The following is a 115,343-nucleotide window of genomic DNA, read 5'->3' as shown; positions in this document are numbered from 1 at the left end:
CGCTGCCAGCGCACCGGTGCAGGAACGGGCGGTCTCCGCTCTGGTCGGGGCAATCCTGGACGTTGCCGAGATGTCCCTGGAGAGCCGCCGGGATCTGCTCCTGCTCGCGGCTGAGTGCCTCACCGCCGCCGGTCGGGTGAGCCAGTCCGTCGCGCGGCGGGCCTCCGCGATGATCGAAGAGGTGTTGCCACCTCGTTCGCTGGAGGAGGCACGTTCCCTGACCGGCCTCGGCGAGGAACTGCTCAGCTGGCTGGACGGTCACCACCAACGGTCACCGGAGGTGGTCAGCGCCTGTATCGCGGCTGCGGCCCGGGTCGGTGGTCCGGCGGCGATGAAGATCCTTGCGCGTTATGCCGCGTCTCCGATTGCCACGTCTGTCGTACCAGCGCTTCTCGCCGCCTGGAATCGGTTCGACGCCGAACTGTACGCCCAGCAAGTGCTGGCACCACTCCAACTCGGCGAGCACGAGGTGGCCGTACGGACCCGGCCGCAGCTCGAGGCGCTGAAGCATGTGACGTCGGCTCGGGCGGTACGGATCACCATCGACGGAGAGCTCGCTGATCTGTCCTGCCTGGCCAAGCTCGACAAACTGCAGGAACTGGATTGCTCGCATGTGACCGGGCTGCGCAGCACGGCAGGATTGGCGGCACTGCCCACGCTGCGGCGACTCAACCTCACCGGCTGCAACAACATGAGTGACGTCGCGGAGCTGGCGCAACTGCCAAACCTGGCCGAGGTCCATCTGGGCAATTGCGGCGCTCTTCCGCCTGAGCAGGTGGAAGCATTAGCGGGGCGGAGTTCACTGCGGGTGCTGGTACTTGACGGTTGCCGGCAGCTCTACGAGTTTGCGTGGATCTCCCGGCTCGAAGGCCTCCGCACCCTCTCGTTGGACCGCTGTCAGGTCACCGAACTGGACTTCTGCTCGCCTCTCGGCAATCTGCGCACCCTGCGGGTCCGCTCGGTCGACGGGGTCGACAACATCAGCGGGATCGCGGGCTGTGTCAGCCTGCGCCGCCTCAACGTGGTCTTCTCGTCCACTCGTCGCGCGCCGTTCCCCGCGCTGTCGGTGACCCTGCGCGAGGTCGAGTTGGGTGGTCCGGTCTATGTCTCCGACCTGCGGTCGCTCGCCCCGGCCACCGGCCTCCAGGTGCTGCGTACGGGCGGAATCCGAGACCTGACGCACCTCGATCAGCTACCCCGCCTTCCGTCGCTGACCCACCTCGTGCTGCCCAACTGCGAACTGCTGGCGCAGCCGACCGCTCCGCTGAAGGACCTCGCCGGGCTTGAGGTGCTCGACCTGAGCAACTCCGGGATCCATACGCTTGACTTCCTCCGGAACCAGTCACGGCTTCGCCGGTTGTATCTCAACCGGTGTCATCGCCTCAGCGACATCAGCGCGCTCGGTGATCTGCCACTCCTGGAGTACGTCAGCATGTCCGGCGGAGTGGCTGGCGTGTCGCTCGACATGATTGACGACCTCAGGAGTCGGGCCGGGCAGCGGCTGAGCATCGATCATGACCCGCTCGACGACCCGTTCGACGTGACCGACTACCTCGGTGCCTGAGTCTCCGGTCCTTTGGTGTGGCAGCGGGATCGATGGGTACTACTTTCTCGCGGGCACGGACCGCCGTGCCGTGGGAGGGAATCATGCGTGACGCGGAGCGCCTGGTCGAGCAGCAGTACGCGATGCTCCTGCGGCGGGACGTGGCCCGACTGCCGGATCTGTACGCCCCGGAGGCGTTCTACGCCATGCCGGGTGTCACGGTCCGGCCCATCGAGCTGCCCGCGCTGCTGCGCACCTGGACCGGCGCATTTCCGGACCTGCGGGTCGACCCGCTGGGCGGGGTGCGTACGTCCGGCGGGGCGGCAGTGGAGCTGCGCCTCAGCGGCACCCACACCGGCACGCTGCACTCGCCGTACGGCACCGTCGCTCCGACCGGCCGGTCGGTGAGCTGGGAGGTGGCCGACGTGGTCCGGGCACGCCGGGGCCGGATCGTCGCGTGGCGCTCCTACTTCGACTGGAGCCAGCTCCTCGACGCGCTCGGAGTGCAGCTGGAGGGTCTTTCCCGGGCCACGCAGCACGACTCGCTCGCACTTCCGGTCTGATCTGACGACGACCGGTCGACCCGGGTCACCCGTCCCGGTGGCTCAGGATGCGGACATCGCCGTGCCGTCCGCGCGTTCCCCGCCGCCGCCCGTACGCTCAATATCCATGACCGCCGAGCAGCTGATCTCCTTTGCCCGTGGGGCGCCCTCGCTGGACATCGTCGATGTCGAGGGGCTCAAGGCCGCCGCCGTACGCGCCTTCGACGCCGACCCCGCGGGGGTCACGGCGTACGGCACCTCCGTCGGTTACGCTCCGCTGCGAAAGTGGATCGCCGAGAAGCACGGGGTGGAAGCCAATCAGGTGCTTGTCACCAACGGCTCGCTCCAGGCCGACGCCTTCCTCTTCGACCACCTGGTCCGGCCCGGCGACGCGGTGGTGGTCGAGCGTCCGACGTACGACCGGACGCTGCTCAACCTCCAGCGGATGGGCGGCGAGCTGCACGGCATCTCGGTCCAGCCGGACGGTCTGGACACCGCCGAGCTGCGCAAGCTGCTCGAGTCCGGGGTCCGCCCCCGGCTCGCGCACGTCATCCCGAACTACCAGAACCCGGCCGGCATGACGCTGTCGCTGGAGAAGCGCCGCGAGCTGCTCGACCTGGCCGCCGAGTACGAGTTCACGATCTTCGAGGACGACCCGTACGCGGACATCCGCTTCCGCGGCGAGGCGCTGCCGTCGATGCTCTCGCTGGACACCCGCAACGTGGTCGTGCACGCGTCGAGCTTCACCAAGACGGTCTGCCCGGGCGTACGGGTCGGTTACCTGGTCGGCCCGGCTGATCTGATCGCCGACATCGCCAAGAACGCGACGAGCCTCTACATTTCGCCCGGCATGGTGTCGCAGGCGATCGTGCACCAGTTCTGCGTCTCCGGCGACATCGACCGCTCGATCGAGACCGTTCGGTCGGCGCTCGGCGAACGTGCCCGGGTGCTGGCCGAGTCGCTGCGCCGGCACCTGCCGCAGGCCCGGTTCGTGGAGCCCGACGGCGGCTACTTCCTGTGGGTGGAGTTCCCCGAGGACGTGCTGGTGGACCGGCTCGCCCCGGCGGCGGCCGAGCGTGGGGTCGCCGTGGTCAAGGGCAGCGACTTCGTTCTCGACGGTGGGCGGCACGCCCTGCGGCTGGCCTTCTCGGCAGTGACGGCCGACAAGATCGACGAGGGTGTCCGTCGGCTCGCGGCGGCCGTCGAGGCCATCCGGAGCTGATGTTCTGTCGGGTTCCCGACAGAACGACGATGCCGGCCGTCCCGGGACTCCCCAGCGGGCGGCCGGCGGCTCACAATGCTGCGAGCGTCACCCGTCAGGTGTAGCGAGGATCACCGCCCCGCCGCCACCTCGGGCCACGCGTGCAGCACAACCCCCGCCCCCACGGGCGCCGGGTGGGCCGTGTCGTCCTTCACCCCCCGATACGGCCCGGCCCGCCCGGCGCCGCACCCGCGACCGCCGTCACACCTGCCGATGGCGACCATCGGCGTAGCCTGCAAGCCGCAGGCGAGCGCGGGGAGGTGTCGCGATGACGGATCGGGCAGAGCGGGGCCGGACGGCCCCGCCGAACGCGTCCCGGGTGCTGCGACCCCGGGCCTGGCCGTCCCCGGTGCGGGCGGTGACCAGGATGCTCAACGCCGACGGATCGCCGCCCACTCCGTCGCCCAGCGGCACCGGCCGCAGCGGGGTCGTCGACTGCGCGCTCTACGTCGACGGCAAGCGGCAGCCCGGCGACTGGACGTACGCGGACGCGTTGGAGGCGGCACGCCGGGAGGAGCACGGGTTCGTCTGGATCGGTCTGCACCAGCCGGAGCTGGCCGAGATGACAGCCATCGCGGAGACGTACGGCCTGCACGAGTTGGCCGTCGAGGACGCGGTGAAGGCCGAGCAGCGGCCCAAGCTGGAGCGCTTCGGCGACGTGACCTTCCTGGTGCTGCGCACCGCCCGGTACTGCGAGCACACCGAGCTGACCGAGACCTCCGAGGTCGTCGAGACCGGCCAGGTGATGCTCTTCATCGGCCCGAACTTCCTGATCAGTGTCCGGCACGGCGACGCCTGCCGGCTCTCCCCGGTCCGCGCCGACCTGGAGACCAAGCAGGAGTTGCTGCTCCAGGGCCCGTGGGCGGTCGCGTACGGCGTGACCGACCGGGTGGTCGACCTCTATCTGGAGGTGGCCGAGCAGCTCGAGGACGACCTGGACGTGCTGGAGGCCGAGGTCTTCGACCGCAACAGCCACGGCCGCATCCAGCGGATCTACCAGATGAAGCGGGAACTGGTGGAGTTCAAGCGGGCGGTGATCCCGTTGCAGCGACCGCTGATGTCGCTGACCTCCCAGATGAACCGGGATGTGCCCAAGGAGATCCGTAAGTACTTCCGGGACGTGCAGGACCACCTGAGCCGCACCGTCGAGCAGGTGAACTCGTACGACGACCTGCTGAACTCGATCCTTCAGGCGCGGCTGGCCCAGGTGAGCGTCGACCAGAACAACGACATGCGCAAGATCGCCGCGTGGGCGGCAATCGCCGCGGTCTGGACCTCCATCGCCGGCGTCGAGGGCATGAACTTCGACAACATGCCCGAGCTGAAGATGACGTACGGCTATCCGGTGGCCCTGGCCCTGATGCTCGGTGTCTCCCTGGCCCTCTACCGCTGGTTCCGCCGCAACGGCTGGCTCTGACCGTGCGGCGGGAGCCGCCCGACCGCGCACCCTGATCCACTCGTGTTCAGGAAACCCGAGTGGATCTTGCGAGGGTTCCGCTCGCGCGGGGCGAGCCGCTCCACGCGAAAGCGCCGACGAGCGGGGAGAACCCGCGTCGCCGGCGCTCGCCGCGTTGCTGTGTCGGGGGTCAGCGACGGCCGTTGGTGCGGGCCGTGTCCTTGCCCAGCGCCTTGGTGAGGTCGTCGGTCGGCCGACCGGTGACGTCCGTGGCGCCCTCGGCGACCGAGGGGACCTTGTCGGTCGGCCGGACACCTGTCTGCTTGGCCGGGGCGGTGGTGCTGGCGCTACTGCCCCCGGCGACCGCCGAGCTGCCCGCACCGGTCATCCCGGCCGCGCCGCTCATGGCGGACCCGTCGGTCCCCTTGGTCGCGGCCGGCGTGCGCACCTCGATCGAGTCGACCTCGTCGCGCATCGGCTCCAGGGTGCGGGTCGGGTCGTACTCCGCCCACTCCTGCTGCTCCCGGCGGCGACGCAGGGCGACCGCACCGGCCAGGCCGGCGATGGCGCCCGCGGCCAGCAGGCCGGTCATCATCGAGCCGCGACGGCGCGGCTGCTTCTTCTTACCGGTGATCCGCATGGTCTTCGACTTGGCCTTCCTGGTCAGCGGCCCTGCCTGCGCGGCGCCGTCCCGGGCTGCCGCCGCCAGCGGTGCCAGCGTGGTGAGTGTGGTTCCCCAGCCGGTCGACGCGCGGTCGCGCACCTTCACCGCAGCCGGCCCCACGTAGCCCCGGGCCACCTGGACCCGCGGACCGACGGATGCGCCTGCGCCCTTGGCCGCGTGGTTGGCTGCCTGCATCAGGTGGCTGATGCTCTGGTTCAGCTCAGCCTTGGCGAGCTGGCCCTGGGACTGACGCCGCCCGATTCCAAACACGGTCCTACCTCCTGGGAGTTGTTCCTTCGTCATCCTCCACCAACGGATGCCTCCGCGATGCCAGATCGGGCACATGGGAGGATCCGCATGGAACTGACCAACGAGTGAGGAGTACCCGTGGCCGAGGCTGTCTACGCCACCCTGCACACCAACGCTGGCCCGATCCGGCTGGAGCTCTTCCCGAACCACGCTCCGAAGACGGTCCGCAACTTCATCGACCTGGCCGAGGGCAACCGGGAGTACACCGACCCGCGCACCGGCCAGCCGGGCAGCGGGCCGTACTACGACGGCACCATCTCGCACCGCGTGATCAGCGGTTTCATGGTCCAGATGGGCGACCCGACCGGTACCGGCCGGGGCGGGCCGGGCTACAAGTTCGCCGACGAGTTCCACCCGGAGCTGCGCTTCGATCGGCCGTACCTGCTGGCGATGGCGAACGCCGGACCGGGCACCAACGGTTCGCAGTTCTTCATCACCGTGTCCCCGACGCCGCACCTCAACAACCGGCACACCATCTTCGGCCAGATCGCCGACGAGGAGTCGGTGAAGGTCGTCGACTCGATCGCGAACACCCCGACCGGCCCGAGCGACCGTCCGTTGCAGGACGTCGTCATCGAGCGGGTCGAGATCGAGCGGTCTGCCGCCTGACGAACCCGCGAGGTACCTTTGCTCGCATGATTGAGCGCTCCGGAGCACCGCGCCGGCCAGCGTCGGTGCGTCGCGCGGTGGCGGACGGAGGATCGGCCCGGTGAGCGAGTCCCCGCCGACCACCCCGGTCTGCTACCGGCACCCTGGTCGGGAGACCTACATCCGGTGCACCCGCTGCGACAGGCCGATCTGCCCGGAGTGCATGCGGGAGGCGTCCGTCGGGCACCAGTGCCCGGAGTGCGTCAACGAGGGACGTCGCACCGTCCGGCCGGCACGTACCGCCTTCGGTGGTGGTACGGCCGGCCGGCACGGCTACGTCACGAAGGGCATCATCGCCCTGAACGTGCTGGTCATGCTGCTGTCCATCGCCTCCGACCGAGGTGGGGACGCGGCCGTGGGCGGTTCCGGCTTCGGCGGGCTGATGGGCGGCGGCACCCCGCTCACCAACTGGGGTTCGGTGCTCGGGTTGGCGGTCTTTCCCGACGGCACGCTCGGCGGCATCGCCGAGGGCCAGTGGTATCGGCTGGTCACCGCGATGTTCCTGCACTACGGCGTGATCCACCTGCTGCTCAACATGTGGGCGCTGTGGGTGCTGGGTAGGTCGCTGGAGGCCAACCTCGGGCCGCTGCGCTTCGGCGCGCTCTATCTGGTCGCGGGCCTCGGCGGCAACGTGGCCGCCTACCTCTTCAGCGCCCAGAACTCGGCGACGGCCGGCGCCTCCACTGCCGTCTTCGGCCTCTTCGCCGCGCTGATCATCATCGAGCGGAAACTTGGCCGGGACATCTCCCAGGTGATCCCCATCCTGGTGATCAACCTGGTGTTCACGTTGACCGTGCCGGGCATCTCCATCCCCGGGCACCTCGGCGGCCTGGTGGTCGGCGCGGCGATGTCCCTGGTGCTCGCGTACGCGCCACGTGGTCGGCGCACGCTTGTGCAGGCCGTGGGCGCCGCCATCATCCTGCTGATCCTTCTCGGCCTGGTGCTCTTCCGAACGGCCCAACTGCTGGGCTGACGGCTCAGGAGTATCGGCGGGCGGCGCGCAGCTCGGCGGCCACCTCCTCCGGGGTGGCGCCCAGGTCGTACCGGCCGAAGAGGTGCAGCGACTCGCCCGCGTCGATCTCCAGGACCTCAGACGTCAGCCCCAGCCGCTGCCGACGGTCCACGCTTATCGCCTCGACCGTCGGCCAGGGCAGCTTCCGCCTGCCGGCGAAGCCGTGGATGACCGTGAGTCCGGTCGGGTCCGCAGCCAGTCGGACCGGTGCGACCAGGTCGCGTACCGCCCAGCCGGCCAGGATGGCGGCGGCCAGAACGGCAAGCACCAGCCGGACCGCGTCACCGTCGGCGAAGAGCAGGCCGAGGGCGACAAGCAGGACCGCGCCGGCCAGCTTCGCCACCGGCAGGTTCGCCGACACCCGCCACTGCCGCCCCGAGGAGATCTCGTTCACCCGCCCAGCATGCCAGCGGTGGTCGGGTGCCGCCTGGCCGGACGGACTGTCGATCGACGACGTAGGATCGGGTCAGCCCACGTTACCGGGGAGTAAACATGAGTGACGCGGTCATCGTCGGCGCGGTGCGTACCCCGGTGGGGCGGCGTAGGGGCAGCCTCGCCGGTGTCCACCCGGTCGACCTGTCGGCCCATGTGCTGCGCGCCCTCGCCGAGCGCACCGGCCTGGACCCGGCGCAGGTCGACGACGTCTTCTGGGGCTGCGTGTCCCAGGTCGGCGAGCAATCGTGGAACATCGCCCGCAACGGCGTGCTCGCCGCCGGCTGGCCCGAGACGGTGCCCGGCACCACGCTGGACCGGCAGTGCGGCTCCAGCCAGCAGGCCCTGCACTTCGCCGCCGCGACAGTCCTCTCCGGCCAGGCCGACCTGGTGGTCGCCGGCGGGGTGGAGTCGATGACCCGGGTGCCGATGGGTTCGAGTGTGGCGGGCGGTATGCCGTTCAGCGACCAGCTCCGCGCCCGCTACCGGGGTGTCGAGGGCTTCGCCGACGACGCGCCGCTGCCGTTCAACCAGGGCGTCGGGGCCGAGCTGATCGCCCGCCGGTGGCGTCTCTCGCGTACGCAGCTCGACGAGTTCGCGCTCGCCAGCCACGAGAAGGCCGCCGCCGCGCAGGACGCCGGGGCGTTCGACCCGGAACTGACGGCGGTGCCGCTCGCCGACGGCGGCAAGTTCACTGCCGACGAGGGCATCCGCCGGGACACCTCGCTGGACAAGCTCGGCGAACTGGCCACCCCGTTCCGCACCGACGGCGTCGTCACCGCCGGGTCCGCGTCCCAGATCTCCGACGGCGCCGCGGCGCTCGCGGTGACCACGTCCGAGTGGGCCAGCCGGCACGGCCTGCGCCCGCTGGCGCGCATCCACACCGCCGTGGTCGCTGCCGACGACCCGGTCACGATGCTCACCGCGCCCATTCCGGCCACCGCGAAGGCGCTGCGCCGCGCGGGGCTGGGCATCGAGGAGATCGGGGTGTACGAGGTCAACGAGGCGTTCGCCCCGGTGCCGCTGGCCTGGCTGGCGGAGACCGAGGCGGACCCGGAGCGGCTCAACCCGCGCGGTGGCGCGATCGCCCTCGGGCACCCGCTCGGGGGCTCCGGTGCCCGGATCATGACCACGATGCTGCAGCACATGCGGGACAACGGGCTCCGCTACGGCCTCCAGACGATGTGCGAGGGCGGCGGCATGGCCAACGCCACGATCGTCGAGCTGGTCTGACCCGGCGGCTCGGCAGCCAGCCGAGGCACGTCGAGCTGGTCCGACCCGGCGGCTCGGCTGGCAGCCGAGGAGCGCCGCGCGAAATGGTCTCGCCCCGGTCGGGGCACGCCGCCTAGGGTGCCCATCGTGACGACGATCGCCGGCGAGCGCGCCCCCGACTGGTCCAGCGACGAGTGGCAGCAGGAGGCCCGATCCTGGGTCGACGAGCGACTCGGCAACGCCGGTCGCCTGGTCACCGGGCCGGTGGAGCCCCGCGTCCGGCCGTGGTCGCTGGTCTGGCGGGTGCCGACCGACGCCGGGCCAGTCTGGTTCAAGGCCAACAACCGGGGTACGGCGCACGAGGCGGTCCTGATCGCGACGCTGGCCGGGCTGGCGCCCGAGCGGGTGCTGACCCCGATCGCCGTGGACCGGGAGCGGGGCTGGTCGCTGCTTCCCGACGGCGGCGAGTCGCTGCGTGACGTGCTGGGCCGCGACCCCGACCTGACGCACTGGGAGCGGGCGCTGCCCGGGTACGCGGCACTCCAACTCGCCACCGCGCCGCGCGCCGACGAACTGGTCGCCCTCGGTGTACCGGACCACCGCCCGGAGGTGCTGGCGGGGCTGCTCGCCGAGCTGCTCGACGATCGCGACTCGCTGCGCGTCGGCGCGGAGGGCGGGCTCTCCGTCGCGACGTACGAGCGGCTGCGGGCGGAGCTTCCGGCGTACGCGCGGCGGTGTCGCCGGCTCGCGGACATCGGCATTCCGGCGACCGTGCAGCACGACGACCTGCATGACGGCAACGTCTTCGCCGGCCCGGCCGGGTACCGCTACTTCGACTGGGGCGACGCCTCGGTGGCCCACCCGTTCGGCACGCTGCTGGTGACCCTGCGCGCCGTCCGGTACGCCACCGAGGCGTCGGCCGGCGATGCCAGCCTGGTCCGGCTGCGCGACTGCTACCTGGAGGCGTGGACCGACAGCCATGACCGCCGGACCCTCGTCGAGGCCGCCGACCTGGCCATGAACCTGGGCGCGGTGAGCCGGTCGCTCTCCTGGCGGCGGGCCCTGGACACGGCCGACCCGGCCCGCGCGGAGTACGCCGAGGCGGTACCCGGGTGGCTCGCCGAGCTGTTCGCCGCCACCCCTCTTCAGCCCGACCGCTGACCGGCATCCGTCCAAGTCGGAAGTCGGACAGGCGGTGCGACGCGCCGCGTGGAACTTCCAAAATTTCGACGTGACCCACGTCACCCCGTCCGGGAGGTCGTTGGGCAGGTCATGGACGTCTTCTCCCGAACGTTCCTCCCGGCCGCCACCGAGGCCGGCCTTGCCGTACAGACAGTGAGCCGGCACATGCCGGTCTTCCGCCGCTGCGTCGGCTCCGGTGACGCCACAATCCTGGTCACCCGCTGCAGTCGCCCCGACCGCCCGGTCACCGGCGACTACCTGTTGCTGCTCACCCACCGCCGCCTGGTGGTGACCCAGCAGACCCGGCTCCTGCACCGGCTGCGCCTGCACCTCAACACCGAGCTGCGCGAGCTGAGCAACGTCACCTGGAGCCCGGACCCCCGACTGGGGTCGGTCGAGCTGGCCGCCACCGCTATCGACGGGATCCGCGAGCGGTTCCTCATCCGCACCAACCACCCGAAGCAGGTGTGGCAGCTCGACGCGCTGCTCAACCACGCCTTCCGGACCCGCCTGCGGGCACCCCGCGAGCGGATCGTCGCCACCATCGGCGACGCGCCGGCCGCCGTCCGACCCAGCGCGTTCCGCCCCGCCGTGGCGCGCTGACGCCGACCGGCCGGTCGCCCTTCACGTCGCCTTTACCGAACTCGAACACGCACCGATCGCGCCGAGCCGACCGGGTCGGCAATCATGGGCCGGTGACAGTCGAACCGCCGCACCGCGGGCTCGTCCTCGTGGTCGAGGACGAGCCGGCCATCGCCGACCTGGTCCGGCTCTACCTCACCCGCGACGGGTTCGGCGTACACCTGGAACGCGACGGCGAGGCCGGCCTGAGCGCCGCCCGCCGGCTGCGCCCGGTCGCCTGCGTCCTCGACATCGCCCTGCCCGGCCTCCCCGGCACCGAGATCTGCCGCCGGTTGCGCGAGGCCGGTGACTGGACGCCAGTCATCTTCCTCACCGCCCGCGACGACGAGGTGGACCGGATCGTCGGCCTGGAGCTGGGCGCCGACGACTACGTCACGAAGCCGTTCAGTCCGCGCGAGTTGGTCGCCCGGGTACGCGCGGTGCTGCGCCGCACCGCCGGGGGCCCCGAGGGCGCGGAACGACAGCGCGTCGTCGGCCCGGTGACCCTCGACCCGGCCCGGCGGACGGTCACCGCTGCCGGCGTACCGGTGCAGCTCACCTCCACGGAGTTCGACCTGCTGGCACACCTGATGGCCCGCCCCGGCCGCGTCTTCACCCGGGAGGAGCTGCTGGCCGGCGTCTGGGGCTACGCCGCGCACGCCGGAACCCGCACTGTGGACGTGCACGTCGCCCAGGTGCGGGCGAAGCTCGGCCCGGCCAGCGTCATCCGCACCCACCGGGGCGTGGGGTACGCGGTCGATGCCTGAGCAGCCCGTACGCGCCGAGTCGCCGACCATGGCGTTGCCGGTGATCGGCGTCCGCCCGCCGGTCGTACCGCGGCGCCGTCGGCTCGGCCGGACGCTCACCGCCCGCGCGGTGCTTGTCACCTGCGCGGTGGCACTGGTGTCGGTGCTCGTCACGGCCATCGTCGCGGTGCCACTGGCGATCCGTGGCGCGGAGCGACGCGATCAGCAGGCCCTCGCCGCACAGGCCCGACTCGCCGCCGAGGTGCTGCGCACTCGACTTGACCGGGGTCGCACCGCAGACGAGGAGCGGCTCATCCAGCAACTGCGCGACCAGGGCATCGACGCGTACCTGATCCGGCGCGGAACCGTCGACCGGTCCGGCCTACCGACCCGCGTGGTGCAGCGGATCGGGCAGGGCCGCAACGTGTCGGCCCGCCGCCCGGTCAACGGTCACCGCGCCCTGGTGGAGGGCCGGGCGCTGCCCGGCGGCAACGGGGTGGTGCTGTCCCGCGCCTCGTCGAACGGGTTGTGGGCGCAGGTGCTGCTCAGCCTCTGGTTGCCGCTGCTGGCCGGGTTGGCCGCCGGCGTGGTGGCCGGCCTCCTGCTGGCCCGCCGCCTGGCCCGACCGATCCGCGTCGCGGCCACCGCCGCCGCCCGACTGCGGGCCGGGGACCGCGCCGTCCGGGTGCCTGTCGAACCGCCGGACGAGGTCGCCGACCTGGCCGAGGCGCTGAACGGGTTGGCCGCCGCGCTGACCACGAGCGAGGGCCGGCAGCGCGAGTTCCTGCTCTCCGTCTCGCACGAGCTGCGGACCCCGCTGACCGCCATCCGGGGGTACGCCGAGGCGCTCGCCGACGGCGTCATCGACACCGACGGCACCGCCGACGCCGGCCGGACCATGCTGGTCGAGGCCCAGCACCTCGACCGGCTGATCGGCGATCTGCTGGCGCTGGCCCGGCTGGAGGCCGCCGACTTCCCGCTGGAACCGGTGCCCGTCGACCTGACCCGCCTGGCCGCCGACGCCGAACCGACCTGGTCGGGTCGGTGCGCCGCGGTGGGAGTGTCGTTCCGCGTGGAGACGCCAGGTCAGCCGGTGTCCGCGTACACCGATCCGGGTCGCATCCGGCAGGTGGTGGACGGGCTGCTGGAGAACGCGCTGCGGGTCGTACCCCCGGGGGCGCCCGTGGTGCTCGCGGTCCGGCCGGTCGGTGCGGACCCGGCGGCCGGCGGCGTGCTGGAGGTCCGCGACGGCGGACCCGGCTTCACCGACGACGACCTGGCGGTGGCGTTCGAGCGGGGAGCGCTGCACGAGCGCTACCGGGGGGTGCGCAAGGTGGGCAGCGGGCTGGGGCTGGCACTCGCCGCCGGGCTGGTCCGCCGGCTGGGCGGGGAGATCGTCGCGGGTCACGCGCCCGAGGGCGGGGCCGCCTTCACGGTCCGGCTGCCCGGTGATCCTTACCGGATCCGTACATCGGCCTGACGGTCCGCTCGTCCGCGCGAGGAAGGCTGAGGGCTCCACGGACGAGAGGGAGAGTCATGCCACGTTGGGGATTCGTCACCGGCACCACGGCACTGTTCGCGGCGGTGGCGCTCGGCGTCAGCGGCTGCGGCGCGGCCGAGGTGGCCAGCCAGCCCGCGCGGGACGCCGCTGTCGAGGTTGCCGCCGCGATGGGTGTGGAGGGCCAGGCGCTCACCGCGATGGGCTTCGACGCCACCGACCTGGACGTGCAGACAGTCGCCGCGCCGGCCACCCCGACGCCCGGCGCCTCTCCGACGGCCAAGGACAAGGACAAGCAGAAGCGCGGCGAGGAGTGGCGCAAGCGCCACCAGGCCCGCGTGCAGCTGCGCAAGAACACCCTGCACGGCGAGGCGGTGGTGCAGACCAAGGACAACGGTACGCAGACGGTCGCCGTCCAGCGTGGCGAGGTGACAGCCATCGACGGCAGCTCGATGACCGTCAAGTCCACCGACGGTTTCACGATGACCTGGACCTTCGGCGACGACCTGCGGGTCGTCGAGCGGCGTGCGACCGTGCAGCCGACCGAGGTGAAGGTCGGGGCGAAGGTAGGCGTCGCCGGCGCCAAGGACGGCGACAAGGGCGTGGCCCGGCTCATCCTCATCCCGCGCGACAAGTGAGCGACGGGCCCCCGGGTGCACGCCCGGGGGCCCGCACTGCTCAGGCTTGGTCAACACGGTTTCGGTGACATGGGCGTGTCCCGGTCGGTGCGACGCCCCGATATCGCCGACACCGTGTTGATCACGCTCGGGTCCGGTCCGAGCGGCCGGCGCTCAGCGGCCGGGCGGCAGGGCGTAGCCCACGTAGCCGCGGAACTCCAACCGCCAGCCGGCCGGAACCAGCTTGGCGCAGGCCGGCTGACTGCCCGTGCAGACGATCGCGTCCACCGAGGCCGGGTCGGCCGGCGGCCGTTCCGGCAGGACCGACTGCAAGGACACCAGCTCCGGCGAGCTGCCGTCCGGCTGGCGCAGCAGCAGCCACCACGGGTACTCCCAGTCGTCGTTCTGCTCCACCAGCCCGATCCGCCGGGCGCCACTGTCGCGCACCGCCGCCGCGGCCCAGCGGAACTCGTCGGCCCACTCCGGCCGGCGTAGGAACCGGGTGTCCCAGTCCGAGGTGGTGAACACCGAGCCGGAGCCGACGAGCCGGCGCGGGAAGCCGTACGACAGCGCCAGCACCCCGGCCAGCGCGGAGGTGGCCAACATGGCGACCACCGCCAGAGCGGCCACCGACCGCCGGGCACGATCAGTCGTCGGGGCGGCGCTGGTCGAGCGGCTGGCCTGACGGCGCATTAGCGCGTCCAGCCACAGCCCCGCGAGCGGCACGGCGAGAACCAGGGCGTAGAGCAGCAGTCGGTTGCCCCACGGCTGCCACTTGAGCATCGCCGTGTGCAGCAGCACTGTGGTCAGCACCACCACGGCGTACGCCCGCAGCGGCCCCACCTGACCGGTGTCGATCCGGCGGGGGCGGACGAGCGCGACAAGCGCGCCGAGCAACGCCACCGCCCCGGCGATCGGGAAGGCCACCCGGTCCTCGTCCGGGTACCAGGCGGGCACCGGAAAGACCTCCCGACCGAACGTGATCGCCCGGTCCTGGGGGTCGACGCCTATCGCGTCCGCGCCGTCGATTATCGCGTCCGCGCTGGCGCTGCGCAGCGGCGCCAGTGGCGTGTCGAACGCCGTGTGCCCGATCCGCAGCGCGTTGACAAGTACCGACGCCGGGTCGTGCCGCTCCATCGGAATCGACTCCCGCAGCCGCGGCGGGCCCAGCGGATGCCCGAACTCGGCTGTCACCCGGGCCAGGAACGGGCCGACCACGAGCGCCGCCACCACCAGGATCAGCGCCGAGCCGCCGACGACGCGGACCACCCCGCCGACCGGCCGCACCCGACCGGCGGCCGGTGCCCGGGCGGCCAGGGCCAGCCGGAGCTGGGCCAGGCCCCAGAGCACCAGCAGCGGGCCCACCGCGATGAGACCACTGGTCTTGGTCACCGCCGTCAACCCGGTGGCCGCACCGAGTGCGAGCAGCGTGCCCCAACCGGTCCGTCGGCGCAGCCCGTCCAGGACGAGTGTCGCGGCGCACGCCACCCACGCCGCGCAGACCAGGTCGGTCTGGGTGCTGGTCGCCTGGAGCACTACCATCGGGGTGCTGGCCAGCACGAACGCCGTGATCAACTGAGCCCGTCGGCCGCCGCCGAGCTGCGCGGTGATCCGCGCGGCCACCAGCAGGCAGAGCACCCCTGCCGCCCACTGCACCAGGTTGTGCAGCGCGTCTCCGCCGGTGAGCAGGCGCAGGTGCAGGAGCAGGTACTCCGCGCCGGGCGGAATGGTCACCTGCCGGTGGATGGCGGTGGGCCAGAAGTCGAGGTCACCCTGGGCCACCCAGTGCTCGACCTTGGGCAGGTGGTACGTCTGCGAGTCGAAGTTGTTCGGCTCGGCCAGCAGCGCGACAAGCAACTCCAGCAGCACCAGCCCCCCGATGACGCCGGCGAGCAGCCGCTCGCCCCGGCTCGCCGTACGCCAGGTGTCGGCTGCTCTGGCGCGTACCCCACCGGTCTGGATCGGCGCGGCGTCGTGCCCGTCCGCCGGGCCGCGGTCGCTGAGTGGGACGGAGGTCTCCGGGCCGGCGCCGGCGGCCACCGCCGCGCCGACCGGCACCCGCAGTGGCGTCGCGGCGGGCGCCTCGGCTGGCGGGGTGTCCCGGCGCCAGCGCAGGCCCACCGCCGTCGCGGTGGCGAGTAGGAAGAGCAGCCAGGCGACGACGAACGCCGGCCGGGTCAGCGCGTGCAGCGCGCCGAGCACCTCGACGACGAGCACCGCGTACGCCCCGGCGACCAGGGCCGCGCGCACCGCGGCGAGCCGTGTCGGCGCCACCGGGTCGACCCCGCGCGGCGTCGTCGCGACAGTGAGCAGGAGCACCGAGGCGGCGGGAAGCACCGCGAGCAGGGAGCCGGCAGCCGACATGGCGGGAAGTAAACACCATCCGGCTGAAGCCGCCACGCCGGCTGTCCGACGGTGGCGGCGGCTGTCGGGCTGACCAGCCAGGCTAGGCTATGCCCGACGTGTTGTCGCCACCGTGGAGATTCCCGTGAAGCTCTCGATCCTCATGCCGGTCTACAACGAGGAAGAACGCATCGCGGATGCCCTCAAGCAGGCGTTGGCGGTTGACTACCCCTGCGAGATCGAGCTGGTAGTCGTCGACGACGGCAGCCGGGACGGCACCGGCGAGGTCCTCGGTCGCGCCGACGACGCCCGCCTGCGGGTCATCACCCACCAGCGCAACGCGGGCAAGGGCGCGGCCATCAAGACGGCTGTGGACAGCGCCGAGGGCGACTACATGGTCATCCTCGACGCCGACCTGGAGTACGACCCGCAGGACATCCCCAAGCTGCTCGACCCGGTGCTCGACGGGCGGGCCACGGTGGTCTACGGCAACCGCACCTTCGGCAGCCACAGCGCCTACAGCTTCTGGTACGTGATGGGCAACAAGGGCGTCACGATGGCGGCGAACGTCCTGTTCAACTCGTACATCGGCGACCTGGAGACCTGCTTCAAGCTGATGCCAGTGGAGCTCTACCGGTCGCTTGAGGTGCGCTCGCGGGGCTTCGGCATGGAGGCCGAGGTGACCGGCAAGCTGCTGCGCCGCAAGATCCGCCCGTACGAGGTGCCGATCAGCTACCGGGCGCGGGGCCGCGAAGAGGGCAAGAAGATCACCTGGAAGGACGGCGTCGAGGCGATCTGGATCCTCGGTCGCGAGCGCGCACGCCGTCGTCCCGCGGTCTCGTCCGCGCGCTGATCGTCGCTAACCTTGAGTTGAAGTCGACTTCAATTCAAGGACCGGTGATGCAGGACGCACTGACGATCGGCGAGCTGTCCGTCCGCTCCGGCGTCGCGCCGTCGGCGCTGCGCTACTACGAGCGGCTCGGTCTGATCCGCGCCGACCGCACCGGCGGGAACCAACGTCGCTACGCCCGCGCCGAACTGCGGCGGGTCGCCTTCATCCGGATCTCCCAGCAGGTCGGTGTCTCGCTTGACGAGATCCGCGAGGCGCTGGAATCGCTGCCCGGGGGCCGTACCCCCAGCCCGCAGGACTGGGAACGACTCTCCGCGAGCTGGCGCGGCCGGCTGGACGAGAGGATCCGGCTGCTCACCAAACTCCGCGACGACCTGGACGGCTGCATCGGCTGCGGCTGCCTGTCCCTGCAACGCTGCACCCTCTACAACCCGGGGGACGCGCTGGCCGGCGAGGGCCCCGGCGCACGCCTCATGCTGCCCCGCCAGGCGTCACCCGACGGTGAGTAGCACCTTGCCGACGTGGTCGCTCGACTCGACAAGCCGATGCGCCTGCGCCGCCTCGGCAATCGGCAGCCGCCGGTCCACCACCGGGCGGACCACGCCGGCCTCGACCAACGGCCACACCTCATCGCGTACGCCCCGGACGACAGCCGCCTTCTCCGCCAGCGGCCGGGCCCGTAGTGACGTCGCCGAGACGCTTGCCCGCTTGGTCAGCAGCGCGCCGAGATCCAGCTCGGCCTTGCGACCACCCTGCATCCCGATCACCACGAGCCGGCCGCCGGTCGCCAGCGCGGCGACGTTCCGGCCCAGGTAGGACGCGCCCACGATGTCGAGGATGACGTCCGCGCCGTGACCGTCGGTGGCCTTGCGGACCTCCTCGACGAAGTCCTGCTCCCGGTAGTCGATCGTGTGCGCCGCGCCCAGCTCGCGCAGGCGGGGGTGCTTGGCCGTGCGGGCCGTCGCCAGGACCGTGGCGCCGAGAGCCGCCCCGAACTGGATCGCGAACGTGCCGATCCCACTGCCACCACCGTGCACCAGCAGCGTGTCACCCGAGCCGAGCCGACCCACCCCCACCACGTTCGACCAGACCGTGCAGGCCACCTCCGGCAGCGCCGCGGCGTCGACCAGGTCGACGCCGGACGGCACCGGCAGCAACTGCCCGGCGGGCACGGCGACGCGCTCGGCGTACCCGCCGCCGGCCAGCAGCGCGCAGACCTCCTGGCCGACGGACCACCCGGTCACCTCCGGGCCGATCACGTCGATCACCCCGGAGCACTCCAACCCGAGGTACGTGGGCGCACCCGGAGGCGGCGGATAGTGCCCCTGCCGTTGCAGCAGGTCGGCGCGGTTGACCCCGCTGGCCCGCACCCTGACGATCACCTCGCCCGGACGGGGCTCCGGGTCGGGGACCTCGGCCCAGGCCAGCGCGTCGGGTCCACCGGGCTGCGGAACGGTGATGGCTCGCATGGGCTCAGTCTTACCCGATGCGCCAGTGGGCCGCAGGGAGCACCCCGCTGCCCGCCCGTCGAGACTCGGCCCCGGGTTCCTTGAAACCGGGGTATCCATGGCGGTCCGATGCCCCGGTTTCATGGAATCCGAGTCGATCACGCCGCTGGACGCTGCGGCGCGCGTCTCGATTCCCGTCGGGTGACGGCGATCCGCGCCACAGTGGACGCTGCGGCCACCGCCTGGCCGGCGCATTCGGGGAGGGACGCCGAGCCGACCGGCGGGTGTCGTGGCAGACTGTTCACGGCCGTACACCCGCGGGTGGCGGTCCGGGAGGGTTCGCCTAGTGGCCGATGGCGCTGGTCTTGAAAACCGGTAAGGCAGCGATGTCTTCGTGGGTTCGAATCCCACACCCTCCGCAGCGCGCCCCGCGAGAAGCACCCTGATCGGGGCGAGCGCTGGTTGCGGACGGGCCGTCGATGGCCGATCCGCCGTCGTGTCGTCGAAGGACCGGTCCGCGTAGGAAGTCCGGCAGCGGCAGCCTCACGGCGCTGTGCCAGCGCGGCGCTGCCCTTGGCGTCTCGAGTGCGGTCGGGCGGCAACGACGCGCATTCGAATCCCAAGCCCTGCGCATAACCGTCTGTCGCGCTCTCTATTTCCGCGCTACTCCACCGCAGGTGTCAATACCCCAGGGGCAAGCCCGTCAATCCCAGTGACACCACTCGACAGATTCGTTGCGATGCTGAATACTGCTCGGGTAGTAGGGGCGGTTACATGCCATCACGGGAGGACTACTATGCAGCGATTTTCGCGTGCGCTGATCGTGGCCGCGGCCTTTGTGGTCGTGGCCACCGGCGTCCCCACCACAGCTTCCGCAGCAGCCAGATCGGTAGCCGTTGGCACCGAGTCGGCTGGTGCGGCGGCTTCCTCGAACTCCGATACGGGCGGTGTTCTCGTAACCACGCCCCCGGCGCCCACTGACATGGCAATCGCCGCGTCGCCCACGATCTCGCCGTCCGTCCGCACGTCGACTGTGCTGCCGGGCGGCACCTACACCTGCTCCTACGGCTACTTCTGTGCGCAGGTCTGGGCCGGTGCCGTGTGGAAGATCTTCTACCTCTACGATTGCAAGATCTACGACGTCTACAACTGGACGGGTACGGGCTACTGGCGTAACAACCAGTCCAGCGGTGCCCCTAACCCGTACCTCCTCGGCTCCGAAGGCATCCCGATCCGGGTCCTCGCAAAGAGCCCGTCCACTGGTTCTGCCGACTGGAACCCTGTCTACTCCGTTTCGCCCTGCTACTGATCTGAACAAGGCAGGGGCGCGAATTCTGCCGAAGGTGGAATCGTCAATTCGCGCCCCTGCCCATAATGGCGCATCCGACAATTATCCCCGCAGGTGGAAGCGGATAGGTGGCGATTCCCCGGTAGGTGTGAATCCCACCCCCTTGCTTCCGTGAACAGCGGAGCGTCCCGGCTTCGCAGCAGGTGACCCTGTCGCTGGACGGACGGCCCAGCCGCCCGGCCATCGGGCATGTCCGGCGTCGTTGACCGCTTGGAACGTCACTGTCTCCGGTGAGCCAGAGTCCCCTGACTGTGCGCGGCGCGATCGACTCCCGGTAACCGCGGCGTCACTCCGGCGGCTCGGTGGCCCGTCGGTTGTCCCGGATGGTCTCCGTGGCCAGGCGGTCGATGGCGCGTCGGCGCTCCTCAGCGAGCTTCCGCTCGTCGGGTCGGCGAAATGCGGTGATCACGGCGACCAGGAAGTCGCGCCAGATGCGTGCCAAGAAGTCCCCCTGCGCCACGGTGCCGGTCGATAACGATAGCGGCGGGCAGTTCGTCCCCCGGCACCCCGGTACTTCCCGAGTCCGGCCGACCCGGAGGGGGTAAGAAGGGCGGAGGAATCTTGCGAACACCCGGAAGGACGCGTCCCGATGACCCTCGAACGACCGATCGCCCCGGACCCGTACGAGCTGCTGCCGACCGTGCCCTCGTTCACTCTGACGAGTGACGACGTGCAGAACGGCGAGCCGATGGACGCCCGGCACGCCCACGGCAGCACCGGTGGTGAGAACGTCTCCCCGCAGCTGACCTGGTCGGACTTCCCCGCCGAGACCAAGAGCTTCACCGTGACCTGCTACGACCCCGACGCCCCGACCGGCAGCGGCTTCTGGCACTGGGTGCTGGTGAACGTCCCGGTCGGCGTCACGCAGCTGCCCAGCGGCGCGGGCGGCGCGGCGGGCTCCGACCTCGGCGGTGCCTTCTCGGTCCGCAACGACTACGGCGAGCAGGGGTACGGCGGGACGGCGCCGCCGCCCGGTGACCGCCCGCACCGCTACGTCTTCGCGGTGCACGCCCTGGACGTCGACCGCCTGGACCTCACCCCGGACGCGAGCCCGGCGTACGTCGGCTTCAACCTGACCTTCCACACCCTGGCGCGAGCGGTGATCCGCCCGACGTACCAGATCAAGGAGTAACCCCGACGGCTGATCCACCCCGGGTCGGTGACCTGGAGGCGTCCAGGCGTCTGGATGCCCCCAGGTCGGCGACCCGGAGTGGATCATGTCGTGCAGCACCGTGCGGTGGGCTGGGACTGGTCAGGCGGGGACGCGGGCCACCGCGAAGACGGACTGGCCGAACGGCGGTCGGACGACCTGCTCGGCGGCCTTCGTGGCGGGGAGGACGACTGTGTCGTACACCTTGACCATCGGCCCCTCCTTCGGCATCAGCCGGAAGACCTTGGTGGCCATGAAGTAGCCGATCAACCCGAGCGCGTTCGCGTAGTGGATCTTTTCCACCGTGAGGCCGGCCTCGGTCATCGCGGTACCGAGCGTCTTCTTCGTGTACCGGCGGACGTGGCCGGTGGCGATGTCCGCCGGGCTCATCGCGAACTGGAACGCCGGCACGATGATGATCACCGCGCCGCCGGGGCGGACCAGGTCGCGCATGCTGCGCAGCGCGCCCACGTGGTCCTCGATGTGCTCCAGGACGTTGTACGACACGGCGGCGCTGTAGTCCCCCCGGTCGTTGTGCGGCAGCAGCATCTGTCGGACGTCGATGCCCGGCTGCTCGGCGAGGCGCTCCTTGAGCTGCACAAGCCGGTCGGGGTCGGCCTCCGTGGCGGTGAACCGGGGCAGCCGCTGTGACCATTCCAGCGCGTAGTCACCGAGGCCGCTGCCGATCTCGATGGGGTCGTCACCGAGGTACGGCACCGCCAGCTCGACGAACCAGCGGCGGTGGTTGACGGCCGTCGCCAGGCCCTCCAGAACCTCGGACTGGACGCGCTGATCCCCAGTGATTTCTGCCATGCGTCGATTCCTCACGATATGAACTCGACCCGTGCCTGGACCGACAGAGTGAATCATCCGCTTGGATGGCAGAAGAATCGGGGGAGCGGTTGGCCGAATTGCGGTCGGGGGGTGGGCACGTGATCGGCGGTCGGCGAACCCGGCACATAGTACGGCAGTACCCCGAAACATGTCACGGCACCGTCATAGCCTGACTACCCTATGAATTGTCATGACTACTCCCGAACCGGACGCGCCCGGCGACGGCCCGGCCACCGCGTCGCCGGTGGAGGAGGCCGGCGGCGGCGATCGGTTGCGCCGTAACGGGAAGCGGACCGACCTGGCCGCCGTACTGAGCTTCGTGGTGCTCGGCTTCTGGATCACCGGGCGCCTCTGGTGGGACCCGGGCAGCGGAGTACGGGACAACCGCTCGGACCAGTCGCAGTTCGAATGGATGATGGCGCACGGTGCACGAGTGGTCACGCATTTCGCTTACCCGTTCCATTCGGATCAGATGAACGTGCCCGAGGGCGTCAACCTTATGGCAAATACGTCCGTATTATCCATTTCGCTGCCCATGACGCCAATCACCCTGCTGTTCGGTCCGCGTGCGGCATTCCTGCTCTTCCTCACCCTCGGAATGATCGCCACCGCCACGGCCTGGTACTTCCTGCTCTCCCGCGTCCTGGTCCTGGCCCGAGGGCCGGCCTGGCTGGGCGCGGGCTTCTGCGCGTTCGCGCCGGCCATGGTGTCGCACGCCAACGGGCACCCGAACATCGTGTCGCAGTTCGTCGTCCCGTTGATCATCTGGCGTACGCTGCGGCTCGCCGACGCCGGCCGTTGGCTGCGCAACGGGCTGCTACTCGCACTGGTGATCGTCTGGCAGGCGTTTCTCAACCTGGAAATCCTGCTGATGACCGCGATCGGGCTCGGCGTGATCGTCGGCGCGCTGGCTCTCGCCCGCCCCGCCCTGCGGCCACGGGCCCGGTCCTTCCTCGCCGGGCTGGCCGTCGCCGCCGTTGTCGCGGGCCTGCTGCTGGCGTACCCGCTGTATGTGCAGTTCTTCGGACCCGGCGCCTACTCCGGGCTGTCCAGCCTGATCCGCGGCTACTCAAGCGACCTGGCCTCGTTCGTCGCGTACTCCCGGGAGTCGCTGGCCGGCAGTCCGCGAACCGCCGCCGGGCTGGCCAAGAACCCGACCGAGGAGAACAGCTTCTTCGGTTGGTCGCTGCTCGTGCTTGTGGTCGCCCTGGTCTGGTGGTTGCGGCGGTCGGCGGTGGTGCTCGCGCTGGCCGGGCTCGGGCTGCTCTTCGCGGTGCTCTCCCTCGGGCGGGAGATCCGCTTCGCCGGTCACGGCACCGGCGTGCCCGGGCCCTGGGCCGCGCTGGAGAACCTGCCGATCCTGCACTCGGTGGTGCCCACCCGGTGGGCGCTGGCGATCACCCCGATCGTCGGGGTGCTGCTCGCCTACGGCGCCGAGCACGCCCGCGAACTGGGTCGTACGCGCCCGGCCGCCCGGCCGCAGATCCGCTTCGCCACCGCGACCGTGCTGACGATGGCCCTACTGCCGATCCTGCCCACCCCGCTGCCAGTGGTCCAACTGGACCCGGTCCCCACCTTCGTGACAGGTGGGGCGTGGCGGCCGTACGTGGCCGGTGGGCGCAGTGTGGTGACGTTGCCGCTGCCGGACACCACCTACGCGGAGCCGCTGCGCTGGTCCGCCGCGACCCGGCTGGACATGCCGCTGGCCCGCGGGTACTTCCTCGGACCGGACACCCGCCCGAGCGCGGAGCCGCCGAAGGTAGCGCTGTTCACCGCGCCGCCCCGGCCGACCAGCAGCTTCTTCGCCACCATCCGGCGGACCGGCGCGGTGCCGCCGATCACCCCGCAGAGCCGGGTCAAGGCCGTCGACGATCTGCGCTACTGGCGGGCCGGCGTGGTGATCCTCGGGCCGCACGAGCACGAGATGGAACTGCGCCGCGGCATGACCGAGCTGACCGGGATCCAGCCGGCCTTCACCGGCGGGGTGTGGGTGTGGGACGTCCGGCCGCTTACCGACTGAGCGGGCTGCGCCCGGAACGGACGCGCGGGCTCGGCCCTAGCGGACGCAGCAGCCCTGGCAGACCTTCGGGCTGGGCAGCGTGAAGGCCAGGCAGCAGGTGCGCCGCTGCACGCTCGGCTCACCGGTCGGACCGGGCACCAGCTCGATCAGGTCCGCCAGGTCGAGCGCGCCGAGCACGGTGTCGATGCTCTCCACCGTCGAGCCGGGCAGCGCGTCCGTGGCCCGCAGGATGCCGTGCGCGATGCCGGAGGCGACCGAGCCGAGCAGCGTACGGGTGCCGACCCGCACCTCCGCCTGGATCGCCGCGATCAGCGGTGCCAGGTGGGCGTCGAGCAGGGAGGCACGCAGCTCGGCCAGCAGCTCCGCTTCGCCGGCGACCACGCGCACCTCCGGCAGGCCGGAGAGCGCCAGCGGGTCGCTCGGCAGCACCGCCACGGTGGTGCCACGGCGCAGGCCCAGCGTGAGCAGGGGCCTGTGGTCCTCGAAGTGGATCAGCACGTCGGAGGGGTCGAGCAGCGGCACCCGGCGGGCCGAGGCCCAGCCGAGCACGACCGGCAGCGCCGTCCAGTAGCTGTACGACTTCCAGGCCAGCGCGGCGCAGGCGTGCGGGGTGCCACCCCAGCGGACGCTTGCCGCGCGCAGCAGCTCCGGCAGGCGGGTGCCGTCGATCAGGGTGGTGGCGGGCGCCCAGCCGAACTCGTCGTCGACAAGCAGGCCCCGGGCGAGACCGGGAAGGTCGTCGGTGCCGAACATGGCCCGCAGCGCCGCGGTGACGGGGGCGAGCGGCGTGGCGGTCACGTCCCGCCTCGGCATCACCGCTGTCACCGTGTCATCCCCCGTCCGCGTGACCGGGGGGACATGCCCCCCGGCGGACGACAAGCGCCGTCCTGAGCTAAGGCTAGCCTAACCACGCCTGTCGGCCTAAGGGAAGCCTTGCCTCGGTCGGATCGGGAGGTCCGGGTCACTCCGGCTCCCCGCGGGAGCAGCGCTCCGCGCCCCGCCGTATCTACCCGCGCCCGGCCTCCGAAAACGCCGACGCAGGATCGATCATCATCGGTGGATTGTCAAGCGTTGTGTCGACAAGGTGGCAGATGCGTGTGCGCTTCGCCACGGAACGTGAAACTAATACTCCCGGCCACGAGGAAGCCGATGACGACGTCACCCCTCGAACGGGCTGCCGACTCCTTCGCGGCCGAGCTTGCCCGCCACCGTGCCGGGCGGGGCCTGTCCAAGAAGCAACTGGCCATCCTGATGGGGTTCGACCCGTCCTACGTCAGCCACGTCGAGGGGCGGCGACACCGCCCGACCGAGGACTTCGCCCGCCGCGCCGAGGCCGTTCTGGAGGCCAGCGGCGCGATCTGGCAGCGCTTCCGGGAGTACGACGACCTCCGGCACGCCCGCTCCGGCCATCCGCACCGCGAACCCCCGCTGCCCGGCCAGTGGCTGCCCCCCGGCACCGGCCTCGTCGTGGAACGGGAACTGGCCACCCTCACCCATGCCGACGACGCGTACCGGTGCGTCATCCACCGCGAGCTCTACAACGCCGGCACCGAACCCGTCACCCGCTACCTCGTCCGCGTCGCCGTGGACCGCTACCCGAACGACCCCGGCCGCTCCAACCGGCACCACCGGGAACACCCGCTCACCTTCGCCGAGCTGCAGTTACAGGCCCGCCGCGACGACGGCGGCGGCGACCCGGAGCCGATGCACTGGCGGGCAAAACACGACCGGGACGCGTTCAAGGAGATCTGGCTGCTCTTCGAGAACGGTGACAGGCGTTTCCCGCTCTACCCCGGCGACCGGGCCATCATCGAGTACGCGTACAGCGTCGGGCACGAGAAGTGGGGCCCCTGGTTCCAGCGTGCCGTCCGGCTGCCCACCCGGCACCTCGCCGTACGCCTGGACCTGCCGGCGGCCCTCGACCCGCAGGTCTGGGGCGTGGAAACCTCGCTCTCCGCGGAGGAGGGCCCGCTGCGGACGGCGCCGCAGCGCCACGACGAGGGCGACCGGGCGATCTACGACTGGCAGACCGACGCCCCGCCGCTCAACGCCCGCTACCGGATGCAGTGGCGCTTCCGTGCTCGACCGGACACCGACCCGGACGCCGGCACCGGCGCCGCCCGGGTCCGCCCCAGCGACCGGATGCGCGGGATCGGCATCGTCCAGCGCGGCGCCGACCTCCTCCGTCAGCGGGTCCGGCAGTTCGACCTGCCCGGCGAGGAACAGGTGGCCCGGGACGTCGTGGACCGGCTCACCATGGCGCTGTCCCGGCTCGACGATCTGCACCCGTTCAGCAAGGGAGTGGGAATCGCCGCACCGCAGCTCGGCATCGGCCGTGCCGCCGCCGTGGTCCGACCCCCCGACCGGTCGGCGGAACCGGTCGTCCTGCTCAACCCCCGGGTGGTCGACGCCGACCCGGAGACCGACGAGCAGTACGAGGGGTGCCTCTCCTTCTTCGACCACCGGGGTCTGGTGCCCCGACCGCTGCGACTCGACGTGGAACACGCCCAGTGGGACGGCAGCCGGATCATCACCTCGTTCGAGTTCGGCATGGCCCGGCTCGTCGCGCACGAGATCGACCACCTGGAGGGGCGGCTCTACGTCGACCGGATGGCGCCCGGCGTGCCGCTGGTGCCGGTGGAGGAATACCGGGAGACGGGGCAACCCTGGCGCTACTGAGCAAGGGGGACCGGGGCGCGTGCCCCAGGGGGCAGGGGCACGCGCCCCGGTGTGGGGGGAGGAACGTCTAGATGTCGCCGAACGTGTCGTAGCGGATGTTCGGCGGGGGCACCTCGTCCGCGGCGAGCACCCGCAGCGTCGACCGGACCATCTGCGCCGACCCGGAGACGTAGCAGTCGTGCGTCGTCCACGGGCCGTACCGGGCCACCACGTCCGGGATGTCGCCCAACTCGCCGTCGAAGTCGGGGTCGTCGCTGCACGCCGCGGTGACCGACAACCACGGGTGTGCGCCCACCAGCTCCCGCAGGCCGGCCAGCCCGTACAGGTCCGTCGCGTGCCGGGCGCCGTAGAAGACGTGCACCCATCGCGTCCGGTTGTAGCTGGCCAACTCCTCCACCAGCGCCTTGACCGGTGCCAGCCCGACGCCGCCGGCCACGCAGAGGATGTCCCGCTCGGAGGACCGGTCCAGGGTCATCGACCCCATCGGCGCCGCCAGGCGCAGCAGGTGCCCGGGTCGCACCCGGCGGACCAGCGCCCCGGACACCCACCCCGCGCCGGGGCTGCGTACGTGGAACTCCAGCACGTTGTCGTCGTTCGGGACGTTCGCCACCGAGTAGTTCCGCCACACCCGCGGGTGGAAGCGGGGCAGCTCCAGACTGACGTACTGGCCCGCACGCCACGGCAGCGGATGTTGCAGGGCCCGGCAGGTAAGCACGGCGATGTCCGGGCCGTGCCGCTCGTGGGTCAGCACCTCGGCGTGCCAGAACGGCGGGTTGTCGTCATCGGTCGCCCCGGCCATCATCTTCGCCGCGATCGCCGCGTACGCGTCCCGCCACGCCTGGTCGTACTCCAGGTTCCAACCATCGCCGGCGATGCTGCGCAACGCGTCCAGCAGGGCCACCCCCACCGTCGCGTAGTGCTTGTCGGCCACCTGGTACTTGCGGTGATCTCGGCCCAGCCCCCGGAGGAACTCGTCGAAGCTCTCCGGGTCGTCCAGGGTGTGGATCGCCGTGATGATCGCTTCCAGCAGGCGATCACCCTGGCCGGTCATCTGCACCGGAAAGAGCTGCCGCAGGGCGGGGTCGAGCAGGAACAGCCGAGCGTAGAAGTGACCACTCAGCCGCTCCCGGTCCTCCTCGACCAGGGTCCAGCTCTCCTTCAGCAACCGTGCGACGTTGTCCACCGGTGCTCCTTCTCCAGACGGCAGCGGATCGGGCGCTCATAGAATCTCCACGGAGCGTGCTCACTGGTCGCACAGAATGTGCGATCGGTTCACGCAGGCCGATCGGCCGTGCCCGTGGTGCCGTCCGTCGGGCAGAGTGGTGCGGTGACCGTTGAGCTGACCCGCCAGGTGTCCCGCCGGCTGCTGGGGACCGAGACGTTGCTGGTTCTCGGCCTCTCCCTCGGCCAGTCCGCGGTCTACGCGGTGGTCTCGATCATCGCGAAGCTGACCGCCGAGGGCCCGCTCTCCAAGCAGACCGCCTCGCTCAACACCTCCGCGTCGGCCCGCCCCTGGCTGGACCTGACGTACCAGCTCCTCGGCATCGTCTTCGCGCTGCTACCCGTGCTGCTCGCCGTACACCTGCTCAGCCGCGACCCCGGCGACCCGGCGCGGACCCTCGGCCTGGACGCGCGGCGACCCGGTCAGGACCTGGCCCGGGGTGCCGGCCTGGCCGCGCTCATCGGCCTGCCCGGCCTGGCGCTGTTCTGGGCGGCGGCGCAGCTCGGCATCAACGCCACGCTCGTGCCGGCCGCACTGCCGTCGGTCTGGTGGGCGGTTCCGGTGCTGATCCTCTCCGCCGTGCAGAACGCCGTGCTGGAGGAGGTGATCGTGGTCGGCTACCTGGTCACCCGGCTGCGCCAGCTCCAGTGGCGGCTCGCCGCGATCATCGCGGCCAGCGCGCTGCTCCGCGGGAGCTACCACCTCTACCAGGGCTTCGGCGCGTTCGTCGGCAACGCGATCATGGGCGTCGTGTTCAGCCTCTTCTACCTGCGGACCCGGCGGGTGCTGCCGCTGGTCATCGCGCACACAGTGCTCGACGTGGTCGCCTTCGTCGGCTACGCGCTGCTGCCCCGCGACTGGTTCACCTGGCTCTGACCGGTCAGCGCCGGCCCGGCCGGTAGGCGGCCACCGCACGTGCGGCCAACCGATCGGCAGCCGCCGCGTCACCCAACGTGGCGGCGACAACCGCAGCGCCCGGCAACAGGCGGGACGCCAACCGCAACGCCACCCAGCCGCCCGCCTGGGCGGTGAGCGGCGCCGCCAGCCGCCACGCGGCCTCCGCCGCCCTCGGCCACGTCCCCTCGACCGGATCGCCCGCCTCCCGCGCACCGGCCAACGCCTCCCGCGCGCTCGCCGCGTCCGGATGCACCTGGGTCAACACCAACAGTTCCGCGACCCGGTCGGAATGCGCCGGATCCCGGCCGTACGCCGCCGCCAGGTGCAGCACCAGGTTCGACTGGGTCCAGAGCACCGACACCAGCTCCGCCAGCGGCGCGAAGAGCCCAGCCAGAGCTGCCGCCGCCCCTCCCGCGCCCGCCGCCCGCACGTACCGCCGGGTCGCCAGCCGCGCCAGGCCGTCCGCCGGCGCGTCCGGATACCGGGCCCGCAGCCGCTCGGCCCACTCGGCGGCGCCCGGACCGAGCGCCCGGACCGCCTCCAGCGCCAGCAACTCCGGTGCGAAGCCCGGGTGGTCGCGCAGGCGGGCGACCACCGCCCGCACATCCGATTCCGGTGTACGCCCCAAAGCCGGCACCTGGTCGTCCGCTGCTGTGGCCAGCGCGGTCGACGGCTGCGGCGTCGACGTGGCTTCCGTGGGGGTGGCGTTCTGGCGCGGGGCCGCGGCGCGCTTGGTGGCCGGGGCGGCCTTCCTGGCTCGGGAGACCTTCCTGGCCGGGGTGATCTCGTTGGCCGGGGCGGCTTCGCTGGCCGGGGTGATCTCGTTGCTCGGGGTGGCTTCCCCGGCGGGGGTGGCCTCGTTGCTCGGGGTGGCTGCTCTGGCTGGGGTGATCCCGTTGGCCGGGGCCGCTGCTCTGGCGGGCGTGGCCTCGTTGGCCGGGGCGGTCTGCCTGGCTGAGGTCGCCCGCTGGGTGGGGGTGGCTTTCTTGGCGGGGAGGGCCTTCTTCGCGGGGAGGGCCTTCTTGCGGGGAGTGGCCGTCCTGCCGGGGGTAGCCCGCTTGCCCGGCTGGTCCATCCCCGCTGCCGGGGTGCCGCCGGAGGGGTTGGCCTGGTCCGTGGCTGGGGCGGTCTCCGGCGGACTGGCCTGGTCCGTGGCTGGGGCGGTCTCCGGCGGACTGGCCTGGTCTTTGGCCGGAGTGTTCATCGGCGGGCTGGCCTGGTCGAGGGCTGGGACGATCTCCAGCGGGTCGGCCTGGTCGTTGGCCGGAGTGATCTCCGGCGGGCCAGCCTGGTCCGCAGGTGGGGCGTCGATTGGCGGGCTCGCCTGGTTGGCGGCGGATGGGACGCTGGATGCGGGAGACGAGCGGCGCGGCTGCCGGGGCAGGGGACGCTCCGGGTCCGGTGGCTGGAACAGCACGGCCGGGGCAGCCTTGGCCCGTCGAGGACGCGGGCTCACCGGAGCGGCTGCCGGCGGTGCTGCCGTCTCGTCGGGCTGCTCGGCGGCGGTCGGCGGCGTGAAGGTGGGCCGCGGAGAGCGTCGACGCGCTCTTTCAGCAGGCTCTCGACGGGTCGGCTCGCTCGGCGGCTGCTCCTGCATATCGATGGAGCGTAGTCCCGATCACGCCGCCGCACAGCGTCGAAACACGGGGGTCGGCAGCCGCGGTGGGCGTACCTCGGAAGTCGTTTTGCTCCCGGTGGGTGGCGACCTGTATCCTCGGGCGCGGTGGTCTGCGGGCCACCAGGGAGACTTCGCCTAGTCTGGTCTATGGCGCCGCACTGCTAATGCGGTTGGGGTCTTAAAGCCCCTCCCGGGTTCGAATCCCGGAGTCTCCGCGCGAAAGCCGGATGTGTACACTGGCTGAGCACGAGCGCCCGTAGCTCAATGGATAGAGCATCTGACTACGGATCAGAAGGTTAGGGGTTCGAGTCCCTTCGGGCGCACAGCAGTTGAGCAGGAAAAACGCCCCTCCAATCATCGATGAAAGTCGACTGGAGGGGCGTTTTTGTGCCACTTGGGTGGCACGCTGGACCCTCGATGTTGGCTCACCGTGACGCAGAGTGAAGCGGCCACATATCCGATGAGGTTGCGCCGCCTGCTTCGACGCCCCTACCCCTTGCTCGTCCTTGCCACCGGGTTTGACCACCTGGGATCGCCAAGCAGGGCGACGGTCCGGGATGGTCAGGGGGCCGGCGTGCCCGAGTGGTCATCTGGCAGCGAGGCTAGATTGGAAGATCAGCGTGGGTCCGCCGTGGTCCAGGAGTTCGCAGGCGTCGGTCGTCTGAAGCTCCCTTGCCCTACGAGAAACGCTTGAGCAGGCGCTCCACGAAGTCAGGCCCCTTGGTGGTTCGGTCGTGCGATATCCCCAGCAGGTGCTCGACGAAGTCAGGCCCCTTGGCGATCTTGTCGAGCGAGTTCCCCGTGCGGCGTTCGTGTACAGCAAACTCGCCGCGAAGGAAGGCCAAGGTCGCCGGTAGGTCCGCGTCTGCCAGCGGGGTGCCAGCCGAGGCCAAGCGGCTGAGCTGCTTCGGAGACCGTACGGGCTGGCCCACGAGCTTCGCCGTTGCAACCATTGCCAAATGGAAGCGGTAGTTATTGCGCTCAGGCACGCTGACGCCGGCAGTCTCCGACGCCAGGAAGGCGTCGATCTCCTTTTGAGCCTGGGCGACCCAGAGATAGATCTCCACCGGGATGTCCTTGGAGAATATCCGCTTGTACTCTTCGTCACGCTTCAGCAGGCTAGAAGGTCGGGCACGGGAGTTGTCGGGGCGGCTCAGCCCCATAGCCATAACAGCCTGCGCAAGCAGGGAGATGCTCACGATCCGTTCGGCGCTGCGGCCGCTGTTGCGGTAGAAATTCTTCCGGCGGTCGTAGTACCAGTCGTGTCCGAGGAAGTACGCCTCAATGTCGCGCTGGATGTTGTCGGTGGCCCGCAGCGAGGCGGCCGGAACCGACGTTTGGCGGTTGGTGGCGCGGATGACGAGATCCCGGGTAGCCAGGTCGTCGCCCGTCACCAGGATGCGGACTAGCACTGAGCGGTCGAGGGCAGGATGGCTTTCAGATGCGGTACGCAAGAAATTGAAGATGGTGTGCGAGGACTGCAGCCCATTGACTACCTGGACATCGTCTAGAGAATAGGTCTTGCCGACTGCGGTTGCCTTGGAGCAGACGATAGTCACTCCGTTGTTGAGCCACCAAAATTCGGGGCCTTCGGGGTCTTCCAGCGAGGCCCGGATTTCTCGGTTTACCTCAACGTCGCCTTGATAGTCCCGGACGTTCCAGTCGAAGATGTGCCGCCGGAGTTGACCGTCCTCGTCCTTAAGGAAGATCATGTAATCGCGGAGCTTCACCAGAGCGACGTGGCTGTTGCCGCTGGTCGCGTTTTCCTGGTAGGTCAGCTCGGTCGTGTATGACGCGACGGTGTTCGCCCGTCGCCATAGCTCGGCCGCCCCGAGGAACTCGACGTGGCCCTTCGCGCCGGATATGACGCTAGCGAGTTGGGTCTCCAGGTCGCGCGCTTTGATCTCGACCTTGGTGTTGATCGAGTTTTGGCCGTTGGCCCGACCACGGGTCGCATAGACGAAATGGATTTCCACCTGGGGATGCCGCGTGGCTAGGGCCCGGAGAGCCTTTCGGAAGAATCCGGTCCGCGAGACGGTGCCTGAGGAGTAGAGCTTGAGGAGATCATCTTCGTTCTCTGCGAGGCTCAGTAACCGCGCGAGCGCAGCTGCAGCCTTGTCGATGGCCGTCTCGGTGAATGAGGTCTCCCGCTTGGCCTGTACCAACCAGAGTTGCAGCTTGACGCCCCGTGGCAGCTTGCTCGACGAGAATCCGGCCTGCAGCACATCGCTGTCCTCGGAGAGAAGCATTCCATCGACGAATACGTAGATCGCGTCGATGGCGCCGTCGTTGCTGCCGCCGATGACTCCCTCGGCGACTTCCTCTGCGGATAGTTGCCGGGTTGCGAGCGCCTGTTCCGCTGCGAATAGTTCGAAGGCTTCATCGTCGCGGATCGGGACGGATCGTTCGGCCTGCCGCTGGACCAGAACTTGATCGAGCAGCACCTGTTCGTTGTCGGCCACGCACGAAGTGTAGGGGAAGCCTCTCGTCCCCGCGATCCTGAGAGGACATCTGTCCTCTGCCTGCTATCCGACCGATTGGTGGAGATCGCAACCCAACCCGAGAGGACTGTTGCGCTCTCCGGGCAGAGAGTGTGCCGGCCGATCGTCGGGGCGTGCGACCGACAGTACTTCGACACGAGTCAGGCGTGCCACTTGAGTGGCACCTTGCAGGAGTGAAGCGTGTTCGGCCGTCACGTTCCGTTTACGCTGCTACATATCAAATCAGGCCAAACGCACATACATGCAGGTCGCGGCAACTCCTTTGCGTTGACTACGGATCAGAAGGTTAGGGGTTCGAGTCCCTTCGGGCGCACAGCAGTTATCAGGGAAATGCCCCTTCGTCGATCGACGGAGGGGCATTTTGTCGCGCGCCCTCGGGCGCGCGACCCCGACCCGTTCCCCTGGGAGCGGGCCGCCGCCCGGGGGCGCCACGTCAACCGGACCCTGACTGCGGACGGCGGCGTGGGCGAGCCGTCTTCGGACCGGCTCGCCCACGCTTTCGGTTCGTCAGGGGGTCACCCGGGTAGCCGGGCTGTCGCCCGGCAGGCCCGACATGTCGGCCTCGACCGGCGGCACCGGGGTGGTTCCGAGGACGCTGCCGTCCGTGGAGTACGCGGTGAGGGTGGCCGGCTGGTGCGGCGGTATCCGGGTGGTGCCGGCTTTCGACGCGTCGAGGGTGACCGTGGTCGGGGGTGCGCCGTCAACCGTGACCGTGACGCGGGCCGCGTCTGGCGGGGCGATCACCCGCACCTGGTCCGTCGGCGTGCGGGTGCCGTTGTCGGCCCTGATCCGCCAGCCGACTGGTCGCTCGTCGGCGCCCTCGGCCGGCAGCAGCAGGCGCAGGTCGACGGACCAGCCGGTTCGGTCGTCACCGTGCATGACGTACGCGATCACCCCGCCGCCGGCAGGCTGCACGGTGAGCAGCGTGGCGGCCTGACCGTGCCCGCTGCCCGACCAGCGCACCCGTACCATCGTCCCGGCAGCCGGGAGGCGACTGTTGAGGAGCGCCGATTCGATGAAGTTGCGCAGGTTGGCGTCATCCGGCGGCGTACCTCGGGCACCCCGTCGGGCGGCGGTGAGCAGGACGTCCATCTCCGTCGGGACGATCGCGGCGTACGGGCCGCCGCCCAGACCGCCCTGGTAGAGCACGTGGCCGCCACGGCTGACCCGGACGACGGGTTCGTTCCGAAGCGGCGCGGTGGGCAGGACGGCGAACCCGACCCCGCTGCCGTCCGCCCTGGCGAGATCCTGGTACTCCAGGGTTCCCCTCGGCGTGTACCGAGGGTCGCCACTGATTGTCACGGTCGATTCGGCCGGCCCGACGACGACCGCGAATCCGCCCCGGTCGGGATCGGCCTGCATCAGGGTCATCACCGGGTCGCCGACGCCCTCGCTGTGGCCGGCGTAGCGCATCTGTTTGGCGCCCGCCCCGGCCGGACCCACGTACCAGACCAGGGTCTCCTTCGTCAGTAGGCCGAACCGCAGCGGCACCGCGACAAGCGCGACTCGGTGGCCCGGCTGGTCACTGCCGTAGACCAAACGAATTCGGTCGCGATCGCCGACCTTCCAGCCGCTCAACGGGTTGCCGGCGCTCACCGGCGGATCGGTGCTGATCCGCGCCCGCAGCGTGTCCAGCCAGGCCTGATCCCCGGCCAGCGCCCCCCGCGGTGGCGCGTCGAGCAGCGCCGCCGGGGCGGCGGCGACCGCGATGCCAGGTGCCCACCCGGGCAGGGGCACCACGTTGGTCTGGACCCCGACGAGCGCGACCCCGACCGCAGCGGCCACCGCCGTCCGGATCAGCCGCGTCCGCTGGTGCCGTCGCTCGCGGCGGGCGAACCCTGGCCACGGGTCCTGAGGTACGTCGAGGCCGTGAGCGGCCTGCCACAGCGCGGGACTGAGCGTCGAATCAGCGAAGCTCTCGGTCATGCCAGTTCCTCCTCGAGCCGTACCGGGGTCTGAGGGGCGGGTGGGGCGAACTCGACCCGCAGCCGGGCCAGCCCGCGCGACGCCTGGCTCTTCACCGAGCCGATGGAGCAGCCGAGAACCTTGGCGGTGTCCGCCTCGCTGAGATCCTCGAAGTAGCGCAGCACCAGAACCGCCTGGGTCCTGGGTGGCAACCGCCGCAGCGCGGTGAGGAGCAGTTGCCGCTCCTCCACCTGCGCGTACGCGTCCGGCGTCTGCGCGCTGTCGGAGGTCAGCAGCGGCACCTCCAGCGGCCGCCGCCGACGCCGCCAGGAGATCGCGGTGTTCACCATCACCCGGCGTACGTAGACCTCGGGTGCGTCCCTCCGCAGTACCCGCCCCCAGCGCCGATGGGTCTTCTCCAACGCCGACTGCGCCAGGTCCTCAGCTGTCCCCCGGTCGCCGGTCAGCAGGTAGGCCGTTCGGAGCAACGGCCCCCACTGTCGTTGTACGAACAGCCGAAACTGTTCGTCGTCCTCGTGCCGACTCACGCCACCTCCAGATCACATCCGCCTCGCGATCACGAGCGGACGCAGAGACAGACGCGACCGGAGGCGTCCGGGGTTGAGTGGGAAACCGTGCGTGAGGGTCCGTCACCGGCTCAAGTTTCCGGTGATCGACTTTGATCACGACGAGTGCGACAGCTGGAGTACGCCGGCTCGGCAGCTTCTCTGAGCAGTTCTCGCTGCAGCTGAGCCGCACCTGCCGAACGGCTGACGCTCGGGCGGCGGCGGGCTCCGGTCGCACCGGGACCCGCCGCCACCAGTCTGTTCCGGCCTGCGCAGGCTGGCGAGTAGGCGTCCCTGCGCCCGCGAGAGGATCAGATGCCAGCAGGTTCGTGCTGCCGACGTCATCGTCTCCTCCGCGTCAGAGTGGGTGCGCCACACACGGTCGACGACACCTACGTCGATCTCGGTGTCGCGATGCTCGAACCGTAAGGCCATTACCTCCTCCGTCTTCTCTGCCGAGGTCCCTCCCGAGGCTAGCGACGTCGACAGTCCTCTGGCTTTCCGAGCCCACCCCGATCTCGGCTCTGGCGAGCGCGCCGACCAGTGTGCGCGAGATGCCAAAGCTCCCCGCTGCCTGAAATGTCCGACTAGGTTACTGGTGGTGCTCCGCTTCAGGTGGTGAGCCGTAAGGAGCTTGATCGAGATGCGGGAAGTGGACGAGGAGTTGCTGGTCGGCCTCGCAGAAATCGCAGCCACGCTTTTCGGGACGTTTCTCGTTGGCGTGTTCTTCTATCTCGACTCAGGGCAGCGCCGCGCTCGTCAGTCCGGGGCCGACCGATACGTACGATCGGGGGTGCGGGGCGTGTTCCTGCTGACCGGTCTGCCGCTCGTCGTGCCACTCGTACTCGCCGGTCTTGATCCGATCTGGGGTGCGCTGGCGTTCGTCGTGCTCAGCGCCCTGCTGGTCGCTGCGTCGGCCGACTCCACCTTTCGAATCCTACGGAATCGCAGCTCGCGCCTGTCGATCGTGCTGGCCGCAAATGAGGCCGTGACGAGCCTGGCTGTGCTCTTTATCATCGCAACACCCTGGGTTCTCGGCGGATGGATCCCGCCGCCATCCGCGTTCGTTCCTTCGTTGGTGCTATCGCTCGGTGGCGGATTTCTCAGCACAGTTGCGCTCGTCATGACTCTTTTTGATCCACCACCAAGCGAGTTCGTTTCCGACAGGTGACCTGGTCACCTTCGGACGTCGGCAGGATTACCTGCGCCGAGGCGCGCGCGGTGGTGAGCTTGGGCAACGCAAACAGGCGGCTCGGTCGCAGCGGACGTGGGCCACCAGCCGCCTGGCCGATGAGGGCGGACGAGGCGGGTCCCTACGATAACGTGATGGACCCTGCGCAAGGGACTCCGGCGATGCGGTACCGCCTCCTCGGGCCGGTGGAGGTGCGGTCACCAGGCGGGGCGCCGCTGGCCCTTGGCACGCCGATGCGGGTGCGCCTGCTGGCCACCCTGATGGCGCGGCCGGGCACCCCATGGTCCATCGACCAGCTCGTCGACGAGCTGTGGCAGGGACGCCCGCCGAAGACGGCGGCCGGCAACGTGAAGACCTACATCTGGGCCCTGCGCCGGGTGTTGCACTCCGCAGGCGGCCCCGACCCGGCCATCCGCGCCGGGACCACCGGCTACCGTCTCGTCCTCGGCGCACAGGCATTGGACAGCGCTGCCTTCGACGACCTCACCCAGCGGGGGTACGACGCGCTGCGCCAGGACCGCTGCTCCGATGCCCTGCGGGCGTTCGAGGCGGCGCTGACGCTGTGGCGTGGGGAGCCTTTCGCGGGCCTGCCCGGCTGCGGGGTGCTGCTCTCCGTCCGGACGCGGCTCCAGGAGCAGCGGGCGAGTCTGCTGGAGGAGGTCGCCGACCTCCAGCTGCGGATCGGACGGCACAACGAGCTGATCGAGCCGCTCCGGACGCAGATCGACGGGGACCCACTCCGCGAACGTCCGTGGGGGCAGCTCATGGTGGCCCTGGCCCGGGCCGGCCGGCGCGCCGACGCGCTGACGACGTACCGCAAGCTCCATCGGCTGCTCGCCGACGAGGTGGGGGTCGAGCCCGGTCCCGATCTCCAACACCTGCACACCCGCATCCTGCGGGCCGACCACGAGCTGTTGACGTCCGGGACGCCGCCGGCGGAGAAACCCACGCCGCGGGTCGTCCCCCGACAGTTGCCTGCCCTGCCGACGCTGTTCACCGGCCGGAGCCGCGAGCTGGCTCACCTCACGACGCTGCTGCTCGGCGACGCGGGGCCGGCCGGCACGGTGGTCGTCACCGGCACCGGCGGCGTCGGGAAGACCTGGCTGGCTCTGCGCTGGGCGCACGACAACCTGCGCCACTTCCCCGACGGGCAACTCCACGTCGACCTGGGCGGTTTCGGCAGCTCGGCGCAGGAGGCGTCACCGTCGGCAGTAGTCGTCCGCTCATTCCTGCCCGCCCTGGGCGTCAAGCCACTGGAGATCCCCGCCGAACCGGCGGCCCAGTTCGCCCTGTTCCGCAGCCTGACCGCTGACCGGGAGCTGCTCGTCCTGCTCGACAACGCGCGCGACGCCGAACAGGTGCGGCCGCTGCTTCCCGGGTCGGCCCGCTGTGCCGTGCTCGTGACGAGTCGCCACACACTGCCCGGGCTGGTCGCCGCCGACGGCGCGCATCCGGTCGCACTCGACCTGCCCAGCACGGCCGAAGCACGCCAACTGCTCGTACGCCGGTTGGGTACGCAGCGGGCCGCCACCCAGCCTGCGGCGGTGGACGAGCTGATCAGCCGTACCGCACGGTTGCCCCTCGCCCTGTCCATCGTGGCCGCGCGCGCCGCAGCCCGGCCCACGTTTCCGCTCCAGGCCATCGCGGACGACCTGGCGGCGAGTCGGGGCGGGCTCGCCGCCCTGGTCACCGACGACGCCGCCACCGACCTCCGTACCGTGCTCTCCTGGTCGTACCGCCTGCTCAGTCCGGCCGCGGCCCGGCTGTTCCGGCAGCTCAGCCTGCACCCGGCGGCGGACATCAGCGCGGCGGCGGCGGCCAGCCTCGCGGGCGTACCGCCACGCCTGATCCGGCCGGCGCTCGACGAGTTGACCCGGGCGAACCTGCTGGCCGAGCAGTCGCCTGATCGCTTCCACTGTCACGATCTCCTCCGCGCCTACGGTGCGGAGTTGACCGACGCCCACGACTCGGCGGCCGACCGTGAAGCCACCCGGAAACGCGTGCTCGACCACTACCTGCGTGTCGCGCGTGACGCGGCGAGGCTTGTCGACGCCGGTTGGCAGCCGGTTGATCCGCTGCCCGTTTCCCCCGACGCGTTCTCCCTGGCGTTCGCCGATCACCGGGCCGCGCTGGCCTGGTTCGGCAGCGAACAGCGGGTACTGCTGGCCACCGTCGACGACGCGGCCGCCCACGGCTTCGACGGGCACGCCGGGCAGCTCGCCCAGGCCCTCAGCCCCCTGCTCAGCCGGCTCTCGCAGTGGCACGACCTGGCCGCCGTACAGGCCACCGCGGTCACTGTCGCGCAACGCCGCGATCATCCACTGGTCGAGGCGCTGGCGCACCGGGACCTCGCGTTGGCACACATCCAACTCCGCCGGTTCCGTGCGGCCCACCATCACCTTCGGCGCTCCATGACGCGGTACGACCAGGTCGGCGACCGCCCGGGCCAGGCCAGCGCACATCTGCACCTCGCCTGGCTGTTCGACACCGAGGGCGACCCCCGCTCGGCCCTGCCACACGCCAGGCAGGCGCTGACGCTTGCCAGCAGCATCGACGACCGGCGCGGCATGGCGGCGGCGCTCAACGGGCTCGGCTGGGGCCATGCTCGACTGGACGAGTACGAACGCGCCATCGCCTACTGTGAGCGGGCGCTCGTGCTCTACGAGGAGGCCGAGGATCGGCTGGGCACGGCCCACACCTGGGACAGTCTCGGCCTCGCCCACCACGGCCGCGGGGCGCATCCGACCGCGGCCGACTGTTACCGGCGCGCTCTCGCGCTCTATGCCGAGGTCGAGGATCCGTGCGGGAGGGCGGACACGCTCGTCCGCCTCGGCGACACCCATCAGGCGGTGGGCGAGCACGACACCTCGGTCGACCTGTGGCGACAGGCGTTGGCGATCCTCGATCGGATCGGTCATCCGCAGGCCGTGGTGCTGTCCGAGCGGCTGGCGGCGTACCGCTGAATGCCCTGCGTCGACCGCCCCCGGCCCGGCATGGATCCGACGTGGACCGGGCGTCGGCAGGCTTGGCGAATGCTGACCACGAAGAGAACCACCTCCTGGCATCCCCGCGGGGTTGACCGTCGACGCCGACGGCTTCTCCGTACCCTCTGGGCCGTCGTCGCGGTCCTCGTCGCCCTGTCGCTCACCGCCCCGCCGGCGCTCGCGGGCACCACCCCGGCGGCGGCCGGCGGCAACGGGTCGGCCGTCGGCGACGCCAGTCGCGGTGGGAACGGCCGCATCGACTGGCAGGCGTGCCCGGAGCGGCCCGACGATCCGGGTACGCGGTGTGGCACCCTGCGCCTGCCGGTGGACTGGGCCCGGCCGGGAGGAGAAACGTTCCCACTGGCCCTGGCCCGGCGTACCGCCACCGACCCGGCCGCCCGCATCGGCGTCCTGGTCTTCAACCCCGGCGGCCCCGGCCTGTCCGGGGTGGACACGGTGCTGACGGCCACCAGCCAGCTCGGGCCGGATGTGCTGCGTCGCTTCGACCTCGTCGGCTTCGATCCTCGGGGCACCGTCCGTAGCGCACCGGTGCGCTGCTCGTCGGCGTTGCTGGCCCGGCACCCCTCCCTGACGCCCACGAGCGCGGCGGAGTTCGAGGGACTCCGCACCTACAACCGCCAGTTGCGCGACGACTGCCGCGCTCACAGCGGCCCGCTGTTCGACCACATCGACAGTGCGAGTGTCGCGCGCGACACCGACGCCATCCGGACGGCGCTCGGCGAGCGGCAACTCAGCTTCTACCAGTGGTCCTACGGCACCCTGATCGGGCAGTCCTACGCCGAAATGTTCCCCGACCGCGTCCGCGCACTGGCCATGGACAGCGTGATGGACCACAGCCAGGGGGTTGGGAAGGTCTTCCGCAGCGGCGCGGCAAGTAACGAGGCCCTGTTCCACGAATTCGTGACCTGGTGCGCGCGGACCCCGAGCTGCGCGCTGCACGGACGCGACGTACCGGCGCTGTTCGACCGGCTGATGCGCCGCGCCGACGCCGGTACGCTCGTCGACGCGTCCACCGGCGCGACGCTGACCTGGTTCGAGCTGGGGTTCGCGACCTTCGTGAACTTCTTCGACGCGACCTGGGCCGACCTCGCGACAATGCTTCTCGCGCTGGAGCGGGGGGAGGCTGCCTCACTCGCGTCCCCGATGGTGCCGGTCGACACCAGCCAGGCCCTGACCGAGTACGCGCTACAGGCGTTCTGCCAGGACTGGTCGCTGCCTGTCGACGGGTTCGCCGACTGGAAGCGGTATCTCGAACTGTCCCGCGCCGCGGCGCCCCACCTGCGGGCCTCCCCAGTGGCCGTCCGGTTCGCCGCCATCTGCCTGGGCTGGACGGCCGTCAACCCGCAACATCGGCTGCGGGTGGAGACCAGAGCCCCGCTCCTGGTGCTCAACGGACGGTACGACCCGGCCACCCCGTACGACGGGGCCCTGCGGGTGGTGGGCCAGCTCGGCGGGCGGGGCGCGCTCGTCACCTACGAGGGTTCGGGCCACGCCAGCTACCCGCGGACTGCGTGCACCCGGACCTACGTCGAGCGGTACCTCATCGAGAGAGCCGTACCGCCGGCCGGCGCGAGCTGCCCAGCCGCCCCGGCCTGACGGCGCGGCTCGGACCGGAGACGGCCCGCCCGGTTCGACCTCGGTCGGACCGGGCGGGGCCCATCTGACCCGTGCCCACCGCGCCTCGTCGGCGCACGCCCCGTCTCCGAGTGTGCGGACAAGAGCGCAGTAGCGTCGGCTGACTGTCGTCGCCTGCCCGCAACGGTCTACAGTCGCCGGTATGTCCGACTCCCGGCTGCTCCGCATCGGTACCCGCAACTCCCCGATGGCGCTGGCCCAGGTCGAGCGGGTTCGCGCGCTGCTCGCCGACCGGCACCCCGAGGTGGCCGTGGACGTGGTGTCGATGTCGACAAGCGGCGATCGGTGGCACGGCGACCTGGCCGCGTTGGGTGGCAAGGGAGCGTTCACCAAGGAGGTGGACGCCGCCCTGGTCGCCGGGGACGTCGACGTGGCGGTGCACTGCGTCAAGGACGTACCCGGGGACCGCCCGGTGCCGGCCGGCACGGTGATGGCCGCCTACCTCGCTCGGGACGATGTGCGGGACTGCCTGGTGCACCCGGGGGGACTGAGCATCGAGCAGTTGCCCGCAGGCGCCCGGATCGGCACCACAGCGGTCCGGCGGATCGCGCAACTGACCCTGCACTGGCCGCACCTGGTGCCGGTGCCCGTACGCGGCAACGTGAACAGCCGGCTGGCCAAGCTCGACGCCGGCGACACGTACGACGCGCTGCTGCTCGCGGTCTCCGGGTTGGAACGGATCGGGCAGGCCGACCGGATCACCCACCCGATCGACGTCGACACGATGGTCCCGGCCATCGGCTCCGGAACCCTGGTCCTGCAGTGCCGCGACGACGACACCAGCACCCGTGACCTCGTGGCGAGCCTCGGCGACCCGCGGACCGCGCGGGAGACAGTTGCGGAGCGCACCCTGTTGCACATCCTCCAGGGCAACTGCCACTCACCGATCGCCGCGCTCGCGCGCACCGAACCCGACGGCCGCCTCGGTCTGCGGGCGAGGGTGCTCAGCCTCGACGGCAAGACCGTGCTCGACGCGCACGAGTGGGCGGCGGATCCCCTCACCCTCGGGACTTCCGTGGCCGCGGCCCTGCTGCGCCAAGGCGCCCGCGAACTGCTCGACCTGCCCGCCCACGGGTCCGTATGACCAGCCGCTCCGCCGTCCGGCGTACCACCGGGCCGATGCTCGGCTGACGACACCGGCCAGTGCTATCGGGAGGCGACATCACCGTCACGCGCGGTGCGCCTGCGAGTCTCCACGGCCAGCATGAGGAGGTCGGGAAGCCAGGGCTGGTCGGTGAGCAGCAGCACGGCGGCCTCGGGCACCGGCACCGCACGGACCTCGACGATCTGCTCCGCGTCCTCCGGCATCGTCGGCGCCTGGACGATCGCGGCGTCCGCGGCGCACCACAGCCAGGCCTTCTCCGGATGCGGCTGGTGCGGCCGGTACGGCAACGGGCGGTCGGTGACGCAGTGGTGCGCGCCCACCACGGTCAGCGGGCTGGTGAGCACCGCGCCCGCCTCCTCCAGCAGCTCCCGCCCGACGCAGTCCTCGACACTCTCACCAGGTTCGCGTGTGCCTCCGGGGAGAAACCACACGTCGCGGTCATCGCGGCAGAGGATGACCTCCGCACCGCTGAACCCCACGACGTGCACGTTTGTGACAAGCGCGTCCACAGGTGTCTCGGTGGTGAACTGGGCGTCGAGGCCGCCCCACTCCCACCGCTGCGGGGCGAACAGCAGGGGGTACGCGGCGGCGAGGCCGGAATCGGTAGGCATGTGCGGGGATCCTTCCTGCCGGGGCGGGTCAGCGACTCGGAGCGTCGGGTCGCCGGGGGTGCCCGGTGTGGGGCGTACCGCCGGAGGTTCGCCCCGGGGCGCCGCTGCCGGGCGGCCGCGCCCGCTGGGGAGGCGCCTGAGACACCGTGCCGCCCGCCGCCGGTGCGATGCCCCGCAGCCACGGCTGGCCGGTCTCGGCGCGGCGGTGCGTGGGGTCGTTCTCGCCGCGCGGCCCGGCGACGTCAGGACCCCGCTGGGTCACGTTCCGGAACTGCTCGATGAAGTTCTTCTTGTCGTCCATCGACGTGACCTCGTCGAACTTCGTCCAGAACTGGGTTCGGGTGTCCTCGGGAAGACGCGCCTCGTGCATGAGATCGTCCAGGCGGCGGACGAGGCGGTGGTCGTCGCGGTGGACGAAGCTGTCAAGTATCCGGTTCAGTCCCGGCTCCACATCGTCACCGCGGTTGATCCAGGAACGCACCTGCGTGGTGAACTGCTCACGCACCGCCGCGGTGTCGAGTGGAGCGCCGTTCCCGACATCCACCGCACTGTCGTGGACGGCGAGCAACCCCGCGACCTTGCTGGCTTCGCGCACGGCGGGAATGCGGTAGGGCTCGGCGATCAGCACGGGATTGCATCCCCACGTCCGGTCCGGGGTGTCGATCAGACGGGTCTGGTCGGGCGCGTCGTCAGTGATCCGTTTCGGGCTGCTCAGCGGGCCCTGCAACGCGTTCTCGATGACGCGGATCGCGGGGATGCTGGCGAAGGTGAGAGCGGGGTCGTCCGGGAGCGCCTTCAGGCCCCCGCCGATGCCACCCTCGATGTGCAGCGCATATCCCTTCTTGCTCCCGGGATGCGGATCACCTTCGATGCCCTTGTAGAACATGTACCTGCCGGTGAACTCGGTCTTGGGGTAGACCGCGGCGCACAGTTCCTGGATCGTTCCCTTCAGACAACTGTCGACGAAGGTGACGCTGCTGCCTTCCGTGCCCACCGGAATTCCGTTGCCCCGCAGGTACCGGGTGAGTCGCTGGTAGGCGCCGTCGACATCCCGGTCGTCGATCGACTTGGAGATCTCCCGGTACGGCTGGAGCTGTGGGTACTCGGCCCCGCCGTTCTTCTCCTTGTCCTGGACAGCGGCCTCGGCGAGTGCTCGGGAGAGCACCACGTTGTGGCAGTGCGCGTCGAAGAACTCGCGGTCCATCGCACGGACGGCCACGCCGAGGCTGAAGCCGTCCCGTCCGACGAAGACGACACGCGTGTTGGGGTCGGCGTCGACGGAAGCCCGCAGGTCGTCGAGCATCTCCGCGGCGATGGAGGTGACATAGGGCCCGTGGTGCTCGCGGAAGACGGCGTACGCGTCCGCGACCGCCGAGCGGTCGCTCGCGGACTCCAGGCCGTACGCCTCATAGATCGCGTCGAGTCCGGTGAACTCCTCGGTGGCCGCCACCTGTCACGCCCCTCGGTCGGGCCGCGACGACGGCTCGACGACCCGGGTGAGCCAGCGGACCAGCGTCTCGTACTCCTCGACGGCCCCCCACCACAGACGCACCCCGTCGTGGCCACGCTTGAAGACGCCCTCGCTGTCGACCTCGGTGGCCGCCTGTTCGACGTCGACGAAGGGCAACATCACGGCGGCGCTCAGGGCGACGGAGTCACTGAGCACGGCGGCGGTGTCCGACCGGTCGACAGTGTCGTCAAGCGCCTCGGCCAGCGCCATGGCCTGGCGGCGGCTGCGGTCGATTGACGGCCCGGCGTCTCCCGGGCCGGTGAGCACCAGGTCGAGCGCGGCGAGCCGGCCCTCCCGCACCGCATCCAGCACGGTACGAGCGGCCTCGGCGCTTGTCGACCTTTCGGTGCCCGCCGACTGGGTGACACGCAACCGGCCGGCGAGGCCCGAATCGTGCTGGATCAACCGCGCAAGGCGGAGAGGCTCTCCGAAACTGACCCAGCGGATCGGCTGCCCGCTGTCGCCGCACGCGGACCGGACGACTGACGGCACATCGGGGGGCCGGTTCACGACAGTGACCTCGGCGCGGCCCGCCCCGTCCAGGAGGCGGCGTGCCGCCGATCGGGCCGGCTCGTCGCCCACCAGCACAAGCGCGAGCTGCGGGACGCCGCGCGCGGCGGCCGCCACCGCGAGGACGGTGCCCGGGCCCCAGGCGGAGGCGGCGTCGATGACGAGTGGGGATTCGCTCAGATTCTCCGGCCAGTCACCGCCCTGCCCGAGCTGCCGGCTGCTCTCCTCAAGAGCGGTGCCGGGGAACAGCTCGCCGACCGCGCTCAGAGCCTCGTAGTCCTGGCGAGCCTCGTCGATGGCCTTACCCTCGTGCCTCGGGCTTCCCGATGTCATCGCCTGCCCCTTGATGGCTGTGGTGACGTAGGTGGACGAACCGTAGGTGTCGCTTGCTGCGGCTGCTGTTGGTGGCGGCGTGCGACGGGCCTCGCCAGGTAGGCGGCGGCGGCGGACCGTCGCTCCTGCATCTCCGCCACGGATCTGGCCACTCCCGTGACCCGCTTGAGCAGAGCGTCCGGACCGTCGCGCAGCAGTTGATCGTACGGGACGCGCTCGGCCCGGCCGCCGTGACCAAAGGCCACGGTCAGGTCACTAGACGTGTCGCGGCGGTCGGCGCGAACGGAGACCTGTACGAGCGGGCCGGGCGATCCGATCAGGACCGAGCGGTGGGTGCGCTGGATGTCCGGGCTGATGCCGAGGTCGGCCACAGCGGAATCCACAAGCAGTTGGATCCGCTGGCCGGCGTCGCGGTCGGCGGGGTCTTCGAGAACGAGACGGTACGAGTCCTGGGCGTGCGCCACGTCACCGCGCTCCGGGTGCGTGGCCCGCAGGGCCGCTCGATCGGCCCAGACCGTCGCCGCCGCGCCGTCGCCACGCAGGAACCGGCGGAAGGACTGGCGAACGAACTCGTCGGTGGGGCGTACCCCGCGCGGTTCACCGCTGTGCTCGGCCGTGACCGCTGTCGCGCAGCGGTCCCACAGCGAGACGGTGAGGTCCCTCCGGTCGAGGCCGGCCGCCTGGCCTGGCAGGGCGTTGCAGGTACGCGCGAACCACTCCGCCCGTTCCCGCGACACTGGATTGTCCGCCAGCTGCGGGGTGCGCTCCAGAAGGTCCTCGCCGGTGAGGACTCCGGGACCGCTGACACTTCGGGCCCAGGAGCGCACCTGATCGAGGTGGTCGGGGAGCAACCCGACCGCCGGGTCGATCGGCACGAGCAGCGTGGGTACGCCCGTGTCGAGGACACGCGCCTCGGCCCACCGCCGGTCGGGTTCCGTGAAGAAGTCGTCCAGCCAGGCGAACGGCATGCCGTCCGCCTCGGCCAGCACGCTCGCGGCCTTCCAGTTCACGCCGAACGGCACCGGGCCGGCCAGGGCCCGGTCGATGACCAGGACGGGCAGCGGGTCGGTCAGACCGACGACGGGCGCGACGTAGGCGTTCGCGGCGTCGTTCCAGGTCGTCGCCCAGCGCAGGTCGACAAGCCCCTCACGGTCGAGGGCGTTCAGCATCTGGCCGTGCTCGCGGTTGAGCTGCACCTGGTAGCCGTGCAGGTCATGCGGTGTGAAGCCACGGTCGGCATGGTCACCGACGGGGTTGAGGACCCCGTCGATGTCGAGCAACAGCCACGGCTTCACGCTGTCGTCTGCAGCGGGTTCCGTACCGCTCACCGGCCGCGCCCCGGCCGGAAAGCCTCCTGCCATCCCTGCGGACGCCGGGGCGCTACGGACGGAGGACGAGTCTGTTGGTGCGCGACCTGCAACGCGGCAGTCGCGGCGGTGGTGCCGCGCGTCGGCGGCGCCAGGGTCCGGATGTTCTCGACCACCCCTTCGGCGGCGTGTCGCCAGGTGTGGTGCTGCCCGAGGTGTTCACGCAGTTCCGTGGCCCGACGCCGGGCCTCCGGCAGATCCTTCAGGACGGCCTCGGCGTGGTCGGCCCAGACGGTGGGCAGTGTCGCCTCCGAGCTTCCCCGGGTGTTCACCACCGACGGTGCGCCCAGAGCCGCCGGCACCTCCTTCGGGTCGCCGAGGAACATCCCGACTCCGGTGTGGTTCCCGACCAGGACAGGCACGCCGTGCCCCGCGGCCTCCAGCGGGGCAAGGCCGAAGTCCTCGTGGCGTGCCGCGTGGATCACCATGTCCGCCCCGCGGAGTTCGGCGGCCATGACGCTCGGATCGGAGGTGTAGCCCCGGACCCGGACCGGGAAGCCGGCGATGTCGGACAGCACGCGTTCCTGTTCGGCGACGTCGGACTTGTGCGCCCCAAGCATGGTCAGCCGTACGTCCATGCCTCGGTTGTGCAGTTCGCCGACGGCGGCAGCGGCGATGTCGGCACCCTTGAGGCGGTCGTCGGTGCGCGTGAAGACCAGCAGATTCAGTCGGGTCTGCTCGGGGTCGTACCGGGGTGGCGTCTCCAGGATCACTCCGGGGGTCATCTGCACCACCGGGGGCGGCTTCTCACACATCCGGGCCAGGCGGCGGCCCTCGTCGGTAAGCAGCGGACCCACCCCGACCACCAGGTCGGCCCGGGACACCAGGGCGCGCTCGGTCTCGGTGTGCTGGTTCGACTCCAACGGTTCGCCGCGACCGCGGTCCATCTCGTCCGCCGTCACGTGGACGAAGTGCACCACCTTCGCGTGCGGGTAGAAGTTGTCGCGCAGGTAGGAGGCGGCCCCACCGGAGAACCGGCCGTGGCCCATGATGACGTCGACGTCCGCCGGGAGCCGGTCCGCCCGGAGCAGCTGCGCCCGCGTGTCGGACACCCCGGGGACCGGGTCGAGCACCTGGATGTCGACCAGGGGATGCGACGGCGAGGGGACACTCACCCGGGTGGTCACCCGGTGCCCGAGCTCCGCGAGCGCTATGGAGATCTCCCGGTTGACGGCGATCGGGCCGCCGCCGACCCACTTGTCGCACAGCGTGAGCACGTTCAACGGCCGGGTCTGCGCCTCCGCCCGGGCCGGCGGCAATGGCACTGTCATCTCTGCTGCCCTCTTCTGGTCTCTGCGGATACCTGGTCGGCGGTCAGGGCACCGAAATCGTCCGGCGCGCGGTCGCGGCGACGGTCAGCCACGCATTCCCGTCGCTGCGTACAGCCGGGCGACGAGCTCGTCGGCCACGTCGGCCAGCTCCACGGCGTCCGTGCTCACCGCGTCGGTAGTGACGCCGTGGCGGAGCCGGGCCGACATCTCCCGGAGCAGGGACGCGGCCACGAGCGCCTCGGTGCTGGCGATCTCGACGGACCGTGGTGGCTCGGCGTCGCTCTCGCCCGCAAGCGTCCTGCGGGACAGGGCGGCCTGTTCAGCGAAGGTGAGGTTCTGCCGTACCGATTCGTCCCGCTCGTTCCAGAGGTAACGGTGCGTGCTGAGCATGCATCCCCAGGAATCCGACACCTTTGTCACCTTTGTTACCTCCATGTCCACATCCTTACGCCAGCGGGAAAGGTCGTGGCCTCGCAGCTCACGGGATGCTCATCGGCGCGACGGGCAGGACGAGGCCAGCGAGGCGCGGCAGCACCGGTGGCGGCTACGGCGGCCCCGCGGTCCACGCACAGCAGACTCATGCAGCGCCCTCCCCCGAACGCACGACTGCACAGGCACGCCCATGCGGTGGCCAGCTGCCGAATCCGCTCACGGTGCGTGCAGAGGTGAGCATAGATCGACCTGTCCAATCGCGACAGGCCAGGAAAACGCCGCAACGAGTATCGGGCGACGTAGCCGCCGATCCGGCAGTCCTCCACGGGCCGACACGGCCGTGGACCTCGGCGAACATCCGTCTGATCGATGCCCGTTGCTATGCTTCGGCGCTGGGTGGACGATCGCGGGAAACGGGGATCCAGTGGTGAGAGCGCGGCTCCAGACGGCGGCGGTGATCGTTGCACTCGTGGCGACGACCGCCGCGTGCAGCAAGGACGACCCGCCGCCACCAACGTCACCACCGGCCGCGTCGGCCCCCGCTGCCACCCCGTCGATGCCGGCGTTCGACCCGCCGACCCGGTTCGCGCCCACCGGCACCGCGCTGGGCGAGGCCCGCCCCGGCGACGTCCTCCTGCACGGCACCACCGCGTTTCTGGCCGGCGACGCCCAGACCACTGTGGTGGAGGTGGCCAGCGGACGCCGCCTGTCGGCGCTCACGCCGGAGCAGTCGCCGATCACTCAGAACCCGGCCGCCGCCGGGCACCGGCCGGTGCTGATCGAGCTAGCCGGACGCCCCGCGGTGGTCGTGCCGTACGCCGTGGAGATCCCCGCCTCCGGCACCGTCGCGGCCCGGCAGGCAGTCGAGCTGCTCGTGATCGATGCGACCGACGGCCGGCTGACGAAGACCGTGACTGTGGACGCCAAGCCGGCCGAGGGCGACTTCAGCCTGGTCGCCCGTGACCACGTCCGCGTGGTCGGCGGCCGCGGATCCGCCGTGGTGCTCGGCATCGGCAAGCAGGTGACAGTGGCCGTCGACGTCAGCACCGGCAGCACCCTCTGGCGCGACAACGACTTCGACGCCTCGGCGCTGCTGGGGGACACAGTCGTCGGCCTCACCGCCCCGGACACCGGCTACCGCCGGTCCATCACCGGACTCGCGATGCTCGACGGCGCCAAGCGCTGGTCGGCGCTCTCGGTCGCCAACGCCGAACTCGCCGCGGGCGGTCCGTCCTTCATCGTCGCGGTGGGTCAGCAGACCGACGGCAAGCGCTTCTACACGCTCGTCAAGAGGGACGGCACACTGGTCAACCGCACGAAGGGCGAGTACGGGGCGGGACTGCGCTGCTCCTACGACGAGGCGGCCGTCACGGTGTGCGCGATCGGCAATTCGCAGCCGCTGTTCGCCCTGGACTCCACCACCGGAGACGACCTGTGGCAGCTGCCCGCGACGGGTCGCCGCGCACCGTCGATGACGGTGGCGTGGCACGGCGCGGTCTACGGCACGGTGAACAACGCCGCAGTCGTCCTCGACGCGCGCACCGGCACGGACAAGGAAGTGTCGCCGGGGGTGGCTCCGGTGGCCGTCACGGCTCACGGCGGGCTCGCGGCGGACCCTTCGGACGCCACCGCGCTGGCGTTCCACCCGGCCCTCGGCTAGCCCCGCACGGGCCGGGGAGGCCCGCCCGGGGCTCAGCCCTCGGGCAGCTGATCGAGGACCTCACGCGGAGCGGCGATCGCCGGCAGGGTCTTCGGCTCGGTGTGCCGACCGGGTTCGCACTTGGCGAACGGCCCGTACTCGGTGGTCATCGTCATCAGGTGCGGATCGAGGTGGTGCAGCCACCAGGTGCTCATGGTGTCGTCGATGCGGGCCCTCTCCCACTCGCGCCACATCGCGTAGAAGCGCGAGATCGCCTCGGGGTGCGCCCACCATCGGTCGCACCAGTAGATGCCGCTCTTGGGGCCGCTCAGAACGCGGCGCTCGACGACCTCGGCCAGGTACAGCCGCATGAAGTCGTCGAGGTTGCGGAACGCCGGCTCCGGCACCTCGTCGGCGGCCTGCTGCGGCTGTGGTGCGGCGCCAGCGGCTGCCTGCGGCGCCGGCTGCGTGTCGCCGTGCGGCAGGGCGCCCGACAACTGCTCCAGGAGAGCGGACAGTTCGGCCACGGCCCTCTCCGAGTCGCTCTGGCCGGTGGGCGTGGTCATCGCGGCTCCTGCACAGGGGTGTCGAACGACTGCAGTTGCGGGTTGTCGGCCTTGAGACTCCAGTCGTTCCGGCTGTCCGGATCCCACTGGGCGATGGATGCCTTGATGGCTTCGGCGTACGGGCCGGTCTGCCAGGGGGCGGTGCGCGCCAGCACCGGCGGCGCACCGGAGCTGTAGACGACCATCCGGCCCCGGGGCAGCGCGTGCAGCTCCGCGACGTCGAGCACCCGCTGACGGCGGGTCTGCCGCGACACGGACTGTTGACCGAAGCCGGAACCGTTTGTCGACGTGGATCGGGTCATGACGTCGTGCTCACCGATGAGGCGGGACAGCTCCTCGAGGAACTCGGGGTCCGCGACGCCACCGCCGTAGGTGCGCACGTTCGCCGCCGACCACAGTTTGCGCATGCCTTCGCGACCCCACACGTCGATGCCCTGAGCGTACGACTGCAGCACCGTGATGATCGGGAGGCCGTGCGAGCCGTAGTAGGAGTACAGCGCCGGCAGTTGGCGGATGCGGCAGATGTTTGCCGCCTCGTCGAGCACCGACATCAGCGGCGGGTCGAGGCGCCGGCCCTGCGAGGCGCGGGCGCGCAGCTCCCCCGCCCGCAACACCGCGTCGGTAAGCGCGGCGATCAGTGGGGCCGGTGATCCCGGACCGCCCTGGCTGAGCAGGTAGACGGTGTCGCACGTGGCCACGAAGGTCTCGGGGCGGAACTGCCGGATCGTCGACGAGGCCGGCGGGCTGACCCAGGCGGTGACGCTCGGCTCCGTCAGACACATCAGCATCTTCTGCGCACCGGCGTAGACGCCGCCGCGGGTCTGGTCCGGCATGTTGACCACACCGATGATCGAGTCGGCCGGCAACTGGAAGCCCGCGCCGGTGAGGATGTCGGCAGGCGACTCGTCGCGCGGGTTCACCGCCCATCGGTACACCTCGAGGATGGACCGGCCGCCCACCGCCGCCGCCAGCAGCAGATTGGCCACCAACTCCTCGGCGCTGGGGTCGAAGAACGCGTCGCGCTGCATGCCGGGTTCACGTTCGGCCGAGGCGAAATGCTCGGCCAGCCGACGCGCGTCGGTGATGGTCGTGATTCCGCCGAGCGGGTTCCACCACATCTGCTGCGGCTGACCCCAGACCTGCTGTGGGTCGAACACCCAGATCTCGCCGCGGGTCGCGCGCAGTTCCCGGGTGGCGTCGATGATGTCGCCCTTGACGCTTGTGACAAGCGTCGGCCCGGGGTTGGAAACGGTGGCCGGGATCGCACGGGCGGTGGTCTTACCGGTACGCGGACCCCAGATGTCGACTGCCATGTCCTCCCAGGACTGACGCAGCTCCATTCCTCCGGCGACCGTACGTCCGATGAGGACACCGGCGTCGTCGGGGGCGACCGTGCCGGCGTCGGCCAGGCTGGCCCGCAGCCGCTTGGCGGATGCGGTGACGCCGTCGGGGCTCAGGTGCTTCAGGTCGCCGCGGCGGGCCATGTGCCGCGCGGCCTCGTCGACCCGGCTGCCCCGGAGCCGGCGCCCCTTGGTCAGCAGCAGCAAACCGGTGGCCAGCGCCGCCACCACCAGCACCTCTCCGACGGCCACCAGTGTGCACGCGACGGTCCACGTGATCCTGCCCGAGATCAGCGCCCCAGCGGCGCTGAAGAGACCCTCACCGTGATAGCCGGGCGGCTCGGTCAGCCGCAACGGAAGCCACACCGCCCCGGCCGCCGCCAGCGCGAGCACGGCCAGGCCACCGGCGATCAGGCCCGAGGAGTCGCTGCTTCCGCCAGGTCCCACTGTTCGGCTCATGTGCGCTTCCAACGGAAATCGGTGTTGCCCAGTTGCTTCTCGATCTCGGTGGGTTCCAGGTGCACCGGAATGCCGGGCCTGGTCCCGACCTTGATCAGGAAGTTCCCGCGGCCGATCAGGACCTCCTCATCCTCCGGCCCGGTCGTCCACGACGGCGGCGCCGACCACGACAGCACCTCGCTTCGTTCGGCCTGCGACAGGGGACGTACCCGCGCGACGGCGTCGAGCTCCTGCTCGGAGCAGGCGCCGATCATGAGCACCGCACACCGGTCGGCGAAGCCGCGGGCCTTGGCGCGGTCCTCCTCGTTCGGCAGAGCCTGGAGGTCGCCAAGCGAGTGGGTGATGAAGGCGGTGCCGGTGCCCTTGGAACGGTTCAGGCGGGTCAGCGCGTCGATCCGGTCGACCATGCCGTGCCCGACCCGCAACGCGCGCCACATCTCGTCCAGGACCAGGAAGAAGCGGCGCGGCGGGGCCAGTCCCAGGTCGGCCATCCGGTGCGCTGCCTCGACCTGACCGAAGCCGGCGGCCCAGGTGGTGACCAGGGTGGCGGCAGTCAGAGCCTGGTTGGTCTCGCTGATACCGGAGATGTCCACGCACAGTGCGGTGGTGTCGAGTTCGATCGAGGCCGTGGTGTGGCCCTCGACGGTCGAGCCGAGCGGACCGTGGATCAGCGCCCGCAGCGTACGCCGCAGGTTCTCCGTCTCGAGGCGGTAGCGGTCCAGGTCGTGGTCGTCGTGCCACAGGGTCACCCACCGCACCTGCATGGGTGCCTCCTCGATGACCCGCAGCACGTCCGACAGCAGCGGCTGGGCGGTGCTCTCCCGCTCGGTCAGGAAGCGCAGCGCGGCCGCCAGCACGGTGATCTCGTCCGACGCGAGCGGAGCGCCCCGGGTCAGGGTTGCCAGCACCAGGGCGGCGTTGAGTCGCCGGTCGACGATCTCCGCACGGAGCTGCTCGATCTCCTTGGGGTCCTGCACGTGTGCCAGCACCTGCTGCCACGGGCCGATGTCGAGCGGGTTGATCCGATGCAGGCCGGGACCCACGCGCAGCACCCGCCCGCCGAGCGCGGCGACCAGTTCGGCGTAGTCGGGTTTGAGGTCGCCCAGGATCAGCGGGGTCACTCCCTGGCCGACAAGGCTCAGCAGCATCCGCCGCACGCTTGTGGACTTGCCCATTGCCGGCTCGGCCTGGATCCACACCGACGGGTTGTTGATCAGCTTGGCACGTTCGTACCAGGAGATCGGGTCGAAGCACACGGTCGCGTTCGTGTAGCGGTGCCGGCCGAGCGGAGCGCCGATAGTCGGGGTGGACGAGCCGGTGCCGAACGGCCACAAGCCGCACACCTGCACCGTGGTACCGCGGTACTCGGCGGGCGACTCGACCCACGACACGCGGCCGCCGCCGGGGCCGGCGTAGCCGAATCGGGTGGGACGTCGGATCGGAATGACGGATCGGGGCATCAGGTCCGCCTCCTAGAACGGCACGGTGGCGTGCACGGGCAGCACCACCCCGGTCGGCAGGGTGGCGGCGAAGGTCGCCGCCTGGGCGCCGTACATCGGGCGGAGCATGAGCCGCGCCTCGGCGGCCCGCGAGTCGATGATCCGGGTGGCCTCGTCGAGCTGCTCGACCGAGGAGACGGTGGCGGTGACCAGCACCGTGAAGCGCACGACGCCGGCGCCGGAAGCCTCCTCCTGTGCGGCCTGCTCGGCCGCGCTGAGGTCGGCCAGATCCCGGGCGGTGGCCTGGGACTTCTTCGTGGCGTTGAACCGGGCGTCGCGCTTGTCGGATTCGACGAGCTTGGCCGACTCGGCCGGCGAGTACGGCCGGTAGATCAGTGACACCCGCTTGCGCAGCAGTTGCGGGTCGGGGTCGGTCAGCCGGGCGAACGTGTTGGCGAAGGTGACACCGCGGGGAGCCTCGACCATGCCCCAGGTCCTCGAGACCCCGGAGTCGTGGCGGTAGTGGTCCCAGCTCTCCCGCGCCGAGACCGGGCCGGCGTTCTCCCAGGTGAGGTCCAGGTCGGGCGTACGCGACAGCTCGATGCTCGTGCCGGGGTCGTACGCGGCGCGCACGGCCCGGACCAGCGACCGCGGCATCATCGGGCGTACGCCGCCACCGCCGGCGGCCGAGAGCCCGGAGTGCAGGTTCGGCAGCCGGGCGGCCACCTCCCGGCACATGTCCTCGTGCGAGAGCTGCCGCCGGTTCGGAGGCAGCGTGTAGGTGAGCGAGACCCGGGTCTCGACTGTCGCCGAACCGGCCGGATAGCTGCGTACCACTTCCTGGAGGACCTGGCGGGCCAGTTCCGGCGCCTGCGGCGACATCGTGTCGTTGACCTCCGTGGCCAGCCGCGTGCCCGGGTCCGGGGTGCTCTCCACGGTGACCGCGGCCTGCACCAGGCCCGGTTCACGGCTGAGGTTGGACAGCCAGGCGGCCAGGTGCGCCACGCGCGCGTCGATGGCGCTCTGGTCGACCAGGTCCATGCCCTCCGGGTAACAGCGCAGCGTGACTGTGTAGTGCCGCGACTGTGGGATGACCACCACGCCGATGCGCCCGGACCGGCCCGTCTCGACCTCGTAGATCTGCGACCGGGCGAGAATGCCGGGCAGCTGGTGTGTCTGCGTCACCTTCGAGGCCACGCCGGACAGGTACAGGTGCTGCCGCCGAGAACGCCCTCGCCACCACGCGAACCGCGCCGCCATGACCTGCAGTCCGGTGCGCCCGTTGACGCGGATGGCCAGCGGGACCAGGACGGCAGCACCGCACAGCGCGGTCAGCAGGGCGGCCACCAGTGACACGGCGAGCATCAACACGGTCAGCAGGGCCAGACCGAACATGATCAGCGTGCCGATGGTGCCCAGGCCGAACAGCCCGGCCGACACACCGCGACGCCAGTTGCCGTAGGCGCGCTGCTGCGACGGGTTCGGCGGCGCGGCCGTCGTCGTCACTGCTCAGCTCCTGTCGGTCCCGTCGCGCCCGCGGCAGCACCACCGATCTTCCTGATCGCGCCCGGGCCGGCCTTCGCGGCGGCCTGCCCGACCACGACACCGGCGGCGATCGGGCCTGCCGCAGCGGCCAGTCCGCCGGCCGCTGCCGCACCCCCGCCGGCTGCGGCGCCACCGCCGGCCGCCGCACCACCGCCGGCCGCGGCGCCCCCGCCACCTCCGGCCATCGCCGGCCCGCCGGCGGACAGCCCACCGCCGGTCGGTGCCGGTGCGGCAGTGGGGCCTGGCCCGGAGCCGGAGGGGCGTACCGGAGCGCTCTGTCCGCCACCGCCACCTCCGCCGCCGCCGCCGCCGCCACCGCCGCCGCGGGTGGAGTTGAGCAGCATGGCGCCGTTGGCGATGGCTCCGGTGGCCGCCAGGCCCCCTCCGCCGCCGCCACCGCCCATGGCGATCTGGCTGGTCGCCGGGGCCAGCAACTTGAGCAGGGCCGGCATCGCCACGATGCCCATGCACATCAGCACGATGCCGGTTAGCACTGTGGTGAGGTCCTTGCCGTCACCGATCATCCAGAACGCGGCCGCGTACACGGTCGCCGCGGCCGGCTTGTAGAGCAGCGCCGCCATCAGCCAGCTCATGTAGCGCGCCAGCATGGCGCGCCCGGTGCCCGTCATCGCCGCCGCCGCGGCCAGAGGCATCAACCCGCACAGCAGCACCTTGATCGCGGCGATGCCGATGCTCAGCAGGATCTGCGCGAACGAGATGAGCAGGAGCATGAACGCGATCGCGATAAGCGCGATGGACGTGAGGCCGTTGAAGGCGGCCACGCCCGCAGCGGGCGCGAACATCACCAGGCGTTCGCCGAGATCACCGCCGGTCGAGGCGTCCACGATCCACTTGGAGTAACCGTCACCGAACTCGCTGAGGAGCGCGACCGTCGGTACGCCCGCGGCGCTGATAAGCGTCAGCTGCAGCAGGCCCCTCCCGGCGTCGGTGGCGGCCTTGCCGTTGCGCTCCAACAGGATTCGCCCGGCCGCGATGAGCAGTGAGAACACCGCGACGGCGCCGGTGATCCAGTAGGTGTACTCGCGCAGCCGATCGACCGCCCCCCCGGTGAGGACCGGGGACGGCACCGCGATCCAGCCGGCTATCAGCGTCTTCAGGGCCCAGGCCGCGGTCTCGCCCATGGCCTTGGCGAGGCCCTCGAGCATGGAGTCCGCGAACGAGGTGGTGACGCCGCCGATAAGGTCACCGGCCGCGTCCTTGAGGCTGCAGTCCGCCTGCGTGATCGGATTGCACATCAGCGGGCCCCCCATTCCACGACGCCGTTCAGGTCGGTCACGGTGCGGCTCAACGAGGTCCAGGCGCCGCCGGGCGGCGCCACCATCTTCCAGTCACCGTCGCGCCACTGGAGCGTGGTCGTGACGATGAACCACCGCGCGGTGGCACCGTTGACCGACCGGTAGGCCAGCCCGATCACCGCCGTGTCCGGTGTGTAGGTCAGGTACAGATAGCCCGCCAGCGGCGCGAGATCGCCCGGTTGCGCCTGTTGCTCCGGCTCCGCGGCGAGCGCTGCCTGCAGCGTGTCCCGGTCGGCGCTGGGCAGGAACTGCTGGGTCAGGGTCGGCTCCCACGAGGCCCGGCCGGCGGCGGCGCCCACCCGGCTGACCAACTGCGCGGCGGCGATAAGCGCGCCCTCCGGCGTACGTGCGAAGCCCTTGGCCTGCTTGTCGCTGTGCTCCCGAGGCCCGGCTCGGTCGCTGAACGGCAGCGCGGTGCCACGGACGACCTGCCACGTGACGCCCGCCGGTGCGGTCACCGGGACCGCCGTGGGTAGCTTGCCAGTGGTCTCCGGCTGCGGCGCCGTACTCCCCGCGGACACCGTGGGTGCCGCGGGGCTGGGCTTGTCGTCGTCGCCGGACTGCACGGCGACGACGACGCCGAGTGCGACGATCACCAACAGCAGCACCGCGGCCAGCACGAAGCCCGGCCGCGTCCACGGCGACGGCTCCTCGGCGTAGTCGGCGTGGTAGTTCTTCGAACGCATGGCGGTCCTCCCCCCGTGATCGCCGTGCTCAGGTCAGCGCGTCGACCAACTGGGGCCCCACGCCGAGCAGCACACAACCAGCAAGCCACCAGCCCAGCGCAGAGGTGTTGGTGTCGTCACCCCGGCGGTGGGCGATCGCCATCTTGGCACCGATGAACATGGCGCCCCCGACGGCTACGGCCGTGACGAGCCACTTCACCCAACCAAGGATCGTCAGGATCTTGTCCGAGCCGGGGGGCGCGACGTTGCCCGGATTCGGTGCGGCGATGATACCGGTCGCAGCGTCCTGCACGCTGGTGACCGCGTCGTGCAGATGCAGCAACAACGACATGAATCCTTCTCCTAGATCGAAACAGCTTCCACGATGGAATCGCGTAGCGCGGCGATGTCGGGTGGGGGGACGCCCAGATCGACGGGCTTGTCGGCGGCCAGCAGAACCTCCTGCCAGCCGACGCGCCAGACATTCGGTGCCCAACCACCCAGCAGTTGCAGACGCTCGTTGACGATCTTGGGCGGTCGACGCGGCGACGCGGCGACCGCGACGACTCCCCGCACCTGGGCGTGCACCGGGATGGCTCGCCGACGCCACTGCTCGACCGCGCCGGCCGCCGCCAACGTTCCCGCGGCACTGGCTCGGCAGACCAGGACGACATTGATCATCGGGGAGTTCGGCGGCAACTGCGGCCACACCGGCCCGTAGTCGTAGCCGATCTGGGTCAACGTCGCCAGTGTCGTGGCACCACTACCGCCGTGGCAGCCGACCCACCACACCGGAGGCCACCCGCTGGCAACAGCCTGCGGCGGCACCGGTACGGCGGAGAGACCTGGCAGCGTGTCGTACCGCGTACGAATCTGCGCATTGACCGAGGGCACGTCAAGAATCGCCCTGCGCTCGACCGTGCATGTGATTTCCCCCGTACCTGACGTAACTTCGCGGCAGACAGTAGCACCCGGCTGCACGGCTATCGATATGGTGAATCCACATCGAGACGTGCGGAGCCGGTCCCTGACCAGACGGTTCACAGTGGATACGAAGCAAGCGGTCAGCACGGGGGTAAAGCGGCTATGAATAAGGAAAAAGGCGGATCCGTGCAATATGGACTCGCCGCACGGGCGGCGGTTCTCACAGTCGCGATACCGATGCTGCTCGCGACGCTGTCCGGCTGTTTCCGATCCGGGCCGGCCGGCAGTGAGGTGCCGCAGAACAGTGACCCCTCGCCGGCCGTCGTCGGTACGGTCGCCAGCGCCACGCCACCGGAGGCCCTCGGCCGCGACGACGAGGACGACGATGAGGGCCCCGCCGCGCCGGTCGCCGAGGCGGCGCCCGCCGCTGCCGCCTTCGCCACCGCGTGGGCCCGGCCGGGGCTCGACGCGGCACGCTGGCTGGAAGGCGTCGCGCCGTTGTGTGTCCCGCGGTTCGCCGAGCGGATGCGCACCGTCGATCCGGCCAACCTGCCCGCGTCCCGCATCACCGGCCGACCCAGGGCGACCTACCCCGTCCGCGACGGCGGCGGGCAGTTCGCGATCTCCACGGATCGCGGGACGCTGCTGGTGAGTGTCGCCGATATCAAGGGCCGCTGGCTGGTCACCGGCAACGACTTCAAACGGGCCGGGCAATGACCGACAAGAAGACGACAGGTGTGGTTGGCGCCGTCGTCGCGATAACCCTGATGCTGGGTGGCTGCCTCATCGGGTTGCCGCTGTTCCTGATGGGCGGCGCGGCAAGCGCCTCGCCCTGCGGGCCGGTCCCCGTGTCGGTGCCCTCTCCAGGCGCCGAGGGCACCACCAAGTGGAACGACAGCCAGGTCGCCAACGCCGCGATCATCGTCGCGGTCGGCCAGGAGATGAAGGTACCGGCCCGTGGCCTGGTGATCGCCCTGGCCACCGCCATGCAGGAGTCCACGCTGCGCAACCTCAACTACGGGGACCGCGACTCCGTGGGCCTCTTCCAGCAGCGTCCCAGTCAGGGCTGGGGAACCGTGGCGCAACTGACCGACCCCCGGTACGCCTCCGGCAAGTTCTACACGTCGCTGCTGAAGGTCGAGGGTTGGCAGGGCATGCGGCTGACCGATGCGGCCCAGGCCGTGCAGAACTCCGGCACCCCCGAGGCCTACCAGCAGTGGCAGGACGACGCCAACGCCCTGGCAGCCGCCATCCTGAAGGTCGGCAGCATCGACGAACTGGGCGGGGGCGCACCAGGCGCACCCTGCGGGCCCGGTGCCTTCGAACCCGTCCCGGTCGGTCCGGGCGGCTGGGTGCAGCCGGTACGGGCCGGCGTGGTCGCACCGTGGGGCCAGGACCGGGGCGACCACAGGCATGCAGGCGTCGACCTCGGCGCCGGGAAGAAGACGCCCATCCGGGCCGCTGCCGCCGGCGTCGTGTCGACAAGCAAGTGCAACGCCCCCGCGTGGCACGGCTGCGACAGCGACGGATACCCCGGCCTCGGCGGTTGTGGCTGGTACGTCGACGTCCGCCACGCCGGCAACATAGCCACCCGCTACTGCCACATGATCCAACAACCCTTCGTCCAGGTCGGGCAGAAGGTCGCGGCCGGTGAGGTCCTCGGCCTGAGCGGCAGTTCCGGGAACTCCTCCGGGCCGCACCTGCACTATGAGGTGCACCGCGGCGTCGCCCCCGGTCAGAGCCTGACCTTCGGCAACTCCGTGGACCCCGTCGCGTTCATGGCAGGCGTCGGAGCGCCGCTGGGCGGCTGACCGCAGGCGTGGCCCTCTCCACCCGCCCACCACCTGTGCCCCGCAGGAAGGGTGCCCGGGGTGCTGTCCAGCGGGTCGCGCCGGCCGACGTGAACTGTCGAACTCCTCGTGCCGACGGCCGCGCCGGAGCAGCTCAGCGGATGGCTGTTTGCGGCGCCCGGGTAGGTACGCGTTGCGGCTGCACCCGCCCCCGGCCCGGCACGCTCCGCGCGGCGGCCGAACGGTCCGCGCCGCGACCCACCGCGCTGCGTGTCGGTCGGGGGTAGGCCTTGGCCGCGGCCTGTGCGCCCCTGCCCTCAGCGGTTCCCGGCGCGGGGGCTCCGGTCGGGGCGGCCTGGCCCGGCACCGCTGCCTGGTCGGCGACAGCAGCCGTCTGCCCGGCCGCGTCGGCCAACTGGTCGTGGTGGGTCGCCTCGGCGGCGAAGTCCTGCTCCCGCGCGTAGGCGTGATCGGCGCGCGCCTCGGCGTAGGCGGGCACGTCCGTACCGGGAACGAGCCCCTGTTCGGCGTCCAGCCGGACGTCGTGCCACGCACCGGCGAGATGCCTGTCGTCGGCGGCCGCCGCGCGATGCCAGGTCGCGTCGGCGTCGGCGCCGGCGCGGCGGCCCTCGGCCTCCCGCTGCTGGGCTGAGCGGTCAGCGGGCCCACGGCCGTCGGTCGCGCTGCGCTCCGCCGCCGACGTCGCCGTGCGCGGCCCAGCGGCGTGCCCCTGCCGCTCCGCGGCGCCACTCACGGCCCGGGACAACGCGTCGCCGGTGTGGGTACGCCCGCCCGGGGCAGGCACCCGTACGCCGGTCTCGGCGAGTCGTTCACCGGCGGCCCGACGCGCCGTGTCGGCAGCCGGGTCGACGGCCTGCCAGGCGGTGGAGGCGCGCCACACCTCGGCGATGTCGGCGTTCGTGGCCTTCTGCCACCACTGCGGGTCCGCCGCGCGGTTCCAGGTCGCCGCGTCCTGGCGGTACTGCGCGTGCAGTTGGTCGTGCACTTCCCGGGTGCGGTGCGGGTCGAGGTGGGCAGCCTGCTCGGCAAGCTCACTGCGGACGTCGAATTGCCTGTCGCCGACGGCCTGGGCGAACTCGAGCTGCCGCTCGGTCGCGGCACGCTGCCGTAGCAGTTGCTGCTGTTGCTGCTCGGCCAGGAACCGCCGGTACTCCATGATCGCCGTCAGGAGCTGCACAACGCCGCCCGCGACCTCCGCAACCGCCACGTGTCCGCCTCCGCCGCAACCGTCTGATGTGACGTGCCGTGCCGGCGACGTCAGGACCGCCGGGCGGCACGCCTGGCACCGTATCGCGCGCTATCGAGGCGCCGCAGCCCCCGCGCGCCGGCGACCGCGCACCGGTCACGGGCGGCCCGAGGCGGACTACTTGCGGTTCCAGGCCGCGTCCTGGCCGGTACTCGGGTCCTTGACGGTGAGGGTGTTCCCGTCGGCGTTCAGGACGCAGTCGGCCGATATCTTGGTGATGCCGCAGTCCAGCTCGAGCCGGTACTCCCGGTCGCCCTGGTCCTTCGTGGTGCCGGTGCAGGGGACGTCGATGTTCGCCGACACGGAGCCGTCGTCGCGCACAGTCATCGTGCGGGACTGGTTCTCCGCCATGATCCATGTGCCGGTCAGCGACGGATCGTCGCCGCATCCGGCCGCCAGCAGGGCGAGCGCGAGTGCCAGCCCGGCAGATCCCCAGCGCTTGATCACGTTTCCTCCCCCAGGTGTGCCGCGCCCCACCCTACCGGCGAGGCAGCCTTCGGCCTGCCCGCCCATGGACACCCGTCATCGCCTGACACCGTCGACGTCGGACCGTCGCGGAGGGGCGTCAGCGGGTGCCGGTCGACGGGTCGAGCAGCAGCGCGGCGACAGCCTCCGGGGCCTCGTGCATGGCGTCGTGGCCGGTGGGGAGGTCGTGGACCTGCCACTCGGGATCGGCGTCGAGGCGGGCGCGGAGCGCGGCGAACGGAGTCTTGTCCTCCCACCCCGAGCAGTAGACGAAATCGCGTCGCGGGACCTGGGCTGCGGCGCCGGTGAGCCGGATCGTCTGCAGGAACGAGGCGAGAGGATGGGGATGGCGGCGGGGATCGCCGCCCTCCGGCGGTCGGACTGAGTAACCGGTGTCCGTAGCGCCGGCGGCGAACACCTTCCGGAAGTGCTCGTTCGTCGCTGACCAGCACGACTCGCCATCGTGCGGCACGTACGCGTCGAGATGCACCAGTCGTGAGATTCGGCCGTCGGCGCGGTCCGCGGCGGCGGTGATCACCATCCCCGCGTAGCTGTGGCCGACGAGCGTCGCGCCTGTGATGTGGGCGCGATCGAGGAGCCGCACCACGTCGTCGGCATGCGTGTCGAGGTTGGCTGTCGCGACCGTCGCGTCGTCGTCGTCCGGCCGCAGACCGGTCAGGGTCAGCGCATGCACCGTGTGACCAGCTTGCTCCAGCAGCGGAACCACCGCCTCGAACGACCAGGAACCCTTCCACGCGCCGGGCACGAGGACGTACGTCGTCATTGTCTTTTCCTCTCTTCAGCCTCGGCGTCGAGGCGTCACCTCGATGCCGGTCGGACGCTCTGCACGGCCGGAAAGCGGCCGGTAAGCACCGCACGGAGATAGTGTCGCCGGGTCAGGGAGTGGCTTACTACCGACAGGAAGTCAGCGGATGCCCGTTCCCCGCCAATCTCGTCCGACCGCCGAAGTGACGTCGCACATCTGGCCCTCGGGTGGCCGCCACCTCTGGCCCTCCGGGGGAACGAGCGCCGCGCAGACGCACGCCCGGGGCCACCTGGTGTACGCGGCCAGCGGAATCCTGGCCGTGCACACCGAACGCGGCACGTCGATCGTCCCCGCCAACCGGGTCGCCTGGACGCCCGCCGGGTTCACGCACGACCACCGGGCGCACGGCGACACCGACATGCGGATCGTGTTTCTCGCGCCGTCCCTCGCCCGACTGTTACCGGAACGCCCCGCCGTGTTCCTGGCCTCGGGCCTCGCCCGCGAGGTCGTGCTCGCCCTGACCGGCCCCGGCAACTACGACGACGCGACGCCGGGCTACCGCCGTCCTGCCCGCACTCGCCTGCTTCGCGTGCTCGTCGACGAACTCCGCGAAGCACACGAACAGCCACTGCACCTGCCGGAGCCGCGTGACGACCGCCTGCAGGCCATCGCCCGGATGCTGTACGAGACGCCTGCCGACAACGCCACGCTTGCCGAGATCGGGAGGACGATCGGAGCGAGCCCTCGTACCCTCAGCCGGCTGTTCCGCGCCGAACTCGGCATGACCTTCTACGAGTGGCGCACACAGCTACGCGTCTACCACGCACTCGTGCTGCTGGCCGACGGCCGGGACACCACCCGGACCGCCCACGACTGCGGATGGGCGAACCCCAGCAGCTTCATCGCGGCGTTCAGCGCGGTCATGGGGACGACTCCGGGTCGCTACCGGGCGGACCGCTGAGCCTCACCCCGGTCGCGGACCACCTTCGCGCGGTGACGTCGGTGCGCCATCAAGCCGGGGCGCAGCGTGACGGTGGGGCCGCTCGTCGGACGAGCGGCCCCACCCGGTCCGTCGTCACGCGGGCACGTGACCGGCCGTCCAGCACGCCGAGTGGCTGTGGCAGGCGACGTACGCCGCCAGCGCGTCGTGCAGCGCGGCCCGCCGCGTGGCCGAGAGCCCGGCCGCGATGTTGTTGAGCTGCTGCGGGTCGGCGGTCCGGTCGTAGTACTCCCGCTCGCCGTTGGAGTACTCGACGTAGGTGTAGGTAGCGGTCCGCAGGGCCTCGTAGGTGATCGGGCTGCCGTTGCGGCGGTCCTGGGCGTCGGGATCGTCGGCGGCCTGGTTGGGGCCGTGGTGCTCGATGAGCGCCCCGGTACGCCAGTTCGGCGCCGCCTCGCCCTGCGCGAGAGGAAGCAGGTTGCGCCCGTCGACGTGCGTGCCGACGTCGGCGGCGCCGATGCGCTGGAAGGTCGGCGCCAGGTCGATGTTCTGCACGATCTCGGCGCGCTGCGATCCGGGAACGACGCCCGGCCCGGCGACGACGAGCGGCACTCGCACATCGGTGTCGAAGGCGGTCTGCTTGCCGCCTGTCAACCGGTACTCGCCCATGTGGAAACCGTTGTCGGAACTGAACACGACATAGGTGTTGTCGGCGATGCCGCTTGTGGTGAGCTGGGCGCGCAGGTTGCCGATCAGCCTGTCGACCGCCTGCACGGACTGGGCACGCTTGCGGAAGTTCGTGTCCAGGGTGCTCTTCTCCTGCGCGGTGAGCGGTCCGTTGTCGGCCAGCCAGGAGGGCGGGTTGGTGGGCAGCCTGTCGTACGCCGCGGTGCGCGGGGCGGTGAGCCCGGGGAAGTCGTCCAGGTCCTGGTTGGCCGGGGTGAACGGGCTGTGCGGGGCGAAGGTCGAGACCTCCAGCAGGAAGGGCGTGTTGGCGGCCGCCGAGCGCTGGATGAAGTCCTTGCCCTTGCGGGACAGGACGTTTGTCAGGTAGTCGGCCGGTTGGCTGCCGTAGTGGACGACCGTGTGGTTCTCGTTGAGGTCGTAGTTGTACTCCGGGTACCCGTTGCCGGCCACGTACCACTCCGACCAGCCGGGCGGGACGTACGGCAGCGCACCTCCCTGCGTGTCCGCCGGCAGGTAGCCGTTGAGGTACTTGCCCAGGAAGCCGGTCCGGTAGCCCTTGCCCTGCAACACGGTCGCGAAGGTCCGGTTCTCGTTGCCCCGGCCCTTGAAGACCGCGAAGCCGCCGTCGGCGCCGCCGTTGGTGAACACACCTGTGTCGTGGGGGAACTGGCCGGTCAGGATCGACGAGCGGGACGGGCAGCACAGCGAGTCGGTCACCGTGTAGTTCGTGAAGGTGGCCCCCTCGCTCTGGAGTTGTCGGACCTGCGGCAGGTACTGCACGAGGTTCCACGCGAGGTCGTCCACGAGGACGAAGATGATGTTGGGCGCGGTGGCGGCGGGCGTCGGGGTGGGCTCTGCGGCGCGTGCCGGTGCCCACGCGGCGAGCAGAGCCAGCCCGGCCACGACTGTGGTGGCGAGGAGGCGTCGCTGGGTGATAGCCATGTCGCCAAGACTGGCCAAAATTTGTCAGCATCTATTGAACAAGTGGTGATGATCCGATCAATGGTCCGGCCGTGCCCGTCGTGACCGAGGTTCCTAGGCTCGCGCTCCGCCGTCGACGCGGAGCACGACGCCTGTCACGAACGACGCACGGTCGCTGAGAAGCCACGCGGCCGACTCGGCGATCTCCTCGGGCTCGGCCTGGCGTCCCAGCGGCGTCGCCGCGATCAGGCGCTCCACCAGGCCGGGCGAGTTCTCCTGCCACCTCTCGATCATCTCGGTACGGGTGTTGCCCGGAGCGATCGCGTTGACCCGGATGCCCTCCGGCGCGAAGGTGATCGCCGCCGACTCGGTCAGGCTGTTCACCGCCCGCTTCATCGCCCCGTACGCGGGCAGCGCCGGGTTGCCAGTGAGGCTGCCGACGCTTGAGTTGTTCACGATCGCCCCCTGGCCTGCGGTGGCCCGGATCGCCGCGACCTGGGCGACCATGGCCAGCCACACACCTCGCAGGTTGACCTGGTAGAGCCGGTCGAAGTCGGCCTGGCTCACCCGGTCGACGGGCCCAGGTGGGGTGATTGTCGCGCCGTTGTTGAAGGCCACGTCGAGTCGCCCGTAGAGGGCGACGGCCCGGTCGATCGCCGCCCGGACGCTGTCCGGGTCGGCCAGGTCACACCGCACGTGGTCGGCCGTGCCGCCGGCCGCCCGGATCTCGTCGGTGACGGTCCTGAGCTGGGATTCCGTCCGCGCCGCAAGCAGCACTCGGGCACCCTCCCGGGCGAAGAGCCGGGCCGCCGCCGCGCCGATGCCCCGTCCCGCCCCGCTGACGAACGCGACCTTGTCGTTGAGCAGTGGTGTCATGTGGCCAGCTTGCGTCCGGCGTCCGGGCCGTAGCCAGGCATCGTCGATACCTGGCTGAGCCCGTCCGGCGGCGCACACTAGAGGGGTGAACCGACAGGAGTTGGCCCTTTTCCTGCGCAGCCGGCGTGAGCGGATCACCCCCGCCGAGGTGGGCCTGCCGGCCGGGGCCCGGCGTCGCACGCCTGGGCTGCGCCGGGAGGAGGTGTCCCGGCTGGCGTTCATCTCCATCGAGTACTACACCCGGCTCGAACAGGCCCGCGCCCCGCACCCCTCGCCCGAGGTGCTCGCCGGCCTGGCCCGCGCGCTGCGCCTCTCCGACGCCGAGCGCGACCACCTGCACCACCTGGCCGGCCGGCCGCCGGCGCCGCCCGTCGGGCCGCCGCGCGAGGTGCGGCAGAGCATCCTCGACCTGATCGAGCGGCTACCGCAGGCGGCCGCCCACGTGACGTCGGCCAGCTACGAGGTGATCGCCTGGAACGATCTCGCTGCGGCGTTGATGGAGGACTTCTCGGCGCTGCCCCGGCGCGACCGCAACCTCGTTCGCCTGGCCTTCCTCGGGCCGCGCCCGGACGGCCGGGTGCTGTACGGGGTGTCCGACGTCGAGGGGTTCGCCAGTAGTTCGGCCCGACGCCTGCGGGCCACCGCCGCCCGCTACCCCGACGACCCGGAGGTCACGGCGCTGGTCCGCGACCTGCTGGCGGGCAGCCGGCGGTTCCGCGAACTGTGGGAGTCGCACGACGTCGACGACGAACGCACCCTGATCAAGACTTTCCAGCACCCGCTGGTCGGGCCGGTGACCGTGAACTGCGACGTGCTCGACATCGCCGACCGCGACCAGCGGCTCGTCATTCACACCGCGGTGCCGGGCTCACCCTCCGCGGAGGCGCTGCGCCTGCTCTCGGTGCTCGGCACCCAGCGCATGGAGGTCGGCGCCGCCGAGCGCTGACCCCCGGCCTCGGTCGGGTGACGCCCCCGGCCGCCGTCGAGTGACGGTCCGCCGACGGTGCTGTGCCCGACGAGCACGGCGGACCCGCCGATGTGCCCGACCCACGACCGCCCACGGGTGAACGATCGGTCAAAGTCGCCGCGAAATTGATCGGGTTGCGCATTCTTTCCGTGAGGAGTCACGTGGGCGCGAACGCGTCTGCCTCGATCGGAGGATCACATGATCAGCTCGTCTCGCTCCCGGATCCGAGCGCTTGCGGTCATCGGGATGGCCGGTGTCCTGGCGGCGATCGGCCCGGTGCCTCGGCAGGCGTCCGCGGCGGAGGTCGCCGAGGGCGCCACCATGGGGCCCAACGCCCGGGTCGACATCCCGCGCATCGCCTCGGCGATCAAGCCACCGGCGGGATCCCGCCCGGTCGGCGCGTACGTCGTGACTCGCGGAACGCAGACCTACACGTGTGCCGGTGGCGTGTTCACCGGCGCGTCCGTGCCGGAGGCCCAGCTGATCGGCACCGGTGGTCGGGTCCACCACTTCAAGGGTCCGAGCTGGCAGTCCGAGCGCGACGGCTCCCTCATCACGGCGAAGAAGACGGCGGAGAGCCCGCGCCCGGGGACGATCCCCGAGCTGCTGCTGACGGTGGACACCCACGCCGGCCGCGGCATTCTCGGCAACGTCGCGTACGTCAGCCGTCTGTTCACCTCGGGCGGCGTCGCCCCGGCGGGCGCCTGCGTCGACGGCCAGACGGCGGCCGTGCCCTACGGCGCGGTGTACGTCTTCTGGGCCGCGAAGCGGTAACCGCGGCGTCCCGTCGGCGCGGCGGCGTCAGCGGTTGCGGCGGTGGTGGACGATGAGCGCCGCCGCGCAGAGCACCGCGACCAGGCCGAACACCGAGCCGATCCACGGGTTGTCCACGACTGTCGAGAACACGGCGTTGGTCGCCGCGCTGACGAAGAGCACAAGCCACAGCAGCGGGCGTAGCAGGCCGCCGGGCCGTTCCGGCGCGGCGGCCGGGGCCTCGGTGCTGCGGTACGAATCGGTCATGACTGTCTCCCTCGGTGGGCGTTCGACGACACCATCGACGCTAGGCGGGCGACCTCGGCGCAACGATCCCGCCAGCTCGACGACACCGGTACAGCAGGCTGTACTTTCCGCAGCAGGCGCTGCCGGCCGCGCGTGCGGTGGCCTATGTTGGCGCGGGAGGTGGGCGGCGATGGCGTACGTGCGGGGCCGGGTGCGCGCCTCGGTCGACGCCTTCGAACACCTCGTCGGCGGGCTGGGCACCGCGCTGCTGGCGGTGGGCGCGCTGTTCTGGGCGGTGGTCGTGGCGATGGCCTGCCTGGTCGGGGTGGGTCTGCGGCTGGCGCCCGGCGCGTTGCGGGCGGTCCGCTCGGTGGCCGACCGGGAGCGCGCCCGGCTGTCCCGTCGGGGTACGCCGATCCCGACTCCCGGGCCGGTGCCGGAGGAGCTGCGGGAGGCGGTGCGCGACCCGTTCGTCCGCCGGGAGGTCGGCTGGGTCACGCTCCACTCGATCACCGGCCTGGTGTCCGGACTGGTCGGCCTCGCCCTGCCGCTCTACGCACTCCAGGACATCACGTTCCCGCTCTGGTACCGGCTGGTCCGGCCCGAGGACGGCGCACCTGGGTTCTTCTGGTGGCGTATCGACGGGCTCTCCGAGGCGCTCGTGGTCGGTGTGCTCGGGGTGGGCTGGCTTGTCGCCGCGATCGGGTTCGGCCCGGCGCTGGCCCGCTTCCAGTCCTGGCCGGCCCGGTGGTTGCTGCCCCCGCCACCGGGGGTCGACCTGTCGCTGCGGGTCGCCACGCTGACCGCCACCCGGGCCGCGGCACTTGACGCCCACGCCGTGGAGTTGCGCCGCATCGAACGGTCGCTGCACGACGGTACGCAGAACCGGCTGGTCGCGGTCAACGTGCTGCTGGGCGCCGCGCGCCGGGCGGTGCGGCGCGACCCGGACCGGGCCGACGAGATCCTCGGGCAGGCCCAGGACGCGGCGGAACAGGCGCTCGGCGAACTGCGCACGGTGGTGCGCGGCATCCTGCCGCCCGTGCTTGACGACCGTGGTCTCGCCGGGGCGCTGGCGGGCCTGGCCGGCAGTTGCGCGGTGCCGTGCCGGCTCACGGTGGACGTCGCCGTCCGCTGCGCGGCGTCGGTCGAGGCCACCGCGTACTTCGTGGTGGCCGAGGCACTGACGAACGTGGTCCGGCACAGCGGGGCGAGCCGGGTGGACGTCGCCGTGCGCCGCGAGCACGGCCGGCTGCTGGTCACCGTCGAGGACGACGGGCGCGGCGACGCCGACGAGGCACGCGGCTCCGGGCTCACCGGCATCCGCCGGCGGGTCGAGGCGTACGACGGGCGAATGACGCTTACCAGCCCATCGGGAGGGCCGACGAGGATGCACGTGGAGCTGCCATGCGGATCGTGATCGCCGAGGATGACCCGCTGTTGCGGGAGGGGCTCGCGCTGCTGCTGCGGGCCGAGGAGCTGGACGTGGTCGCCACTTCGGGCACCCCAGGCGAGTTCCTGGTCGCGGTCGACGAGCACGCGCCGGACGTGGCGATCGTGGACGTACGGATGCCGCCGACCCACACCGACGAGGGCATCGTGGCCGCGGTGGAGGCCCGGCGGCGCCGGCCCGGCCTCGCGGTGCTGGTCCTGTCGGCGTACGTGGAGCAGGCGTTCGCCACCGAACTGTTCTCGGTCGGCGCCGCCGGGCTCGGTTACCTGTTGAAGGAGCGGGTGGGTCGGGTCGAGGAGTTCCTCGCCGCGCTGCGTCGCGTCGCGGACGGCGGCAGCGTGATCGATCCGGAGGTGGTGGCGCAGTTGCTCGCCCGCAATCGCCGGTCGGACACGGCGCTGGCCGAGCTGTCGCCGCGCGAGCGTGAGGTGCTGGGGCTGATGGCCGAAGGGCTCGGCAACACGGCGATCGCCGAGCGGCTGTTCGTCACCGACGGCGCGGTACACAAGCACATCCGGAGCATCTTCGCGAAACTCCAGCTCCCGCCGGACGACAGTGCCGACCGCCGGGTCACCGCCGTGCTGCGCTACCTCGACGGCGACCAGCGGTAGCGCCGGAACGCTGGTTCCCGCTCCGACTGCACGATCGGAGGACGGCCTGGCACGTGACCCGGGGCGGGTTCGGCATCGTGCCGAACCCGCCCCGAGGGCGTGCGGTGGAGAGCGTCAGCGTTGCAGGGTGAGCAGGCCGGGCCGGTACGGCAGCAGGCCGTAGTCGACGCCGTTGGAGGAGGGGGATCGGCCCTGGTAGAGCAGTTGCAGGTTGCAGGGGTCGACGGTGAAGGTCTGGTCGGCGCTGGTGCGGATCAGTTCGCCGTGGCTGATGTCGTTGGTCCAGGTGGCGCCGCTGTTGGCCTTGCCGGCGAAGGGGTTGCTCTCGGTGGCGGCCTGGGGGGTCCAGGTGCCGCCGAGGCTGGTGGCGGTGAAGGAGCGGAAGTAGCGGCCCTGGGAGCCGATGGCCTCGACGAGCATGAGGTAGCGGTTCTGGTTCTGGAGCTTGTAGACCTGCACGGCTTCGAACAGGTTGTTCGTGGAGTCGCTCATGACCGTGGTGTAGCTGCTGCCGAAGTTGCCGGGGAAGTTCCCGATCGGCATGCTGGCGCGGTAGATCTTGCCGTTGTCGCCGGCGAAGAAGAGGTACATGGTGGTGCTGTCGGCGATGAGGGTCTGGTCGATGGGGCCGGTGCCGGAGCCGGAGATGCTGCCGGTGAACAGGGTCTGCGCGGCGGACCAGCCGTTGGGGTTGGTGGGGTCGGTGGAGGTGCGGTAGGAGAACGCCGCGCCGCCCCACTGGTAGGCCAGGACCCAGATGTTGCGGGGGGCGAAGTAGAACAGGGTGGGTGCGACGGTGCCGTTGTTCATCGTGTTCTGGCTGGCCGAGGCCATGTCCGACCAGTTGGTGAACAGGCCGAAGTTCATCGAGCCCCACGACGAGCCGAAGTTGTGGGTGGTGGCGTAGACCAATTGGCGGCCGTTGTACGGCGCGACTGTGAAGTCCTTGAGCGACACCCAACCGGACTTCGGCTGCGCCAACGCGCCTGTCGACGACCACCGGTACGACGACGGCAGATCACACGTGGTGGGTGGCGGCGTCGTGGGTGGTGGGGTCGTGGGCGGTGGGGTGGTGGGCGGTGGGGTCGTGGGCGGTGGGCTCGTCGGCGGTGCGGGCGTGTCGGTCACCGGTGGCGTCGGCGTGGTCCCACCGTTGCAGGTCACACCGTTCAGGGCGAAGCTCGTCGGGTCCGGGTTGCTGCTCGTCCACGACCCGTTGAAGCCGAACGAAACCGTGCCGTTGGTCGCGACCGACCCGTTATAGCTCACGTTGCGTGCGGTGACCGCCGCGCCGCTCTGCGTCAAGGTCGTGTTCCATGCCTGCGTGACCGTCTGTCCGGCGCCGTACGACCAGGTAAGCGTCCAACTGCTCAACGGGTCGCCCAGGTTCGTGACCGTCACGTTGGCGCCGAACCCACCCTGCCACTGCGACGACACGGCATAGTTCACCGAGCAGCCTGCGGCGGCGGCGCCTGCCGGCATCGCCACGACGACAGTGGCCGACGCCAGCAACGCGACACCGGCCGAGACGAGGCCGACATTTGTCGGTCTGAATATGGTCATCAAGCACCCTCCTGACGGGATGGCGGCCTCCACATTCGTGGGAATCATTGTTAGGTGAGCGTTAACAGCCGCGTCGGCCATGTTACGGGAGCGCTCCCAAACCATCAACCTCGATGCCTTGAAGGCGGATGGGCGCGGCCGTGCGGGTGTTCGGGCACGTCAACGCGGTTGTCCCGGTGCGCTGCGCCAGGCGGCCCCGGCGGCCGTCGCGCCAGTCGGGAAGGGCGAGCGTTATCGATAACATCGCCATCGACCGATGGCTCGCACGTCCGCCCCGGCGTGCCGCGCCGACGTCAGAGCCAGACGACGATCCCGGTCAGGTCGTTGAGCACGGCGGCCACGCCCGCCCTGATGGCGGCCGCGCAGCGCTCGGCCGTGAACGTGCCCGCGTCGTACGACGAGGACATGCCGAGCCCTTCGCCACGGTACGACGCACCGTCCCAGTCGACGGCGGTGACGTTGTGGGTGGGCTCGGCCAGTTCGGCGCCGACCACCAGGAACTTCTCGTCCAGATGGTTCGGGGTGACAAGCGCGAGGGCGTCGATGAGTTCGTTGCCCGCGCTGACGATGAGGTCCGGACCCATCTCCATGGCCTTGGTGATGCTGGGGACCGCGTCGTGCGCGTCGTCGACGTCGACGGTCCTCAGGTCGACGTGCTCGTCGTCGGCCCAGTCCCGCACCGCCGTCGCGAGGGCCTTGGTCGGGGCGTCCGTGCCGGCGGTCAGCAGCACCACCCGGTAGTCCGTCGACGGGTGGACGTCGGCCCACGATCCGGGGCGTGGCGTGATGGTCGCCTCCGGGGCGGGCGGCGCCGAGGGGTCGACGAATCCCGGACCTAGCGAGCCGACGGCGCTCGGCGCGGGACGCGGTTGTGACCAGTCGTCGCCGGAGTCGCAGGCGGCGAGGAGCGCGGCGGTCACGGCCAACAGGGCGACGGCCCGAAGCGGGGGGCGCAAGGTGGTCGTCCTTTCGAATGGTGGCGGGAAGTGCGCGTACGCCTCGTATTCCTATCCCAGATCGGACGGCCGACAATCCGTGGACGGTCGGCCCGGGTGTTTGTTCGCCATCGGTTCGTCGGTGGGCGGGTTGGTGTTCACCCACGAGGTGCAGCGTGCACTGGCCAACCGAGGGAGCCGCATGCTGAGGCACATTCGCCGTACCGTTGTCGTCGCCGTTGTCGTATTTGCCGCGACGGTGCTTCCGTTCCTCGGCGGCGGAACGGCCTTCGCGCACGGCTTCTCATCGACCGTGTACGCGAAAATTACCGCCGGAGACGAGGGTCACATTCGCTCCGAGGTGGAGCTCGAATACGACCTGCTGATCGTGTCGGCCGCCGATTCCGGTGACGACGATCCGCTCTTCCGGGTGGGAACCGCCGCGTTCGAGGCGGGCGACTCCGCGGCGCAGGCCGCGGCGCTGAAGGCGCACGCCCCGACGGTGCTGCGCTATGTCACCGATCGCCTCTCGGTGACCGCGCGAGGCGCGGCCTGTCAGCCGACCCAGGTGCGCGACGCCACGATCGGCGCGCGCGAGGGGGTGCCGTACGCGTACCTGCTGCTGGACTGGACCTGCGCCGAGCGGGTCGACGAGCACGAGGTGCGCAGCGGCCTCTTCCCGGACGACGAGGCGTACGTCAAGGGCACCAAGACGATCGTCACCTACGAGATCGACGGCCGGTCCGGCAGCGCCGCCCTGGACGCCGCCAACCCGTCCTTCTCGACGGCCCAGACCGCCTACCAACGGTTCGGTGAGTTCTTCCTGCTGGGCGCCGAGCATCTGCTGTCCGGCATCGACCACATCCTGTTCCTGCTGGCGCTCATCGCCGGGTCGCGGCGGCTGCGGGAGATCGTGCTCGCGGCCACCAGCTTCACCCTGGCGCACTCGGTGACGTTCCTGCTGGCAGCCCTCGGCCTGGTCGAGGTGCCGGCGCGGATCGTGGAGCCGGTCATCGCGCTGTCGATCGCCATCGTGGCCGGCTGGCACCTGTGGGGGATCTGGCGGCGCGGTGACCACGCAGGCGATCTGGAGACGGCCGGGCGCGGTCACTTCAGCCTGGACCGCCGGGGCTGGATCCGCCTCGGGGTCGTCTTCTGTTTCGGCCTCGTGCACGGGTTGGGCTTCGCGGGCGCGCTGGGCATCGACGAGGCGTGGTCGTGGACCCTGCTGTGGTCGCTGCTGGTGTTCAACGTCGGTATCGAGGTCGTCCAGTTGACGATTATCGCCGCTGTCTTCCCGTTGCTCTTCGTGCTGCGCCGTCGTGCGCCGAAAGCGGGCCTCTGGGTGACCGGCGCTGTTTCGGCGGCAGTGTCCATCATGGGGCTGATCTGGTTTGTTCAGCGCGTCACCGGATCCTGAGTACGGCTAACCACTTCGTGAAGTGCAGCCATTCGCAAGATCACGTTCATGGCGGGTTCATCGCCCGACGAAAGTTTTGATCTGCTTCCCCCGGTGTCGGGTGAAGAACAATCCATTTCTCTATTCGAAAAGGGAACAATGTCGATGACATTGAGCACCTCGACACGGGCCCCCGGGCTCGTGCGGCGGCGCGTAGTCGCCGGGGTCGTAGCCGGATTCCTGGGAGTGGGCGCGGCCCTCGGTAGCGGTCTGCTGACCGCCGCCAGCGCCGCCGACCCCACCACGGTGTCCGGCATCGTCCTCGGCGTCGGCGCCAACGAGACCCAGCGCATCGTGTCCTGGTACTCCTCCGCCGACACCGCCCAGAAGATCCAGCTCGCCCCGACCGCCGAGATCGTCAACGGCGAGTTCCCGGCCGACGCCGTCAGCTTCGACGCCGTCGGCGCGGCGAACACCTCCACGACCGGCTTCAACCGCCACGCCACCATCAGCAACCTGCGTGAGAACACCGCGTACTCGTACCGGGTCGGCGCCGAGGGCAGCTGGTCGCCCGCGTACGCGTTCAAGACCCAGGACTTCGAGGGCGACTACGACTTCCTGTTCTTCGGTGACCCGCAGATCGGCTCCTCCGGTGACCGGCTCAAGGACCAGGCCGGCTGGGAGGAGACCCTGAAGGTCGCCACCGGCGCCAACCCGAATGCCGAGCTGCTGGTCTCCGCCGGTGACCACGTGGAGAGCGCCAACGACGAGGGCCAGTGGACCTCGTTCCTGGCCCCCGACCAGCTGCGTCAGATTCCCCTCGTCGCCACCATCGGCAACCACGACGTCGGTGGCAAGTCCTACGAGCAGCACCACTTCACCCCGAACACCGACCGCTCGGCCCAGTACTACAACGGGGACCAGGCGACCCGGTCCGGCGGCGACTACTGGTTCATCCACAAGGACGTGCTGTTCATCGACCTGAACAGCAACAGCTACACCAACCCGGCGGACGGCTCGGCCGGCGGCGACGCGGCGCACGTCGCGTACGTCACCGACGTCATCAAGAAGCACGGCTCCGAGGCCAAGTGGAAGGTGCTGGTCTACCACCACTCCATCTACTCCCCGGCCAGCCACGCGACTGACACCGACAACAAGCAGCGGCGGGAAGACTTCACCACTGCCTTCTCCAACCTCGGCGTCGACATGGTGCTCCAGGGCCACGACCACAGCTACTCCCGCAGCTACTCGATCAAGAACGGCCAGAAGGAGAACCCGGCTGAGGAGCCGGGCGCGCCCGAGGTCTACCCCGGCCCGGGTGGCGTCATCTACGTGACTGCCAACTCGGCGTCCGGCTCGAAGTACTACGACATCAAGAAGCCCGACGACACCGGCACTGGCATCCGTGGCAACGGACCGGACCCGCTGGACCCGAACAAGTACTGGTACAACTCCGTGCAGAACCAGGAGCACGTCCGCAGCTACGTCAAGGTGCAGGTGCGCGGCGACAAGCTGGTGCTGGCGAACGTCCGCAGCGGCACCTGCGCGGCCCCGAACGCGGCGGTCGAGAACGGCCTCTCCTGCGTCAACACGCCCGAGGGTCAGCCGGTCGGCTCGATCGTCGACAAGGTCACGGTGCACCCGTACCACGGTGACGGCCAGGCCATCCAGGTGAACGTTCCCAACGCGGCGCCTGGCGAGTTCGGCTGGACGATCGACGGCTACAACGGCCTGGTCGACCTGGGCACGGCGCAGGAGCGCAACGGCACCTACTTCGAGGCGACCGGCAAGATCAACCCGATCCTCGTGTCGGACAGCCGCCGCTCGCTCGCCCCGTGGTCGATCTCGGCCAGCGTCGGCGACTTCTCCGACGCCGACAAGACGTTCTCCGGCTCGTACCTGGGCTGGACCCCGTACGTCCTGGACGCCGGCGCGGGCGCCCAGGCCGGCGCCGCCGTCCTGTCGTCCCTCGACGACCAGGGCAAGGGCCTCTCGGCCTCCAGCGGGCTCGGCGCGGCCGTTCAGGGTCACCCCCGGGGCGGCGCAAAGCTCGGTGCCGACCTGGACCTGAAGATCCCGGACAGCATCGCCAAGGGCAGCTACCGCACCACCCTCACGATCACTGCGCTGAGCAGCTGAGAAGAACCTGTTCCACCGGGCGGGGTAGGCACCTTCAGGTGTCTGCCCCGCCACCGGTTCGCCCACTCCCAAGATCACCTCAAGGATCCGACATGCAGCCGTCCGTCACGCGCTGGAAGACACTCGTCCGCACCACAGCGCTGTCCCTGCTCGCCGTCGTCGCGGCAGCCGGCGTCGGCACCGGCCCCGCCCGGGCGGCCGACGGCAACGTCGCCTGGACGGTCCGGACGGCCTCCAACAGCTACGGCGAAGCCAGGTCCAGCTACAGCTACAACGTCAATCCCGGTGGGGCGGTCGAGGACGCCATGGTGGTGGCCAACCGTGGCCCGGCGCCGCTGACCCTGGCCGTGTACGCCGCCGACGGCTTCACCACCGACGCCGGGCAGCTCGACCTGCTCACCAGGGACAAGAAGTCCGTGGCGGTCGGCGCCTGGGTCAAGGCAGGCGCCGGCAGCGTCGTGGTCCAGCCCGGAAAGGCCGCGCAGGTCCCCTTCACCATCAACGTTCCCGCCAACGCCACGCCCGGCGACCACGTCGGCGGCATCCTCACCACGTTGACGCAGGCCGACCAGGCCGAGGGCATCAACGTGGACCGCCGCCTCGGCATCCGGATCACGTTGCGGGTCGGCGGCGAGCTGAAGCCGAACCTCGCGGTCGAGAACCTCCACGTGACGTACGACGGGTCGTCCCACCCGTTCGGCAAGGGTGACGCCACGGTCTCCTACACGATCCACAACACCGGCAACGCCGCCCTGTCCGGGAAGCAGGCAGTCTCGGTCTCGGGTCCGTTCGGTGTGCTGCGCGCCCGGGCCGGTGACATCGCCGCGCCGCCGCAACTGCTTCCCGGCGAGAGCTGGGACGTGTCGGTGCCCGTACGCGGTGTCGCTCCCGCCGTCCGGCTCGCGGCGACCGCCACCGTCACCCCGTTGCTCACCGACGCGTCGGGCTCCACCACCTCGCTCAAGCCGGTCGAGGTCACGGCACACGGCTGGGCCCTGCCGTGGATGGTCGTCCTGGCACTCGTCGTGCTGATCGCCGCGGTCGTCGGGGCGTACCTGTACCGCCGCCGCAGCCGGGCACAGCGCCGCTCGCGCGAGGATGCCCGGGTGCGCGACGCGGTCGCGCAGGCCCTCGGTGGCCGGGAGCCCAAGACGTCCTGAGCGCCTCTTCTCAGCGCCGCCGCGTCCGGCGGCCGGGACCGCGCGTCGGATCAGGTCGACGGCGACCCGAGACCGCACGGTCGCCCTTGTGGGTGAACGGCACTCGGCACCGGGTCGGGCCCGCCGCCGACCCGGCATGCTGCGACGGTGACGCCGGCCCGGAGAGGAAGCCCACATGGTTGACGCGGACGTGCCCGAGCGGATGCAGGCTGCGGCCCTGGACGAGTTCGGCGGGCCGGAGGTGATCACCCTGCGGAAACTTCCGGTGCCGGAGGCCGCCGACGACGAGGTGCTGATCAGGGTCCTGAGCGCCGGCGTCGGGGTGTGGGACGTGTACGAGCGGCAGGGCGTGCTGGTGCCCGAGGGCACCGAGTTTCCGATCGTGCCCGGCTCGGACGGCGCCGGAACCGTCATCGCGGCCGGCAGCCAGGTGACCGACCTCGCGGTGGGCGACCTGGTCTACGTCTCGGCCACCACCCGACCGAAGGGTGGCTTCTACGCCGAGTACGCGGCAGTCAAGGCCGACTACGCCGCGAAGCTGCCCGACGGTGTGCCTGCCGAGCACGCCGGCGCCCTGTCCACCGACGCGCTGACAGCGCTGGCCGGGCTGGACACCCTCAGCCTGCCGGCCGGCGCCTGGCTGTTGATCTTCGGTGCGAGCGGCGGGCAGGGCCACCTGGCCGTGCAGTTGGCCAAGCGGCAGGGCCTCAACGTGATCGCGGTGGCCTCCGGTCGGGACGGGGTCGCGCTGGTGACCCGCCTCGGCGCCGACGTGTCTCTCGACGGGCACGCCGATCCCGCCGAGGTGCTCGCGACGATCCGGGACGCCGCACCGGGAGGGGTGGGCGGCATGCTGGCGATGGCCGGCGGCAAGACGCTTGACCGGCTCAGCGAGACGCTTTCCGACGGCGCGGTCGTGGCGTACGCCAACGGGGTGCGGCCGGAACCGCGCGAACGGTCCGGTGTGTCGGTCCGGGCGTACGACGGTGTGTCCAACCGTCAACAGTTGCAGCGCCTCAACGAGCTCATCGAGGCCGGGCCGTTCGTGGTGCACGTCGCCGAGACGTTCCCGCTGGGCAAGGTGCACCAGGCGCACAAGCGCCTGGAGACCTCCTACCTGGGCAAGCTGCTGCTGACGATCGCCTGAGGCGTCAGCCGACGCGCTGCTGCGGCACGCGTACCGACGCCATGCCGGCCGCCGTCGCGGCCTGGATGCCCAGGTCGGTGTCCTCGAAGACCAGGCAGGCGCCCGGGGGCACGCCGAGCTGCCGCGCCGCGAGCAGGAACGCCTCCGGGTCGGGCTTGGCGCGCGTGTAGTCCTCGGCGCAGACCAGCACGTCGAAGCGGTCCAGCAGATCGAGCGCGTCGAGGGAGGCGGTGACCGTGGCCCGGGTGCTGCCGGAGACGACGGCGAACGGCACCCGGCGGTGCGCGTCGTGGATGTGCGCCACCACCTCGGGCACGGCGGTGACCTGCGGCAGCAACTCTTCGAAGATGCGCTCGCGGTTCTCGACGACTGTCGCCACAGGCATCGCCAGACCGTTCCGCTCGTTCAGCGCGACGATGATGTCGGCGGTCGGCCGGCCACCCCAGGCGTAGAAGAGGTCCTCCGGGAACTCGCAGCCCCACTCGTCGAGCGCCCGCTGCCACGCCACATAGTGCAGCGGCATCGAGTCGACGATTGTGCCGTCGCAGTCGAACAGGTACGCGGCGAACTCACCGGGCGGCAGAGGCAGAGTCATCGGGGAAGGGTACAGCGGGTATCCGCTCAGTCCTCGCTGACCGATGCCAACCGGCGCAGCAGGTGCGCCCGTTCCGGCTCGGTGCCGACAAGCGCCAACGCCTCCCGGTACGCCGCCGCGGCCTCGTCCGGGCGGCCCAGCCGACGCAGCAGGTCCGCCCTGGTCGCAGGGTAAAGGTGATAGCCGCGCAGACGTGGATCGTCGGCCAACCCGTCCAGCAGGGCGAGCCCGGCGTCCGGCCCGTCCCGCATGGCCACCGCGGCGGCACGGTTGAGCGCCACGACAGGTGACGGGACCATGTCGAGCAGCACGTCGTAGAGCGCCACCACCTGGGGCCAGTCGGTGCTGGCCACGTCGGCGGCCTCGTCGTGCAGGGCGGCGATGGCGGCCTGCACGCCGTACGGCCCGGGCGTCGGGCCGGTCAACGCGACAAGCACCAGGGTGCGTCCCTCGTCGATCATCGCGTGGTCCCACAGCGCGCGGTCCTGGTCGTCGAGGAGGACCACCGCGCCGTCCGGCCCGGTCCGGGCGGCACGCCGCGCATGGACCAGCAGCAGCAGCCCCAGCAGGCCGGCTACCTCCCGCTCGCCGGGCAGCAGCCGGCGCAGGATCCGGGCCAGCCGGATGGCCTCCTCGGCGAGGTCCGTGCGCTGGAGATCGGGGCCGGAGCTGGCGGCGTACCCCTCGGTGAAGACCGAGTAGACGGCCTGGAGCACCGTGGGCAGCCGCCCGGGCAGTTCGTCCGCGCCGGGCACCCGGAACGGGATGCGGGCGTCACGGATCTTCCGCTTGGCCCGGACGAGCCGCTGGGCCATTGTCGCGTGCGGCACCAGGAAGGCCCGCGCGACCTCCGCCGTGGTGAGCCCGGCGAGGAAGCGCAGGGTGAGCGCCCCGCGGTCCTGCGCGGGCAGGGCCGGGTGGGCGCAGGTGAAGAAGAGCGCCAACCGGTCGTCGGGCAGGTCCCGGTCCGCGTCGGCGGGCGGCGCGGGGTCGGCCCGCTCGGCCTCCGCCTGGAGTACGGCCAGCCGGGTCGCCAGCACCCGGTCGCGGCGCAGACGGTCGACGGCGCGGCGGCGGGCCGTGGTGAGCAGCCAGGCGCCGGGCCGGCTCGGGACGCCGTCGACGGGCCAGTGCACAAGCGCCGCCTCGATCGCCTCGGAGGCGACCTCCTCGGCCAGGTCGAGGTCACCGAAGCGGTGTACGAGCGAGGCGAGCAGCCGGCCGTGCTCCTCCCGGAACACCGCCTCCACGCCGGCTGTCGCCTCCGCGCCCGCCACGGTCAGACCTCGACCTCGATCTCGGCGACCGGGCGTACCTGCACCGACCCGCTGGCGACGGCGCCCGGGCTGCGGGCCGCCCACTCCAGCGCGACGTCGAGGTTCGGCACGTCGATGATGTCGTACCCGCCGAGCACCTCGCGGGTCTCGGCGAACGGCCCGTCGGTGATCGTGCGTTCGCCGTCCGGGCCCACCTGCACCGTCGTACAGGTGGTCAGGTCCTGCAAGGGGTGCCCGGAGACCCAGATCCCGGCGTCCTTCATCTCCCGGTCGTAGCGGACCCAGTCCTCGAAGGTGCACCCGTTGCCGGCCTCGCCGTCGTTCGCGGGGCTCATGAACAGCAGCATGTACTTCATGTGTCGACTCCTCTCGGTGCGGCGGGGTCGCCGTACAGCATGACGACGAACGGGAGGCGGGGATGTCGACACGGCGGCCGGAACTTTTCCGAGGTTCAGGGACGTGCCGATCGCGCCGTTTCGACCGGCTCGTCACGGCTGTCGACCCGCCGCTCATACCAGGTTACGGCGATCAGCAGCAGGGTGAGCAGGGCCAACTCGGCCAGCGCGGGCAGTGATCGCCCGACCGGCAGCAGGAGCAGCGGCAGCAGCGCGGCGATACCCTGCCCCGGGTGTACGGCACGGAGGGTGAGCCGGCGGAAGACCAGCCTTCCGAGCAGGTAGATGGTGGCGCCCCCGCAGAGGGCGGTGGCGGAGGGCCAGCTCAACCGGGCGGTGTGCGACGCCTCCTCGGTGAGCTGGCCGAGCACCTGCTCGATGCCGAGCGCGACATAGATGGCGCCGATGATCAAAGGGGCGTGCGCGAGGCCGTACGCGTCGCCGGCCACGTGGGACCGCCGCTCCGGCGGCACCAGCAGCACTGAATTCCGAGCGGCCGGCGCCAGCCTGTCGAAGTAGAGCCACCAGAGGCATACCGTGACGACGAGCCCGAGCAGCGCCGCGACCAGGCCGGCCCCGGTCGGTGCCATCGTCCTCGGCCCGGTGCCGGCGGCGATCAACGCCTCGCCGAGCGCGATGATGAGCACCAGCCCGAACCGTTCGGTGAAGTGGTCCAGGCTGCGCAGCGGCCACGGGCGGTAGGCGGAGGCGACGCGGGAGCCACCGATGTCCACCAGGAACGCCACAGTCCAGAGCACCGTCTGGGCGATGCCCCCGAGCAGCGCGCCGACGACGAGCGGAAGCCAGGCCGCGGTGACCGGCACGACGAAGAACCGCAGGGTCGAGCGCAGCGGCGGATCGTCGGCGCTCGCCCAGAGGAGCACCACGAGCTGCACCGCCCGGGTGACCAGGTAGGCAAACGCGAGGGTGAGCGGCGGGTCGAAGAGCCCCGGACCCTGCCGCCAGGCGTCCGGCAGCACCAGAGCGGCCACGAATATCGCGGCCATCGCCAGCAGCGTGGCCGCGCGGACCGGGCCGACGTCCGCGCGGACCAGGTTCCCCAGCCAGAGGTACGGGCCCCAGGAGTAGATCAACAGCAGGAGGAGGAGCAGTCCCTGGGCCAGAGTGAGCGCGCTCGGCGGCTGCGCCATGAACGCGATGACACGGGTGAGCGCGAACACGAAGACCAGGTCGAAGAAGATTTCGAACATCGTCGTCCGGTGCGCGACATCCACCGGGACCGGACGAATCATCCTCATCCTGGCATTCTGCGCCCTCGGGAGGCCACGCCGGGTCTCCCCGGCACGATGGGGAGACCCGATCCGTGGTCGCCTACGTCAGGCCGACGCCTCCGTCCGCCGCCGGCTCCGCTCGGCCCGCCGCCGCACCTGCTGGTACGTCCCGGTCAGCCCCATGGCCCGGCGTACCTCCGCCAGGGTCTGGCGCACCTCCTGCCGGGTCCGCTCGGTGCCCTCGACGATCAGCCGGTCGACGAGCCCCCGGTCGGCCTCGATCGCGGCCCGGCGCTCCCGGATCGGCGCCAGGAACGTCTCCAGCGCGACGACGAGCCGCTCCTTGACCTCCACGTCACCCACCTGCCCGGCGCGGTAACGATCGGCCAGGTCGGCGACCTCGGCACGGTCCGGGTTGAACACCTCGTGGTACGCGAAGACCGGGTTGCCCTCCACGGTCCCCGGCACGTCGGCCCGCACCCGGTTCGGGTCGGTGTACATCCCGCGCACCTTGCGGCGCACGGTGGCCGCGTCGTCGGACAACGCGATCGTGTTGCCCCGACTCTTGCTCATCTTGGCGGTGCCGTCGGTGCCCACCAGACTGGGCGTGTCCGCCGGGATCAGCTCGGGCACCGGGAAGACCTGCCCGTACAGGTGGTTGAAGCGGCGGGCGATCTCCCGGGTCACCTCCACGTGGGCGGCGTTGTCCCGGCCGACCGGGACCACCTCCCCCTTCACGCACAGGATGTCGGCGGCCTGGAGCACCGGATAACCCAGCAGCCCGTACGGCATCTCCTCCTTGCCCGCGTCACGGGCCATGTCCTTCAACGAGGGCACCCGTTCCAACCGAGGCACTGTCACCAGGTTCTGCAGGAGGGTGTTGAGGTCGCCGACCTCCGGAATGGCCGACTGGAGGTAGAACGTGGCACGCGTCGGGTCGACGCCGGCGGCGAGGATGTCGGTCACCATCTCGCGGGCGTTACCGGAGACCTGATCGATGTCCTCCCGGCGGTTACGGGTGGTCAGCATGTGCAGGTCGGCGATGATGAAGAAGCTCTCGTAGCGCTGGTGCAGCCGCACCCGGTTGGCGATGCTGCCGACGTAGTGGCCGAGGTGCAGGCGGCCGGTGGGCCGGTCGCCTGTGAGCATGCGTGCGATGGACATGGCGAGGTGCCTTTCGTGCGGATGGTGGGGTCACGCGTGGGCGCGCGCCGAGCGGGGCGGACAGGCCCCCTCGGTCAGCGGAGAACAGGGCTCAGCGAGCCGTCCGCCATCGCGCGCCGGCGCGGAACCGCAGACCACCGGCACGGAGTACGTCCAGGAAGTGCTCACGGCCGTCGCCGGAGCTGGTCGGGAGCGCGGGCACGACACCGCGCGGCAGGCCGTCGACCACATCGACGGCCTCCGACACGCAACTGCCCCTCCGGACCACGGCCTCACATTACCCGGGGTGTCGCTGCTGGGGTGGCAGGTGACGATCCGTGTAGTACCTGCCGACGCGGTCCCGGTACTCCGGGTCGGCCGACTCCGGGTCGTACGACGGGGCGTCCTTGATCTCCTGCCGGGTCCGGTCGACGTGGACGACACGGTCCAGGTGGTCGACCCGTTCCACGGTGCCGGCCGGCAGCAGCACCTTCTGACCGAGGATCCACGGCCCGGTGTCCACCACCAGGTGTCCGGCGTCCGCGTCGTCGCTCGCCTCGTCGATCGTGCCGATGCGCCCGTCGCTCGCCTGCACGTGGTAGCCGACCAGGTCCACCTGAGTGCCGGGACCAGGAGCGTCGGGGCCGTCGTGCGCGCCGTCCGGGCCGTCCGGTGGGGTGGCCGAGGGGGTGGTCTGTGTGTATCCACCGGCCAGGACGGAAGGGTCTCGCCAGGCCCAGGGATCGAAGATCGAGGGTTGCACGGGCACCTCCGGGGGACGGTCCTCAGTTGTCCTCCTTCGCAGTGCCCGCCTCGGCGTGGCCGGAAACTGGTTACCCGGGGTGCGAGCCCTGGTCGGCGGTGCGGCCCGGACGCCGCGCCAGTCGCGTCCTCGGCCAGCTCGCGGATCGGGTCCGCTGGCATACTCGGCTGCCATGGTGCTGTCGCGAGGGTGGGCGCTCTTCCTGGTCGGAGTCGGTATCTGGACCTGGGTGATCTGGCCGAGGTTCGCCGTCGCGATCTGGCAGGACCCGCGATCCTGGGCCTCCGGCACCGTGGCCGACGGCGCCGCCACCAGCTTCCTGTGGGTGCACGCCCTGCTGATCGCCGCGTCGCTGGCCATTGGGACCACAGTCGGTGTGCTCGGCATCCGAGCCTGGTTCGCCGCCCGTCGGCGGCAGGCGTCCTGACCTCCACCCGCAGCTCGGTGAGGCTCCGCGCGGTTGATCGGGCCCGGAGGGGAACGAGTGTGACGCGGGACGCCCCGAGCCGATTTGACGATCAAACCCACGGACGCGTAACTTTCTCTCTGCCAGCACGGAACGGGGCAAACAGGGCGAAAGTCCTGGAGCACCGGATCGAGCAGGTAACCGGGTCAGGCAGGGGTTCGCCTCTGCGGACGCGGTTCGGGCGGGGCTTACCGGATCAGCCGCGAGGCGGATTTGGTGCAGCGGAACCGACCGGGTAAGGTTCACGACCGGCAGGGCACCGGGCGAGACTGCGGGAGACCGCAGCGGCCGGCCTGCCAAATCCGACGACCTGACGCAGCGGTTCGCTGCTGTGTGAGTGCGCCGGGGCCAACCCGTACGAAGCACGACAGACCGGGACACACGGTTTGACACGGCGAAGACGGTGAGGTAACGTAGTAAAAGTGCCCGGCGCGAGAGCGGCGGGGACGCAGAACGAAAAGCCCCGGGATGGTGGCCCACTGGTTGGGTTGTTTGATCGGTGTGTGGTTGTTCTTTGAGAACTCAACAGGGTGCTTGTAAAGCCAGTGCCAATTATGATTTATACCCCGGACTGGTCAGTTTTTCTGGCTGGTTGGGATTCCTTTGGCAACATTTGTTTGTTGTCAGGATGCTGTTCAACTAATTTTTTGTTGGAGAGTTTGATCCTGGCTCAGGACGAACGCTGGCGGCGTGCTTAACACATGCAAGTCGAGCGGAAAGGCCCTTCGGGGTACTCGAGCGGCGAACGGGTGAGTAACACGTGAGCAACCTGCCCCAAGCTTTGGGATAACCCCGGGAAACCGGGGCTAATACCGAATATTACTTCTGGCCGCATGGCTGGTGGTGGAAAGTTTTTCGGCTTGGGATGGGCTCGCGGCCTATCAGCTTGTTGGTGGGGTGATGGCCTACCAAGGCGACGACGGGTAGCCGGCCTGAGAGGGCGACCGGCCACACTGGGACTGAGACACGGCCCAGACTCCTACGGGAGGCAGCAGTGGGGAATATTGCACAATGGGCGGAAGCCTGATGCAGCGACGCCGCGTGAGGGATGACGGCCTTCGGGTTGTAAACCTCTTTCAGCAGGGACGAAGCGAGAGTGACGGTACCTGCAGAAGAAGCGCCGGCCAACTACGTGCCAGCAGCCGCGGTAAGACGTAGGGCGCGAGCGTTGTCCGGATTTATTGGGCGTAAAGAGCTCGTAGGCGGCTTGTCGCGTCGACCGTGAAAACTTGGGGCTCAACCCCAAGCCTGCGGTCGATACGGGCAGGCTAGAGTTCGGTAGGGGAGACTGGAATTCCTGGTGTAGCGGTGAAATGCGCAGATATCAGGAGGAACACCGGTGGCGAAGGCGGGTCTCTGGGCCGATACTGACGCTGAGGAGCGAAAGCGTGGGGAGCGAACAGGATTAGATACCCTGGTAGTCCACGCTGTAAACGTTGGGCGCTAGGTGTGGGGGGCCTCTCCGGTTCCCTGTGCCGCAGCTAACGCATTAAGCGCCCCGCCTGGGGAGTACGGCCGCAAGGCTAAAACTCAAAGGAATTGACGGGGGCCCGCACAAGCGGCGGAGCATGCGGATTAATTCGATGCAACGCGAAGAACCTTACCTGGGTTTGACATGGCCGCAAAACCTCCAGAGATGGGGGGTCCTTCGGGGGCGGTCACAGGTGGTGCATGGCTGTCGTCAGCTCGTGTCGTGAGATGTTGGGTTAAGTCCCGCAACGAGCGCAACCCTCGTTCGATGTTGCCAGCGCGTTATGGCGGGGACTCATCGAAGACTGCCGGGGTCAACTCGGAGGAAGGTGGGGATGACGTCAAGTCATCATGCCCCTTATGTCCAGGGCTTCACGCATGTGCTGTGGCTGATGACCTGTGGCTCTTTGCACGTGCCACGTGAGGTGAACAGTCTAAAGCAGATCTCAGCAGATTCTGAGATCTGAAGGTCTGCAGCTCTGTTGTGAGGTGAAGATCACTAATGTCACCAGTCATGTGCCTTTGTTGGTGATCCATTCCAGGCCTTCCCCTGCCCGTGTCACGTCACAGTCAGCAGCCTGCCTGCAAGCCAGTGGCCCAACCATATGAGAGAGGGGCTTGTCAGAGGTGGGGCTGTGATTGAGTTCAAAGTCTCACTGCAAACACAGATGTGCCCATGCTGGGAAGGTGCAGCTGGCTGGATCACCTCTTTCTAGGAGCACCTTCCGTGTCTGAAGAAGTGGTAGGAGGGCCACACTGCCCAGCCCTGTGTGGTGGTGAAGGTGGGTGCCTCAGTGTGAGGCTCACAGCAGGTGCACACTGTATGTAGCAGCAGCCAGCATGGCACCTGTGCTCTGTTGGTGGTGAGTGTTCTGTCCCCATGGTGGCTGGGGAGGATGTGAAACTCTGTTTGGTCTCATTAATAATTAGTTCATTCTGCACAGGGGAACAACAGCCCCTCTGTAAGGCTGCAAGTCTGCTGCAAACCTTCTTCAGCTCCCATCTCCTCTCTGAACCGTGTGTCCAGGAAGAGGTTTAAATGTGGTGGATCAGTTGTGATTGGTCATTTGTTGAGAATTTTTTGATGGACTGTGACATCTCTTTGTGGTCAATTCTCAGGGCAGTGTGGTGAATGCCTGCTCGGGAGGAAGCAGATGAAGGACCGTGGAAGTGCACAAATGGGCCTCTGAGGGGAGCTGTCAACTGAAAGCTGTGATCCAAGTTATCGATGATGTGCTCAGATCATGTGCAGTGTCCTTGTTTCCCACCACCTGCTGCAAAGGTGTGTGGGGAACTGAAGTGAAACATCCTCAATGCCATGGAAGAAAACAATAATTAGATTCACGTGGTAGTGATAGCAGCAGGCAAAAGCAGATTCAGCTAAATAAACCGTGGAAATCCTATCAGGGGTTGCGTGTGGAGGTCAGTCAGTTCTTCAGGACCCCATGGAACAAGCTGACGTGACACATGTTTGAGGAGTTACAGATTCAGTGGCTTCAGTCAGAACTGATCTGAATGATATTGATATGGAGCCAATTATATGTGAAAGTCCATTGGTGGATTATGACATGTGAAAAACATATGAATTTCTACTAACATGTGTGTATACAAACATGTGTATTTACACACACAGCAATACATTTGTATATGACATACAGTGCCCCCCCAGTGTATGTGTGTGTTTTTTACATTTTTTTACATGCTATACACCTTGTATATGTGTTCCATTTTGTCTGTGTGTGCCCATCTCTGTGTTCTGTGTCTATGTGTCCATTTATTTCTGTGTCAAATGTCTAATATGAAGAATGTGATTTCTGCATCAGCTCTATTCATTTATTTATTCTTTGTTCTGTTAATCTATGTTATTATGAAGCCCATGTGGTGTGTTGTGCTGTGTTTCTGTCTATTTTACCCCCCCCCCCCAGTTGTGTATGGGCATATGCCTTCTGACATGAAAAAAAAAACCTGTCTACATTCTGTTGGTTTTTTTTTTTTTTTTTCTTATACCCCTTTAACTTATCCCCCCAGGAGCATTTACTATGCTCTATGTGGGCATTTTGTTCCCGTTTGTTTGATCTATCTGTGTGTTCTTCTTTTGTTCTGTGTCTTATTGCTGAAGGCATTCTCTATTGGTAATATATTCTGTTAATGATGTGTGTGTATGAAGCCTTTCCCACCTTTTGTTTACCTTTTCCTTTTACGTTGATTGATTGGTGGTGGTGAAGGTGATTTGATTTGCTTTTTCTTTTCTTTTGTTTGGTGTGTGTCTGTCTCTTTGTCTCCCTTTGTTTTTTTTTTTTTTTTAATGTTGGTGCTGAACTAGCTCCCATTCAAACCATAGACAAATTCTTCTCTTTTTTTCTGAAGAAATGAGCGCGCGCTTCCCCGTGCGGCTCTTCTCTTGTCGGCGCGCAGACCTTCACCCCTGCTTTAATATGTATTGTTGTTTACTGGTGCTTCGTTTGCTGAACTCTTCGCTCTGAGCTTTGAAAGCTTTATTGTGTCGGCATGTGACGACGCTTCTCAACATCCTAAGGTAGCGAAATTCCTTGTCGGGTAAGTTCCGACCTGCACGAATGGCGTAACGACTTCCCCACTGTCTCAACCACAGGCCCGGCGAAATTGCAGTACGAGTAAAGATGCTCGTTACGCGCGGCAGGACGGAAAGACCCCGGGACCTTTACTATAGCTTGACATTGGTACTCGAATTAGCTTGTGTAGGATAGGTGGGAGCCGGTGAAGTCCATACGCCAGTATGGGTGGAGGCAATCTTGAAATACCACTCTGGTTGATTTGGGTATCTAACTTCGGACCGTTATCCGGTTCAGGGACAGTGTCTGGTGGGTAGTTTAACTGGGGCGGTTGCCTCCTAAAAGGTAACGGAGGCGCCCAAAGGTTCCCTCAGCCTGGTTGGCAATCAGGTGTTGAGTGCAAGTACACAAGGGAGCTTGACTGTGAGACTGACAGGTCGAGCAGGGACGAAAGTCGGGACTAGTGATCCGGCACTTGCGAGTGGAAGCGGTGTCGCTCAACGGATAAAAGGTACCCCGGGGATAACAGGCTGATCTTCCCCAAGAGTCCATATCGACGGGATGGTTTGGCACCTCGATGTCGGCTCGTCGCATCCTGGGGCTGTAGCAGGTCCCAAGGGTTGGGCTGTTCGCCCATTAAAGCGGTACGCGAGCTGGGTTTAGAACGTCGTGAGACAGTTCGGTCCCTATCCGCCGTGCGCGTAGGATACTTGAGAAGGGCTGTCCCTAGTACGAGAGGACCGGGACGGACGAACCTCTGGTGTGCCAGTTGTCCCGCCAGGGGCACGGCTGGTTAGCTACGTTCGGAAGGGATAACCGCTGAAAGCATCTAAGCGGGAAGCCTGCTTCAAGATGAGGTATCCCACCCACCTTTGGTGGGGTAAGGCCCCCAGCTAGACGACTGGGTTGATAGGCCGGAAATGTAAGCCCGGTAACGGGTTCAGTTGACCGGTACTAATAGGCCGAGGACTTGACTACTAAGCTGCTACGCGTCCACTGTGCAACTCTGAACAAGCGAACACCCGTGATTGTGTGCCGGGGTTGTTTGATATGTTCATAGAGTTACGGCGGTCATGGCGGAGGGGAAACGCCCGGTTACATTCCGAACCCGGAAGCTAAGCCCTCCAGCGCCGATGGTACTGCACTCGTGAGGGTGTGGGAGAGTAGGACACCGCCGGACAATCTTTCAGGAAAGCCCACCCCCAACGGGGTGGGCTTTTCTGCGTTCCCGCGCCAGGCGCCGATGCCGGTGGCCGATACCTGGCCTAGGCTCGGGCCCGTGGACGACATCTCGGCCGGAACAACCGCAGAGCGACCGATGCCGACTCAGGACGACGTGCTCGGATACTTCGACACGCTGTCGAACTGGGGGCGGTGGGGCGACGACGACGAGCTCGGCACCCTTAACCACATCACCGACGACGTGCGGCTGGCGGCGGCGCGGGCCGTGCGCCACGGCAGGAGCGTGTCCTGTGCGTGGGAGGTCGGTGTACCGGAGGAGATGGAGCGGTCGACCACGTCGTGCCCGTGTGCCGCCGAGATGCCGGGCGCGGAGAACATGCCGGTGGCCGCCTTCCACGCGGACCGGCGGTGGGGCTTCTCGACGGAACGCCTCGGTATGACCTTCCACGGCAACACCATCACCCACATCGACTCGCCGTGCCACCTCTTCTGGGACGGCACGATGTACAACGGCCGGTCGCACTCCCTGGTGGACGCCGGAACGGGATCCGCGTGGGCGGCCGTCACCGCGGCGGCGAACGGGATCGTCACGCGTGGTGTCCTGCTGGACGTCGCGGGGGTCCGGGATGTGCCGTGGCTGGAACCGGGCCAGGGTGTCTTTCCCGAGGATCTCGAGGAGGCCGAGCGTCGCCAGGGGGTCCGGGTGCGACCGGGCGACGCGGTGCTTCTGCGCACCGGCTACGGTCGATTCCGGCACGAATCCGGTGTGGCAAGCGGTTTCACGCAGGCCGGCTGGCACGCGTCCTGCCTGCCGTGGCTGCACGGACGCGGGGTGGCGCTGATCGGCGCCGACACTCCGCAGGACGTCCAGCCGTCGGGGTACGACGACGTGTTGATGCCTGTGCACGCCGTGAGCCTCGTCGCGATGGGGCTGTGGCTGCTCGACAACTGCGACCTGGAGGCGTGCGTGACAACGGCCGCCGAGCTGGGCCAGTGGGACTTCCAGCTCGCGGTCGCGCCGGTCCGCTTCGCCGGCACGTCCGGCAGCCCGGTCAACCCCATCGCCACCTTCTGACGGCGGTGCACGCGCCGAGGCTCAGGACGGGCGAGAAGACTCAGGAGGGCTTGGGGCCGCAGACGTAGCGGGGCTCCGCGTCGTAGCGCCAGGTGAACTTCTCCCGCTTGACGACCACGCCGCCCTTCTTGATGACGCGGAACGCGTCCTGGGCGAAGCCGTTGATGCCGTTGCTCGGAATGCACGACGGGCCGGGCTCCAGGTGGATGACCTTCGGCGTGGTGATGTTGCGCCGAGGGCCGTACTCCGTCTTCACGCTGTCGTAGATCTTCGTGCTCCAGATGGAGACGGTCACCGAACTCGACGTGTACGAGGTGACGATCAGCAGGCCGTGGTCGGTGTTGTTGCGGAACTTGAAGTCCAGGCTCGGCCAGAAGATTGTCGACTCGATGACTGCCGGGTACCTGTCGAACCAGTACGAGTGCGGCTTGTGCTCGACGTCCTCCAGGCCCGCGTAGTAGGAGGCGTTGAACAGGGTGGTGGTGAACTGTGAGGTGCCACCGCCGACGCCCGGCACCAGCTTGCCGTCCAGGATGACCGGAGCGTCCCGGTAGCCCTGCGCGTAGCCGCGTTCGCCTGTGTGCCCGTTCAGGGAGAACGTCCTGCCCGGCAGCACGATCGCGCCGTCCACCTCCTTGGCGATGGTGGCGATGTTCTGGCTGCGCGACGACGCCATGCCACCCGTGAACCGCGTGGTGAAGGTGGACACCCGCTCCTTGATGCCCAGACCTGCCAGCTTCTCCGCGGTCAGCTCCGGCGGTGTCGGCTTCAGCTCGCCGGTCACCTCGCGCCCGTCGGATCTCGGCAGCACGGCCAACAGGTCACGGCCCAGGGTGGCGGTGTCGAGCTGCTGGCCGGCGCGGCCGTCGGTGACCTTGGGCCGGCCGCCGGTGATGGTCATCGACGCGTCCTTCGGCGGCACCTCGATCGCGTTCAGGCTGTCGCCGAGGGCCGCGCGCAGTCGCTTGACGTCGACCGCCGGTGTGAGCCTGCCGCCCTTGTCGGCGGTGAACCGGAGGCTCTTCGCGATGGCCGCCGGTGGCACCCGCACCGAGCCCCTGCCGGTGCGCAGGGTGACAGGCGCGGCGACGGCAGGCTTGGCCAGCTCGGCGACCAGCCGGTCCAGCTCCTCGGCCGTGGTCGTCGGTTGGCTCTCCACAAGCGGCACGGTGACCGGGGTGCCGGCCAGCCACCCGGTGCGGACGGCGTCGGCGGAGCGCTGCCTGTCGAACGCGAGGCCCGACTTGGGGCGTACGACCTTCGGGGTGGTGCCCTGGTAGGTGATGGCCGGCATCGTCATCGGACGGACCTGATCGCCGAGCACCGTGCGCAGGGCCGCGTCCAGCCGGTCGGTGTCGATGGTGACCACCGGGTCGACGGTCCGGGAGCCGACCAGCCGACTGACCGGGTGCGCGTCGGCCTCGGCGGCAGCCGCAACTGTGGCCGCCACGTCGACGCCCAGTCCCACGTCGGCGGGCTTGATCTCGGCGGTGCGCTCCCCGACCGTGATGCGCAGTGGCGCGGCGAGGGCCGCCGCCCGCCGGTCCAGCTCAGCTCGCAACTCCCGGTCGGCGGCGCCGCGGCTCCGGCCGCCCAGCTCGGTGCCGAGCACGCTGGTGCCCCGGGGCACGTCACCCGCGTACGCCCAGGCGCCGGCGCCCGCCACGGCGGCGAGGACGCCGCCGGTGACGCCTGTCGCGACGAGCATCCGTGTCCGGCGGGGACGACGTCCGCCGTTGTCCGGCCCACCGGTGGCAGTGGGCGGCGTGACCGCCTCCGGCTCGTCCGGCCAGGTGACCGCGGTGACCAGCACGGTGGGCCGGTCGTCGGCGGGCGGATGTTTGTCGCCGTACAGGGTCACTGCAACCTCGATCGCCAGGTTCCACGGGAGGTCCACCCTCCCGGAGGACACCACGGTAACCAATGCTCGGCCGTCTTCGCGGGCTGCGCCGGGTCTGCGCTGCCACCGTGTGTCGTTCGGCGTGTCGCGTGGCGGGTGCCGACGCGGGGCCGGGGGCGGTGCCGACGCCGGGTCGCCGCCGTGGCACGGTGGCGGGGTGGACGCTGCGGAGCGGGTGTTGGCGTACGGCGGCGGTTGGCTGGACCGGGCGGGCGCGCTGCGAACCGATCCGGCTCGGCTGGACGCGCTGCTTACCGAGCCGACGACTGTGGTGTTGCCGCTGTGGCGGGACCGGTGCCTTGTCGACGGGGACGGTCCGGTCCGGTTGACCGGCGACCGCGCGTCGCTCGTCCGGACCGCCGCCGACGAGATCGTCTTCCTGGGGCTCGACGGGGACGTCGCGGTGTTCGCCGTCGACCTCTCCGGGCTCGGCGAGGCCACCGCCGTCGAGATGGCGGGCGCGGCGCGGGCCGTCGACGTTCGGGCCCTGGTCGGGCGCCTCGACCCGGCCGGCGCGGCGGTCCAGGCGTACGCCCGGGGGTTGCTGCACTGGCACCGGCAGCAGCGTTACTGCGGCACCTGCGGCGCGGCGGCCGTCGCCGGCGGTGGCGGGCATGTGCGGACCTGTTCCGGCGCGGAGTGTGGTCGGCTGCTGTTCCCCCGGATCGAACCGGCGATCATCGTCCTGGTCGAGGCGCCCGGCTCGCCGGAGCGCTGCCTGCTGGCCCGGCACGCGGGTGCCGCGGAGGACTCCTACTCGACGCTTGCGGGCTTCGTCGAGGTCGGCGAGAGCCTGGAGGACGCGGTCCGTCGGGAGATGGCCGAGGAGGCGGGGATCACCGTCACGGACGTGACCTACCACGGGTCGCAGGCGTGGCCGTTCCCCGCCGGGCTGATGGTGGGCTTCCGGGCCACCGCGACGTCCGACGAGGTACGCGTGGACGGTGTGGAGCTGCTGGAGGCGCGCTGGTTCACCCGGGCGGAGCTGCGGGAGCGGGTCGCGGCAGGTCGTCGGCTCGGTCGGGTCGACTCGATCGATCACCACCTGCTGGGTCGATGGCTGACGGCAGGCTGAGGATCATCACAAGCGCTGTCGCCGCGGCCGTGCCGAGAGCGCACCACATGATCCCCTGGAACGTCCGCGGCGCGACGGCCATGGTGACGACGGCCAGGACGACCGCCGCGACCCACAGTGGCGCGGACGGCCACCGCGCGCCCGCCGCGATCTTGGCGTTGACGACCGCGAAGACCAGCGCGTAGAGCGCGCCGGTGGCGGCGAAGAACGGGGCGTACCTGCCCAGGGAGGCGTAGTCCGCGCCGCCCACCAGCCGGAACGCGAGGCCGCCGGCCAGGGCCGAGGCGGCGACGAGCACGGCGCCGCAGGCGGCGACGATCGCGAGCACTGCGGTGCGGACGCGGTTGTCACCGACGGCAAGGCGGGGAAGGGCGAGCACCACGATCACCTGCGGCGCCCACAGGGCGCCCTTGGTGAGCACGGTGCCGACGGCGTACGCGCCGGAGTCGGCAGGTGACAGCAGTTGGCGGGCGAAGATCAGGTCGGCGTACGACACGGCGAGCATCGCCAGCGCGGCCGTACCGGCGCTCGTCACCTGCCGGATCCGCAGGGCGGCGCCGATGGCCGGGTCCCCGCCCGGGGTGGCGCGGCGTGCCGGTCGGGCGATCCAGACCAGCGCGGGCAGCACGAGGTAGGCGGTCACCATGCCGGCCACCAGGGTGTCGACGACACCTGCGCCGAGGACCAGCGCGACGATCATGCCGCCGTACCGCCCTGCGGCGACCACGCCCATCGCCCACGCGAGGCGCAGGAAGCGCTGCTCGCCCTGCAGCTCGCCGAGCCAGCGGGCGGCCAGGACGACCGCGACCGTGGTGCCGGCGACAAGCGCCACGACCGCCAGCGACAGCCGGAGCGCTGTCATCAGCAGCGGCGCGGCCACGACGACGGCGCCAGCGGAGACGGCTGTGGTGACGAGGGTGACCCGGCTGGTAGGCGCGCCGGGATGGCGGGCCCGGTGCACCGCGACAGCCATCTGCAGGCCGACGCCCGCGACGCCGGCGATCGCGACGAGGGCCGCGACCGTGGCCAGGACACTCAGTCCCTCGGCCGCCAGGTGCCGGGCGCCGAGCATCGGGAGCAGGTAGGCCAGCCCGTTCGTCACCATCGCGGCACCTGCCACCGCCGCGCCCGCCGCGGAAAGGCGGCCCGCGCCGGGGCCGGCCGTCGTCTCTGTCATCGCGCCTCATGTCGGTTCCGCCGGGGACCGGTGCGCGCCCCGAGCTTCGCGTCGTCGTCACGGAGTCGCTCGTCGACGTCGTGAGGCAAGCTACCGCCCGCGCCCGCCTGTGCCTAGAGTGCTGTCCGGAGCCCCGGGAGCGACGTCGGGCCCGCTTCCCGTCCAGGTCTGTGGGGGTCCGTGTGCGCCGAGGATCACCGGAGTTCCGTCCGGCGTTGTCGCGGGCCACGGTCGTGCTCCGTCGGTGGTGGCCGGAGGTGGCGCTCGGCGTCGGGGTGGTCCTCGCGATCCTCGGGCCGGTGCTGGGCCGGGGCTACGTCCTGCGGTACGACCTGGTTTTCGTGCCGGACCCGCCGTTCGGCGCGATGGTCTGGGGCAGCGGTTCGGAGTTGCCCCGGGCGGTGCCCAGCGAGCTGCTCGCGGTCGGCCTGTCCCAGCTCCTGCCCGCCGACGTGGCGGAGAAGGTTCTGCTGGCCGGCTGCCTCGCCCTGGCCGCGGTGGGCGCCGCCCGGCTCGCTCCGGTCAGCCATCCGGTGGCGCGGGTCGCGGCCGGGCTCGCATACGTCTGGAATCCCTGGGTGTACGGGCGGCTGCACCTCGGTCAGTGGGCGGTGATCGCCGGGTACGCGGCGCTGCCGTGGGCGTACGCCTGGGTGCTCGGGGTGCTGCGGCCGCCGGCGGGCGGCATCGGCCCGGGTCGGCGCTGGGCCGTCGGCGGTGGAATGGCTGTGGTGCTGGGCGGCCCGGCGTTGGTGCTGGCGGCGGTGCTCGCCTGCGCTCCGGCGTTGGCGCTGGCGCGGCGGTGGCGGGCGCTTGTCGCGGGGGCGGCGACGCTCGCCGGTCTCACCGCGCCGTGGCTGGTGGCGCTGACGAACCGGGGCGGCGCGGTCGATCTCGACGAGCGGGGCGTCGCCGCTTTCGCCGTCCGCGCGGACACGCCACTCGGTGTGCTCGGCAGCGTGGCAACGCTCGGTGGCGTCTGGAGTCGCCACGCGGTAGCGGTCGGGCGGGACCGGTGGCCGGTCGCCCTGCTCGCGCTGGCGCTGGCCGCGGCGGCGATCTGGGGGTACGCGTCGACCCGTCGCCGGTGGCCGTCGGCGGCCTGGTGGGGTCTGCTCGTCGGCGCCGTTGTGGGCACGGTGATCGCCCTGATGCCGGCCTGGCCGGTGGGTGCGCAGTGGATGGTCGCGCTTGTCGAGCACGTTCCGCTGGCCGGCGCGGTCCGGGACGGGACCCGACTGCTCGCTCCGCTGGCGCTGGTGCAGGCGGTCGGCCTCGGCATGCTCGTGGAGTCGCTCGTGACGGCGGGCGTCCGGCCGCTGGTCCCGCTTGTGGTGGCCGCTCCGGTGTTGCTGCTGCCCGGCCTGGCCTGGGGGCTCGGCGGGCAGCTCGACACGGTGCGGTACCCCGCCGAGTGGTCGGCCGTCCGCGAGGTGGTGAACACCGATCCGGTCGGCGGGAGCCTGGTCTCGCTACCCTGGTCGTCCTTTCGCGCCTACCGCTGGGCGGGCAACGTCCCGGTCCTCGACCCGGCGTCGCGGGCCTTCCGTCGACAGGTGCTCGGGGACCAGGACGTGCTTGTCGGCCGCGACCGGATCCGTGGGGAGAGTCGGGACGCCGACCGGGTGGCGGGGGCGCTTGCGGTGCCCGGTGACCCGGTCCCGGGCCTGCGTCGGCTGGGCGTGCGGTACGTCCTCATCCAGACCGATCAGCCCGGGGCTGCCGAGGTCGAGGGGCGCTTCGCAGGCGCCGAGATGGTCCGACGAGATGGGACGCTCGCCCTGCTTCGTCTGCCTGGTGGCGGTTCTTCCGGCTCGACGGGGAGTGTCGCGATTGGTCCGGAGCTGGGCTATTCGGTACTCGGGGCCACCCTGTTGATCGCCCTTTCGCACCCCGCCGCACGGCGACGACGCATGTTACTGTGCGGTCACTTTTGTCGAAGGGACCGTCAATGAAGGCATCCTTCAATCCCCTCCTGACCGCGGTCGTCGCCGCGGCGGTGGGTGCCGTGCTGGGCATTCTGGCCGTCACGGTCGGGACGTCCACAATCACCAACAGCAATACCAAGCCTGCGAACGTGCAGCAGCCCATCATCGTGTACGGCGAGCGCTGACGGCCTTTCATGGAGGTCCTTCCTCCTGACGTGTCGTCAGATGCGGTCGTACTCGACGTCGTGGTGCCCGCGTACAACGAGGCACTGCGGCTGCCCGACACCCTGATCCTGCTCCGGGCGGCGCTGGCCGACCTCGGTGTGCCCTGTCGGGTCACAGTTGTCGACAACGCCAGCACCGACGGAACCGCCGAGGTGGTGACGGGTGCGCCGTCCGGCCCGGTCCCCGTCCGGCTGCTCTGGTGCGCCGAACCGGGTAAGGGCTTCGCGGTACGCACAGGTGTGCTGGCGAGCGACGCGCGCTACGTCGGCTTCTGTGACGCGGACCTGGCCACCGCGCCGGACACCCTCGGCCAGGTGCTCAGTCTCCTGGTCGAGGGCGTCGACGCGGTGGTCGGTTCGCGCGCCCACCCCGAGTCGGTGGTGCAGGAGCGGCACAGCCTGCTCCGGCGCTGGGGTGCGGTGGCGTTCCGTGGCGCCGTCCGGCAGGTGGTCCGCGGCGTGGGCGAGACGCAGTGCGGCTTCAAGTTCTTCCGCAACGACGTCGCGCGGCGGTCGTTCGCACCCCTTCGGTGCGGCGGGTTCGCGTTCGACGTCGAGGTGCTGGGCCGCGCCGAACGGGCGGGCGCCCGGTTGGTGGAGATCCCCGTCAACTGGGTGGACGTGCCCGGCTCACGCTTCTCCCCGGCCCGCCACGGCTGGCAGAGCTTCGTGGACGTCGCGAAGATCAGTTGGCGGCTGCGCCGGGCCGATGTCATCCCCGCGATGCCGCTGCCGGTCGTCGCCCTGCCGGTCGGCACGGACGTGACCGGGGGCGCTGCCACCGTTGGATTGCGGCCGTGAGTGTCGGACACTCTCCGGCGGCCGCGGCTCCCACCACCGACGCGGTGGTCGCGGGTCGACGGATCGCCGTGCTCAACTGGAAGGACCCGTGGCATCCGGACGCCGGCGGCGCCGAGGTCTACGCCTGGCAGGTCGCCCGCGACCTGGTGACCGCCGGCGCGGAGGTCACCTTCGTCACCGCGCGGCCGGACGGCCAGTCAGGCGACGAGACCCGCGACGGCATCCGGATCGTCCGGGTCGGTGGGCGGTGGAGCATCTACCCCCGGGTGCTGGGCTGGCTCGCACGACGACGCCGTCAGTTCGACGCCGTCGTGGACTGCCAGAACGGCATACCGTTCTTCAGCCCGGCGGTCCTGCCGGCGGACGTGCCTGTGGTCTGCGTAATCCATCACGTGCACGACCGCCAGTTCCGGCTCTACTTCGGCCCGCTCGTCGGTCGCTTCGGAGCGTGGTTGGAGGGGCCGGTCGCCCGACGGGTCTACCGCCGGGGGGTGACGCTCGCCGTCTCACCGTCGACGGCAGTGGCCGTCCGGGACCGGCTCCGCTGGGCCGGCCCGGTGGTGGTCGTACCCAACGGTGCGGACGCGGTGACACCGCCGGTCGTCGACGGCGGAGTCCGCGACGCGCGACCCCGTGTGGTCTGCGTCGGCCGGGTGACCCGACACAAGCGGGTGGATCTGGTGCTCGACGCCGTCGACCAGCTCCGGACGCAGCGACCCGACCTGCGCCTGGACGTCGTCGGTGGCGGGCCGGACGTGGCGACGATCCGTCGGCAGGTCGCCGAGCGTGGGCTCGCCGACGTCGTCACGGTGCACGGTCACCTGCCCTCCGCCGACCGGGACGCGCTGCTGGCCAGCGCGTGGTTGCACGTCTCCGGCTCGTGGGGCGAAGGCTGGGGTCTGGTGGTGGTGGAGGCCGCCGCCGCCGGGCTGCCCACGCTCGCCTTCGACGTCGACGGGTTGCGGGACGCCGTACGGCCGGGCCGGACCGGATGGCTGGTCGGCGAGGGCGACGACCCGGCGGGCGGTCTGGCCGTCGGCCTCGACCGGGCACTGGACACCCTCGCGGCGCCGGGCGAGGCCGAACGGATGGCGGCCGAGTGTCGACAGTGGAGCGGTGCGTTCCGCTGGGCCGACACCGGCCAGCGGGTTCGCGCGGTCCTCGGTGACCTGCTCGCGCCGCGCCGGGTGCCGTGGGCGGCGCGCAACGCGTCGCTCCTGGTCCGGACGGACCAGCCGGAGAGCCTCCTCGCCCGGGTGGCCCCCCTCCTGCCGTACACCAGGCACGTGGCGACCGGCGAGCACGGCCTGTGGATCCTGGTGCCGGCCGCCGCCCCGGCGGCGGTCCGGCAGGTGCTCGTCGAGGCGGGCGTCGACCCTGCGCACATCAGCGAGCGGGACGCCGGCGGTGACGAACTGCTCACCGGAGTTCCGGTACGGCAGTGCTGACCGCCTGGTCGACCGCTCGCCGCACCCCCGGTATACCGTCCGCGACGGTGTCCCTGGCGGTGTGGCGTCTGCGTGAGCTGCTGGTCTGCCTCGCGCTGATCGGTCTCTGCGTCACCCAGCAGCCCGGGCTCATCGTGCCGGACACGAAGCTGGACATGGCCGTGGACCCGGGTGGCTTCCTCGCTCGGGCGAGCCACCTCTGGACTGCGGACTGGCAGTTCGGCACGCTGCAGAACCAGGCCGTCGGCTACTTCTTCCCGATGGGGCCGTTCTTCCTCCTCGGGGAGGCGGTGGGCCTGCCGGCCTGGCTCGTCCAGCGGCTGTGGATGGCCGCCCTGCTCTGCGTGGCGCTCACCGGTGTGGTGCGCCTGGCGCGTGCCCTGGACCTGGGCGGCCCGGCGTCGCGCCTGGTGGCCGGCGCGGTGTTCGCGCTCTCGCCCCGCGCGCTGTCCCTGGTCGGCACGGTCTCACTGGAGCTGCTGCCGTACTGCGTCGCGCCGTGGGTGCTGCTGCCGCTGGTCAAGGGGGCGGCGGGTGGTTCGCTGCGGCGGGCGGCTGCGCTCAGTGGGCTGGCCGTCGTCTGCATGGGCGGGGCGAACGGGGCCGCCGCCGCGTGCGCAGTGCTGCCGGCGTTCCTCTACCTGGTGACACGTGCGCCCGGCTGGCGACGGATCCGCCTGCTGGCCTGGTGGACGGTGGCGATGGTCGTGGCCACCTTCTGGTGGCTGGTGCCCCTGCTGCTCCTGCAGCGGTACGGGTTCCCGTTCCTTCCGTACACCGAGAGCGCGGCGGTCACCACGAGCGTGACGTCACTCCCGTCGGCCGTACGCGGCGCCACACAGTGGGTGGGTTACCTGGCAGTCGACGGGGTGCCCTGGTGGCGCTCCGGTTGGGCGCTTGTCACGACGTCCTGGATGGTCGTGCTCACCGGCCTGATCGCCTGCATCGGTCTGGCCGGGCTGGCCCGTCGGGACCTGCCGGAGCGACGATTCCTGCTCGTCGGCGCGCTTGTCGGACTGCTGACCCTGACCGCCGGGAACCTGTCGGACGGCGGCGCCGCCTTCGCCGCGACCGTCCGGGAGGCCCTCGACGGCCCGCTCGGCGCGCTGCGCAACCTGCACAAGTTCGACGTCGTGCTCCGCCTGCCGCTGGCCCTGGCCACCGCGCACATGCTTGACACCGTCGGCCGCATCGCGGTCATCCGCCGGTTCACGCGACCCACCACAATGGCGCCCCGGCGGGTGGCGCTGGGTGTCACAGCCGTCGCGCTCCTCGCGGTCACAAGCGGCGCCGCAAGCGCGGGGCTCCCGGCCGGCGGCGGTTTCTGGGCGGTGCCCGACCACTGGCGGCAGGCCACCGGTTGGCTCGACAGGCACGCCGGACCGGGCACCACACTGCTCGTGCCCGGGTCCAACTTCGCCGAGTACGACTGGGGGCGGTCGCTTGACGAGCCGGTCCAGCCCCTGCTCGACTCGCCGTGGGCGGTGCGGTCACTGGTGCCGGGCGGATCGGCGGGCAACGCCCGACTGCTCTCCGCAATCGACGACCGGCTCGCCGCCGGCACCGCCTCTCCCGGGCTGGCGGACGTGCTCGCCCGGCTCGGCGTGCGGTACCTGCTCGTCCGCAACGACCTCCGCCAGCCCGTCGGGGGCTTCGCCTGGCCGGTCCTCGTGCACCGGACGCTGGACAGCGCACCCGGGCTCATCCGGGTCGCCGCGTTCGGCCCGAACAGCGGGGTGCGGCCGGACCTCGGTGGGGCGTGGGACTACGGGCTGCACGAGCCGTACCGGGCGGTGGAGATCTACCAGGTGGACCGGCCGGCCTCCCGGGCCGCGCTTGCCGACGCGGCGCAGCCGCTCAACCTGGTCGGCGCACCGGAGACGTTGCTGGACCTCAGCGACGCCGGCGTGCTCGGCGACCGGCCGGTGATCCTCGACGGCGACGCTCCGGCGGCCAACGACGGAGGCACGGTCCTCGCCGACAGCCTGCGCAACCGCGAGGTCGACTTCGGGGTCGTCCGGGGCAACACGTCCCGGACGTTTACCGCCGAGGAGGGACCCCGCCTGACGCGCGCTGTCGACGACATCCTCGATCCGGCGTGGCGGTCGTCGGTCACCTCGTCCGGATACGCAGGCGTGGCCGACGTCCGGGCGTCGACAAGCGCGGCGGACATCACCGGCCCGGCCGGGCTGCGCGACCCCTCCGCCACGCCGTTCGCGGCCGTGGACGGCGACAGCGGCACCTCCTGGCTCTCCGACGGCGCGCGCAAACCGGTGGGCCAGTGGGTGGAGGTTCGCTTCCCGGACAAGATCCAAGCCGGGTCGGTGGAGCTGCAGGTGGTCGACGACGAGATCGTGGGCGCCCCGGTCACCCGGGTCAAGGTCAGCACCGAGGGCGGGTCGTACGTGCACTCGGTGGTCGACGCCGGGCGGACGCCGCTGCGGTTGGCGCTGCCGTCGGGGCGTACCACCTGGGTTCGGGTGACCATCGACGGCGTCGCGGGCTTCGACGTGCCGGGACGGCGCGCGGGCATCCGGGAACTGCGGGTGCCCGGGGTGAGTCCCCAGCGGTACCTGCGGCTGCCGGCGCTGCCCGACGCCACAAGCGCCCCGGAGATCGTCGCGCTCGCCCGCAAGGCTGTGGACCGGCCAGCCTGCGTCGCCGTCGACGACCACTACCTGTGCGCTCCCGACCTGATCCGACAGGGCGAGGAGACCGGCTTGGCGCCCCGCCGCTTCGACCTGCCGGCCGCCTCCACCCCCCGCCTCACCGGCCTGGCCCGCGCCACGCCGGCCACCGCGCTCGCCGTGTACGACGAGGTGGTGGGCGGCGAAACGTTCAGCACGTCGAGTTCGTGGTTCGCCGACCCGGTCGCCTCGTCGAGGGCGCTGTCGGACGGGGACGACGGCACGGCCTGGTGGGCGGATCCGGCGGACCCACAGCCCACAGTCAAGGTGCGCTGGGCAAAGGCGCGCAACGTGAGCTGGGTGCGGCTGCGGTTCGCGTCGAGCCTCGTCGCGGCGCCACCCCGGACGGTTCGGATCACCGGCGACAACGGCATCCGGGAGGTGACGGTCGGCCTGGACGGCGTCGCCCGTTTCCCCGCCCTGCGGACCCGAAGCCTCGTCGTGGCCGTGACCTCGACGGTGCCGAGGGTCAGCCGGTCGACGGCGCTGTTCGAGCCGCAACCGCTGCCCGTCGGCCTCAGCGGGGTGGACGTGGAGGGCGGGCCCGAACTCAACCGGGCGCGCGACCTCTCCCGGTCGGTGACATTGCCCTGCGGTGCGGGGCCGACGATCGTGATCAACGGGGCGACGACGCCGACGACGGCCACGGGCACCCTGCGTGACCTGCGGGATCTGCGGCCACTGCGCTACCGCGCCTGCGCTCCCGCCCCGAAGCCGGGGGCGAAGTCCACGGCGAGTGCGGACGACTACCGCGTCGGGCTGCGCGCCGGCCCGAACGAGGTCTCCGCCCCACCGGACCGGTTCGTCGTCGACAGCGTGATCCTGACCGGTGAGCCGCCGCAGCGCCCCGCCATCGCCGAGCCCCGCCGGGCGGTGACGGTGCTCGACTGGGACGACCAACACCGGTCGGTCGAGGTCGGGCCGGGTGGCGGCAGCTACCTGGTGGTGCCGGAGAACGCCAACCCGGGCTGGCGGGCCACCCTCGACGGGGTGCGGCTCCGACCGACCCGGCTCGACGGATGGAAGCAGGCGTGGTTCGTGCCGGCCGGGGCTGCCGGCCGGGTCGACCTGGTCTTCACGCCCGGGGAGCGGTACGTTCTCGTCCTGCGCGTCGGCGCGGGACTGCTGCTGCTGTTGGTCGTCGCGGCCCTGCTCCCCGCGCGTCGCCACCGACAGTCGTATCCGGCGGTCCCGGCGACGATGCCGACCGCGCCACTCCTCGCCCTGGGGGTGCCGGCGCTGCTCGGAGGCCCGGTCGGGCTCGGGTGCGCGATAGTGGTCGTGGCGCTGCACCGACGTCGGATGCCCACCCCCGGCTGGATCTGGGTGCCGGCGGCCGTGGGTCTCGCGGCGTACGGGACCGAGCGGTGGTGGCAGCCCCGCGTCGGCTCGGAACGGCTGGCAGACCTACTGGTCGCGGTTCCGACCGGCCTGCTCCTCGTCGCGATCGCCGCCCTGGTGCTGCGCTTCCGCCGGGTCCGTGGGCGCTACGAGTCGCGCCGGGAGGGTCGGGTGCTCGGCTGGGCCCGACGACGCCGCCTGCAACGCCGGAACCGGCATCTCGACCAGGGCGTCGGCCGAGACCGTCCCGGGCCGGGTCCGGTCGTCCCGCCGCTCGAGGAATCTCCGCAGTCGACGCGTCGGCCGCTCGACGAGGTGGTAGCTGGCCGTCGCGACCGGGATGGTGAGGGTCAGGGTGAGCACGAGGAGCAGCCAGAACGGGGTGTGCATCCGGGTGAGCCCGAGCAGGCGGATGCAGACCTCGATGGCGAGGAGGTGCCACAGGAAGATGCCGTAGGAGATCCGACCGAGGAACCTGATCACCGGCTGGTCGAGGAACGCCCGCGGCACCCCGCCCGAGCCCGGGCCGACGAGGGGGGCGATCACGCACCAGGCGACGAGCAGGAACACCAGGTGCTCGGTGATCGACTCGATGGGCGTGGCGGGCTCGACTCCGCGCGGGCCGGCGATCGGCGTGCTGGCGATCCACAGCAGCGCGCCGGCGATGAGCCACGACGTGCCGGGGGCGAACGTGAAGACGCGAAGCCCGCGAGGCGTGCGGGACCACAGGTCCTCGTCGCCTCGCCCGGACCCGCCCCCGGCCAGTCCGGCCCGGAACACCGGCGCGACCGGGCGCGGGGGCCAGGAGGCGAGCACGGCCAGCATGATGCCGATGCCGAACCAGTCGAGGAAGGCGGGTAGCCAGAGCACCGCGAGCCCCGGCAGTGGCGAGTCGGGGCCGTGCGCGTACGCGTTCCAGGTGAGGCCGGCGAGGACGAGGACGACACCGAGTGCCAGTTGGCGTCGGGCTCGGCCCAGCGGGGTTCGACCGCCCATTCGGCGACCGAGCACCGCTATTACCGGCAACGCCAGGTAGAAAGCCGCCTCCGTGGCCAGGCTCCAGGTCTGTTCCATCCCGACCGGAAGTCGCAATGGCTGATAGATCTGTGCCAGCAGAAGGGGGATTGCCCAGTCCCAGACCGACCTCAGGTAATCGATGTTGAGCCACACCAGTGCGACGACAGCCATTGCCCAGTACCCGGGCAGAATGCGCAGTGCGCGATGCCAGAGGTATCTGCGTACTGGCGGTTGTGGCTGCCCGGAAATGGTGGCGAGCGCGATTGGTCGGTAGAGGAGAAAGCCGGACAGGGCGAAGAAGATCGCTACCCCCACATCCAGCCTGGCCAGCAGACCTGCCACGACAGAGAACGAGTTGGTCAGTCCGCTGAGAAACGAGACATGGTGGACGACCACTCCGAGCACGGCCACGGCTCGGAGCCCTTCCAGGGCGGGTAACCAGCCATCAGTTCGGGCGTTATTGGACGCGGACTCGCCCACCTGTCCGTTGCTCGCACCGGGTCTGACGGGTTGGCTCACAGTTCCTCAACATCCTATTTGGTGGGGCGGCCGGACGGCCGCGTGCCACCGGAGTCGGTACGTCTCTCGAAGGCCGCGTCGGACCATATCCGAAATCGGTCCCGTCATGTACTGTCAGCCGCCAGTTGAGTCTTTACAAGGGGAGGAGTTACATGCGACCTACGTCGGGTGCCATCTTGGTGGCGGCGGGCGCGTTCCTGATCGTCGGGGCGGTGGCGACGCCGCTGACCGTCGCGCCCGCTCTCGTCAAGGTGCCCCTGGACCAGAGTTCGGTGACGGTGTCGAAGGCCGAGAACGCGACGGTCTTCGACTTCCCCACCCTGTCGGAGCGCAGCGGGGTCAACCTCACCGCCCACCGCGCGGTACGGGGCGATGTCGGGGCCGGCAACGATGACCGCGCGGTCTTCAACGTCGGCGTCCGGGTGATCGACGACGCCAGCAAGGCCGAGATCACGGTCAACACGGACCGGGTTGCTCTCGACCGGCGGACCGCCGAGGCGGTTGCCTGCTGCGCCGAGGACATCAACGGCACGGCCTTCAAGCACGAGGGCCTGACCTACACCTTCCCGTTCGGCACCGAGAAGAAGACCTACAGGTACTTCGACAACACCGCGCGCAAGGCGTACCCCGCCAGGTACGTGAGCACCGAGAAGTTGCAGGGCCTGACCGTCTACAAGTTCGAGATGACTGCCGAGCCGATCCAGATCAAGCAGATCGATGTTCCGGGCCGGCTCGTCGGCTCGACCGAGCCCACGGTGAGCGCCGGTCTCTTCTACACAAACGTCCGCACCCTGTGGGTGGAGCCGGACAGTGGCGTCATCGTCAAGGGTCAGGAGAAGCAGGCGCAGACCCTGCGCGACGCGACAGGCGTCGACAAGGTCAAGATGATCGACGCGACCCTCGCCTTCACCGAGGACACCCAGAAGCAGCAGGCCAAGGCTGCCAGGGATGCGCGTAACCAGATCAACCTGCTGACCACCGTGGTGCCGATCGTCCTCGGACTCCTCGGCCTCGCCCTGGTCCTGCTCGGCCTGTTCATCGTCATCCGCGCGACTCGCCGCAGGCCCGACGCGACGCCTGTGGAAGCCGCCGACCGGCCGACGACAGACCTGCCGTCGGAGGCGTCCTCGGAACCTGTCGAGGAGACCACGACGCCGGCCGGCGGGCGCCACGCCGTGGAGCGCAGCGAGCCGTAACAACCACACCACCGCACCACCGCACGCCGACCTGAGAAGGGCCGGCCGACCCTCCGGTCGGCCGGCCCTCTCGTCTCAGCCCTGCTCGTCGCGCCGCACCGCGTAGCGGGTGCACACCCAGTCCTCGGTGTACGGCAGGTCGGGCCGCTGCCCGACGATGTGCCCACCGTGCGCGGCCACCAGCCGGGCCATGTCGGCGTCCGGCACGGCGGTCATGCTCATCGGCGCCGGGTAGTCGAGCAGCCGGCGCTGTGCCCAGCTGATCAGCCGGAACGGCACGACCTGCCAGATGAGCCCCTTGGCCGTACGCGCCGGCTCGGTGGGCAGCCCCACGACGGCGATTCCGCCGGGTCGCAGGACGCGCAGGAACTCGGCGAGGTAGCTGTCGATGGCGGGCCGCGGCAGGTGCTGCAGGACCAGGGCGCTGTAGACGAGGTCGAAGTGGCCGTCCGGGAACTGGCTCAGGTCCGGCGCATCGTTGAGGACGAAGCGGATGTTCCCGGCGCTCCGGTCGAGTTGTCGGGCGGTCTCCAGCATCGACGGCGCGATGTCGACGCCGACGACCTCGTCGGCGTGCGGGGCGAGCCCCTGCGACAGCCGGCCGGCGCCGCAGCCGAAATCCAGTACCCGCTCCCAGCGGGTGGGCAGCCCGAGCTGACCCAGCCAGTCGGTCGTCTCCTCGACGTCGGCACGACCCGTGGCCAGGAACTCGTCCACGTCCCACCGGCCGCCCCGCTTGCCGGGCTGAACGAGCACGGCCCAGAGTGGATCCTCGGCGCCCAGCTTGGTCCAGTCGCGTCGTACGTCGTTCAGATTCACGCCGAAACCCTAGGGCATGGTGCAGGGCGTCGGGATCGACCCAGATCCGCGCCCGCGCGGATGTTCGGACGAGGGCTGCGGTCCGAACGGCTCGCCCTGACCTGCGCACTTTACATCCGTTACCTGATTGTAATCCGTCGATGTCTCGGTCACTCTCCGCCACTGCGGCCTCGCCTTATGCGGGATCTGATGGGTTTATGAGCACTTATGTGGCCGAGATGATCTGAACAGTTCGTGATATCGCCCTGCCTCTCGGTCGCCCCCGTGTTACCGCCCGGTAATCAGGGGGTTGTGAGCCGCGCCGCAACGGGTGCACGATCAGGCTCGATCGTTACCCGCCGGTAATAGATGACGGGCCCGGCGTGGGCCGCAGTGTTCGGCCACCGCGCTCATCCATCCGAGGAGGAACCCGTGCAGGATCGGTTAGACAGTCAGGGTCGTACCCGCTGGCGGCGCTTCGCCGCCATGATGGTGCCCGCCACGGCGGCTGCCGGCGCCATCCTCTTCGGCATGTCGACAGGCGCGATCGCGTCCGACATCACCGTCTCCGGGCAGACGTTCAAGATCGGCGCCGACCGTCTGGAGGGCGACGGCTTCAAGCAGTACGGCGGCATCGTCAAGGAGAAGGGCAAGGACGGCAAGAGCGGCGCGGTCCACCCGATCGCGCTCTCCGAGATCCGCAGCGCCGACCTCTACAACCTCTGCCAGTCCGTCCGCGCCGACCTTCCCGGCCTGCCGGTGGTGCTCACCATCAACGCCGGCGAGGGCAAGCAGCCCGCCCACGCCGAGGACCTGCTGATCGCGATGGACTCACTCGACGGCAACGCGACGTTCACGAAGATCAAAATCGGTCGGGACGCCACCGACCTGAACCCGACGGCGCAGAAGGGCTCGTTCGGCCAGAACGCCGACCACGTCACCATCACCAACCTGCAGCAGGTGTCCCGGTACACGACCGCGGCGACCTTCAACCTGGTTGGCCTGCGACTCAAGGTGAACGTGGGCGACGACGCCAAGGGCAAGGAGTGCTTCTGAGCTGAGCGCGGCCCGCGGTGACCGACCGCCGCGGGCCCGCCCCACCCCCGTCCCCGCTCCGCCAGGAGGAGTACGTGACAACCGCCAACCCGTCCCATGTCCGGCCGAGCGGTGTGGCCCAGGCGTGGCGGAGGTTCCGCCGCTGGCGTCGGAGCCGGCCGTTCTGGGGCGGGCTCCTCACCGCCCTGGCCGGGGTGGAGATGTTCGCGTCCACCCGGATGACCATCAACGGCCTGAGCTTCCACAGCGGAGCCACGGGGCTGCTGTCCCTGCTGATCCCGGTCATCCTGGTGACCTGCGGCCTGCTGCTCTGGTTCACTCCGGCGCAGCGGCTGTTCTACTCGATCGTCGCTGCGGTCACCGCGGTCTACGCGCTGATCGGGCTTAACCTCGGCGGCTTCTTCGTCGGCCTGCTGCTCGGCATCGTCGGCAGCGCGCTCGCCTTCGCCTGGACGCCGACCCGGCCAGCGTCCGCCACCCCCGACCCGGCTTCGATCGACCCGGCGTCGACCGACTCGGCTTCGATCGACCCGGCGTCGACCGACTCGGCTTCGATCGACCCGGCGTCGACCGACTCGGCGTCGACCGGTCTGGCGTCGACCGACTCGGCGTCGACCGGTCTGGCGTCGACCGGTCTGGCGTCGACCGGTCTGGCGTCGACCGGTCTGGCGTCGACCGGTCTGGCGTCGACCGGTCTGGCGTCGACCGGTCTGGCGTCGACCGACTCGGCTTCGACCGACCCGACTGCCGCCGAGCGGTCCACCAGCGACTCGGCCGTCGGCGACTCGGCCGTCGGCGAGCCGGCGGGCACGGGTGAGTCGACGCAGCACCCGGGCGAGCACCGACCCGAGCCCGGCGCCGACCCCGCGTCGGCAGGCATCGCCGCTTCCGAAGCGACCGACGGCCGGACCGGCTCTGTGGGCGACCCCGACGCGGACACGTCCGGCCGTGCCGTTGATCCGCGTACCTTCGTATTCGCCCTGCTGGTGCTCGGACTCGCCACTGCCGGCCTGGCCGCCCAGCCCCGGCCGGTGCAGGCCGCCCCGAGCCTCCCCGCCACCGTCTGCCCCACCCCGTCCCGGCCGACGACTCCGTCGTCCACCCCGAGCGCGTCGACCGCGACCCCGGCCCCGGGCGCGAGCCCGCACCGCGACGGCAACGTCGTCACCGACATCCTGGACGGGATCGGTGACCTGCTCACCGGTGGTCACCGCCGCGACGCCGCGACACCTTCGACCAGCCCGACCGCCCCGCCCTCGGCGAAGCCGACCGCCACGCCGGCGACCCGTCCCGGGGCGACGGCCTGCCCGGCGCCCGGCCGGCCGGGCCGCCCGGGCGCGACGACGCCGGACACGACGACGCCGGGGGCGGCGAAACCCGGCACCGTGGAGCCGGGCAAGCCGCTGCCCCGCATCGCCGCCGACCCGAACCTGCCCAGGGTGGCGCAGACGCCGTCCAAGCTCACCGGGACGTCGGTGCGGATGACAGGTCTGCGGTTCGAGGGGATCACCGACCTGCAGACCGAGAACGGCACGCTCAAGGTGCTGAAGTTCAGCATGCGGGAGGCGGTGACCGACGACTTCCTGCTGCGCGCCGACGGCCCGCAGGGGCGCAACCAGCGGTACGCGACCGACCGGCTGACCGTCAGTGGTGACGTGGCCTTCTATGCCACCCGGTTCGTCGGCCGGCTGCTCGGCATCAAGATCACCCTGACGCCGGACCTGCCGCTGCCGAACGGTTTTCCGGTCACCTTGCCCGTCGCGATCACGTTCACCGACCCGGTCATCGACCTGGCGTACGTCACCAGCAACACCCTGACGGCGAGGCCGGCGCTGGCTCTCACCCTCGCCTGAGACGCGGGTGGTCGATCGGACCCGGGTGCTGCCGCTCCGGGTGCCGGCGGTCGGCCCGCCGGCACCCGGAGTCGTCGAGGGCTTAGAGCCGGGCCAGCGCCTTGCGCAGCGGGTCGAGGCCCAGCGCGCCCAGGTCCAACGCCTGCCGGTGGAACTCCCGCAGGTCGAAGTCGGCGCCCTTGCGGGCCTTGGCGTCCTCGCGGGCCTGCAACCAGATCCGCTCACCCACCTTGTACGACGGCGCCTGCCCCGGCCAGCCCAGGTAGCGGTTCAGCTCGAAGCGCAGGTTCTCGTCCGGCACCCGGCAGTGCGCCCGCATGAACTCCCAGCCCAGCTCGGGCGTCCACCGCTCGCCCGGGTGGAAGCCGAACGGGTTGTCCTTCGGGATCTCCAACTCCAGGTGCATGCCGATGTCGACGATCACCCGGGCGGCGCGCATCGCCTGGCCGTCGAGCATGCCGAGCTTGTCGCCCGGGTCCTCCAGATAGCCCAGCTCGTCCATCAGGCGCTCCGAGTAGAGCGCCCAGCCCTCGCCGTGCCCGGAGACCCAGCACAGCAGCCGCTGCCAGCGGTTGAGCAGGTCGGCCCGGACGGCGGTCTGCGCCACCTGAAGGTGGTGACCCGGGACGCCCTCGTGGTAGACAGTCGTCACCTCCCGCCAGGTGGAGAAGTCGGTGATGCCCTGCGGCACCGCCCACCACATGCGCCCCGGGCGGGAGAAGTCCTCGCTCGGTCCGGTGTAGTAGATGGCGCCGTCGCTTGTCGGGGCGAGGCAGCACTCGATCCGGCGGACCTGCTCCGGGATGTCGAAGTGGGTGCCGTGCAGCTCGGCGATCGCCTTGTCGGCGAGCGCCTGCATCCAGTCGCGGAACGCCTCCTTGCCCTGGATGGTCCGCGCCGGGTCGGCGTCGAGCGTGGCCACCGCCTCGTCGACCGTCGCGCCCGAGCCGGCGATACGCCCTGCCACGACCCGCATCTCCGCCTCCAGGCGGGCCAGCTCCGCGAAACCCCAGGCGTACGTCTCGTCCAGGTCGACCTTCGCGCCGAGGAAGTACTGCGAGGCGAGTTCGTAGCGTTCCCGGCCGGCGGCCTGCTTGTCCCGCCCGTGCGGGGCCAGCTCGGCGCGCAGGAACTGGCCGAACTCGGCGGTCGCCGCGGTGGCCGCCGCCGCGCCCCGGCGCAGCTCGGCGCCGAGCGTGCCGTCCGCGCCCAGCCGTTCGACAAGGCCGTGGAAGAAGTTGTCCCCGGTCGGGTCGGTCCAGGTGTCGCACTGCTTGGCCACCTCGACGAGCTGCACCTTCGAGCTGACCCGCCCGGCGGCGAGCGCCTCGCGCAGCGTGGTCTTGTAACCCTCCAGGGCGCCGGCCAGGCCGTTGAGCCGGGCGGCGACGTTGGCCTGGTCGTCGGCCGTCGCCGTCGGCATCAGGTCGAACACCATGCGGACCTCGTGCAGCCCGCTCTCGATCACGCTGATTTCGCTCGTCGTCTCGCCGGCCTCGTAGCGGGCCAGGTCGAGGCCGAGCCGTTCCTGCATGGCCTCCTTCGCGGTGCGTTCCGCCTCGGTGTCCGGCTCGGTCACCTCAAGCTCGGTGAGGGTGCGGCGGGTGAGGTCGGCCTTGGCCCGGTAACCCTCGGGTGAGAGGTCGTCGAGCTTGTCGTCATGGCCGGCGATGCCGACGTAGGTCGCGCCGGTGGGGCTCAACGGCGCCCACTCGGCCACGTAGCGGTTGGCGAGTTCATCAATTCGTCCCACGGTGCGACACTACGTGACCGCCCCACCCCGGTGTCGACGCTGTTTGTCGTGTCCAAGCAGCAGAAAGTCGCGGGACTTTGTCGTACCCCTGCGGCAGAGTGTCAGGGGTGACCACCGATGTTGCTCCTGACAAGGCGCCGCTGCGCGCCTGGCTGCCGGGCTTCTTCGCCCTCGCCGCCATCTGGGGATCCAGCTTCCTGTTCATCAAGGTCGGCGTGGCCGAGCTGCACCCCGTCCAGCTGACCCTCTACCGCGTCGTCTCCGGCGCGTTGACCCTGCTGATCGTCCTCGCGGTGCTGCGCGACCGGCTGCCCCGCGAGCCCCACGTCTGGGCGCACCTCTTCGTCGTCGCCGCGTTCGGCGTGGCGGTGCCGTTCACCCTCTTCGGTTACGGAGAGCAGCGGGTCGAGTCGATGTTGGCCGGCATCTGGAACGCGACGACGCCGTTGATCGTGCTGCCGCTGGCGGTGCTCGTGTTCCGCACCGAGCGGTTGACCGTCCGCCGCGCGATCGGGCTCGGGCTGGGCTTCCTCGGTGTGCTCGTGGTGCTCGGGGTCTGGGAGGGCATCGGCGGGGCGCACTTCGTCGGGCAGTTGATGTGCTTCGGGGCGGCCGCCTGCTACGGCGTCGCCATCCCGTACCAGAAGCGGTTCGTCGCGGGCAGCGCGCACTCCGGGCTGTCGCTGTCCACGGCGCAGTTGCTGCTCGCCGCCGTGCAGCTTGCCGTCGTCACCCCGTTCGTCGCGGGTGCGCCGCCGCTGCCCACCGAGTTGTCGCCGAAGGTGGTGGCAAGTGTGCTGACCCTCGGGGCGCTCGGCACCGGGCTCGCCTTCGTCATCAACATGCGCAACATCCGGGTGGCCGGCGCGAGCACCGCCTCCACAGTCACGTACCTGATCCCGATCTTCGCGGTGCTGATCGGCGCCGTGGTGCTCGACGAGCGGCTCAACTGGCACCAACCGGCCGGCGCGCTCATCGTGCTGCTGGGCGTCGCGGTCGCGCAGGGCCTGTTCGGCCGTCGGCAGCCACGCCCGGTGGTCGGCGCCGCCGCGCCCGCCGAGCCCGCCGGGCCCGCCGAGCCCGCCGTCGAGCCCGCCGCCGAGCCCGCCGTCGAGCCCGCCGTCGAGCCCGCCGTCGAGCCCGCCGTCGCGCCTGCCCGCGGGTGATCGACTCGGCTTTCTCGAAACCGGGGTGTCCTACGGCCCAGGACACCCCGGTTTCACGGACCCCGAGTCGATCAACGCCCGAGCTTTCAGCGACCGCGAGTCGATCAACGCCCTAACCTTCATCGACCGCGAGTCGATCAACGCCCGAGCCGGTCAGGCCCGGTCGTGTGTCCACTTCACGAGCTTCTCGGCCGACCAGGTGTTGACCACCCGGTCGGCCGGGACGCCGCAGAGCGCGGCCCGCTCGCAGCCGAACCGCTGCCAGTCGAGCTGACCGGGCGCGTGCGCGTCCGTGTTGATCGCGAAGCGGCAGCCCGCCTCCAGGGCGCGGCGGATCAGCCGCTTCGGCGGGTCCTGCCGCTCCGGCCGAGAGTTGATCTCAACGGCGGTGTCGTGCTCCGCGCAGGCGGCGAAGACCGCTTCCGCGTCGAAGTCGCTCTCCGCACGGGTACGCGCGCGGTGCCCCCGATCGCCCGGGCCGGTCACCCCCGCCGGGCGGGACGACACCATCCGCCCGGTGACGTGACCGAGGATGTCCAGGTGCGGATTGGCGACCGCCCTCAGCATGCGCCGGGTCATCTTCGACCGCTCGTCCTTCAGGCCGCTGTGCACCGAACCGACCACCACGTCCAGCCGGGCCAGCAGGTCGTCGTCCTGATCGAGTGAGCCGTCGGCGAGGATGTCCACCTCGATCCCCGTCAGGATCCGGAAACCCTCCGGCAGCGCCGCGTTGACCTGCGCCACGTGGTCGAGCTGCCGGCGCAGCCGCTCGGCGGTCAGCCCGCGCGCCACAGTCAACCGGGGCGAGTGGTCGGTAAGCACCACGTACTCGTGGCCCAACTCCACCGCGGCCAGCGCCATCTCCTCGATGGGGGAGCCACCGTCGGACCAGTCCGAGTGGGTGTGGCAGTCGCCCCGCAGGGCGGCGCGCAGCGCCGTGGCCTCGGCATCCAGATCGCTGCCCTCGGTCGCCACCAGCCGGCGCAGATAGACCGGCTCCTCGCCGGCCAGGGACTCCGCCACGCAGCGGGCCGTCACGTCCCCCACACCCGCCAGTTCGGTGAGCGTGCCGTTGCCGGCTCGCTCGGCCACCTCCGCGGCCGGGAGGCCGGCCAGCGCCTTCGCCGCCGAACGGAACGCCCGCACCCGGTACGTGGCCTCGTTCGCCCGCTCCAGCAGGAACGCGATCCGGCGCAGGTCGGCAATGGGGTCCCGAGCGCTCATCCCACCGAACCTAGTGCGTACGAGCCGCGTCAGGGAGCCTTCGGGCAGCCGTGTTTGCGCTGCCACGTGGTCACCTCGGCGGCGGGTTCCCGGTTGCCGCCGCGCCGCCACGAGTCCAGATACCGCGCCGGCCACAGCACGCCGCGCCGGATCCACCACCCGTCCTTGCCGCTGCACGGGGGCGAGATGCCGAAGTGCACGTGGCAGACGTTGTTGGCGTTACCGGTGCGGCCCACCTTGCCGAGCTGCTGCCCGGCGCCAACCCGGACCCCGGCCTCGATGCCGGCGCCGACCACGCTCAGGTGCGAGCCGTAGTAGCGCACACCGTCGTCGCCGAGCAGCGAGACGGACAGGCCGCCGTTGTCCGGGCCCTGCGGTCCACTCTTGGAGTACCTGTCGACACGACTCACCTCAAGCACCTTGCCGTCGGTCACCGCCACGAACGGCTCACCGCAGTCGGCGAACACGTCCGTCGCCGGGTACGCCCCGTGCGTCGTGTGGTAGTCCACGTTGTCGGCGCGTACCGGAAAGACGTGCCGGAGCCCGGCGCGGGGTGCGGTCGGCGACGGCTCGGCCGACGACGGCGTCGGGCTGGCCGGGCGGGACGTCGTCGGCGTGGCCGCCGGCGCCGCCGGCTGCGCACCGGTCGCCCAGACCGCCGACGGCGTCGGCGCGGCCCCGTCCGGTGGCACCCCCGGCCGGGTGGTCGCGCAGCCGGCGGCCAGCACCGGGGCGAGCAGCAACAGGATCGGGTACGCCGGACGCACGCGGCGACCGATCGTCGGCGAGGGCATTCGGTCATCCTGACAGACCGGTACCGTGGGCACGAGCGACGCGCGTGAGGGGAGGGCAACCGTGACCATCGCCCGACCCGACCCCGTCCCGGATCCCGGGCCCGCCCGACCGGCGTCGCGTACCCCGTCGGGGCTCTTCCCGGCCGGGCCGCCGACCAGACCCACCTACCGCGAGCCGCACCCGGTGACCGGCGGCGGTGTCGCCGTCGGCGGTGGCGCGGCGGCTGCCTGGCTGCTGCTGTTCGGGCTGCTCGGCACCGACGTGGCCAGCTACGCGTGGTGGACTGCGGTGGCCGGCCTGCTGGCCTGGCTGACGGCTCTGGTGCTGGTCCGCCACGGCGATCGCGGCGTGGCCACCGGGGTGGCCATCGTCACCGCCGGTGGTTGGAGCATCGCCGCCGCCGTGCTTGCGGTCCGCTGGGCGACAAGCGGTAACTGGCCGCTGTGGTGAGCGTGTTCGGCCCGGCCCGGATCAGGGCGCAGGCGACTGCGCCGCGTGCCCGGTTGGCTGCGTAGCGAACGCCGTCTTGACGTGGCCGTCGAGACTCGGCACCCTCGGGACTATGGCCTGGACCACCCCGCGGCAGGACCCGGATCGCAACCGCCGCCGCCTCCAGTTGCTCGCCGAGTTGGCGGGCGCTCGGGCGGTACGCCAACGCAGCCGGCCGCAGCGAGAGCGCACCGAGCGTCTGCGCCAACTCATCGCCACCCGCCGTCGGGTAGCCGGCTGATCCGACTTTGTCAGGTTTGGCCGGCGTCTCGGGGCGTTGACCGGTCGCCCGCCGACCCGACCGGCTAACGTGCACCCTTGACGAGTCGGCGCTGTGCCGAGGGCTTTTGGGGGAACCGTGTCGTACTTCGCTGCGGCCGTGGTGCGTGACGACAGTGGCTGGACCGCCGCCGAGGTCAGCCTGCGGGGCGCCACCGACATCGATGAGGTCGCCGACCGGCTGCGCGACGTCGACCAGGAAGCCGACGTGTCGCTGCTCTTCGTCGAGGCCGACGACGCGTACCTGGTGATCCTGCGTCTCGACGAGGGCGAGGATCTGCGGGTGTTCGGCTCGGACTCGGCGTACGCCGAGGAGTCCCGGCTGGGCCAACTGCTGGTCGGTGACCTGAAGACGTCAGTGACCGGGCTCGACGGCGACGACGAGCCCCGCCCGGCCGCCGGCGGCGACGAGGAGAGCGAGCAGCCCGCCGTCGATCCGGAGGCCGATCCGGTGGGCGACGCCGATCTGCTGGCCAAC

97 protein-coding genes, 3 tRNA genes, 2 rRNA genes, 1 pseudogene and 1 other annotated feature (2 of these 104 running past the window's edge) are annotated in these 115,343 nt (G+C 70.5%); of the genes and pseudogenes, 55 read left to right on the top strand and 48 right to left on the bottom strand.

The genetic code is table 11. From position 1 onward, the window contains the following. The 4 genes from OOJ91_RS20650 to corA form a co-directional block, all read left to right on the top strand. A protein-coding gene (locus OOJ91_RS20650; protein WP_266247276.1) for an NACHT N-terminal Helical domain 1-containing protein crosses the window boundary here: on the top strand, positions 1-1,564 show its 3' end. The gene continues 1,979 nt to the left of window position 1, outside the view; 1,564 of the gene's 3,543 nt are visible here — the last part of the coding sequence; the start codon falls outside the window, past its left edge; it ends in the stop codon at positions 1,562-1,564. Positions 1,565-1,647: 83 nt separating this feature from the next. Continuing rightward, entirely contained in the window at positions 1,648-2,106 is a 459-nt protein-coding gene (locus OOJ91_RS20645) for an ester cyclase (RefSeq protein WP_266247275.1), read from the top strand. 106 nt (positions 2,107-2,212) lie between these two features. Next, the gene (locus OOJ91_RS20640; RefSeq protein ID WP_266247273.1) at positions 2,213-3,307 is read left to right on the top strand and encodes a PLP-dependent aminotransferase family protein; all 1,095 of its coding nucleotides are present in this window, start codon (positions 2,213-2,215) and stop codon (positions 3,305-3,307) included. Between the two features lie 307 nt (positions 3,308-3,614). Then, positions 3,615-4,763, top strand: coding sequence for a magnesium/cobalt transporter CorA (gene corA / locus OOJ91_RS20635; protein WP_266247272.1), 1,149 nt, complete (start codon positions 3,615-3,617; stop codon positions 4,761-4,763). Between the two features lie 169 nt (positions 4,764-4,932). Here the strand turns inward: corA and OOJ91_RS20630 are convergent, their stop codons facing one another. Next, complete coding sequence (locus OOJ91_RS20630) at positions 4,933-5,709, bottom strand: hypothetical protein (RefSeq protein WP_266247270.1); 777 nt, start codon at positions 5,707-5,709, stop codon at positions 4,933-4,935. Between the two features lie 84 nt (positions 5,710-5,793). Between OOJ91_RS20630 and OOJ91_RS20625 the strand changes: the two genes are divergently transcribed. Further along, complete coding sequence (locus OOJ91_RS20625) at positions 5,794-6,324, top strand: peptidylprolyl isomerase (RefSeq protein WP_266247269.1); 531 nt, start codon at positions 5,794-5,796, stop codon at positions 6,322-6,324. 100 nt (positions 6,325-6,424) lie between these two features. Continuing rightward, positions 6,425-7,336 (top strand): rhomboid family intramembrane serine protease, encoded by a 912-nt coding sequence (locus OOJ91_RS20620; protein ID WP_266247268.1) that lies wholly within the window; start codon positions 6,425-6,427, stop codon positions 7,334-7,336. A gap of 4 nt (positions 7,337-7,340) precedes the next feature. Here the strand turns inward: OOJ91_RS20620 and OOJ91_RS20615 are convergent, their stop codons facing one another. After that, entirely contained in the window at positions 7,341-7,769 is a 429-nt protein-coding gene (locus tag OOJ91_RS20615; protein ID WP_266247266.1) for a PH domain-containing protein, read from the bottom strand. 98 nt (positions 7,770-7,867) lie between these two features. On the opposite strand from OOJ91_RS20615, the gene OOJ91_RS20610 reads away from it, so the two are divergent. The 6 genes from OOJ91_RS20610 to OOJ91_RS20585 all read left to right on the top strand — a co-directional run bounded on the left by OOJ91_RS20610 (position 7,868) and on the right by OOJ91_RS20585 (position 13,704). Next, positions 7,868-9,040: a thiolase family protein gene (locus OOJ91_RS20610; RefSeq protein WP_266247264.1), complete on the top strand. Its 1,173-nt coding sequence runs from the start codon at positions 7,868-7,870 to the stop codon at positions 9,038-9,040. Between the two features lie 126 nt (positions 9,041-9,166). Continuing rightward, positions 9,167-10,180 carry a phosphotransferase gene (locus OOJ91_RS20605; RefSeq protein WP_266247263.1) on the top strand — a complete coding sequence of 338 codons (1,014 nt, stop codon included), beginning with the start codon at positions 9,167-9,169 and terminating at the stop codon, positions 10,178-10,180. A 111-nt stretch (positions 10,181-10,291) separates the two neighbouring features. Further along, positions 10,292-10,804 (top strand): hypothetical protein, encoded by a 513-nt coding sequence (locus tag OOJ91_RS20600; protein ID WP_266247262.1) that lies wholly within the window; start codon positions 10,292-10,294, stop codon positions 10,802-10,804. Between the two features lie 92 nt (positions 10,805-10,896). Next, positions 10,897-11,589 (top strand): response regulator transcription factor, encoded by a 693-nt coding sequence (locus tag OOJ91_RS20595; protein WP_266247261.1) that lies wholly within the window; start codon positions 10,897-10,899, stop codon positions 11,587-11,589. Beyond that, the gene (locus tag OOJ91_RS20590; RefSeq protein WP_266247243.1) at positions 11,582-13,048 is read left to right on the top strand and encodes a sensor histidine kinase; all 1,467 of its coding nucleotides are present in this window, start codon (positions 11,582-11,584) and stop codon (positions 13,046-13,048) included. Before OOJ91_RS20595 ends, OOJ91_RS20590 begins: the two co-directional genes overlap by 8 nt. Positions 13,049-13,104: 56 nt before the next feature. Then, positions 13,105-13,704 carry a hypothetical protein gene (locus tag OOJ91_RS20585; protein WP_266247239.1) on the top strand — a complete coding sequence of 200 codons (600 nt, stop codon included), beginning with the start codon at positions 13,105-13,107 and terminating at the stop codon, positions 13,702-13,704. A gap of 153 nt (positions 13,705-13,857) precedes the next feature. On the opposite strand, the gene OOJ91_RS20580 is transcribed toward OOJ91_RS20585, so the two are convergent. Beyond that, a complete protein-coding gene (locus OOJ91_RS20580) occupies positions 13,858-16,047 on the bottom strand; it encodes a phospholipid carrier-dependent glycosyltransferase (RefSeq protein ID WP_266247237.1) in 2,190 nt (729 codons plus the stop codon). A gap of 124 nt (positions 16,048-16,171) precedes the next feature. On the opposite strand from OOJ91_RS20580, the gene OOJ91_RS20575 reads away from it, so the two are divergent. Continuing rightward, complete coding sequence (locus OOJ91_RS20575; RefSeq protein WP_266247235.1) at positions 16,172-16,879, top strand: glycosyltransferase family 2 protein; 708 nt, start codon at positions 16,172-16,174, stop codon at positions 16,877-16,879. A 47-nt stretch (positions 16,880-16,926) separates the two neighbouring features. Then, a complete protein-coding gene (gene soxR / locus OOJ91_RS20570) occupies positions 16,927-17,385 on the top strand; it encodes a redox-sensitive transcriptional activator SoxR (RefSeq protein ID WP_266247232.1) in 459 nt (152 codons plus the stop codon). Here soxR and OOJ91_RS20565 read toward each other — a convergent pair. After that, on the bottom strand, positions 17,368-18,345 hold the full coding sequence (locus tag OOJ91_RS20565) for an NAD(P)H-quinone oxidoreductase (protein WP_266247231.1): 978 nt from the start codon (positions 18,343-18,345) through the stop codon (positions 17,368-17,370). The two genes, soxR and OOJ91_RS20565, sit on opposite strands and share 18 nt — an antisense overlap. Positions 18,346-18,656: 311 nt before the next feature. Between OOJ91_RS20565 and OOJ91_RS20560 the strand changes: the two genes are divergently transcribed. Both OOJ91_RS20560 and OOJ91_RS20555 read left to right on the top strand, forming a co-directional pair. Beyond that, a tRNA-Ser gene (locus OOJ91_RS20560) sits at positions 18,657-18,743 on the top strand. A 377-nt stretch (positions 18,744-19,120) separates the two neighbouring features. Further along, entirely contained in the window at positions 19,121-19,633 is a 513-nt protein-coding gene (locus OOJ91_RS20555) for a hypothetical protein (RefSeq protein WP_266247230.1), read from the top strand. A 325-nt stretch (positions 19,634-19,958) separates the two neighbouring features. Here OOJ91_RS20555 and OOJ91_RS20550 read toward each other — a convergent pair whose 3' ends face one another. Then, positions 19,959-20,114: a hypothetical protein gene (locus OOJ91_RS20550; RefSeq protein WP_266247228.1), complete on the bottom strand. Its 156-nt coding sequence runs from the start codon at positions 20,112-20,114 to the stop codon at positions 19,959-19,961. Between the two features lie 147 nt (positions 20,115-20,261). On the opposite strand from OOJ91_RS20550, the gene OOJ91_RS20545 reads away from it, so the two are divergent. Continuing rightward, on the top strand, positions 20,262-20,804 hold the full coding sequence (locus OOJ91_RS20545) for a YbhB/YbcL family Raf kinase inhibitor-like protein (RefSeq protein ID WP_266247226.1): 543 nt from the start codon (positions 20,262-20,264) through the stop codon (positions 20,802-20,804). A 120-nt stretch (positions 20,805-20,924) separates the two neighbouring features. Here the strand turns inward: OOJ91_RS20545 and OOJ91_RS20540 are convergent, their stop codons facing one another. Beyond that, positions 20,925-21,635, bottom strand: coding sequence for a class I SAM-dependent methyltransferase (locus OOJ91_RS20540; RefSeq protein WP_266247222.1), 711 nt, complete (start codon positions 21,633-21,635; stop codon positions 20,925-20,927). A gap of 211 nt (positions 21,636-21,846) precedes the next feature. Here OOJ91_RS20540 and OOJ91_RS20535 point away from each other — a divergent pair, with 211 nt between their 5' ends. After that, entirely contained in the window at positions 21,847-23,676 is a 1,830-nt protein-coding gene (locus OOJ91_RS20535; RefSeq protein WP_266247220.1) for a hypothetical protein, read from the top strand. A 36-nt stretch (positions 23,677-23,712) separates the two neighbouring features. On the opposite strand, the gene OOJ91_RS20530 is transcribed toward OOJ91_RS20535, so the two are convergent. Further along, positions 23,713-24,489, bottom strand: a complete 777-nt coding sequence (locus OOJ91_RS20530; protein ID WP_266249779.1) for an IucA/IucC family C-terminal-domain containing protein — start codon at positions 24,487-24,489, stop codon at positions 23,713-23,715. A gap of 336 nt (positions 24,490-24,825) precedes the next feature. Between OOJ91_RS20530 and OOJ91_RS20525 the strand changes: the two genes are divergently transcribed. Further along, the gene (locus OOJ91_RS20525; protein WP_266247218.1) at positions 24,826-26,355 is read left to right on the top strand and encodes a peptide deformylase; all 1,530 of its coding nucleotides are present in this window, start codon (positions 24,826-24,828) and stop codon (positions 26,353-26,355) included. A gap of 67 nt (positions 26,356-26,422) precedes the next feature. On the opposite strand, the gene OOJ91_RS20520 is transcribed toward OOJ91_RS20525, so the two are convergent. Beyond that, a complete protein-coding gene (locus OOJ91_RS20520; protein ID WP_266247217.1) occupies positions 26,423-27,538 on the bottom strand; it encodes a globin domain-containing protein in 1,116 nt (371 codons plus the stop codon). Between the two features lie 144 nt (positions 27,539-27,682). Here OOJ91_RS20520 and OOJ91_RS20515 point away from each other — a divergent pair, with 144 nt between their 5' ends. After that, positions 27,683-28,453 carry a CPBP family intramembrane glutamic endopeptidase gene (locus tag OOJ91_RS20515; RefSeq protein WP_266247216.1) on the top strand — a complete coding sequence of 257 codons (771 nt, stop codon included), beginning with the start codon at positions 27,683-27,685 and terminating at the stop codon, positions 28,451-28,453. A 4-nt stretch (positions 28,454-28,457) separates the two neighbouring features. Here the strand turns inward: OOJ91_RS20515 and OOJ91_RS20510 are convergent, their stop codons facing one another. Beyond that, on the bottom strand, positions 28,458-29,930 hold the full coding sequence (locus tag OOJ91_RS20510; protein ID WP_266247214.1) for a hypothetical protein: 1,473 nt from the start codon (positions 29,928-29,930) through the stop codon (positions 28,458-28,460). Positions 29,931-30,216: 286 nt separating this feature from the next. On the opposite strand from OOJ91_RS20510, the gene OOJ91_RS20505 reads away from it, so the two are divergent. Together OOJ91_RS20505 and OOJ91_RS20500 are read left to right on the top strand one after the other, a co-directional pair. Then, positions 30,217-30,307 (top strand) — tRNA-Ser (locus tag OOJ91_RS20505). Positions 30,308-30,342: 35 nt separating this feature from the next. Next, positions 30,343-30,415, top strand: a tRNA-Arg gene (locus OOJ91_RS20500). Between the two features lie 354 nt (positions 30,416-30,769). On the opposite strand, the gene OOJ91_RS20495 is transcribed toward OOJ91_RS20500, so the two are convergent. The 3 genes from OOJ91_RS20495 to OOJ91_RS20485 all read right to left on the bottom strand — a co-directional run bounded on the left by OOJ91_RS20495 (position 30,770) and on the right by OOJ91_RS20485 (position 35,046). After that, positions 30,770-32,554, bottom strand: a complete 1,785-nt coding sequence (locus tag OOJ91_RS20495) for an AIPR family protein (RefSeq protein ID WP_266247211.1) — start codon at positions 32,552-32,554, stop codon at positions 30,770-30,772. A gap of 546 nt (positions 32,555-33,100) precedes the next feature. Continuing rightward, a complete protein-coding gene (locus OOJ91_RS20490; RefSeq protein ID WP_266247209.1) occupies positions 33,101-34,519 on the bottom strand; it encodes a hypothetical protein in 1,419 nt (472 codons plus the stop codon). Beyond that, positions 34,516-35,046: a SigE family RNA polymerase sigma factor gene (locus tag OOJ91_RS20485; RefSeq protein ID WP_266247207.1), complete on the bottom strand. Its 531-nt coding sequence runs from the start codon at positions 35,044-35,046 to the stop codon at positions 34,516-34,518. The genes OOJ91_RS20490 and OOJ91_RS20485 overlap by 4 nt, the downstream gene beginning before the upstream one ends. Positions 35,047-35,707: 661 nt before the next feature. Here OOJ91_RS20485 and OOJ91_RS20480 point away from each other — a divergent pair. From OOJ91_RS20480 to hemC, 4 genes are all read left to right on the top strand, one after another. Then, positions 35,708-36,235 carry a hypothetical protein gene (locus tag OOJ91_RS20480; RefSeq protein ID WP_266247206.1) on the top strand — a complete coding sequence of 176 codons (528 nt, stop codon included), beginning with the start codon at positions 35,708-35,710 and terminating at the stop codon, positions 36,233-36,235. Between the two features lie 155 nt (positions 36,236-36,390). Next, positions 36,391-39,219 (top strand): AfsR/SARP family transcriptional regulator, encoded by a 2,829-nt coding sequence (locus tag OOJ91_RS20475; RefSeq protein ID WP_266247205.1) that lies wholly within the window; start codon positions 36,391-36,393, stop codon positions 39,217-39,219. Positions 39,220-39,288: 69 nt separating this feature from the next. Continuing rightward, positions 39,289-40,857, top strand: coding sequence for an alpha/beta fold hydrolase (locus OOJ91_RS20470; RefSeq protein ID WP_266247204.1), 1,569 nt, complete (start codon positions 39,289-39,291; stop codon positions 40,855-40,857). A 181-nt stretch (positions 40,858-41,038) separates the two neighbouring features. Next, positions 41,039-41,980 carry a hydroxymethylbilane synthase gene (gene hemC, locus OOJ91_RS20465; protein ID WP_266247202.1) on the top strand — a complete coding sequence of 314 codons (942 nt, stop codon included), beginning with the start codon at positions 41,039-41,041 and terminating at the stop codon, positions 41,978-41,980. 62 nt (positions 41,981-42,042) lie between these two features. Here the strand turns inward: hemC and OOJ91_RS20460 are convergent, their stop codons facing one another. From OOJ91_RS20460 to OOJ91_RS20435, 6 genes are all read right to left on the bottom strand, one after another. After that, positions 42,043-42,612, bottom strand: a complete 570-nt coding sequence (locus OOJ91_RS20460; RefSeq protein ID WP_266247201.1) for an NUDIX domain-containing protein — start codon at positions 42,610-42,612, stop codon at positions 42,043-42,045. A gap of 28 nt (positions 42,613-42,640) precedes the next feature. Next, the gene (locus OOJ91_RS20455) at positions 42,641-44,062 is read right to left on the bottom strand and encodes a hypothetical protein (RefSeq protein ID WP_266247200.1); all 1,422 of its coding nucleotides are present in this window, start codon (positions 44,060-44,062) and stop codon (positions 42,641-42,643) included. A gap of 3 nt (positions 44,063-44,065) precedes the next feature. Next, complete coding sequence (locus OOJ91_RS20450) at positions 44,066-44,965, bottom strand: hypothetical protein (RefSeq protein ID WP_266247198.1); 900 nt, start codon at positions 44,963-44,965, stop codon at positions 44,066-44,068. Beyond that, positions 44,962-46,293 (bottom strand): hypothetical protein, encoded by a 1,332-nt coding sequence (locus tag OOJ91_RS20445; RefSeq protein WP_266247197.1) that lies wholly within the window; start codon positions 46,291-46,293, stop codon positions 44,962-44,964. The genes OOJ91_RS20450 and OOJ91_RS20445 overlap by 4 nt, the downstream gene beginning before the upstream one ends. Next, a complete protein-coding gene (locus OOJ91_RS20440; protein WP_266247195.1) occupies positions 46,290-47,603 on the bottom strand; it encodes a glycosyltransferase family 4 protein in 1,314 nt (437 codons plus the stop codon). Before OOJ91_RS20440 ends, OOJ91_RS20445 begins: the two co-directional genes overlap by 4 nt. A gap of 84 nt (positions 47,604-47,687) precedes the next feature. Then, positions 47,688-48,038 carry a hypothetical protein gene (locus tag OOJ91_RS20435; protein ID WP_266247193.1) on the bottom strand — a complete coding sequence of 117 codons (351 nt, stop codon included), beginning with the start codon at positions 48,036-48,038 and terminating at the stop codon, positions 47,688-47,690. A gap of 466 nt (positions 48,039-48,504) precedes the next feature. Here OOJ91_RS20435 and OOJ91_RS20430 point away from each other — a divergent pair, with 466 nt between their 5' ends. Then, the gene (locus OOJ91_RS20430; RefSeq protein WP_266247191.1) at positions 48,505-49,695 is read left to right on the top strand and encodes a PQQ-binding-like beta-propeller repeat protein; all 1,191 of its coding nucleotides are present in this window, start codon (positions 48,505-48,507) and stop codon (positions 49,693-49,695) included. Between the two features lie 32 nt (positions 49,696-49,727). On the opposite strand, the gene OOJ91_RS20425 is transcribed toward OOJ91_RS20430, so the two are convergent. Genes OOJ91_RS20425 through OOJ91_RS20390 form a run of 8 tightly spaced genes read right to left on the bottom strand, consistent with a single transcriptional unit; the run spans position 49,728 to position 57,745 of the window. Further along, on the bottom strand, positions 49,728-50,240 hold the full coding sequence (locus tag OOJ91_RS20425; RefSeq protein WP_266247190.1) for a DUF4913 domain-containing protein: 513 nt from the start codon (positions 50,238-50,240) through the stop codon (positions 49,728-49,730). Next, positions 50,237-52,039, bottom strand: a complete 1,803-nt coding sequence (locus OOJ91_RS20420; RefSeq protein WP_266247189.1) for a type IV secretory system conjugative DNA transfer family protein — start codon at positions 52,037-52,039, stop codon at positions 50,237-50,239. The genes OOJ91_RS20425 and OOJ91_RS20420 overlap by 4 nt, the downstream gene beginning before the upstream one ends. After that, positions 52,036-53,499 (bottom strand): ATP/GTP-binding protein, encoded by a 1,464-nt coding sequence (locus OOJ91_RS20415; RefSeq protein WP_266247187.1) that lies wholly within the window; start codon positions 53,497-53,499, stop codon positions 52,036-52,038. Before OOJ91_RS20415 ends, OOJ91_RS20420 begins: the two co-directional genes overlap by 4 nt. 12 nt (positions 53,500-53,511) lie before the next feature. Then, positions 53,512-54,984: an SCO6880 family protein gene (locus OOJ91_RS20410; RefSeq protein WP_266247186.1), complete on the bottom strand. Its 1,473-nt coding sequence runs from the start codon at positions 54,982-54,984 to the stop codon at positions 53,512-53,514. Continuing rightward, positions 54,981-56,279, bottom strand: coding sequence for a hypothetical protein (locus OOJ91_RS20405; protein WP_266247185.1), 1,299 nt, complete (start codon positions 56,277-56,279; stop codon positions 54,981-54,983). The genes OOJ91_RS20410 and OOJ91_RS20405 overlap by 4 nt, the downstream gene beginning before the upstream one ends. Beyond that, positions 56,279-57,025 (bottom strand): hypothetical protein, encoded by a 747-nt coding sequence (locus OOJ91_RS20400; RefSeq protein ID WP_266247183.1) that lies wholly within the window; start codon positions 57,023-57,025, stop codon positions 56,279-56,281. Before OOJ91_RS20400 ends, OOJ91_RS20405 begins: the two co-directional genes overlap by 1 nt. A 28-nt stretch (positions 57,026-57,053) precedes the next feature. Further along, complete coding sequence (locus OOJ91_RS20395; RefSeq protein WP_007453533.1) at positions 57,054-57,356, bottom strand: hypothetical protein; 303 nt, start codon at positions 57,354-57,356, stop codon at positions 57,054-57,056. An 11-nt stretch (positions 57,357-57,367) separates the two neighbouring features. After that, positions 57,368-57,745, bottom strand: a complete 378-nt coding sequence (locus tag OOJ91_RS20390; protein ID WP_266247178.1) for a hypothetical protein — start codon at positions 57,743-57,745, stop codon at positions 57,368-57,370. Between the two features lie 420 nt (positions 57,746-58,165). Here OOJ91_RS20390 and OOJ91_RS20385 point away from each other — a divergent pair, with 420 nt between their 5' ends. Together OOJ91_RS20385 and OOJ91_RS20380 are read left to right on the top strand one after the other, a co-directional pair. Then, complete coding sequence (locus OOJ91_RS20385) at positions 58,166-58,645, top strand: hypothetical protein (protein ID WP_266247176.1); 480 nt, start codon at positions 58,166-58,168, stop codon at positions 58,643-58,645. After that, complete coding sequence (locus OOJ91_RS20380) at positions 58,642-59,739, top strand: M23 family metallopeptidase (protein ID WP_266247174.1); 1,098 nt, start codon at positions 58,642-58,644, stop codon at positions 59,737-59,739. The genes OOJ91_RS20385 and OOJ91_RS20380 overlap by 4 nt, the downstream gene beginning before the upstream one ends. Positions 59,740-59,872: 133 nt before the next feature. On the opposite strand, the gene OOJ91_RS20375 is transcribed toward OOJ91_RS20380, so the two are convergent. From OOJ91_RS20375 to OOJ91_RS20365, 3 genes are all read right to left on the bottom strand, one after another. After that, on the bottom strand, positions 59,873-60,946 hold the full coding sequence (locus tag OOJ91_RS20375) for a hypothetical protein (protein ID WP_266247172.1): 1,074 nt from the start codon (positions 60,944-60,946) through the stop codon (positions 59,873-59,875). A gap of 156 nt (positions 60,947-61,102) precedes the next feature. Then, positions 61,103-61,432: a hypothetical protein gene (locus tag OOJ91_RS20370; protein WP_266247170.1), complete on the bottom strand. Its 330-nt coding sequence runs from the start codon at positions 61,430-61,432 to the stop codon at positions 61,103-61,105. A gap of 118 nt (positions 61,433-61,550) precedes the next feature. Further along, positions 61,551-62,234, bottom strand: coding sequence for an alpha/beta fold hydrolase (locus tag OOJ91_RS20365; protein WP_266247168.1), 684 nt, complete (start codon positions 62,232-62,234; stop codon positions 61,551-61,553). Between the two features lie 148 nt (positions 62,235-62,382). On the opposite strand from OOJ91_RS20365, the gene OOJ91_RS20360 reads away from it, so the two are divergent. Further along, positions 62,383-63,177 carry an AraC family transcriptional regulator gene (locus tag OOJ91_RS20360; RefSeq protein ID WP_266247167.1) on the top strand — a complete coding sequence of 265 codons (795 nt, stop codon included), beginning with the start codon at positions 62,383-62,385 and terminating at the stop codon, positions 63,175-63,177. Between the two features lie 114 nt (positions 63,178-63,291). Here OOJ91_RS20360 and OOJ91_RS20355 read toward each other — a convergent pair whose 3' ends face one another. Further along, a complete protein-coding gene (locus tag OOJ91_RS20355) occupies positions 63,292-64,785 on the bottom strand; it encodes a sulfatase family protein (RefSeq protein ID WP_266247164.1) in 1,494 nt (497 codons plus the stop codon). 93 nt (positions 64,786-64,878) lie between these two features. Beyond that, positions 64,879-65,640, bottom strand: a complete 762-nt coding sequence (locus OOJ91_RS20350; protein WP_266247162.1) for an SDR family NAD(P)-dependent oxidoreductase — start codon at positions 65,638-65,640, stop codon at positions 64,879-64,881. Between the two features lie 85 nt (positions 65,641-65,725). Between OOJ91_RS20350 and OOJ91_RS20345 the strand changes: the two genes are divergently transcribed. Together OOJ91_RS20345 and OOJ91_RS20340 are read left to right on the top strand one after the other, a co-directional pair. Beyond that, the gene (locus tag OOJ91_RS20345) at positions 65,726-66,586 is read left to right on the top strand and encodes a helix-turn-helix transcriptional regulator (protein WP_266247161.1); all 861 of its coding nucleotides are present in this window, start codon (positions 65,726-65,728) and stop codon (positions 66,584-66,586) included. 219 nt (positions 66,587-66,805) lie between these two features. Further along, a complete protein-coding gene (locus tag OOJ91_RS20340) occupies positions 66,806-67,381 on the top strand; it encodes a DUF3455 domain-containing protein (protein WP_266247159.1) in 576 nt (191 codons plus the stop codon). A 27-nt stretch (positions 67,382-67,408) separates the two neighbouring features. On the opposite strand, the gene OOJ91_RS20335 is transcribed toward OOJ91_RS20340, so the two are convergent. Next, the gene (locus OOJ91_RS20335) at positions 67,409-67,627 is read right to left on the bottom strand and encodes a hypothetical protein (protein ID WP_266247156.1); all 219 of its coding nucleotides are present in this window, start codon (positions 67,625-67,627) and stop codon (positions 67,409-67,411) included. Between the two features lie 169 nt (positions 67,628-67,796). On the opposite strand from OOJ91_RS20335, the gene OOJ91_RS20330 reads away from it, so the two are divergent. Together OOJ91_RS20330 and OOJ91_RS20325 are read left to right on the top strand one after the other, a co-directional pair. Beyond that, a complete protein-coding gene (locus OOJ91_RS20330) occupies positions 67,797-69,023 on the top strand; it encodes a sensor histidine kinase (RefSeq protein WP_266247155.1) in 1,227 nt (408 codons plus the stop codon). Then, a complete protein-coding gene (locus OOJ91_RS20325) occupies positions 69,011-69,667 on the top strand; it encodes a response regulator transcription factor (protein ID WP_266247154.1) in 657 nt (218 codons plus the stop codon). The genes OOJ91_RS20330 and OOJ91_RS20325 overlap by 13 nt, the downstream gene beginning before the upstream one ends. 114 nt (positions 69,668-69,781) lie before the next feature. Here the strand turns inward: OOJ91_RS20325 and OOJ91_RS20320 are convergent, their stop codons facing one another. Then, positions 69,782-71,230, bottom strand: a complete 1,449-nt coding sequence (locus OOJ91_RS20320; protein WP_266247153.1) for a non-reducing end alpha-L-arabinofuranosidase family hydrolase — start codon at positions 71,228-71,230, stop codon at positions 69,782-69,784. A 293-nt stretch (positions 71,231-71,523) separates the two neighbouring features. Further along, on the bottom strand, positions 71,524-72,186 hold the full coding sequence (locus OOJ91_RS20315; protein ID WP_266247150.1) for a hypothetical protein: 663 nt from the start codon (positions 72,184-72,186) through the stop codon (positions 71,524-71,526). 181 nt (positions 72,187-72,367) lie between these two features. Between OOJ91_RS20315 and OOJ91_RS20310 the strand changes: the two genes are divergently transcribed. The 4 genes from OOJ91_RS20310 (at position 72,368) to OOJ91_RS20295 (ending at position 78,010) form a co-directional block, all read left to right on the top strand. Then, positions 72,368-73,585: a HupE/UreJ family protein gene (locus OOJ91_RS20310; RefSeq protein ID WP_266247149.1), complete on the top strand. Its 1,218-nt coding sequence runs from the start codon at positions 72,368-72,370 to the stop codon at positions 73,583-73,585. Between the two features lie 225 nt (positions 73,586-73,810). After that, positions 73,811-75,703 carry an FN3 domain-containing metallophosphoesterase family protein gene (locus tag OOJ91_RS20305; protein WP_266247148.1) on the top strand — a complete coding sequence of 631 codons (1,893 nt, stop codon included), beginning with the start codon at positions 73,811-73,813 and terminating at the stop codon, positions 75,701-75,703. Positions 75,704-75,795: 92 nt separating this feature from the next. Then, entirely contained in the window at positions 75,796-76,863 is a 1,068-nt protein-coding gene (locus OOJ91_RS20300) for a WxL protein peptidoglycan domain-containing protein (RefSeq protein WP_266247146.1), read from the top strand. A gap of 175 nt (positions 76,864-77,038) precedes the next feature. Continuing rightward, positions 77,039-78,010 carry an NADP-dependent oxidoreductase gene (locus tag OOJ91_RS20295; RefSeq protein ID WP_266247145.1) on the top strand — a complete coding sequence of 324 codons (972 nt, stop codon included), beginning with the start codon at positions 77,039-77,041 and terminating at the stop codon, positions 78,008-78,010. 4 nt (positions 78,011-78,014) lie between these two features. Here the strand turns inward: OOJ91_RS20295 and OOJ91_RS20290 are convergent, their stop codons facing one another. The 7 genes from OOJ91_RS20290 to OOJ91_RS20260 form a co-directional block, all read right to left on the bottom strand. Next, entirely contained in the window at positions 78,015-78,605 is a 591-nt protein-coding gene (locus OOJ91_RS20290; protein WP_266247143.1) for an HAD family hydrolase, read from the bottom strand. Between the two features lie 26 nt (positions 78,606-78,631). Beyond that, positions 78,632-79,882 carry an RNA polymerase sigma factor gene (locus OOJ91_RS20285; protein WP_266247142.1) on the bottom strand — a complete coding sequence of 417 codons (1,251 nt, stop codon included), beginning with the start codon at positions 79,880-79,882 and terminating at the stop codon, positions 78,632-78,634. Between the two features lie 2 nt (positions 79,883-79,884). Then, entirely contained in the window at positions 79,885-80,238 is a 354-nt protein-coding gene (locus OOJ91_RS20280; protein WP_266247141.1) for a YciI family protein, read from the bottom strand. A gap of 95 nt (positions 80,239-80,333) precedes the next feature. After that, positions 80,334-81,536, bottom strand: coding sequence for a low temperature requirement protein A (locus OOJ91_RS20275; RefSeq protein ID WP_266247139.1), 1,203 nt, complete (start codon positions 81,534-81,536; stop codon positions 80,334-80,336). Positions 81,537-81,614: 78 nt separating this feature from the next. Continuing rightward, positions 81,615-82,673 carry a tryptophan--tRNA ligase gene (gene trpS / locus OOJ91_RS20270; protein ID WP_266247137.1) on the bottom strand — a complete coding sequence of 353 codons (1,059 nt, stop codon included), beginning with the start codon at positions 82,671-82,673 and terminating at the stop codon, positions 81,615-81,617. Between the two features lie 91 nt (positions 82,674-82,764). Further along, entirely contained in the window at positions 82,765-82,920 is a 156-nt protein-coding gene (locus OOJ91_RS20265) for a hypothetical protein (protein WP_266247135.1), read from the bottom strand. A gap of 30 nt (positions 82,921-82,950) precedes the next feature. Beyond that, positions 82,951-83,415, bottom strand: a complete 465-nt coding sequence (locus tag OOJ91_RS20260) for a PRC-barrel domain-containing protein (RefSeq protein WP_266249778.1) — start codon at positions 83,413-83,415, stop codon at positions 82,951-82,953. Positions 83,416-83,587: 172 nt separating this feature from the next. Here OOJ91_RS20260 and OOJ91_RS20255 point away from each other — a divergent pair, with 172 nt between their 5' ends. The 4 genes from OOJ91_RS20255 (at position 83,588) to OOJ91_RS20240 (ending at position 90,139) form a co-directional block, all read left to right on the top strand. Next, positions 83,588-83,842: an SCO4848 family membrane protein gene (locus tag OOJ91_RS20255; protein ID WP_266247133.1), complete on the top strand. Its 255-nt coding sequence runs from the start codon at positions 83,588-83,590 to the stop codon at positions 83,840-83,842. 686 nt (positions 83,843-84,528) lie between these two features. Then, positions 84,529-86,064, top strand: a 16S ribosomal RNA gene (locus OOJ91_RS20250). A 1,913-nt stretch (positions 86,065-87,977) separates the two neighbouring features. Then, positions 87,978-88,848, top strand: a sequence feature (23S ribosomal RNA rRNA prediction is too short). 97 nt (positions 88,849-88,945) lie between these two features. Next, positions 88,946-89,062: ribosomal RNA gene (gene rrf, locus OOJ91_RS20245) — 5S ribosomal RNA — on the top strand. Between the two features lie 138 nt (positions 89,063-89,200). After that, complete coding sequence (locus tag OOJ91_RS20240; RefSeq protein WP_266247131.1) at positions 89,201-90,139, top strand: cyclase family protein; 939 nt, start codon at positions 89,201-89,203, stop codon at positions 90,137-90,139. Positions 90,140-90,179: 40 nt separating this feature from the next. Here OOJ91_RS20240 and OOJ91_RS20235 read toward each other — a convergent pair whose 3' ends face one another. Next, a complete protein-coding gene (locus OOJ91_RS20235; RefSeq protein WP_266249776.1) occupies positions 90,180-92,000 on the bottom strand; it encodes a VanW family protein in 1,821 nt (606 codons plus the stop codon). 196 nt (positions 92,001-92,196) lie between these two features. Between OOJ91_RS20235 and nudC the strand changes: the two genes are divergently transcribed. Then, positions 92,197-93,114, top strand: coding sequence for an NAD(+) diphosphatase (nudC, locus tag OOJ91_RS20230; RefSeq protein WP_266247129.1), 918 nt, complete (start codon positions 92,197-92,199; stop codon positions 93,112-93,114). Here nudC and OOJ91_RS20225 read toward each other — a convergent pair. After that, positions 93,011-94,291: a polysaccharide biosynthesis protein gene (locus OOJ91_RS20225; protein ID WP_266247127.1), complete on the bottom strand. Its 1,281-nt coding sequence runs from the start codon at positions 94,289-94,291 to the stop codon at positions 93,011-93,013. The genes nudC and OOJ91_RS20225 overlap by 104 nt on opposite strands. Before the next feature lie 182 nt (positions 94,292-94,473). Between OOJ91_RS20225 and OOJ91_RS20220 the strand changes: the two genes are divergently transcribed. The 5 genes and pseudogenes from OOJ91_RS20220 to OOJ91_RS34620 all read left to right on the top strand — a co-directional run. Further along, a complete protein-coding gene (locus OOJ91_RS20220) occupies positions 94,474-96,246 on the top strand; it encodes a hypothetical protein (RefSeq protein ID WP_266247125.1) in 1,773 nt (590 codons plus the stop codon). Continuing rightward, positions 96,243-96,404 (top strand): hypothetical protein, encoded by a 162-nt coding sequence (locus tag OOJ91_RS20215; RefSeq protein WP_266247123.1) that lies wholly within the window; start codon positions 96,243-96,245, stop codon positions 96,402-96,404. Before OOJ91_RS20220 ends, OOJ91_RS20215 begins: the two co-directional genes overlap by 4 nt. A gap of 30 nt (positions 96,405-96,434) precedes the next feature. Next, positions 96,435-97,244 carry a glycosyltransferase gene (locus OOJ91_RS20210; RefSeq protein ID WP_266247122.1) on the top strand — a complete coding sequence of 270 codons (810 nt, stop codon included), beginning with the start codon at positions 96,435-96,437 and terminating at the stop codon, positions 97,242-97,244. Then, complete coding sequence (locus OOJ91_RS20205; protein WP_266247120.1) at positions 97,241-98,692, top strand: glycosyltransferase family 4 protein; 1,452 nt, start codon at positions 97,241-97,243, stop codon at positions 98,690-98,692. Before OOJ91_RS20210 ends, OOJ91_RS20205 begins: the two co-directional genes overlap by 4 nt. After that, positions 98,686-101,910: pseudogene (locus OOJ91_RS34620) on the top strand (alpha-(1->3)-arabinofuranosyltransferase domain-containing protein); the annotation flags it as partial. The gene OOJ91_RS20205 and the pseudogene OOJ91_RS34620, both read left to right, overlap by 7 nt. 876 nt (positions 101,911-102,786) lie before the next feature. Here OOJ91_RS34620 and OOJ91_RS34480 read toward each other — a convergent pair. Further along, positions 102,787-104,133: an acyltransferase family protein gene (locus tag OOJ91_RS34480; protein WP_353962111.1), complete on the bottom strand. Its 1,347-nt coding sequence runs from the start codon at positions 104,131-104,133 to the stop codon at positions 102,787-102,789. Positions 104,134-104,408: 275 nt separating this feature from the next. On the opposite strand from OOJ91_RS34480, the gene OOJ91_RS20195 reads away from it, so the two are divergent. Continuing rightward, positions 104,409-105,452: a DUF3068 domain-containing protein gene (locus OOJ91_RS20195; RefSeq protein ID WP_266247116.1), complete on the top strand. Its 1,044-nt coding sequence runs from the start codon at positions 104,409-104,411 to the stop codon at positions 105,450-105,452. Positions 105,453-105,527: 75 nt separating this feature from the next. Here the strand turns inward: OOJ91_RS20195 and OOJ91_RS20190 are convergent, their stop codons facing one another. Beyond that, on the bottom strand, positions 105,528-106,271 hold the full coding sequence (locus OOJ91_RS20190; RefSeq protein WP_266247114.1) for a class I SAM-dependent methyltransferase: 744 nt from the start codon (positions 106,269-106,271) through the stop codon (positions 105,528-105,530). Positions 106,272-106,682: 411 nt separating this feature from the next. On the opposite strand from OOJ91_RS20190, the gene OOJ91_RS20185 reads away from it, so the two are divergent. Continuing rightward, positions 106,683-107,306, top strand: a complete 624-nt coding sequence (locus tag OOJ91_RS20185; protein WP_266247111.1) for a DUF6230 family protein — start codon at positions 106,683-106,685, stop codon at positions 107,304-107,306. Between the two features lie 74 nt (positions 107,307-107,380). After that, entirely contained in the window at positions 107,381-109,159 is a 1,779-nt protein-coding gene (locus OOJ91_RS20180; protein WP_266247110.1) for a DUF6114 domain-containing protein, read from the top strand. Between the two features lie 82 nt (positions 109,160-109,241). Here OOJ91_RS20180 and OOJ91_RS20175 read toward each other — a convergent pair whose 3' ends face one another. Further along, a complete protein-coding gene (locus OOJ91_RS20175) occupies positions 109,242-110,912 on the bottom strand; it encodes a DUF885 domain-containing protein (RefSeq protein ID WP_266247109.1) in 1,671 nt (556 codons plus the stop codon). Positions 110,913-111,019: 107 nt separating this feature from the next. Between OOJ91_RS20175 and OOJ91_RS20170 the strand changes: the two genes are divergently transcribed. After that, positions 111,020-112,078 (top strand): DMT family transporter, encoded by a 1,059-nt coding sequence (locus OOJ91_RS20170; RefSeq protein WP_266247107.1) that lies wholly within the window; start codon positions 111,020-111,022, stop codon positions 112,076-112,078. A gap of 153 nt (positions 112,079-112,231) precedes the next feature. Here OOJ91_RS20170 and OOJ91_RS20165 read toward each other — a convergent pair whose 3' ends face one another. Further along, positions 112,232-113,302, bottom strand: a complete 1,071-nt coding sequence (locus OOJ91_RS20165; RefSeq protein WP_266247106.1) for a PHP domain-containing protein — start codon at positions 113,300-113,302, stop codon at positions 112,232-112,234. Between the two features lie 29 nt (positions 113,303-113,331). After that, a complete protein-coding gene (locus tag OOJ91_RS20160) occupies positions 113,332-114,096 on the bottom strand; it encodes a M23 family metallopeptidase (protein ID WP_266247105.1) in 765 nt (254 codons plus the stop codon). A gap of 61 nt (positions 114,097-114,157) precedes the next feature. Between OOJ91_RS20160 and OOJ91_RS20155 the strand changes: the two genes are divergently transcribed. The 3 genes from OOJ91_RS20155 to OOJ91_RS20145 form a co-directional block, all read left to right on the top strand. Continuing rightward, positions 114,158-114,547, top strand: a complete 390-nt coding sequence (locus OOJ91_RS20155; RefSeq protein ID WP_439117085.1) for a hypothetical protein — start codon at positions 114,158-114,160, stop codon at positions 114,545-114,547. Between the two features lie 112 nt (positions 114,548-114,659). After that, a complete protein-coding gene (locus OOJ91_RS20150) occupies positions 114,660-114,827 on the top strand; it encodes a hypothetical protein (protein ID WP_266247104.1) in 168 nt (55 codons plus the stop codon). A 117-nt stretch (positions 114,828-114,944) separates the two neighbouring features. After that, on the top strand, positions 114,945-115,343 hold the 5' portion of the coding sequence (locus tag OOJ91_RS20145) for a tRNA adenosine deaminase-associated protein (protein WP_266247101.1). 129 nt of this gene lie beyond the right edge of the window; 399 of the gene's 528 nt are visible here — the first part of the coding sequence; its start codon is at positions 114,945-114,947; the stop codon falls past the right edge of the window.

Origin of the sequence: Micromonospora lupini (genome assembly GCF_026342015.1) — a bacterium.
In the GTDB taxonomy this organism is placed as follows: Bacteria; Actinomycetota; Actinomycetes; order Mycobacteriales; family Micromonosporaceae; genus Micromonospora; species Micromonospora lupini_B.
This window is presented reverse-complemented; position numbering and strand designations above follow the sequence as displayed.

Coding starts and splice junctions, on each gene's coding strand:
- OOJ91_RS20590 (WP_266247243.1), top strand. CDS start 11,582: ATGCCTGAGCAGCCCGTACGCGCCGAGTCGCCGACCATGGCGTTGCCG.
- OOJ91_RS20475 (WP_266247205.1), top strand. CDS start 36,391: ATGGACCCTGCGCAAGGGACTCCGGCGATGCGGTACCGCCTCCTCGGG.
- OOJ91_RS20450 (WP_266247198.1), bottom strand. CDS start 44,965: ATGACATCGGGAAGCCCGAGGCACGAGGGTAAGGCCATCGACGAGGCT.
- OOJ91_RS20395 (WP_007453533.1), bottom strand. CDS start 57,356: ATGTCGTTGTTGCTGCATCTGCACGACGCGGTCACCAGCGTGCAGGAC.
- OOJ91_RS20580 (WP_266247237.1), bottom strand. CDS start 16,047: ATGTCGGCTGCCGGCTCCCTGCTCGCGGTGCTTCCCGCCGCCTCGGTG.
- OOJ91_RS20240 (WP_266247131.1), top strand. CDS start 89,201: ATGCCGACTCAGGACGACGTGCTCGGATACTTCGACACGCTGTCGAAC.
- OOJ91_RS20405 (WP_266247185.1), bottom strand. CDS start 56,279: ATGTGCAATCCGATCACGCAGGCGGACTGCAGCCTCAAGGACGCGGCC.
- OOJ91_RS20460 (WP_266247201.1), bottom strand. CDS start 42,612: ATGCCTACCGATTCCGGCCTCGCCGCCGCGTACCCCCTGCTGTTCGCC.
- OOJ91_RS20160 (WP_266247105.1), bottom strand. CDS start 114,096: ATGCCCTCGCCGACGATCGGTCGCCGCGTGCGTCCGGCGTACCCGATC.
- OOJ91_RS20385 (WP_266247176.1), top strand. CDS start 58,166: ATGCTGCTCGCGACGCTGTCCGGCTGTTTCCGATCCGGGCCGGCCGGC.
- corA (WP_266247272.1), top strand. CDS start 3,615: ATGACGGATCGGGCAGAGCGGGGCCGGACGGCCCCGCCGAACGCGTCC.
- OOJ91_RS20310 (WP_266247149.1), top strand. CDS start 72,368: ATGCTGAGGCACATTCGCCGTACCGTTGTCGTCGCCGTTGTCGTATTT.
- OOJ91_RS20555 (WP_266247230.1), top strand. CDS start 19,121: ATGCAGCGATTTTCGCGTGCGCTGATCGTGGCCGCGGCCTTTGTGGTC.
- OOJ91_RS20300 (WP_266247146.1), top strand. CDS start 75,796: ATGCAGCCGTCCGTCACGCGCTGGAAGACACTCGTCCGCACCACAGCG.
- OOJ91_RS20380 (WP_266247174.1), top strand. CDS start 58,642: ATGACCGACAAGAAGACGACAGGTGTGGTTGGCGCCGTCGTCGCGATA.
- OOJ91_RS20535 (WP_266247220.1), top strand. CDS start 21,847: ATGACTACTCCCGAACCGGACGCGCCCGGCGACGGCCCGGCCACCGCG.
- OOJ91_RS20255 (WP_266247133.1), top strand. CDS start 83,588: ATGGTGCTGTCGCGAGGGTGGGCGCTCTTCCTGGTCGGAGTCGGTATC.
- OOJ91_RS20335 (WP_266247156.1), bottom strand. CDS start 67,627: ATGACCGATTCGTACCGCAGCACCGAGGCCCCGGCCGCCGCGCCGGAA.
- OOJ91_RS20215 (WP_266247123.1), top strand. CDS start 96,243: ATGAAGGCATCCTTCAATCCCCTCCTGACCGCGGTCGTCGCCGCGGCG.
- OOJ91_RS20565 (WP_266247231.1), bottom strand. CDS start 18,345: ATGCGAGCCATCACCGTTCCGCAGCCCGGTGGACCCGACGCGCTGGCC.
- trpS (WP_266247137.1), bottom strand. CDS start 82,673: ATGTCCATCGCACGCATGCTCACAGGCGACCGGCCCACCGGCCGCCTG.
- OOJ91_RS20585 (WP_266247239.1), top strand. CDS start 13,105: ATGCCACGTTGGGGATTCGTCACCGGCACCACGGCACTGTTCGCGGCG.
- OOJ91_RS20195 (WP_266247116.1), top strand. CDS start 104,409: ATGCGACCTACGTCGGGTGCCATCTTGGTGGCGGCGGGCGCGTTCCTG.
- OOJ91_RS20325 (WP_266247154.1), top strand. CDS start 69,011: ATGCGGATCGTGATCGCCGAGGATGACCCGCTGTTGCGGGAGGGGCTC.
- OOJ91_RS20640 (WP_266247273.1), top strand. CDS start 2,213: ATGACCGCCGAGCAGCTGATCTCCTTTGCCCGTGGGGCGCCCTCGCTG.
- OOJ91_RS20435 (WP_266247193.1), bottom strand. CDS start 48,038: ATGGAGGTAACAAAGGTGACAAAGGTGTCGGATTCCTGGGGATGCATG.
- OOJ91_RS20480 (WP_266247206.1), top strand. CDS start 35,708: ATGCGGGAAGTGGACGAGGAGTTGCTGGTCGGCCTCGCAGAAATCGCA.
- OOJ91_RS20280 (WP_266247141.1), bottom strand. CDS start 80,238: ATGAAGTACATGCTGCTGTTCATGAGCCCCGCGAACGACGGCGAGGCC.
- OOJ91_RS20420 (WP_266247189.1), bottom strand. CDS start 52,039: ATGAGCCGAACAGTGGGACCTGGCGGAAGCAGCGACTCCTCGGGCCTG.
- OOJ91_RS20150 (WP_266247104.1), top strand. CDS start 114,660: ATGGCCTGGACCACCCCGCGGCAGGACCCGGATCGCAACCGCCGCCGC.
- OOJ91_RS20165 (WP_266247106.1), bottom strand. CDS start 113,302: ATGAGCGCTCGGGACCCCATTGCCGACCTGCGCCGGATCGCGTTCCTG.
- OOJ91_RS20525 (WP_266247218.1), top strand. CDS start 24,826: ATGACGACGTCACCCCTCGAACGGGCTGCCGACTCCTTCGCGGCCGAG.
- OOJ91_RS20400 (WP_266247183.1), bottom strand. CDS start 57,025: ATGCGTTCGAAGAACTACCACGCCGACTACGCCGAGGAGCCGTCGCCG.
- OOJ91_RS20540 (WP_266247222.1), bottom strand. CDS start 21,635: ATGGCAGAAATCACTGGGGATCAGCGCGTCCAGTCCGAGGTTCTGGAG.
- OOJ91_RS20355 (WP_266247164.1), bottom strand. CDS start 64,785: ATGGCTATCACCCAGCGACGCCTCCTCGCCACCACAGTCGTGGCCGGG.
- OOJ91_RS20610 (WP_266247264.1), top strand. CDS start 7,868: ATGAGTGACGCGGTCATCGTCGGCGCGGTGCGTACCCCGGTGGGGCGG.
- OOJ91_RS20470 (WP_266247204.1), top strand. CDS start 39,289: ATGCTGACCACGAAGAGAACCACCTCCTGGCATCCCCGCGGGGTTGAC.
- soxR (WP_266247232.1), top strand. CDS start 16,927: ATGCAGGACGCACTGACGATCGGCGAGCTGTCCGTCCGCTCCGGCGTC.
- OOJ91_RS20425 (WP_266247190.1), bottom strand. CDS start 50,240: ATGACCACGCCCACCGGCCAGAGCGACTCGGAGAGGGCCGTGGCCGAA.
- OOJ91_RS20415 (WP_266247187.1), bottom strand. CDS start 53,499: ATGCCCCGATCCGTCATTCCGATCCGACGTCCCACCCGATTCGGCTAC.
- OOJ91_RS20360 (WP_266247167.1), top strand. CDS start 62,383: ATGCCCGTTCCCCGCCAATCTCGTCCGACCGCCGAAGTGACGTCGCAC.
- OOJ91_RS20490 (WP_266247209.1), bottom strand. CDS start 34,519: ATGACCGAGAGCTTCGCTGATTCGACGCTCAGTCCCGCGCTGTGGCAG.
- OOJ91_RS20295 (WP_266247145.1), top strand. CDS start 77,039: ATGGTTGACGCGGACGTGCCCGAGCGGATGCAGGCTGCGGCCCTGGAC.
- OOJ91_RS20350 (WP_266247162.1), bottom strand. CDS start 65,640: ATGACACCACTGCTCAACGACAAGGTCGCGTTCGTCAGCGGGGCGGGA.
- OOJ91_RS20645 (WP_266247275.1), top strand. CDS start 1,648: ATGCGTGACGCGGAGCGCCTGGTCGAGCAGCAGTACGCGATGCTCCTG.
- OOJ91_RS20600 (WP_266247262.1), top strand. CDS start 10,292: ATGGACGTCTTCTCCCGAACGTTCCTCCCGGCCGCCACCGAGGCCGGC.
- OOJ91_RS20545 (WP_266247226.1), top strand. CDS start 20,262: ATGACCCTCGAACGACCGATCGCCCCGGACCCGTACGAGCTGCTGCCG.
- OOJ91_RS20330 (WP_266247155.1), top strand. CDS start 67,797: ATGGCGTACGTGCGGGGCCGGGTGCGCGCCTCGGTCGACGCCTTCGAA.
- OOJ91_RS20440 (WP_266247195.1), bottom strand. CDS start 47,603: ATGACAGTGCCATTGCCGCCGGCCCGGGCGGAGGCGCAGACCCGGCCG.
- OOJ91_RS20320 (WP_266247153.1), bottom strand. CDS start 71,230: ATGACCATATTCAGACCGACAAATGTCGGCCTCGTCTCGGCCGGTGTC.
- OOJ91_RS20340 (WP_266247159.1), top strand. CDS start 66,806: ATGATCAGCTCGTCTCGCTCCCGGATCCGAGCGCTTGCGGTCATCGGG.
- hemC (WP_266247202.1), top strand. CDS start 41,039: ATGTCCGACTCCCGGCTGCTCCGCATCGGTACCCGCAACTCCCCGATG.
- OOJ91_RS20365 (WP_266247168.1), bottom strand. CDS start 62,234: ATGACGACGTACGTCCTCGTGCCCGGCGCGTGGAAGGGTTCCTGGTCG.
- OOJ91_RS20630 (WP_266247270.1), bottom strand. CDS start 5,709: ATGACGAAGGAACAACTCCCAGGAGGTAGGACCGTGTTTGGAATCGGG.
- OOJ91_RS20225 (WP_266247127.1), bottom strand. CDS start 94,291: ATGACAGAGACGACGGCCGGCCCCGGCGCGGGCCGCCTTTCCGCGGCG.
- OOJ91_RS20290 (WP_266247143.1), bottom strand. CDS start 78,605: ATGACTCTGCCTCTGCCGCCCGGTGAGTTCGCCGCGTACCTGTTCGAC.
- OOJ91_RS20530 (WP_266249779.1), bottom strand. CDS start 24,489: ATGCCGAGGCGGGACGTGACCGCCACGCCGCTCGCCCCCGTCACCGCG.
- OOJ91_RS20275 (WP_266247139.1), bottom strand. CDS start 81,536: ATGAGGATGATTCGTCCGGTCCCGGTGGATGTCGCGCACCGGACGACG.